This is a genomic window from Bacillus sp. FSL M7-1020 (assembly GCF_038050415.1).
In the GTDB taxonomy this organism is placed as follows: Bacteria; Bacillota; Bacilli; order Bacillales; family Bacillaceae_G; genus Bacillus_A; species Bacillus_A toyonensis.
The window spans coordinates 4,220,780-4,336,122 of the sequence record NZ_JBBOTW010000001.1; the positions used below are offsets into that span (position 1 = coordinate 4,220,780).

The window sequence follows — 115,343 nt, forward strand, 5'->3', positions numbered from 1 at the left end:
TCTTCATGTGTTGTATTCCCAGTATACTATATTTTCAAAACTGTTACACTCTCTCTTTGTATATCTGTACTATTTTTTTTATAACAAAATGACCCTTGCATTCCACTAGTCATTCCATTACAACAATGTAATGCTATTGTCATCTCGTTCGATAGTTCGTCCACACACTTCCATATACAATTAAGACAAGAAATGAAACAAAGGAGCGAATACATGATGAAAAAAATTTTAGAGGTTATAGGCGCAGTATTTTTAGCTTGTGTAGATGGGAAAAAAGTTGCAATGGATTTGAATGAAACTCCTGAACAGCCGCGTTCAAAAAGAGAAGAGTCAACTAAACAAATACAGACTTTAAAAGCTGTACTACACGCATAAAAAGCCCTTCACTTGTCTTTTCAAATGAAGGGTATCTGTTTTATAGCGTAATATTTTCTCCAACTTCTAATACTTTCCCTGTACAATTTTGTAGTTTTTCTACAAATTGATATGGATCCTGTTCAATAACTGGGAACGTATTGTAATGCATCGGTACAACAGTTTTCGCATGAATCCATTTTGCTGCTAAAACAGCATCTTCTGGTCCCATTGTGAAATTATCACCAATTGGTAAAAACGCTATATCTATATCATTCAGTTCCCCAATTAACTTCATATCAGAGAATAGAGCCGTATCCCCTGCATGGTAAACCGTTTTCTCTTCTGCTGTAAATAAAATACCCGCTGGCATACCTGTATATGTAATCGTCTTATTTTCTTCATCAATATAACTAGAGCCGTGGAATGCTTGTGTAAACTTCACTTTTCCGAAGTCAAATTCATGTGAACCACCAATATGCATCGGATGTGTTTCTACACCTTGCCAACTTAAAAATGTCGCTAGTTCAAATGGCGCCACAACAACTGCATTATTTTTCTTCGCAAGCTCTACTGTATCTCCAACATGATCACCATGACCGTGCGATAAAAGAATTGCATCTACTTTTACATCTTCAGCCTTTAAATCTGTTTTCGGATTTCCCGTTAAAAATGGATCAATTAAAATCACTTTTCCATTCGTTTCAATCTTTACAACTGAATGCCCATGATAAGATACTTTCATTATTACATTCCTCCCCTATTCACATTCTCACTTTTTATTCTACATGATTTTTCAATTCCCTGTCTTTTCTAACATCTATTTACTTGTCATAACGCTTTCTTCCGAGGTAAAGTTATATTTGTAATTAAATATCTCGGGGGTGCCAATCGATGAATGCTAGATTAGAAAATTTAATGCAATGGCTAAAAGAAAAAAACGTAGAAGCCGCGTTCTTAACTTCTACACCAAACGTTTTCTACATGACAAACTTCCAATGTGAACCACACGAAAGACTACTTGGTATGTTTGTATTCCAAGAAAAAGAGCCTATTTTAATTTGCCCTAAAATGGAAGAAGGCCAAGCACGTAACGCTGGATGGGCACATGAAATTATCGGATTCACTGATACTGACAGACCATGGGATATGATTGCAAAAGCAATTAAAGACCGTGGCATCAATGCAAATGCAGTTGCAATTGAAAAAGAACATTTAAACGTAGAACGTTACGAAGAATTAACAAAATTATTCCCAAATGCAGCTTTCAAATCAGCAGAGGAAAAAGTTCGCGAGCTTCGTTTAATTAAGGATGAAAAAGAACTTTCTATTTTACGTGAAGCAGCTAAAATGGCAGACTATGCTGTTGAAGTTGGGGTAAATGCAATTAAAGAAAACCGTAGCGAACTAGAAGTATTAGCAATTATTGAACACGAATTAAAAACAAAAGGCATACATAAAATGTCATTTGATACGATGGTATTAGCAGGTGCTAACTCTGCTCTTCCACACGGTATTCCAGGTGCTAACAAAATGAAGCGCGGCGATTTCGTACTATTTGATTTAGGCGTAATTATTGACGGTTATTGCTCTGATATTACACGTACAGTAGCATTCGGTGAACTTTCTGAAGAACAAACTCGCATTTACAACACTGTACTTGCTGGACAACTACAAGCAGTTGAAGCATGTAAACCAGGCGTTACACTTGGCGCAATTGATAATGCTGCTCGTTCTGTTATCGCGGATGCAGGTTACGGAGACTTCTTCCCGCACCGACTTGGTCACGGACTTGGAATTAGCGTTCACGAATATCCAGATGTAAAAGAAGGCAACGATTCTCTATTAAAAGAAGGTATGGTCTTCACAATCGAACCAGGTATTTACGTACCAAACATAGGTGGCGTTCGTATTGAAGATGATATTTACATCACAAAAGACGGATCAGAAATTTTAACGAAATTCCCGAAAGAATTACAATTTGTAAAATAAGAAAAAGGCAGCTTAATTGCTGCCTTTTTCTATTTTTCTACTACTTTAAATTTCTCTACAATCATTTGTCCTGGGTAACTTTCAAGTATGTGAGAAGACCATACTTTTATTTTATCTCCTGTTTTTAATTGATTAGATGCGTTTTTCTCCTGAAAGCTCAACACTATATCTGATGGATGTTCTTTATTCATTTGTTGTTCTATATAATTTTGTAACTCTACTTTTGTTTCAAACGTTTTATCATCGGCAAAAAATACCGTTTCATTTCTTACTATGACATACCCTTCTTCAGGTACTTTTTTTACCTCTACTTGTTTTGTAGTACACGCTGATAATATGATTAGAAATACACTAAAAAATATATACATAGAAACTCTCATATTCCTACTCATTTTTATCCCTCACTCTATGTTTGCTATTTCCGCTTTAAAACCATCTTCTCTTCATACTTATCATCCCATTTAATCACAATCTCTATCGGTTCATCTTTAGATAGAGGCGCACAACTTACACAAAAAGATTTCATTTCAATCCTTGCTCCTTTATGAACTTCTGACGTTTCTGTCATTGTACTAAAGGTCCCATGAATAGAAATCTCCAAATTTTTAAATTCTGTATTTCCATCTCCGCCCTTATACTGAAACGTAAATATTCCATCTTCACTGTCATCCTTAATATGCCCTTTATATTGCCCCGTCCAACTTTTGCTCTCGCTAGAAAAAGTAACATACGAAATCGAACAACTTCCTAAAAAGAAAATACTTATAAAAAAGAATAATGTTCTCTTCATAATGCCCTCCATTCAAAAGCACTTATTTATCCCGCAGTAACGGGCAGTAAGACCCCAACCTCAAAATTCGGTGAAAGCAAAGAAGTTAGTTGGGGGATGACCCCCCCCACTGATTAAAGCTTCACTTTATTGTCTATTTCTTCCTTTTATTATATTATTAAAATGCAGAATTTTCTAAAATAGGAGGTTTATATGTTACAACAACAGTTAGAAGAAATTCGTAATAATAATTACATACTGGACAACACAATTCATATTGATTCTTTAAGTTCCAATATGCTTGAACATATCGGTGTTACTGATAGTTATTTAAGGGATAAACTTATTTACTCTACTTTTTATCATCTCATCAAGAAGGGCTATATTTCACACTCACACTTGCAGAAACTATTATTAGAAAGCATCAGTGATAAATATTTATTGTATAAGATTCATTCGGATGACGAAGATGCGGTATTTACCCGTGCATTTACGACATTATTAATTGCGCTCATTATTGATGCGGATACAAATCATAATTTCTTATCACAGACTGATATATTAAATGTAAAAGATCAATTAATTTTATATATGAACAAAGAGCACGACTTACGAGGCTATGTCCAAGAACGTGGCTGGGCGCATAGTGTCGCTCATGCTTCCGATACATTTGAAGCGCTTGTGAATAGTCCTAAACTGGAAAATTTATATTACGAAGAAATATTACAAACTTTATTAAACAAAGTTTGTGTTCATTCCATCTATTACAAATACGAAGAAGATGAGCGTCTCGTTTATCCAATTGTCGCAATGCTGCAAAATGGCCTAAAGGAAGAAGTACTCATATTAGCCCTTCGTGATTTAGCAACTCAATTACAAGTTCAAAAATCAACACTACATATTGAATCATACGAATTTCTATACGGAAATATAAAAGCTTTCTTACGTAGCTTATTTTTCAGATTACGTACAATATCTATATGTAAGGAAACTGAATACGAAATTGAAAAATTACTACAAGGACTTCGCCAATATTACTAAAAAAGAAGGCCCTTTAAAAAGTGCCTTCTTCTATTTCACTAATATTTAATTGAAATTTTACGATCCAAACTGAGAAAAGGTGGACAAGAAGCGCAAACGCCATACATGCTCCGCTTAAAAAAGTTAGTATAGGATGCGAATACACGTGCCCCAATCCATAGGATATCGCCACGAAAAACATTGTTATGTAAATATAAATTGCTCCATGTATTTGCCTCATATAAACCTCCTTTTCCCATATTATAACATAAATTTTCTGATTATTCACATTAATTACTCGTAATCAATATTTCTCAACTGTTACACCTCTAACAGCAACCTTAATATACGGTAACCCTTGTAAACTTTGTAAATTCTCTATTTTTCCTGTTACGACTACACCGTATATTGGTAGGTTTTTTCATTATAGTTTGTCCTAAAATGCTCTTGAAATCCCCCTTTATTTTCACTTAAAAATATCTAAATACAGCTTTTCTTTTTTAAAATTTTGCATAATAAAAAGCACATCTATTTTAATGTGCTTCTCCAAAAAACACTATTCTATTATTTAATCGCTTCCTTCACAACATCTTGAATCATAACAACTTCTGTTTTCATATCAACAGACGGTGCTTCTTCATCAATACACTCATACCAAAACGCTACATGCTTTTTATCAATTTCATGATGAGAATTTTCGACAAGAGCCCCGCCTTCTCCTTGCACAGAATACCAATATAAGTATTCTTCTCCATCTCTTATTTCCCGGAAAATTGTCTCTACGTACATTTTCTCGTCGTTTAGTGTCAACAGCACTTCTTTCATATTGTCATTAAGAAGCTGCATCCATTCATCTACACGATGACTTTTACCTTGTTTCACTTTAAATCTCGTTAACTCCACATTCATTTTCATTCCCCCATTCTCTTACGTACAAACAAACCATATTCTATTGGATGATGAAAACTTAATTTACTAGCTAATTTTTGCGAAGGAATATTGTCTACATAACAATCCCAACACGGTGTAATATCATTTTGTATACAATGTTCAATGAAACGTGTTGCGACAGCTTGAGCTAACCCTTTCCCTTGATACGCTTCATGCGTCACGATATCAATTTCAGCAAATCCATTCCCACTAAATATCGAAACACATTCCGCTACAGTCATCCCATTTTGTTCTATACAAAATCCAAAACCATCATTCAAAAATGCTTCATTTGATCCCCAATATTCTTTATAATACGCCTGTGTAAATTCATTACTTCGTTCTATATCTCTTCTATCAATACGCTTCACTTCATATGTATTTTTGTTACAATCTCGCTTTCTCTCTTCAAAGGTTACTCTTTGAAATTTCATTCGCGGGATTTTCCGAAGCACATTACTAAAACGCTCTTCTAACATCATTTCCCACTCTTCACTCGAAGTGAACAATGTAAATCTCTTCTCTGTTTTTTCAATGGCCGTTTTTATATACGAAAATACATCTTCGTTATAACTTTCATCTTGCGTATTACCAAATAAATAATGAATGCCATTAGCTGTGATAATTAGTCCTGCTGTTAACTCCTCGTTTGCAAAAACCCTACCATCTATCGTTTGATCACATACTGCATAAGCAAAAGTTGTGGTTCTTGTATTACTTTCTAAAATCGAAAGTATTTTTCTATACTGGGCTACAGATAATTCCCTCATAATTGCTCCACTATAATCGTATCAGCCTCTATATTTTCAAAACAAAGATTTACAGTTCTCTTGAATGCTCTCGTTCTATGAATCGTACATGCTGGAATTAAGATAGAATCATTCGGCTTTAAAACCGCTGTTTCTCCGTCTTGAAAATCGATAAGTAATTCTCCCTCTAATACAATAAATAACTCATCCGAATTAGAATGATAGTGCCAATCATATTCACCAGTAAATACAGCGATTCGTAAGCAATGACTATTTACATTTGAAACGACGAAGTTTTTATGTTGATCTTTTATATCTTTTGTTAAATCTATTAAATTTATCTTTTCCATAGAATCCCCCTCTTTACACCCCTTTATATACTTATCTTTAAATTAGCATAAGAGGCATTTTACTAACAAGAAAAAAATTCCATATGGAAAATTCAAATAAAAAATGACCTCCAATCTCTCCTAACTATAAGAGAAATTAAAGATCATCCTTTCTATTTTATCGGAAATGCACTATCTCCAGCAGAAAGTACACCTTCCATGTAACCTTTTGCAAAATCTGGTAATCCAATGATAAGTACTGCAGTTACAATCCCAATACCAATCCCTCTTAATTTCAGATCATTTTTCTTTTTGCCTACAACCATTGTAATAATTCCTGCTATAAGCAAACCCACTGACAAAATATCATAAATATACCCCATATTGCCCCTCCTATTTACATCTTTATTTCTTTTTATTTTAATTGTACAATGTTTTCCCCTTAAATAAAAGCCCTCCTAATAAAAGGAAGGCTCTACATATATTTCTATTATGATAAAGCAGGAGCTTTTTCAAGAAGCTCTTTTGCATCAGCGTATTGTAAGCCGTGTGCTTCTGCAACTGCTTCGAATGTTACATATCCATCTAATGTGTTAATACCTTTTAGTAATGCAGAATTGCCTAAGCAAGCGTCTTTATAGCCTTTGTTAGCAATTTGTAATGCATATGGTACTGTTACGTTTGTTAATGCAAGAGTTGATGTACGTGGAACCGCACCTGGCATATTTGCAACTGCATAATGAACAACGCCATGTTTTTCGTAAGTTGGGTTGTCATGAGTTGTAATACGGTCAGTTGTTTCGAAAATACCACCTTGGTCAATCGCAATATCTACAACGACAGAACCTGGTTCCATTGATTGAATCATTTCTTCTGTTACAAGTTTTGGCGCTTTTGCACCTGGAATTAATACCGCACCAATAACAAGATCAGATTCTCTTACTGCTTCTGCAATGTTGTAAGGATTAGACATTAACGTTTTTACTTGGTTACCGAAAATGTCATCTAATTGACGAAGACGTTCTGCACTTAAGTCGATGATTGTTACATCTGCACCTAAACCTACTGCAATCTTCGCTGCGTTTGTACCAGCTTGACCACCACCGATAACTGTTACTTTGCCGCGTTTCACCCCTGGAACGCCTGCAAGTAAAATACCTTTACCACCTTTGTTTTTCTCAAGGAACTGTGCACCGATTTGTGCAGACATACGACCAGCTACTTCACTCATAGGTGCAAGTAATGGTAAAGAACGATTGTCTAATTGTACTGTTTCGTATGCAATTGATACCACTTTGTTATCAATTAATGCTTTCGTTAATTCTGGTTCTGGAGCTAAGTGTAAGTATGTGAATAAAATTAAACCTTCGCGGAAATTACCGTATTCACTTGCAACTGGCTCTTTTACCTTCATAACCATATCTTGGTTCCATGCTTCTTCAGCAGTTGCAACAAGTTTCGCACCAGCTTGTACATATTCTTCATCTGTAAAGCCAGATCCTAAACCTGCTCCTTTTTGAACAAAAACTTCATGACCATTTTGTACTAAATGTACTGCTCCCGCTGGCGTCATTGCCACACGGTTTTCATTGTTTTTAATTTCTGTTGGAATACCGATACGCATTATTAGTTCCCCCTTGAGTTATGAAATGACCCCTGAATCATTTTTTAAAGCGCTTTCTACGCCCTTATATTCTAACATAATATCTCAATATTTGACAAAAAAATAACACAAGTTTTCCGATAGATTTAATATTACATGAAAGGACAGTATTATCCGCATCTCTCAGTATGAAGGATAAACTGTCCAATTATTTAAAACTCCATTTTATTTTGTTCTATCGATGTCTATGAATAACATCCACTGCACCAGTCACTTCAATAATTGTACCGGTAATCATATCGGAATCGTCCTCACATAAAAACGAAATCGTTCTTGCGATATCTTCACCTGTTCCAGATCTACCAATTGGTGTGTTATGACTTTTCAGCTGGCGTGCTTCTTGAATTGTCGCCTCTTTCATTTCACCAATAATATCACCAGGACATACCATGTTCGCAGTAATACCGTATTCCGCTTCTTCGTAAGCAACTGTTTTCGTTAATGAAACAAGTCCTACTTTTGCTGCCGCGAAAGCTGAGCGATAAATCCATCCCGGTGCACTATCTGCCCCTTGAAATCCGTAATTAATAATACGGCCAAAGTTCTGTTTTCTCATGACCGGAACGACAAGTTTTAATAAATGAAATACCGCTGTTAAATTGCCCTGAATCATTTCATTCCATTCTTCTTCTTCATAATCGACTAACTTTTTCCGTTCAAATACATATGGACCAGCATTATTAATTAAAAAGTCAATTTTGCCAAAACGGCTCATCGCTTCTTCTACTATTTTATGTAAATCTTCCTTTTTCGTGACATCCGCTTGCACGAATTGTAGACGCTCTTCCATATTTTTATATGTTTCTTTCATCGTTTCCATAGCCGTTATATCGCTATGATATGTTACTGTTACTGAATAGCCTTTAGCCAATAATTTTTCTGTTACTTGCTTTCCTAAACCTTTCGTACCGGCTGTAATGAGCGCATGTCTCACAAAACTGCCCCCTTTTAAATTGCTATAGTTCATATGTAACAAGTTCTCGCACCAATTACAACTAAAATGAATTAAAACAAAGTTTTCAAAATTCTGTAACGTTTCCGACAAGCACATTACCAAAATTTGTTTTATAATAAAGTTGTAAAAGGTAATAAAAATGATTGGGAGGAATTTACTATGAATAATACATATACAAATATTTTAATCGCGGTGGACGGTTCTAAAGAAGCAGAAAAAGCCTTTAAAAAAGCAATTCAAGTTGCAAAACGAAACAATGCAACATTAACAATTGCTCATATCGTTGATGTAAAAGCATACTCAGCAGTAGAAGCTTATAGCCGCGCAATTGCTGAACGTGCAAATCTATTTGCAGAAGACTTATTAGAAGACTACAAAAAAACTGCGCTTGAAGCTGGCCTTGAAAAAATTGAAACTGTATTAGAATTTGGTAATCCTAAATCTAAAATTTCAAAAGAAATCGCTCCAAACCATAAAGTAGATTTAATTATGTGTGGTGCGACTGGTTTAAATGCTGTTGAGCGTTTCCTAATTGGTAGCGTCTCTGAACATATTATTCGCTATGCGAAATGCGATGTCCTTGTTGTTCGTGGTGATGAGGAGCAAGGTGATCTTTAATTCATAAATAAAACACCGAGTCCACATGTTTTACCGAAGGATACGGAAAATTAAGTTCGAGGCCCGAATGAACAATAAATACATGTTGTTAAACAATGATAATAAACGAAAAAGGAGTGGGTAATCCACTCCTTTTTTTCACGACATGCCTTTATTCATAGGAATAAGTCTGCTCTGTTTTTTCTCTATTCTTGCATGGATTTTAAAATCCTCATTTTTCAATTGATTGTTTAATCAAGTTTACACTGTATTCTACTTAATTCTTTGAGCAATTGGATGGTCGTCTTTTAGTTGCAACAAATCCCATAAATTCCCGTATAAATCCTTGAATACTGCAACTATTCCATATTCTTGCTCTTTCGGCTCTCTTACAAATTCTATTCCTCTTGAAATCATTTCATTATAATCTCTCCAAAAATCGTCAGTATTTAAGAAAAGAAAAACTCTGCCGCCTGACTGGTTACCAATAAAAGAATCTTGCTCCGGTTTAGATGCTCTAGCCAGTAATATTGTGGTGCCGACTGAACCAGGAGGTGATACCACTACCCATCTCTTGTTTTGCTCTGGCTGATATATATCTTGGACTAGTGTGAAATTTAGTTTCTTTGTATAGAACTCTATTGCCTCATCGTAGTCTTTTACTACTAATGCGATATGAACTATTGATTGAACCATTATTATCCCTCCTATTATTACTGAATAAGCAAATTATAGTATAACATTTCTTACTTTAATCTATCTGTTAGTTTAATAACACAGGCTCTTGTTTTTCTTCATTTCACATACTTCACTATAAATACAAGACAAACAACCACTACAACAGCTACTGCCAACACATATGGCGGTAGGAACTTCAAAGACCATAGCGCCATCATGATCGTCGCAACCGTTAAGTATGTTTGCTTTGCATCTTCTGTCATTTTTTTACGAAGTAAGAAAACATATACATAACCGATTGGTGGTGTAATGAAGCAAAGAACATATATGATTTTGGATTTCAAATACCATTTTTGTTCTCCAAGTTTCTTTATATCTTCTTCTATTCTTTCATGCTCTTGCTCTCTCGCTTCTTCTACAAGCGGATCTTCCTCTTCTCCTCGCTTTTCTTTCATATAAGGAAGAAAGTGCATAAAAAAATAATATGCAAATACGAACGCTCCAAAACCAATATTTAATCTTTCTAATGGAATATGCTCACTAAAAAAAGCAGCAGTAAGCACTAAAGATAAACAGTACGTCATCATCCAAAATGAACGTTTTCTCTTTTTCCTTTCCATTTCTTTTTTGCCTTGTATATCTTTTCTTTTCGAAAGCCATATAGAAATAAAGCAATCTACTACAAATAGAGCAAAAATAAATATCGCAACGTGTACTGTTTCTATATCCTCAAATGAAAAGATATTTGGGAATGCAACATGTAATACAATTAATGTGTACAAAATTAGCCCTATAAAATAAATACGTCTCATTTTCCATCCCTTTCTTATTTCCTAACATTACGTTAACATACATTTTTTAGAAATAGACGGACAAAATATATATGTTGAAAAAAGGAGGATGCTATATGGATGATTCTGAACGCATTATTTTAGACGTGAACGGCAAAGAAATTGAAATGCTAGATACGATTCGCACTCATTTTAAAGAGAAACACGGCGTTGAACTAAGTAATGGTGCATTACTTCGTGATTTGATGGATATTGAGTATATTCGAATTACGGAAGATCGACATAAGTATAATTAAGCGATGAAATTTTAAGCCTAGAACAGACTGTTCTAGGCTTAATTACATTCCCACTAAAAATGTTATAATTAGGAAAAATACGTGTGGAGGATACCAAAATATGAAATCTGAAAATATCTCAAAGCATTTTCATACGTTACATGTACAAAGAAGCCAGTTCCTTCCTCACCTCCATTCACTATCTCAAGAACAACTGTGGTATCAGCAAAAGAATGGAAAATGGTCTATTGGAGAGCATTTTTATCACCTATATTTAATTGCAAAAATGCTAAAAGTAGCGATTAAATTCTCTTTTACTCTTATCCCTTATGCCAAGCTCAGAAGAAACACCCCATTTGCAACTGACATACATGACATTTATGCCGAATATAAAGAAAAGCATGGCAAAGGAATGAAAGCACCTTGGATTTTAATCCCTTCAAAAAAAGTCTATCAATCTTTGAATGTAACTCAATTAGAAGAATTACTTACACGTGAAACAAATGAAATAAAAAAACTCGTTCAAAATATAGAAGAAAATATTGCAGGGCATATCGTATTTTTAGATCCAATTGCTCACTATCCTAATTTGATTCAATCTATTCAACTATTAGCCATACATGAGAAACATCATTTTATGATTATGAAATGATAAATACTCCTGTAAAAATCTAAATACAAAAAGGTAAGGTACTTTCTATAAAAAGCACCTTACCTTCTATCTCATACATCATTTAATTCCTACAAATTCTCCGACTAACCCTTTCGCCTTCTCCAAAGCTTTTTCAATTTGCTCAAACCCAGTCCCGCCAGCACTATTACGGCGCTTTACAGCGGCATACGGCGAAAGAACTTCATACAAATCTTCTTCAAATAACGAACTCATTTCTTTATACGTTTCAAATGGTACATCTAATAAATAAATTCCTTTTTGTGTGCAATGTAGAACTAACTTCCCAACAATTTCATGAGCTTGACGGAATGGCAGTCCTTTACTTGCTAAGTAGTCCGCAATTTCTGTTGCGTTAGAGAAATCTTGGGTCACAGCTTGCCCCATTTTTTCTTTGTTTACAGTCATCGTTTCCAGCATGCCTGCCATAATATGAAGGCATCCTTCTACTGTTTTCACTGTATCAAACATTCCTTCTTTATCTTCTTGTAAGTCTTTATTGTACGCGAGCGGTAATCCTTTCATTACTGTAAGTAAACTGAATAAATTACCGTATACTCTGCCTGTTTTACCGCGGATTAGTTCCGCCATATCCGGATTTTTCTTTTGCGGCATAATACTGCTTCCCGTTGCGTATTGATCGCTCATTTCAATAAATTGAAACTCTTGGCTACTCCATAAAATAAGTTCTTCGCAAAAGCGTGATAAGTGCATCATGAGCATAGATGAGTTACTTAAAAACTCCAGTATGAAATCACGATCGCTTACCGCATCTAAACTATTTTCATAGATACCATTAAATCCGAGAAGCTCCGCACTATATTCTCGGTCAATCGGGAATGTCGTCCCAGCTAACGCTCCTGCTCCGAGTGGTGAAATGTTAATGCGTTTTAACGAATCTTCATAACGATTCACATCGCGCTCTAACATCCAAAAGTAAGCAAGAATATGATGTGCAAATGATATAGGCTGCGCACGTTGCAAGTGCGTATAGCCAGGCATAATTGTTTCAATATTATTTTCTGCTTGATGAACAAGAACAGTTTGCAATTGTTTTGTAGCTTTTATAATATCTTCTACCTTTTCTTTTATATACAAATGCATATCTGTTGCCACTTGGTCGTTACGGCTTCGGCCTGTATGAAGTTTCCCTCCCACTTCACCGATTTTTTCAATTAACATCTTTTCAATGTTTAAATGAATGTCCTCAGCTTCAACTGAGAAATGTAGCTTATTTTGTTTCGCTTCTTCTAATAAATATTGAAGACCTAGCTTTATTTTCTCGGCTTCTTCTTTCGTAACGATCCCTTGCTTTGCTAGCATCGTTACGTGTGCAATACTCCCATTTATATCTTGATTGACTAATTGTTGATCGAAGGAGATGGACGCTCCAAACTCTTCAACCCACGCTTCCGCTTCTTCTGTAAAACGTCCGCCCCAAAGTTTGCTCACGCTTCCACCTTCTTTTGATTCACTTGACTGTATACTTTCGTCGGTAAACCGAATAATGAAATGAATCCAACTGCTGCATCATGATTAAATTCATCCTGGGCAGTATACGTAGCTAATTTCTCATCATATAACGAGTATTCAGATTTACGCCCTTCTACAATCGCATGACCTTTAAATAATTTCACACGCACTGTACCTGTTACATGCTTTTGCGTTTCTTGTAAAAATGCATAAAGCGCTTGTTTTAAAGGAGAGAACCACAAGCCGTTATAAATAAGTTCCGTTATTTTCTGTTCAATCACCGGTTTAAAATGTGCTACTTCTTTCACGTGTGTTAAATCTTCCAACTCTTTATGCGCTGTAATTAACGTCATTGCTGCTGGGCATTCATATACTTCACGAGATTTAATACCGACAAGACGATTTTCTACGTGATCGATACGTCCAACGCCATGTTTTCCAGCAAGGGCATTTAACGTTTTAATTAGTTCTGACAGTGAATATGAAGTGCCATTTAAAGTCGTCGGTACTCCTGCTTCAAATCCAATTTCTACAAACTCTGGTTTATTCGGTGTATCTTCTAATGCTAATGTCATTTCGTATGCATCTTCTGGCGGCGCTGCCCATGGATCTTCTAAAATTCCACATTCGTTGCTGCGTCCCCATAAGTTTTGATCGATTGAGAATGGGCTATCTAAATTAATTGGAATTGGTACATCGTTTTCTTTTGCATATGCAATTTCTTCTTCACGTGACCACTTCCATTCACGTACAGGCGCAATCACTTCTAAATATGGATTCAATGCTTGAATAGAAACTTCAAAACGAACTTGGTCATTCCCTTTCCCTGTACATCCATGTGCAACTGCATTTGCGCCTTCTTGTACTGCGATTTCTACTAATTTTTTCGCAATAAGTGGACGAGATAATGCAGAGACAAGAGGATATTTCCCTTCGTATAACGTGTGTGCTTGCATCGCCATCAATGCATATTCATTCGCGAATTCTTCTTGAACATCAATCATATACGATTTAATTGCACCTACTGAAAGTGCTTTTTCTTTTACAAACGCTAAGTCTTTTCCTTCCCCTAAATCTAAACAAAGCGCGATAATATCATAATTCTTCTCTTGTAACCATTTAATTGCAACGGAAGTATCAAGACCTCCGGAATATGCTAATACAACTTTTTTCTTCTCCATTTTACATCCCCCTAAAGAATAAATATTCATTATTTCTTATAATAATTCAAACTTTAACACCTTTCATAAAATGAATCAAGGGGAATTCATAATTTTTTTTCAAACAATTTCGTCGAATTTCTTTCTTTTTTTATGTAAAATAGAGGCAGGAAATTGGAGGTGTGTCTATGGAAAAGTATTTTATATACAATGAACATCTAGGAATTGCAGTGCCAAACATACAAGAAGAATGGGAAGACATCTCTGAAAAAACACAGCATGGTATTTTATTAAAATGGGAGCAAATTCGTGGAAAAATACCTGATCGTATAAAAGAGCTTGAACATTACATTAATCAAAAACAACATCGTTTAAATAACGAAGATAATTTTGAAATTTCCTGTAGGCTTAATTCTGAAATAGCTGATTTAGCCTCTATTATTAACGACCTTTGGCTTTGGTATCGCCTCACTCAAAATGTATCTGAGGGAAAAGCACACCAATGAAAAAAGCATGCCCCTCATTCACTTTGGGTCATGCTTTTTTTTCGTAACAAGCTTTGCAATATATTTCTTGCGCCGTTTTTGCTAAACATACATCAAACGGACCTACTAATATACTTCTTTCTTTCGGCAACTTCACAAAAGCAACTAGCTCTTCTTCATATTCAATCTTTTTCTGACATGAAACGCATTTTAATTCTCTTCTTTTAAACATGTCTTTTAGCATATCTCCACTCTCCCTTTCATCTATCTATATTAATATAATATGTAAAAAAATGACACATTACAAAGTAAGGTATTCATATACTATGTATAAAAGGAGGCCTCAAAATGATGCGAGCTTTCATTATTATCGCTTTAACATTTTTAAGTGTGATTAGCTGGGATGCATTTTTTAAAGATAAAGGTGACGAAAACAATACAACTGAATAAAAAACCATCTTTGCTTACTTATTGGACAAACTTCTAAAAACTGTCCAATCCTACAAAATAAGTTAGGCTTTTCTACAAAAATATTTAAACATAACAATTTTTGTAGATTCCCTCCGTTTATTGTCGGTTTCCATCCGCATACATTTTTTGAAAGTATGATATAATAATATAAATCTTGAAGGAAGGGATTTTGATATCATGATCGCTCGAAGGAGCATGTGGCATCGTATTGACGAATCATACACGTAGCGTATTTTTCAGCTCAGATACTTTAGTCTAGCGAAAAAAATACGAGAGTGGGGAAATTATGATTGCCCGAAGGATAATTTGGCAAAAAAAAGACTCTTCTTACACGTAGCGTTTTGTTTAGGACTTAATTGTTATTAGCTAAACAAAACAAAGAAGAGCAGGATTGCTAAATGACGAATCCTACTCCACGTTTTGTTTAGTCGTTTTAAGACTTAAACTAAAACGAAGGTAGGGAGAATTGATGGACGAGAGGATTATTCGTTATTTCTTCAGCGACATATAGCGTAGTTAGTTTTTTCGTAAACTAACTGAAAGCTACATGTGAGCTCGTAGTTAGTTTACAACACAAAAAGGACTACTAACTACGGAAAGAAGGAATAACGATGAGGAACATCCAAAGTCGACAAATTATTAAAGAAGTTTTTATGGTTTTAATCGGTTCATTTATTTTAGCGGCAGCGCTATATCACATTCACTTCCAAAACCACTTAACAGAAGGTGGATTTGTAGGTATTGCACTATTCATCCAAAATTTTTATGATATTTCACCATCTATTTCAACTGTAATAATGGATATCCCAATTATTTTACTGTGCGCTTCATTTTTAGGTAAAAAAATGGTTGGCTATTCATTTTTAGGTTCAATTTCATTCGGAGTATTTTATTCCCTTATGGAAAATTATTCTCCATTTACGGTAGATTTATCAAACAATTTATTTATAGCTGCAATAGTTGGCGGTGCTTTAGCTGGTATTGGACTCGGTTTTATATTGCGATTTGGCGGTGCAACCGGTGGAGACGATATTTTAACAATTGTATTAAGTAAACGAACTCGTTTTACAATTGGGCAAATTTTCTTCGTCTTTGACGCGATTGTTCTTGCGCTTTCATTATATTATTTAAATTGGACAGAAATTGCTTTTACTATTCTTTCAATTGCCGTACAGGCAAAAACATTGGATTTAATTTATTATCCAAAAGCAGAAAAAGCAGCAGAAAAGCAACCAGTATCTATTCCAATGACCAAAAAACATGCAACAAATTAAAAAAGCGAAAGGCTTCGGCCTCTCGCTTTTTTTATGATTTTTTTTCTTTCTCCATTATGTGGCGCACTTGATAAAATCGATTGGCAAATTCAGTAACATTTCTTGTTAAACGATAATTTACTGTAGATCCAATTGCCATTCCGATGACTGGGATACCTTGGAATAATTTACGACGAAGAGCATAAATTGAAAATGTTTTCAAAATTTGCTTTAACAAAACTTCGGTAGAGGCTGTTTGTAACACTGCTTCGTCTCCTTCATAAAAGAACGAATCTTCTTGCTCCAGCTCTCGTAGCAAGTTGTACCAAGCGTATTGCTGAAGTCTTCCTGGCAATAATGACGCATGAAACACCTTTAACGCTAGCATCATTTCATAAGGCTTGTTCACATCATGCCCAAACGATGTTGCAATAAGTTGGACAGCCTTCACATTTAACGCAATCATAACCGGAAAATCAGCTGTCAATAATAATAATCCTCCAGCACCCGTTGCTCCGCCTTGCACGAATGAATATAGACGATGACGTGCTGTTTGTTGCTCTGCTATGTATGTTAACTGATCAATAGATAATGCTTTCAAATCTTCAAGTTGTTCAATTGATTCATTAAATAATCTTGATGTTCCTAAAATACGATTACGTGCATCTAATTGTGATTGTGAACTTTGAATCAGTGCATGCAAATGAAAAAGCCATCCATCTGCTTTCGTAAAGAATTCTTTTCGTTTTTTCTCAGGTAATTTCGCAACTGTAGTATGTAACCATTTATCAAACACTTTTTGAAAATCGGTCGCTTCTTGCTCAACTAATTGCGCTTCCCATTCCTTTATATTGTCTAAAATGGCTTGTTCTCGCTTCGATCGCATCGTAACAACCACCTCGTTCGATTTTTTTCTATTGTAACATATTTCTGCTTATTCTTTGCAAATATGCTTGTCTATCTCCATTCACATACCATTTTTTAATGACATAAAATATTAGCAAAAAGGATGAGATGAATCACATGAATCTATCCAATATAAAACAAAAGTATAATGCTGTATTTAGCTTAGGACAAAACTGCTGGCCTGCTTGGGCTTTATATCAACTAGGATTATCCCCATTTTTTGGCGTTATTGATTTTATGCTAAGTCCTTCATTAGAGAAAGTAAATTTATTATTACAAAATCGCTTTCACCGTTTTTTAGAATTAGAAAATTTGTCCTTCATCTCATTTTGGGATGATGATGCGAAATTAAGACTACGAGACAACATTTATGAAATTGACTCCTGCCATGACTTTAAAACAGATGTAAATACACCAACTTCTTGGCCTTCTTATACAGATATTAAATTAAATTATGAGCATCGGATTAATCGTTTTCTAACTACAGTAGAAATGGAAGAATCCATATTGTTTATTCGAACCGGGGGAACATATGAAGAAGCACTTTTTCTTGAACAAATTTTATCTCAAATGGTCAAGCATAACTTCTCCGTCCTTTTATTACTTCCTGCCGATGTACCAACTATCACTGAAGAAGATTGGGGATTACAAAACATTTGCGTTATAAAATGCCCAGTGATGGATATATACCAGTACAATGAAGCATTTTGGAAAGAACTATTAGACGGTATTACAATTAGCTCAACAACGTGAATAAAAAGGTGATTTTCTCTATATTTCAACTTATAATTATCCACATATAAATGAATAAGGAGCGATCATATTCATGTACCCACGTGCAAAATCCTTTGGTATTGTTATACATCACAATCGACTTCTACTACAAGAATATAATATAGACAATGAAACCTATTACCGTCCTCTTGGTGGATCAATTGAACTCGGAGAAAAATCAGATGAAACAGTTATTCGAGAGTTTAATGAAGAGCTTCATACAGAAATAGAAATTATCGATTATTTAGGTTGCTTAGAAAACATCTTTCATCTAGATGAGGAAATTGGTCATGAGATTATTCAACTATATTCTTTGCGTTTATTAGACAGATCACTATATGAAATGGAAATAGTGAATATACAAGATGAGCAAACGGCGTCATATGCAAAATGGGTTCCCATTACTGCATTCATTCAGAAGGAAAAATTATTATATCCAGATGGAATTTTAAAATATATTAAAAAGAAAAAAGACGAAATCCTATAGGATCTCGTCTTTCTTTTCATATATTAACCAATATCTCCAAGACGTAGTACGTCACGAGCAATCATAACTTCTTCGTCAGTTGGAATTACGATAATTTTTACTGGAGAGTGAGGGAAGCTGATGAATGCTTCTTCACCGAATACGTTATTGCGTTTTGCGTCGAAGTATACGCCCATGTACTCAAGGCCTTCTAATACGCGCTCACGAATAATTGCACTGTTTTCACCTACACCAGCTGTAAAGATGATAGCGTCAACGCCTTTCATACGAGCTGTGTAAGAACCGATATATTTATGGATACGGCTTACGAACACGTCAAGTGCTACTTTCGCACGGTGGTCGCCTTCTTCTTCTTTCGCAATGATGTCACGTAGGTCACTAGAGTAACCAGTAAGACCTAACATACCACTCTTCTTGTTTAATACGTTAACTACTTCTTCTACAGTTTGGCCTGTTTTTTCCATGATGTATGGAATTAACGCAGGGTCAATGTTACCAGAACGTGTACCCATTGTTACACCAGCAAGTGGAGTGAAGCCCATAGAAGTATCGATAGACTTACCGCCTTCTACTGCTGCGATACTTGCACCGTTACCTAAGTGACAAGAAAGTAGGCTTAAGCTTTCAATTGGACGACCTAATAATTCAGCCGCACGCTCAGTTACGTATTTATGAGAAGTTCCGTGGAAACCGTATTTACGGATACCAAATTTCTCATAGTACTCATACGGTAAGCTGTATAGGAATGCAGATTCCGGCATTGTTTGGTGGAATGCTGTATCGAATACTGCTACTGCTGGTACGTTTGGTAATACTTCTTGGAATGCTTTAATACCAACAAGGTTTGCTGGGTTGTGAAGTGGTGCTAAATCGCTTAATTCTTCGATTTCCGCTAATACTTCATCAGTAATTAAAACAGAATCCGCAAATTTTTCGCCGCCGTGTACAACACGGTGACCGATACCGCCAATCTCATCAAGAGATTTTACGATTCCATTTTCAGTTAATTTGCTAAGAAGCATGTTAACTGCTACTGCGTGATCTGGGATGTTTGTAATTTCTTTTTGTTTTTCGCCATCTACAGTAATAGTGAAGATACTATCTTCTAAACCGATACGTTCTACTAAACCTTTTGTTAATACTGTTTCACTTGGCATTTCAAATAATTGGAATTTTAAGGAAGAGCTTCCTGCGTTAATCGCGATGATTTTTGACATCTAGTCTTTCGCCCCTTTTTCTCTTGGTAGTTGTGTGGATCATTCCACAAACCGCTCGATTTTATCTAATTAAATTCACTCACTATGAAAACGTTTCATCATCAGTAAATTTTATACTCACGATTTTAATTTAAACATCGTCCGACATATATTTCAAGTGAAAAAATTGTAACACCAAGAAAAAAAATATATTACAGATTTCAAAAAAATTCAGTTAAATCTTGTATATATTAAAAAATATGACATATTCTATACAACTGTACTACATTAATCACTAACCCTGTTACATATATATGGTGTTACTTTTGTGTTGCAAACCAAGTATTTAATTGATCCATAATGTTCTCCATAGCCTTCATATTAGAGAATTTAGGTAATTCCACTAGTAGTGCCTGTTTCGGCATTGTTACACCTTGGCCTTTCTTTTGGAGAACAAATATACTTTTTGCATTTTTCTCGTTTTTAAACATGGAAACAGGTAGCTGTAACAAACCTTGAATAAAGCATGTTTCTTTAATAAATGCATGTAGTTTCGGCGCTTGATCACTTTCAAAAATAAAGTTTGGTACTAAGAAGAATAAATACCCGCCTTCTTTCGTATGTTTCACACTTTGTTCAATAAATAAGTGATGCGCATATGACATTCCTTGATCTGCTTTTAACTTATATTCACTCGCACTGATTTCGTTTGGATAATAACCAATTGGTAAATCTGAAACGACTGCATCAACTGGATCAATATAAAGTGGTGCTAGTCCATCTTGATGGAAGAATTCGATTCCATGCTTTTGTAAATTTGCATTTACTAAAGCAAGTTTAATTAGCACTTCATCCACTTCTACACCAAATCCACTCATTGCTAGCTCTTCTTTAGCGCTATTAAATACTGTAGTCATTAAATTACCTGTTCCAATTGCAGGATCTAAAACAGTAATTTCTGTTTTGCCTTGCATAAATTTATGGAATAAGTAGCTCATGAACATTCCAACTGCATCTGGCGTCATTTCGTGATTTGCTTGTACGCCCTCTTTCATTCCTTTTAAAATGGCCAGCTGAAATGCTTTACGAATTTCTTCACCTTTATATGTTTCTTCATTAAACGTACTATATTCACGATTCAACCTTTCAATTGTTGATTCGGATAATTCCTCTTGTAAAATCGCACCTTCAAACAAGTTATCACCTGTTTCTACAAGCGCCTCTAAATATGTTACATCTAATTCTTTACGTAAAACTACCGTAGAAGAATCAAAAATAGAAAATAATGTTTCCACTGTCTGACTCACGTACATTCCTCCTTCTCTCTTTTACACATAACTTATATCATACCACAAAGTGATTTTTTCCAAAAAGAAAAAGCGACCTCCTGTAAAGAGCTCCCTTTCAAGTTATGTATGATATAACATTTTTTCTCATCTATCGTTACCATTCGCAGCAATAGATGAGAAAAAACGACCTCTTTATAAGAGGTCATTTCCTTCCTATTACTTTGCAGATTTAGCTGCTTCTAATGCTGCTTCATAGTTTGGATGGCTTGTACCTTCGCTTACGTATTCTGCGTAAACTACTTTGTCATTGCTATCTACTACGAATACTGCACGAGCAAGTAAACGAAGTTCTTTCATTACTAAGCCGTAAGCTTCACCGAATGAAAGGTCACGGTGATCAGAAAGTGTTACAACATTTTCTAAACCGTTTGCTGCACACCAGCGTTTTTGAGCGAATGGTAAGTCAGCGCTAATTGTTAATACTTTCGCGTTTTCAATACCTGCTGCATCTTGGTTAAAACGACGTGTTTGTGCATCACATACACCTGTGTCGATTGAAGGTACAACACTAATTAATTTTACTTCGCCTTTGTATGTTTCTAAACTTACTGGAGATAAGTCGTTTGCTAATACTTGGAAGTTTGGCGCTTGATCGCCAACTTTAACTTCTGTTCCAACTAAAGTCATTGGATTACCTTTAAAAGTTACGTTTGCCACTTGAAAATCCTCCCTTATTTAAACAAAATATGTACAATGTAAATGATAGTTTGTCCCCATCGATAATGCAAATAAAATCGCTTTATTTACAAAAAAATTAAAGAAGCTAATCCATTGATTAGCTTCTTTATTCGTTAAATTTGAAATTCAGGATCATCTTCTTTTCGTTTATCCATCATTTCTTTCACTTTATCAACAGCTTGTGGTGCTAATTCAATTATTTTATCAATGACGTGTGTCTGCTTATCTAAGTGTAATACTTTCACACCATCTCCATTTATAACAAGAAAGGCAACAGGATTAATAGAAACTCCTCCACCACTTCCCCCGCCAAATGGATGACGACCTGAATGTTCTACTTTACCAAATTCACTTCCACCAGCAGCAAAACCAAAGCTTACTTTCGAAACAGTAAGAATTACACTTCCATCTGCTGCTTTAATTGGATCACCAACAATTGTATTTACATCAGTCATTTGTTTTAAATGCTGCATTGCGGTTGTCATTAAACCTTGAATTGGATGGTCCACTCTATATCCCCCCTATGCTTGAACAGATTTTTCTGTCATACCAGATTTTTGCTTTCTCATAAACATGAGTAATTTGAATCCTGTTTTTATAGCACGAAATATACGAAAAGATGCTGTTAACTCGCACCTTGATGCAAATCCCTTCCCTTGAAAAACAGGGATAATTTCAAATTCTGGTACATCGACAATATGCATATATTGTCCTATAACTCCAGCAGCCATTCCTTTTGTCCCCCATGCATATCCAGTGACAATTCCAGTACTAGCTGCGTCGCCTGCTCCAATTTGCGTATGCCATTTCCAACCATTGATTTTCACTCGTTTGAGAAAATCTTTAACGATAGTATGAACTTTTTGAAGCCTTTTTATCAGTTCCCCGATGCTGTCAAGTTGCGCCATAATTTTATTATCTATTCCACCGTCCTTTTCAGCTTTTTCGATTTTCTGCCCTGTCTTTTTCTGCTGTTTTTCAATTCTTTCCAACACATCAAATGTATATCGAATCATCCATATTTTCACTTGAAACAAACATTGCTTTTCCATTTCTGAATATAAAAATGTCACTTTAAGCTTTATTTTCGACAATAGTATAAGCAAAATAAAAAGGAGAAGAATTATTATTCCAATTACGAGCCACTTCATACGTATCATCCTTTCACTCCGTACCCATTATCGACAAGTTTATTCATCATTAAACAGAGTTCCGTAAGATTGAATATAAAAATTTTTCTAAAAATAAAAAGGTGTTTTGACAATTTATATCGAAATATATTATTTGAACATATCATCAGGGAACGGACTCTAATGATATGTAGCACGAAAAACAGAAAATTTAACTGCAGTGGAGGGATACATAATGGCAGATCGTCGCAATTTATTTTTCTTTTATGGTGATGACAAAGCAACGCTCGTTGAAAAGATGAAACCAATCTATCGCATTTTAGAAGAGAATGGATTTACCATATTAGATCAACCAAAAAATGCAAACGCTATCGTCAGTGTTGGAGATGATGCAACTTTCTTACAAGCCGTTCGTAAAACTGGTTTTAGAGAAGATTGCTTATACGCAGGGATTTCTACGAAAGATGAAATTTCTTTCTACTGTGATTTCCACATTGATCACGTTGATACAGCCCTTCAAGAAATTACAAAAAATGAAATTGAAGTGCGAAAATATCCAACAATTCAGGTAGATGTAGATCACGGTACATCTTTCCATTGTTTAAATGAATTCTCATTACGTTCTAGCATTATTAAAACATTCGTTGTAGATGTTCACGTTGATGATTTATATTTCGAAACATTTAGAGGTGACGGTTTAGTTGTTTCTACCCCAACAGGAAGTACAGCTTACAACAAATCATTACATGGTGCCGTTGTCGATCCGCTTATCCCATGTTTCCAAGTAAGCGAACTAGCATCTTTAAATAACAACACATACCGTACGCTCGGTTCACCGTTCATCTTAAACCACGAACGTACACTAACTTTAAAACTTAAACCAGACGGTAACGATTATCCTGTTATCGGCATGGATAACGAAGCGCTTAGCATTAAACAAGTTGAAAAAGCTGTTGTACGCTTAAGCGATAAACAAATTAAAACAGTAAAATTAAAAAACAATTCCTTCTGGGAAAAAGTACAGAGAACATTTTTATAGTATTAAAATAACCGCAAAATTATGGGAATCCCATAATTTTGCGGTTATTTATTTATCCCGATTGGCGCGGCCAACAATCTCTCGCTATCCGGTCGCTATTCTTGTCAGTTTTTGTCGGTAAGTCGATATATTTTAATAATCGCTGATATATTTCGAGTTACGGTCGATATATTTCAATAATCGCTGATATATTTCGAGTTACAGTCGATATATTCCGATAATCGCTGATATATTTTACGCATCTTTTCTATAAACAACCTGGCCATCAATGACGGTCATTTTCGCTTGTACTTCTTTTATTTCTTCTGCCTCTATTTCAAATATGTTTCGATCTAATATCGTAAAGTCTGCTTCATATCCTTTTATAATTTGTCCTCGCTTCGCTTCTTTTCCTATTGCATAAGCACTTCCTGTCGTAAATAAAGAAACAGCCTCATATGCCGTTAATCTTTCCTCAGGCATATAGCATACACCGTCAATAAAACTTCTACGTGTAACAGCGCTATATATGCCTAAAAACGGATTCACTTGTTCAATAGGAGCATCTGAACCACCGTTGCAATGTAAGCCTGCGTCCAGTAACGTCTTCCAAGCATATGCGTAACGAAGACGACGCTCGCCTAGTTTTTCAATGACTGATGGAAAATCTGATGAAACAAAGACCGGTTGAATATCAATAATAGCTGGCAAGTGTTTCATTCTTTCAATCAACTCTTCACGAGCTAGTTGGCAATGAATAATACGGTCACGTACCCCTTCTGCTGGTGGATGTAATTCAAGCGCATCAATGACATATTCAAGCGACAAGTCACCGATAGTATGAATGGCAACTGGCATATGTAAATCACGTGCTTTTTTCACTAAACTTGCAAGCTCTTCACGTGAGAAAATCGCAACTCCATTTGTTTCCTTCGCATCTTCATACGGTTCACTTAATAAAGCAGTTCTTCCGCCAAAAGAACCGTCAGAAAAAATTTTCATCGCACCAAATTCAATATAGTGCTCATTTTCATATTCTTTTCTTTCATTTGCTACTTCATGATGAACGAGTAAATGCGCTTTAAATGGCATTTCTTTTATAACGTAAGAAAACGCATTATACGTTTTTCTAAAACCACCGTAATAATTTAAATCTTCCGTATGCCCACCAACGATTCCATATTGCCAGCAGTCTTTAATCGCTGTTTGCAAAGCTCTTTGTAAATAAGCTTCATCAATTTCAGGCTGAACGTGTTTCATTAATTCTTGTCCTTGTTCATATAAAAGCCCTGTTAACTTATTTGATGCATCCCGGCCAATTTTCCCGCCTTTCGGATCTTGCGTCTCTTCTGTTATGTTCGCTTCTTGCAGTATGTATGAATTCACCCATGTAACGTGACGACAAACTCGTTTTAATAAAATGGGATGTTCTTTCGAAATTGCATCTAAATCACGTGCATGAACATCTTTCGTATCTGTAAAGTTATTTTCATTCCAGCCTTCTCCGATAATCCAACAACCTTTTGGCGCGTCTTCTACTTGCTTCTGAACAAGAGTAAGTACTTCGCCATAAGATGTACAATTTGATAAATCTAGACGGAGTAACCTCTCTCCATGCCCAATAAGATGCATATGACTATCAACGAGACCTGGAATCATCGTTTTGCCTTCTAAATCGTGCAATTTAACCGTAGTAGCATATCGGTCTTCTAACTCTTCTTTACTCCCGACATCAACGATCACACCGTTTTCAACATAAACAGCGTCTACTTTTTCACTCTCTTCTCGCATCGTGTAAATGGTGCCGCCATACCAAATTTCTCCCATATGCTCATCCCCTTTTTCCCTTTAGTCTACGAGATTAATCCGTATAAAAAAAGCACCATTTGAATTAAAAATGGTGCTTTCCCAAAATTATTTTTGTTCAGTAGTAGACGTTGTAATTTGCCATTCAATGCTAAATTTATCTTTTAGTTGTCCGTATGCTGGGCTCCAGAACGTTTCTTGAAGTGGCATAATAACTTCTCCACCCTCTTGTAACTTTTCGAATACTTCTTTTGCTTTTTCTGCATTACTAATTTGAATTGCGATTGTTACTTGAGATCCGATTGCATGCCCTTGACCTGGGAATGTATCAGAAATCATAAGGTCCGTATTACCAACTTTTAAAGTAGCATGTAAAACGCGCTCTTTCGCTTCAGCTGGAATCGGGTATTCTGGATTTTCAGGCATGTCACCAAAAGTTTGCATTACTTCTACTTTTGCGTCTAATGCCTCTTTGTAAAACTGTACAGCTTCTTGCCCACTACCATCTAAAACTAAGTACGGATTAATACCTAAAATCATACGGACACCTCTTTTTTTAATTTATAAAATCGAACTTGTGTTCGTTTTTATAATATCATCGTTTTACATTTCATTCAACAATTTACTTCTCTATTTTCAAAATTATTTGGAAGGGAGCTCCATCTCTTGTTTTCTAAGTTCAATACGACGAATTTTTCCGGAAATCGTTTTTGGTAGTTCATCTACAAATTCAATTTTGCGAGGATATTTATATGGTGCAGTGAGTTCTTTCACGTGTTGTTGGAGCACTGGAATTAATGTTTCTTCGTTCTTTTCTATATTCTCTCTTAATACGATAAATGCCTTCACGACACTCCCTCGAATTTCATCCGGACTTGCGACAACCGCACATTCTCTTACGTAAGGATGTTTTACAAGTGCATCTTCAACTTCGAACGGCCCGATTGTGTAACCAGAGCTAATGATAATATCATCTCCACGCCCTTCAAACCAGAAATAGCCGTCTTCATCTTTTTTCGCTTTATCACCCGTAATATAATAATCACCACGGAATTGCATCGCTGTGCGTTCATCATCTTTATAATATTGCTTAAAGAGGGCTGGTGTTTCAATATGAACTGCAATATCGCCAACTTCTCCTACCTGCACTGGGGTTCCTTCTTCATTAACGATATCAACATGGTTTCCTGGCGTTGGTTTCCCCATTGATCCCGGTCTAATATCCATCCCTTTCATTACGCCAACAAGTAATGTATTTTCCGTTTGCCCATAGCCATCTCTTACTGTAATATCAAAGTGCTTTTGGAACGTTTCAATGACTTCTCTATTTAACGGCTCACCTGCGGATACAGCGCTATGTAACGCTTCTAAATTGTACTCAGTCAAGTCTTCTACCTTTGCCATTAATCTATACTCAGTCGGTGTACAACAAAGCACATTCACCTTATTATCGTCTAATAAATTTAAATACGTTTTCGGTTCAAACTTACCGTTGTATACAAATCCCGTTGCTCCTGAACCGAGAGTTGCTAAAAACGGGCTCCAAATCCACTTTTGCCACCCTGGACTAGCCGTTGCCCATACAACATCATTCTCTTCAATTCCGAGCCAATTTGGGGCGCTCGTACGTAAATGAGCGTATGCCCACGCATGCGTATGAACAACACCTTTCGGGTTTCCTGTCGTCCCTGACGTATAAGATAAAAAGACCATATCTTCTTTATCTGTTTTCGCCATTTCTAACATGTCACTTTCTGTTTCTAATGCTGTTTTTAAATTGATCCATCCGTCTACTGACTGCTCGCTCAGAACGAACTTTTGAAGAGATTCCATCGCCCCTATGTTATCAAACTGTCCGATATATGGTTCATAACTTACAATCGCTTTTACTTCTCCGTGTCCAATGCGGTATTCAATATCTTTTTTACGCAACATTTCCGAACTCGGAATTACGACAAATCCTGCTTTAATCGCAGCGATATACGTCATGTAAGCTTCAATTAAACGCGGCATCATAATAAGGAGCTTGTCCCCTTTTTGTAAGCCACTTTTTATAAAAGCGTTTCCAATTTTATTTGCACCTTGCATTAATTCAAAATATGTAACTTCTCGTCTATTCCCTTTATCATCTTGCCAAATTAAAGCAAGCTTCTCTTTATCGTCTGTATATTTCTCTATTTCTGAAACTAAATTATAAGATGGTGGTGCCAACAATTCCTCTCTCTTCATAAACATCCTCCTTTTTTCTTTATGCCTCCCTTATATAATAAAGAATTTTCAGTAAATTTTGAACCCTCTTCTTTTGACAATTTTTTTATGCTTTTGTCGAAATGAATTTATACTAATAGGAACAACAAAAAGAAAGAGCGGGGAGAACCCGCTCTTTCTAAGCCATTGTATATGGAATTATTTTTGGAAACCGCCTAATTGTTGCTCAGCTAGTGAAACTAGACGTTTCGTAATTTCGCCACCAACAGAACCGTTAGCGCGAGATGTTGCATCCGCTCCAAGTTGAACACCAAACTCTTGAGCGATTTCGTATTTCATTTGGTCTAATGCTGATTCAGCACCAGGAACCGCTAATTTATTTGTGCTACGTGCCATGTTATATCACCTCCTTGTGAGTATAGAGTGTGATAAATAACATGACTTCATACACATTTTAGATATGGTAATTTATGGTTTTAGAAAAGTTCTTCGAATTTTTCTTCTTCCGCTACTACTTCTACCGTTTGTAATACCATTGTTTCTTTGTTTGCTACAGCTTCTTCAATTAATGGTGTGAAATCATATTTCGCTTCAAAACGATTCGCTTTTTCACGCTTCGGCTTCGTCGCTGGGCTTGCTGGTGTGAATACTGTACAGCAATCTTCGTATGGACGAATTGAGATATCATATGTGCCGATTTCTTCAGCGATTTTAATAATTTCTAATTTATCCATCGTAATAAGCGGACGAATAACAGGATAGTTTGTCACTTCATTAATCGTATGCATACTATCTAACGTTTGGCTCGCTACTTGTCCAAGACTTTCACCAGTCGTAATTGCAAGTGCATTACGCTCCTCTGCAATCTGCTCTGTAATACGCATCATCATACGACGCATTACTGTCATAGAATAACTAGATGGAATTTCTTTATTAATCGTTTTTTGCACTTCAGTAAATGGAACAAGGTGAAGTGTTACACGTTTACAGTATTTCGTTAACTCTTGTGCTAAATCGATTACTTTTTGTTTCGCACGCTCACTTGTGAAAGGTGGACTATGGAAGTGAACTGCCTCCACAGATACGCCGCGTTTCATCGTTAAGTACGCTGCTACTGGGCTATCAATACCACCAGAAAGAAGTACCATTACTTTTCCGCCAACGCCAACTGGTAAACCGCCAGCTCCCATGTGCTCACCACACATAATATAGCTGTAACCACTGCGAATTTCTACACGTACATTCACATCTGGATTATGGACGTCTACTGTGATATCCTCTGTATTTTCTAAAATATGCCCGCCAATTTCTGGAAGTAACTCCATCGTCTTCATTGGGAAACGTTTATCAGAACGGTGCACTGTAATTTTAAATGTTTTCACATCATCTTTTACTTGTAAGAAAGCTGCTAATGCACCTTTTTTAATATCTTCTAATTCTGATGGTACTTTCATCGCTAAATTAAACTTATGAATACCAAATACATCTTTCAATCTTTCAGCAATTGCTTCATGGTCTTCGCCATTTAACTGAATGTACATACGGTCATGTGTTGCATCGATTTTAATGTTTGGGAATTTTTTCAGTTTGAACTTAACGTTATCTTTTAATGTGCTTACAAATTTAGAACGGTTCTTACCTTTTGTCGTCATTTCTCCGTAACGTACTAAAATATATTCATATGTCATCATATTTCTTTACCTCATCACTTCATATAATTTTGGCATTGTCTCTTTTACAATACCTTCAAATTGTTTTACTTCTTCCATCGTGTTTTCTGGTGCTAGACTAATACGAATAGCGCTTGCAGCAGCTGCATGCGGTACTCCCATTGACACTAACACTCTGCTCACTTCATTTGCTTTTGAAGAACAAGCAGACTTCGTTGATACATATACACCGTGTTCTTCTAAAGCATGAACGACCACTTCCGGTTTTAAACCGACAAACGACACATTTAAAATGTGTGGTGCTGCATATGCAAGCGACGTATTAATTGTTACATCTTCCATTTCTTTAAAGAAACGTACAAGCTCTGTTTGTAAACTTTGCAAATGAGCTATCTTTTCTTTCACTTGTTCCATTGTCATGCGAAGTGCTTTCACCATCGCTACAATGCCAGGTAAGTTCTCTGTACCAGAGCGATACTTAAGCTCTTGTTGGCCACCTGATAAAATCGGATCTAATCTTACGCCATCACGCACGTAAAGAAGACCTGTTCCTTTTACACTGTGGAATTTATGCCCAGATATTGAGCAAAGGTCAATATGCGAAGCATATAAATTAAACGGTACTTTTCCTATCCCTTGTACATGGTCCACATGGAATCTTATTTTCGGATAATTCGATAATAACGTTCCAATTTCAGCAACGGGCTGAATTGCTCCAGTTTCGTTGTTCACATGAATAATTGAAACAAGAATTGTATCTTCACGAAGCACTCGCTTCACATCCTCTACCGATACAACACCATGCTCGTTAACCGGTAAATATGTTACATCAAACCCGAGTTCTTCTAATTGCTTATATGCCTCAAACACAGACGCGTGTTCAATATTTGTTGTAATGATATGTTTGCCGCGCGAACGATTCCTCATCGCTATCCCTTTAATCGCAAGGTTATTCCCTTCCGTTCCACCCGATGTGAAAATAATTTCAGAAGGTTTTACGTGAAGAAGCTGCGCTGCAATCGTTCTTGATTGTGTTAATAGACGCTCTGCCTCTCCTCCAAGCGAATGAATAGAAGAAGGATTTCCAAAATATTTCCCAGCAACCGTTACGTACGATTGAAGGGCTTCTGGATATGGCTTCGTCGTCGCACTATTATCAAAATAGATCATCGTTCTTCCCCTTTCAGCGCTATCACATCATATAATCATATCATAAATACGTGTAATTACGCTAAGACTACACAAAGGTTCCGTTTTATCCCGATTGGTGAAGGCTAGTAATCAGTGGGGATGAATCCCCCCACTGATTACAGTTTCACTTTATTTTGAAACGAATAACCTTACTGTATTCCGCTATTCATTATAGCAACATCGCCTTCAAAATTACACAAAAAAACAAACCCTTTATGAAAGGGTTTGTTCATTGTCTACATATTCAGCTATTTTTTGAACAACGCCAGGTTCAAGTTGCTCTAGTACAGAAGCCGCTTGTTCTAAAGCTGCATCGTATTGATATTCACGGAATAATTTCTCTGCATAATTTAAGCTTTCTGCAAGATTTTCATCATGACTGCGGTAACGGTTTCCGTATTGAATTAATTTTTCAACTAAATACGCTTGTCCAATTAACTCTTCTGTCATTTCAGCTACACCGTTAACAGTTGTGTATGCTTCTTCTAAACTGCTATTTACAGCATGCATATTTAACGGTTTTATTTCTAATTGCTCATATACAGCTTGCATTGCCATTTGCCCTCTTTGTAAATCTTCCATAATACTCACTGGAAGACCTGGCAAATTCGACTTTTGCATAAAGCGTTTCGTTTCAAAAATTGTATTGCGCATTTCCTGCAACTTCTCACGCGCTTCAAATTCTTCTTTACGCATCGTTTGTAGCATTTCTTTATATTCTGCATGAAGTACTTTTAAAGTTTCACATTGCTCATAAACCTCTTCTAGTTCCTCACGAATTATAGAGAATGCAATATCTTGTTCAGCAACGCGTAATTGCATCACTTCAAAACGTTTCATTAAAATGTGCATTTGCTTTTCAATTACTTTTTGAGACTCAATATCCTTATCTTGTAACTGATAGCTTTGTTTCACAAGTTGCGTTTCTGCTTTCGTTTCAATTGTTTCTTCACGAAGTTCTTCTAAATCTTCATAAACAGAAAGTGTTTTTTGCTCTACATAATGTCTCGCATGCACTTCTTGTTCTAGTTGATCATAAAAACCGTCTAAACGAGTTTTTAATTTTTCTACTTTTTCAGCCGCTTCCGTTATATGAAGCTCCTGTATATCCATTAAACATGTTTGTAGTTGTGTCGTCATATCGCGGACTTCTTTAGGGATTTCCAGGTAATCTAATACATAACCTTGTCTTACCATATCATTATGTCCGTGTAATAAATCTTCCAGTTGAACTGGTAACGTTGCTTGACACTCTACCAATAAATCTGGAATTTGGTGAATAATGATTTCTAAATTAGCTAAACCTTCTTCCAAACTAATAACAATTTCTCTCGCTTTTAAATAGTCGCCATTATTTGTTGCTTCTTCAAAATTATTAAATTTATTAGATTCGGCATCTAGCATCTCTTCAATTCTCTGCTCAGCTGCTCCATACATGTGTCGATGGGCAAGAACACTCTTTTTCATACTACGATATGTATCACGTAACCCTTCAATTTCCGAGCTATTTTTTTCATGGCTTTCTAACAGTTGCTGTAATTCATTTAAAATGTCTGTAATACGATTATCAGCGTCATCTAAACCACTTATGGATTCGTTCATCGCATGCTTTGCTTTGCGGAAGGAGAATTGCGAGGCGAATTTTCGCGCTTGCCCTAAATCTTTTTCAGCTTTTGGAAGAGTTGTTGATACGATTTCATCCCACTCTTCACGCCATTTACCAAACAGTTCTTCTGTTTGACCTGTCATGTTCAAATCTTTTACTCGCTTTAGTTCATCTGCTACAGGTTTATCTTTTATTTCTTGTTTCCACTGCTCCAGTGCTTCAATATCTTTATATGAACGATTTCTTATCACAAGCTCTATCATGAGCAGCACTAGAATAGAGCTTACTACAATGATAACGATCGTCAGGATAGAATCCATGCAAAAAAGCCTCCTAGTTATATCTCTTTTTTTGTCCGTTCCGTTTATGAAATGGAAGGCATTATGTATAAAAAGGGAATTCCCCTATATTTAACAACTAACAATGTACTAATCATACCATGTAATGACGTGTTTTTGACCTAGTTTTTTTTAAAATTTCATGTTTCTTTAAATGCAATTGTAATCTTTCTTAATCTTCCGCCCGCTTCACTACCTATCCTCAAATGATTGCCATAACGGGCACTCTTTCATATGAGATACGAAATAGATTTTGCGCATGAGTGGGGGTTCAACAGAAATTACATGCACATTCCCCTGCTTTACCGCTTGCTCCACTGACATTTCTGGAAGTAAAGTGATGCCAAGTCCAGCTCCGACCATCGCAAGCATCGGTTCTGCATAAGAAGTTTCAAACGCAATGATTGGTTTCGCACCTATACCTTGAAACATGTTCATAATCATTTTCCTTACATCACATATTTCTGGGTACACAATTAATTTCTCATGTTCCAAACCTTCCATTCGGATTATTGTTTTCTCTTTATAAGGATGATCATTTGAAACTACACAAACAATTTTTTCCTCCCGCATTTCTTTTATATATGTAGCGTCTTCTACTACTGAATCAATGAACATCGCTTCAATCTTCCGCTCTTTAAACAATTCCATTAATACTTTCGTATGCTCAATTTTCCATTCTATTTCGAATCCATCACCTAATATATCTTTGCATTTCGATATGTAATGCGCCGCTAAACTTGGCAATATACCTATCGAAATTCTCCGTTTCTCTTGATACTTCTTCATCTTCGTTTTCACTTCATGTATTTGTTCCAAAATCGGTAACATTCTTGCTATAAATATCTCACCAGCCTCTGTTAACTCCACTCCTTGAGCAGAACGCTTGAGTAAAGTAACCTCTAAATCCGCTTCTAATCTTTGAATTTGTTTACTAAGCGCTGGTTGTGAAATATGTAAAAGCTTACTTGCCTTTGATAAACTGCGCGTATGCTTTACTTCCATAAACGATCGTACTGCCTCTAAATCCATCATATACACCTCTAACAAAAAGTTATAACTGTTATAAAAAATCGATATTTCCTTCTATAAATCATTACTCTTTATACTTATTTCATCAACTTACTATAACGAAATGTAAAGGAGAATGGTACTCTTGAACAAAAAACAAATGCTCTTCGGATCCCTCCTATGCTTACTTGCCGTAACTGCCTGGGGATTTATGTTTCCTGTAATGGCAAATGCCTTACAATTTATCGATCCGTTCTTTTTCACAACTATTCGCTACGGATCTGCAGCTATTATTTTTCTTATTTTGCTATTAATCACTGAAGGGACACATTCGCTCCGCTTAGAAAAACGAACACTTTCTTTATTTTTTTACGGAACAGTCGGTTTCGCTGGATATGGTTTTCTCGTTTTCTACGGACAACAACTTGCCGGACCTCCTGGAGCAATCCATGCAGCGATGATTCAGTCTCTCATGCCACTAATTGCCTTATCATTACAATGGATAACAAAAAATAAGCGTCCACAAAACTACACTTTTCTTTGTATGTTCGTTGCATTACTCGGTGTTATGCTTGTCATTTCAAAAGGAAATATTCACTTATTATTTGGAGCTGCAAGTCACTTATCTACGAATATATTGATGTTATGCGGCGTTACTTGCTGGGTCATTTATACAAATGGCGGTGCTCGTTTTCAATCTTGGTCACCACTTCGATATACAACGTTAACTTGTTTGTTCGGTTCAATGTCACTCATCGTTATTGTCACTTTATTAACTTACACAAACGTCATTACTGTACCATCATTACGCACAATTGTGAGCGTTCGTTTTGAACTCTTTTATATGTCGATTATTGCAGGTGTTATCGCTGTGTTTTGCTGGAATATGGGGAATCGCTATATTTCATCTATTAACGGCATATTATTTATGAATTTAGTTCCTGTCCTTGCACTTATCGGTTCCATATTTCGAGGTTATACGGTCGACAAAATCGAAATCGCCGGAGCCTCATTAACAATTATTGCGCTATTATGTAACAATTTATGGCAAAGAAAAGAAACTACAAGAATCCCCACCTCGGTTCGTTAGGTGGGGATTTTTCACATATGAACAGCTCTTGGCCATTCCTGATACATATTCGTTTTACATAATGCTTGTTCCATCCATTGCTCAATTTCCTTCGTATACATTTCTAAGAAAAATGTTTCGGATGGAAAAGAATGCAATACTTCTGATATATACTGCGGATATAAAAACGGCATATTTATCATGCCTTTTAATTGCGTCATAAACATTGTAAAAGATACCTTTCGAAACTCTTTCTTCATTTGTCCTTCTCTAATGATTTGCTCGATATAATATCTTTCTTTAGAAAAATAAACGGTCATCACTTCACGAATTAATGTCGTATCAAGCGAAAGCTCTCTATAAAAAAAACGTGTCAGTTCCCTATTTTCAAATTGATATCGTAAAATCCCCCGCACCATTTGCACCATCACATCTTTAGCCGACAAATACTCTCTCTGTTCAAAGGACGTTTCAATCACATGAATATATCCTTCTAAAAAATCAGTAATAAGCTGCTCTAATAGGCCTTGCTTTCCAGCAAAATAGTATGAAATATTCGCTACATTCACATCCGCTCGCTTTGCAATGTCTCGCACTGATGTCCCGTCATAACCTTTCGTATTAAACAACGATATTGCCGCATCAATTACTTTTTGTTTCGTCTGCTTCATGCGCTCACTTCCTCTCACTGAACAGCTATAGTTTAAATTTCTTGACTTTTAAGACAAATTCCTTTAATTTTCTATCGACAAAGTCATGTGAAATACATCGTATTTTGCTAATATTTTACACATCTCGATAAAAAGGGAGTTGTTTCCATGTTTACAAAAGAAAGTTATGCAGGTTCTCGTGAAAAGCAGTATGAGACAGTAATTAAACAACTGGATGCATTATTAACTGGCGAATTAAACGTAGTCGCAAACTTATCAAATGCGTCCGCATTATTAAACCAATTTTTAGATCGCGTTAATTGGGTTGGCTTTTATGTAACAGAAGGAAATCAGCTCGTTCTCGGACCATTCCAAGGAATGCCAGCATGCGTACGTATTCCATTTGGGCGCGGCGTTTGCGGCGTAGCAGCTGAAACGAAAACAACGCAACTTGTAGCGGACGTTCACCAATTCCCAGGACATATCGCTTGCGATAGTGCCTCTAATTCGGAAATCGTTGTACCGATTATAAAAGACGGAAATGTCATTGGTGTACTGGATATTGATAGTCCTGAAAAAAATCGTTTCGATGAAGTAGATCAGCACTATTTAGAAAAGTTTGTGGAAACACTGTTAAAACATATATAAGAAAAAGAGTGAGTTATCGATTAAGTACGTAATGTACGAAACCGATAGCTCACTCTTTTTTATTGATTACTAACAGTAGATATTTTCTTTAACGCTTGCTCCAAATCAGAAACGATATCCTCCCACGATTCTAAACCGACAGATAAACGTATTAAATTATCGAAAATACCCATTTCTTTTCTTAGTTCCGCTGGAATCGCAGCATGCGTCATCGTTGCTGGATGCTGAATTAACGTTTCTGTATCACCTAAACTTACCGCGATCGTAATAAAGTGAAGGTCATTGATAAACGCTTGCGTTTCCTCTTTCCCGCCTTTGACAGAAAAAGAAATAACGCCACCGCCCCGTTTCATTTGGCGAGATGCTAACTCCCCTTCTGGGTACCAAACCCCTTCTACTACATCATGATTTTTTAGGAACGATACAATTTTTTCTGCATTATCACAATGACGATCCATTCTTACTGCTAACGTCTTTAATCCGCGTAATAATAACCACGCATCAAACGGCGCCATAATACCGCCGATATCTTTTCGCATCGGACGAATTTTTTCAGCTAACACTTTCGTTTTACAAATTGTTACACCCGCTACAACATCACCATGGCCACCAATATATTTTGTCGCACTATGCACAACAGCATCACAACCAAGCTCAAGCGGTCTTTGTAAATAAGGTGAACAAAACGTATTATCAACAATGACGAGTAGGCCATTTCGCTTCGCAACTCGAATCACTTGTTTTAAATCGATTAATTTCATCGTTGGATTAATCGGTGTTTCAACGAAAATGAGCTTTGTATTTGGGCGAATCTTATTTTCAATATCAGTCTCTGTCTCCATATCACAAAACGAATGTGTAATCATAAATTTCTCTTCTAACACTTCTAAAAATCCGTACGTGCACCCATATAATCCGTTTGAACAAATAATATGATCTCCAGCTTTTAGAAAGCCAATTAACGTTGCTGAAATAGCTGCCATTCCGGATCCGAAAGCAAGTGCTTCTTCTCCCCCTTCTAACACAGCCATGCGCTCTTCAAATAATTTTACAGTTGGATTTCCAAGTCTTGAGTAAATATAAGACGGATCTACTCCCGCAAAACTCGCCTCTCCTTGCTGCGCAGTCTCAAATGTAAATGTAGACGTTTGAAATAACGGTGGTGTTAAACTTCCTTTATGTTCCTCAGATGTATAACCGTGATGAATTAACGCTGTCTCCATATGCTTCTTTTTCATAAAAACATCCCCTTTATGTTTTTATCCCGCATATTCACCATTAAAAAACTGATGAATGTTTTTACTACATTTTATGTAAGCGTTTCATTTGTGTTTCTATCTCTTCTTTTATATTGTTTTAAATTCCTTCTTATATTAATTTCCAAAATTTATATGCATAAAACAAAAACGTACTCGCTTGACGAAACTCTGGGTAAAAGATATAATAGCGTTTGTGTAAAATAAAAAGGCAGCCTTGTAATGTGAGTTTATCGTTTGTATTTTGTTCCTCTACGGAGGTGTATCTCGTAACTCCCTGCTGCTGGAGCGAAGGTACATGAAAACAAAATGCCCGTAAATATCGATTACGTCTGTTTTTATTTTACGTAAATAAAAACATTTTTAAAGGAGGAGTCAACTATGGCTCGTTATACAGGTCCAGCTTGGAAACTGTCTCGTCGTCTTGGAATCTCTCTAAGCGGCACAGGAAAAGAATTAGAAAAACGCCCTTACGCACCAGGTCCTCACGGTCCTAACCAACGTAAGAAACTTTCAGAATACGGTTTACAATTACAAGAGAAACAAAAACTTCGTCACATGTACGGCATGACTGAGCGTCAATTCCGTCGCACATTTGACCAAGCAGGTAAAATGCCTGGTAAGCACGGCGAAAACTTCATGATCCTTCTTGAAGCTCGTCTTGACAACTTAGTTTACCGTATGGGCTTAGCTCGCACTCGTCGTGCAGCTCGCCAATTAGTAAACCACGGTCACATCATGGTTGATGGCGCTCGCGTAGATATCCCATCTTACCGCGTTAAACCTGGTCAAACTATCAGCGTTCGCGAAAAATCTAACAGCCTTGTTGTTGTTAAAGAAGCGATCGAAGTTAACAACTTCGTACCAGAATACTTAACTTTCGATGCTGATAAATTAGAAGCTACTTACACTCGTCACGCTGAGCGTTCTGAGTTAGCAGCTGAAATCAACGAAGCATTAATCGTAGAGTTCTACTCTCGTTAATGACAAAAAGCCAATCCTCTGGATTGGCTTTTTTCAATTCTCACCATAATTTTTTATATCCCACGTAACATAAAAATCCCAATACTCTATACTCCCACCTAAAACAAATATTTTTTATCTAATCTAATCAAATTCAAATATAAAAATAACCTTCCTATTTCCATACATAACTTATGTTATATTATGAATTTTTAAATAATAGTATTAATATTAAGTTTAAACTTTATAACGAGGAGACGTTGATATGGAATTCAGAAATGACATAAACAAAATAGCTAACCAAATTTTAGAACGAAAAGAGTACATAACTAATGAAGAAATGACCAAGCAATCCTTAATTATTCCTTTTCTTCAAAAGCTAGGTTATGACGTTTTTAGCCCTTTAGAAGTTAGACCTGAGTATATTGCAGACTTTGGAACTAAAAAGGGGGGAAAAAGTCGATTATGCGGTTTTCAAAAATGGAGTTCCAATTATTTTAATTGAGGCAAAACCTGTAACAGAAAACCTCCTTAAACACGATGCGCAACTATCTAGGTATTTCAATGCCTTACCTGATGTCAAAGTAGGGGTACTAACTAATGGTATAGAATACAAATTTTATACTGATTTAACAAATGACAATGTAATGGATGAAAAACCTTTCTTCACATTCAGTATGGATAATTTAAGTAATTTAGATATTGAAACGATTGAAACTTTTACAAAAGAGAATTTTGAAGCTGAAGAGATCGTAAAATATGCCGAAGAACTTATTTATATGACCAATTTAAACTCCACAATTAAAGAGTTATTTAAAAATCCTTCAGATGACTTCCTTCGTTTTCTAATTAAAGACTTTAGCTCAACTAGAATTACAAATAACGTTTTAGAGCGGTTCCGACCAATTGTTAAAAAAGCAATTAATCGAACACTATTAGAAATAATCAGTGATGGTTTAACACCAAAAGAAACAAAAATAACGGAGAAAATAGAAACAAGCCTAGTTGCAGCCGCTTCTGCCGAAATAATGGAAGACATTAGCAAAGAAGACAAAACAGATAGAGTTTTCACTACCGAAGATGAACTGACTGCCTTTAACATTGTTAAAGAAATATTAACTGAAAATCAAAGAGACATCAGTGACCTCAAATATAAAGATACTATTAGTTATTTTTGCATCATGAATCGTGTAATCACAAAATGGTTTATACGTCTCTTCCTTGATGGAGATGCAAAATCCTTAGTTATAAGACTAGATCTAGAAGCTACTAAACAGCTATGCCCTAATTTCGTTGTTGAGCAAGCCCCAAAATCACAGGGAGTAAGTAGAATTTTCATTGATAATGTTAATGATTTAAAAGATTTGGAACCACTTATTATTTCATGCTATGATCAAATTTTAGCTAATGTTTAAAAAGAGGGATTTCCCCTCTTTTTCCAACACAATGACAAAAAGCCAATCCTCTGGATTGGCTTTTTGTCATTTATATATAAAATAAAATTATTTATTTTCCTCTTTTTGAACATATACATAAGCATCTTTTTGCTCTTTATGTATATCAACCTTCGAATTCTCTGCAAGCTGACCCGCATTTAGCAAAGAAAAAATAATGAGCGCTTCTAGTGACATTTTGTTTTACCACTCCTTTCTATTTGTTATACGTTTATCATACCGCTTACATGTGATTTCCGTATGAACTCGAAAAGGAGATTACAACAAAAAGGTTACAGGGATACGAATGCACGCTATAATAACCATAAAATAGGAGGTTGATTTCTTTTGACGATAAACCAAATGGTTCAATTGGGCAGTGCATGTATGCTTTTTATTACTTCAACACTTATGAGTTGGTATCAGGGGAGTAATTTAATAGATTATCCTGATGAATGGAAATATAGCGCTAAGTTTACGAATTATTTTAAAGGCACCGTTTCAAATTACCAAGATATTTATCAAATCGATTTCTTTATATATGCAGCAAAATTTTATCCAACAGCATTTATTGTTATGCTCATTAGCTTACTTTATATGCTCGTATTAATTCTTCATATTCTATTTACAAGAACTCGTAAGGTAATCTAAATTCATACATAAAAACCCCGAATCATAAACCTTTCAGCCTACAATCCGGGGTACTATTTGTTTATATTCGTTTCTGATTAATAACGAATTAAGAAATATTTCTTCTTACCGCGGCGAATGATTGTGAATTTACCTTCGATGCGGTCGTTTTCTGTTACAACATAGTCTAATGCTTGTGTACGCTCACCGTTTACGTAGATTGCACCGTTCGTTACATCTTCACGTGCTTGACGTTTTGATGGAGAGATTTTGCTTTCTACAAGTAAGTCGATTAATACTGTATCTTCTGCAGTACGTTCTACAGATGGTACGTCTTTGAATCCTTGTTCGATTTCATTTGCAGTCAGTTCTGCTACAGAACCGCTGAATAGTGCAGCTGAAATTTTAATCGCTTGCTCTAATGCTTCTTCACCGTGAACAAGTTTTGTCATTTCAGAACCTAACGCTTTTTGTGCTGCACGTTTTTCTGGCGCTTCAGCTACTTGCTTTTCAAGCTCAAGAATTTCTTCATGAGATAAGAATGTGAAGTATTTTAAGTATTTAACAACGTCGCGGTCATCTGTGTTAATCCAGAATTGGTAGAACTCGTAAGGAGTTGTTTTCTCTGGATCTAACCAAATTGCGCCGCCTTCTGTTTTACCAAACTTCGTACCGTCAGATTTTGTAACAAGTGGAATTGTTAAACCGAATGCTTTCGCATCTTCTTCTGATTTACGGATTAATTCAAGACCAGCTGTAATGTTACCCCATTGGTCACTACCACCGATTTGTAGGCGGCAATTATGGTGTTGGTATAAGTTTAAGAAGTCGTATGATTGTAAGATCATGTAACTAAACTCAGTGAATGAAATACCCGTCTCTAAACGAGATGCTACTGTATCTTTTGCTAACATATAGTTTAAACCGAAGTTTTTACCGATATCGCGTAAGAATGAAATTACATCTAAGTTACCAAGCCAATCATAGTTATTAGCCATTGTTGCTGGGTTTTCCACGTTTTCGAACTCTAAGAAGTTTGAAAGTTGGTTTTTAATGCTTTCTGTGTAGTAAGCAACTGTATCTTTCGTATTTAATGTACGCTCTGCTTTTTTACCACTGGGGTCACCGATCATACCAGTACCACCGCCAACAAGTGCGATTGGTTGGTGACCAGCTAATTGGAAACGACGTAACATTAATACTGGTAACATATGACCGATGTGTAAGCTATCCGCTGTCGGGTCGAAACCACAGTATAATTTAACACTTTCTTTTTCTAATAATTGCTCAAGGCCCTCAGCATCTGTTTGCTGATTAATTAGACCGCGAAATTCAAGATCTTGTAAAATACCCATATCCTACATACTCTCCTTTAAGTTCATTACTGGCGTGAAGGTTGAAAACATAAAAAAATCGCCCCTTCAAATAAGGGACGATTTTGATTATCGCGTTACCACCCTAGTTGCAGGCAAAAAAGCCTACCACCTTATTTACATAACGGCTTAGCACCGTCTTTTCCCTTTTGAATACAATTCAATCGAAAAAAGATGCTCTAGGGGCGTAATTCGCGATCATCTATGTGCTGATTTCCACCGACCATCAGCTCTCTAAAACAGGGAAATGATCACTACTTCTCCCTTTCCACGCTCAATTATTCATATACTTTTCTTTATACCATCATTTATATAGGCGTGTCAAATAAGGGCAGGATTTCTCTTCTTGTCAATCCTTTACAACGCCATAAAGAGTATCGTAATAAGAGAAAGAATTGGAACTCCAACTAATAACGATACATGAAACACAACCGATAAATCATTCCCAATGGTCGCCTCCACAGGATCTTTCGCCGGGGAACCAAGAAACCCGATTAATCGATCGAATCGACTTACCGTTTTTGGAAAGTCTGGTATTTCTACATGATCACTATCTAAATATTGCTTTAACTTATATTCACTCTTAAAGGGATTTTCGCTCAATTTCGTCCACCTCCAGCAATTGTTTCAATTTCTTTATCCCGTTATGAAGTCTCGATTTCACCGTTCCAATCGGGATGTTTAATATCTCTGCAATTTCTTTTTGCTGCATGTCATGATAATAAGAAAGGATTAGGACCGCTCTTTGCTCTTCTGGAACTTTCAAAATTGCTTCTCTTACTGTGAGCCGATCTTCGTGAGAAAATTCTTTTTCCGGAATCGGCACTAAAAATGGCAAAAGCGTACGCCACTTTTTTCTCCTATTTAATTTATTAATCATAAGACGATAACCAATTTGAAATAAATACGTTTTTATTTTACCTTTTTCAAGTTCATACATATGTTTCTTACGCTCTAGCGTCAAAAACGTATCTTGCACAAGATCGATACTTAATTGTTCATCTCGGTTAAATCGATATAAAAATGTGTATAGCGCTGGTTTGATTAAAACATATAGTCTTTCTCCCGCTTGTTTATCTCCACTTTGATACGCAAGCATGAGCTCCTCCTCAATCCCAATTTGCGCCATGATTTTTGATCTCCTTTATTCCTTTTAACGTTAATGAAATACGGGAAATTAAATATGCAATCGCAATAAAAATCCACAATTGTGATTGATTTGTAAAAAATTGAACATATGGGTTTTGAATCGTAAATCCCATTGCAACTAAAATATTTAACGCTTGCACACATATGCATGCATACAACGCAAGGCAGACAGAAATAGTATCAAATACATTCCAGCGAAAATACACTTTTGTTTTTATAAAATCAATTTTATATCCATTTTTCCGTACTATATGTTTTCTATCAAATGGAATAATGATTGAAAACAGAACACCCATTATAACTCCAGCTGTAATCATTGATACTCTATATCCAATTGGTATCGGTAAGAAAAGACCACAAGAAAATACAACTATAATTCCAATTAAAGCAAAAGCAAGAAGTAATTTATTAGACATATAAAAGCCTCCCTCATCTATTCTTTCATAAATGTATACAGACGAGGAAGGCACTTCGTTCAAATATTATTTTAGTTTTTTTATAATCTTTGCAGGATTCCCGCCAACTACTACATTATTAGGCACATCTTTCGTTACGACAGCACCAGATGCAATCACCGCATTGTCTCCAATTGTTACACCTGGATTAATAATTGCTCTTCCGCCAATCCATACGTTATCGCCAATTGTAACTGGTTTTCCGTATTCTGATCCGCTTATACGCTCAATTGGATCGAGTGGGTGCGTTGCTGTATAAATGTGAACACCTGGAGCTAACATACAGTTCACTCCCATTGTTACTGGGCATACGTCTAAAATCGTACAGTCAAAGTTCGCGTAAAAATTTTCGCCGATATGAATGTTATAGCCGTAATCACATCTAAAAGAAGATTCAAGATGAATATTATCTCCTGTCGTTCCGAATAATTCTTTTACGATTTCGCTACGCTCTTTCAATTGCTCTTCTGGCGTATCATTTAATTTTCTCGTTAATATACGTGCTTGCTCTCTTTCTTGTACTAAAACTGGATCAGCCGGTATGTACATTTCTCCTAGTATCATCTTTTCTTTTTCTGTTTTCATCATACTATCCCCTTCAACTTATATATATAAGTTCATGATATCATAAAAAAGAAAGGCCTGAACATTTTTCGTTCAGACCTTTCTCTCTTAATCTTCCATCGTTGATAAGTCACCTGTTGGTAAGTTTAACTCCCACGCTTTTAATACGCGGCGCATAATTTTACCACTTCTCGTTTTCGGTAATTTATCTCTAAATTCAATTTGTCTTGGCGCTGCATGAGCTGCTAGGCCTTTTTTTACAAATTGACGAATTTCTTCTTTTAATTCATCAGATGGTTCGTATCCTGCTCGAAGTGCGATAAACGCTTTAATAATTTCGCCGCGCACCGGATCAGGAATACCAATTACACCAGCTTCTGCAACAGCAGCATGCTCGATTAGTTTACTTTCTACTTCAAACGGTCCAACTCGCTCACCTGACGTCATAATTACATCGTCAATACGTCCTTGGAACCAGAAGTATCCGTCTTCATCCATATAAGCTGAATCACCTGATACATACCAGTCTCCCGGCATAAAGTATGACTCATATTTTTGCTGGTTATTCCAGATTCCACGCATCATAGCTGGCCAACCTTTACCAATTGCTAAGTTACCCATTGTGTATGGAGGCACTTCATTTCCTTCATTATCAACAATCGCTGCTTTCACACCTGGAATTGGTTTACCCATTGAACCTGGACGGATTTCCATACAAGGATAGTTACAAATAACTTGTCCACCTGTTTCTGTCATCCACCACGTATCATGAATACGAAGTCCAAATGCATTCATACCCCAGCGAATTACTTCTGGATTTAATGGCTCACCTACGCTTAATACGTGGCGTACTTGTGATAAGTCGTATTTTTTAATTGCATCTTGTCCAGCTCCCATTAACATACGGAACGCTGTCGGTGCACTATACCAAACTGTTACACCGTAATCTTGCAGTGCTTCATACCATGCATCTGGACTAAATCGTCCACCTAAAATAACATTTGATGCTCCGACTAACCACGGTGCAAAAATGCCGTAAGCAGTTCCCGTTACCCAGCCCGGGTCAGCAGTACACCAATATACGTCATCTTCTTTTAAATCTAATACCCATTTCGCCGTTTGATAGTGCTGAACCATTGCATTTTGCGCATGGAGAACACCTTTTGGCTTACCAGTAGAACCAGACGTATAGTGAAGAATTAAACCGTCTTCGCGGCCTAACCATTCGATATGTAATTCTTTTGAAGCTTGTTCAAATAAAGGATTGAACGCTACTGTTTTACCGCCTTCTTCTACATTATCTCCAACAAGAAAGACTGTTTTTAAAGCTGGTAAATCATTTAATGGTATACGCTCTAACAATTCAGGAGTTGTAATTAACACCTTTGCTTCGCTATCTTCTAAACGATCACGAACTGCGCCTTCCATAAATGCTTCAAATAGCGGTCCAACAATTGCTCCTAATTTCACTGCACCTAAAAGCGCGAAATATAATTCTGGAGAACGTGGCATAAAAATAAAAACGCGATCGCCTTTTTCAACATCGCCATAATTTTTTAGGACGTTTCCTGCTTTATTAGAAAAATCCTTCATTTCCTTAAATGTATATTTCTCTTTTCGCGATCCATCTTGATAATAAAGGGCTACTTTATTTTTTCGATCAGATTTCGCATGCTTATCAATTGCTTCATACGCCATATTTACTCGGCCTGTCTCATTCCAAGTAAAATTTTTATTAACCTCTTCCCAGTTAAAATTCGCGTATGCCTCTTCATAATTCGGCAAATTATTTTCTCCTTTAATGACAGGAAGCGTTTCTACTTTCATACTTTACATCCCCCTCCTATGTATTCTATTATCTATTATAATGATATTATTTAAAATTTTCAGTATATTTGTTGATTTTTAGACAAATTTTTAATGACAAAATTCGATTCACATCGCATATATTATAAAGTACGATATTAATAGATTCACAAACCCTCAAGGTGGTGAGCAATACATTGATTCATAAAAAAATATATAATGCTAGAAACTTGAAAACAGCGAAAGGCACTTTAATTATTGAAGGTCCTGTCTCTACCCATAATCTTGAAATGTATGAATTCCATCCAGATTTAATTGCGTTTCGTCCTGCCGAGCAGCAATATAAAGCAATTGTCGAAATTTCTAAATTACCAGAAGCACGTCTCATTATTGCTAGACATGACCAAACGATTGTTGGATATGTTACATATTTGTATCCCGATCCGCTCGAACGATGGTCAGAAGGAAAAATGGAAAACTTAATTGAGCTCGGGGCAATTGAAGTCGTCCCAGCCTTCCGTGGGTGCTCTGTCGGAAAGAACTTATTAGAAGTGTCTATGATGGACGATTATATGGAAGATTACATTATATTGACGACTGAATATTATTGGCACTGGGATTTAAAACAAACAGGTTTAAATGTTTGGGAGTACCGAAAAGTAATGGAAAAGATGATGAATGCTGGTGGTTTACAATGGATGGCTACAGATGATCCTGAAATTTGTTCACATCCTGCCAACTGTTTAATGGTCCGCATCGGTAATCGCGTCGATACGGATTCTATTCAAGCATTTGACCGTCTACGTTTTCACAATCGTTTTATGTATTAATAAAGGGGGCAACTGGAATGATTGTAGAAGAAATTATGAATCAAAATGTAGTTACGCTACATCCAAACGATACAATCGAAACAGCAATCCGAACGATTCGCACGAAAGGAATTCGGCACATTCCAATTGTCGATCAAAATAATCACGTCGTAGGCATTATTTCTGATCGGGATGTAAGAGATGCAAGTCCGTCTATTCTAGATGAACAAGTTTCACTCGATATGCTGAAGCAACCGCTCGAACTTATTATGAAACATCCTGTAATGACTTGCCACCCTCTCGATTTCGTTGAGGAAATTGCTACTTTATTTTTTGAAAATAAAATTGGCTGCCTTCCTGTTACAAAGGCTGGTAAGTTAGTTGGTATCATCTCAGAATCTACAGTACTTCACACGTTAGTAAAATTAACAGGAGCACATCAACCAAGTTCACAAATTGAAATTCAAGTAAAAAATGAACCTGGTATTCTTGGAAAAGTCGTTGCTATTTTTAGTGATTTACAAATAAATATCGTGAGCGTTCTCGTCTATCCAGCAAAAGATGAGAATGATAAAGTACTTGTTTTCCGCATTCAAACGATGAATCCGCTAAAAGTGATTGATGCACTTGAAGCAGAAGGCTACCGCGTATTATGGCCAAACATCATGGGGATGCAAGCATGAGTAGCGCGTTTATTTATTCGGATGACTTTCGGGGCTATTCATTTAGCCCTGATCATCCTTTTAACCAACTGCGCGTCACACTTACGTATGATTTATTACAAAAGGGCGGTTTCATCTCTCCCTCTCAAATCATCTCACCACGGATGGCTACAGATGAAGAGATTGCCTACGTTCATACAGAGGAGTACATACATGCGGTAAAACGTGCTGGAGAAGGAAAGTTAGAAAAATCAATTGCGATGACATATGGACTCGGAACAGAAGATACACCGATGTTTCCAAATATGCACGAGGCAAGTGCACTGCTCGTTGGCGGTACGTTAACAGCTGTCGATGCTGTTCTTTCTGGAAAAGTAAAACACGCACTTAATTTAGGCGGCGGCTTACATCACGGCTTCCGTGGCAAGGCATCTGGTTTTTGTATTTATAACGATAGTTCCATCGCAATGAAATACATTCAAAAGAAATACGGTTTACGTGTTTTATATATTGATACAGATGCTCATCACGGTGATGGTGTACAGTGGTCATTTTACGATGATCCTAACGTATGCACCATTTCATTACACGAAACCGGACGTTATTTATTCCCTGGAACTGGCGCTGTAAATGAACGTGGACAAGGTAATGGCTATAGTTATTCTTTTAACGTTCCACTCGATGCTTTTACAGAAGATGAATCGTTTCTAGAATCATATCGAACTGTCGTAAAAGAAGTTGCCGCATACTTTAAACCGGATATTATTTTAACGCAAAACGGTGCAGATGCGCATTATTACGATCCACTTACACACCTTTGTGCAACGATGAATATTTACCGTGAAATACCGAAGCTCGCTCGCGAAATCGCTAATGAATATTGCGACGGTCGCTGGATCGCTGTCGGCGGCGGTGGCTATGACCACTGGCGCGTCGTCCCAAGAGCGTGGGCGCTCATTTGGCTCGAAATGAACAACATCCAAAACATCTCAGGTTATCTCCCTCCAGAATGGATTGACGCTTGGAAAGGACAAGCAGAAACAGAACTTCCCCTCACATGGGAAGATCCAGACAACATGTATAAACCTATCCCCCGTAAACCAGAAATTGAAGAAAAGAATGCATTAACTGTAGCGAAATCCCTTGAAATTATTCGGAATAATATGACAAAATCTTTGTACTAAACGAAAAGGAGGCTCGTTTTTTAATAGCCTCCTTTTATTTATTGTCGATTTCTGTCAGTAAGTCGATATATTTTAATAATCGCTGATATATTTCGAGTTGCGCCGATATATTCTAATAATCGCTGATATATTTTCATTTCATAACAGCCTGGCCCAACTTTTACGAGAAAAGGTCGTGATATTATGTGGAAACGACAAATGCTCCGCACGAAACGTGGTACATTTGAACTCTTTACAAAAGGGAATGGCGAACCGCTTTGTGTTACACACCATTATTCACAATTTAATGAAACTGGTGATTACTTTGCGGATGTTTTTACTGCTACGCATCGTGTATTTCTCATTAATTTACGAGATGCCGGTAGCTCTGTAACCGCCCAGTCAGAAAACAAATTAAGCATGATTGAGACAATCCACGACTTAGAAGCAATACGAGAAGCATTACAACTTCCAACATGGCATTTCGCCGGTCATTCAACAGGTGGTATGCTTGGAATTTTGTATGCGATTACATATCCGAATTCCTTACAATCATTAGTCGTAACCGGAGCTGCAGCAAGTGATTATACGAAAACATCAAACTGTATTTACCATTCCTACCATCCACAATTTCATTATATGCAAGAACTAATCGAGAACTTGAAAAACCCTCATCTTACAAATGAAGAGCGAAAGGAACTATCTACTAAGAGAACAAAATTATCATTGTATAAACCAGAAAACTATAACTTTTATTTTTGTAGACCGATCAAAAAAACAATGTCCACCAGCCGCATGAACGCTTTCGCTCATGAATATTCTTCATTTGATTTAAGAGAGTCTTTACCTTCTATTAAAACAAAGACACTTATTATGTGCGGACGACACGATGTGCAGTGCCCAATTCAATATTCTATCGAGATGCATGAGGGTATACGTAATTCTATCTTTATTCCATTTGAGGACAGTAACCATTATCCTTTTTTAGAAGAGGCTACCCACTTTATTTCTATCACACAAGAATTTTACAAAACGTTATAACAGGGAAAATCCAGTTTTGAGTTCAGTTACTATTAAAAAAATCTAAATAAATAACATATGAATTCACAGACTAATGTACTAATAAAAGCTCAAAGTCTCTATATGACTTTGAGCTTTATTTTTTAGAAGAAAAACTTCATACTATAATAAAATAAAAGATAAAAAGAAAAAAGGACTAAACCTAAATCAATAAATACTGACTTTTTATCTCCTTCTTTTACGCTGATCGTAATACCAAACATACTTCTAACCATCCAAAAAGCCACCAAAAATAATCCACCTAAATGGTCATTTGTATAATCTTTATCATAAAACATTTGTATTGCACCAATAATTAATAAAATAAGTATGATATTAGTCCCAATCTTTAAAGCCTTGTTTGATTTAATATTCTTTCGTACATCCCCCAAAACCTAACACTTCCTCTCAAACCATCCTGCGTTTTATTTCTCTTTATATTTTAACACGAATTACCTAATATTCCCTTTAAAATTCAAATCATAAGTGTAATACACTATTACGCATATAAAAAACCTGTCAACACTTTGACAGGTTTACTACACATTAAAACGATAACCAGCTCCCCATACCGTTTCAATATATTGCGGGTGGGCAGGATCTCTTTCAATTTTTTCACGTAACTTTCTAATGTGAACGACAACAGTAGCTAAATCGCCAGCAGAATCTAATCCCCAAATACGTTCAAATAACTGTTCTTTATTTAATACTTGGTTTGGGTGCGTTACAAAGAATGTTAATAAATCAAATTCCTTCGTTGTAAACGCGATTTCTTCATTGTTTATAAAAACTTTCCTCGCTCGTTGATCGATAGAGATTCCATGAATATATAACGTATCACGTTGCTTACTTACATTTCCTGATAATCTTTCATAACGAGAAATATGTGCCTTTACCCTTGCGACTAATTCACTTGGGCTAAACGGTTTCGTTATATAATCATCCGCTCCTAATCCGAGTCCGCGAATTTTATCTATATCTTCTTTTTTGGCTGAAACAAGTAAAATCGGAATATCTTTTATAGCACGTATTTGTTTACAAATTTCGAATCCATTCATTTTCGGAAGCATAATATCTAAAATAATTAAATCATAGTCTTCTTGCAGAGCCATTTGTAAGCCTATTTCTCCAGAATGCTCTACATCAACTTGAAAATCACTAATTTCTAAATAATCTCGCTGTAATTCTGCAATACTTACTTCATCTTCTATTAGTAAGATTCTTTTCAATTTACTCACCACATTTCTCTACTTTTTCCAATGAGAAGAAAATGCTTGTGCCTTCTCTAGGCTCACTTTCCGCCCAAATTTCTCCGCCATGTTCTTCCACAATTTGCTTCGCAATCGCTAAACCAAGTCCACTTCCACCTGTGCTAGAGTTTCGAGATTGCTCTGCACGATAAAACCGTTCAAAAATATAAGGAAGTGTATCAGATTCTATACCTGATCCATTGTCCATCACTTTCACAATAACTTTATCGTTATCACTCGATACTGTTACAGCAATTTTTTTCTCTTCTTTATCCATGTATTTCACACTATTATGAATTAAATTTGATATCACTCTATTTATCTTTTCGCAATCAGCCGTTACATATAGTGGTGATGGATGTAATTGTAAGTACACTTCTATACCTTCTTCACTTAAATCCATCTGCATCTCTTCTATTAATTCCTGCATAAACATATTTAATTCAACCGTTTCAAACTGGAATGGGACTCGATTCAAATCGAGCTTCGAAAATAAAAATAGTTCATCAATGAGTGTATCCATATGTTTTGCTTTCGTATGAATCGTTGTTAAATACTTATCCATTTTTTCCGGGGTATTTGCTACCCCGTCCTTTATTCCTTCCACATATCCGATAATAGATGTAATCGGTGTTTTCAAATCATGGGAGATGTTTGAAATGAGCTCTTTTCGATTTTCTTCATACTGCGTTTGTACTTCAATCGACTCTTTTAACTTCTTCCTCATTTCCTCAAACCCTTGATTCAATTGACCTATTTCATCATGTGATGTAACTGGAATTTGAAATTCTAAATTCCCTTCTTTAATTCTCTCCGTCGCATCTTTCAATACAAAGATTGGTTTTATCACACTTTTTGAGACGAAATAGCTTACTAACCCAATGAGCAAAATGGCTAACAGTAAAAGTGCTACGAACAAAATCGGAAATAATTTTTGTGTAAGATCTACAAACGAACTTTGCTTTTTTAGTACAAATATACTCCCTTCTTCATTATTTTGAAAAGAAAAATCAAATTTTACATACCGATAAAATGTATCGCCTAGTTCCGTTGTACCACGACTATTAATATTTGCTGCTTCAAATTTCGGAAGGGCTTCTGTTACAGTCGAACTTTCAAAACCCTTTGTAGCATAAGAAATGGTTTCTCCCTTTCTTACAACTATTTTCACACCTTCTTTTTCAAGTGATGCAACGAACGATTCATCTAATAGTTGATATTGATGTTGCTTTGCCGCTCCTTTCAATTCAAGATACGCATTCTCTTCTTCTGGAGTCAGCGGCTTTTGAATATAAGAACTTTTATAAAAATTTTTCACTGCTTCCAAGTCACCTGTTATGGAAAATACAATTAAAAATCCCGCAACTAAAATAAGCGTAATGGAGACGAGAATAACAGCGATATAAGAAAATAAAAATCTTGTTTTAATAGACATCATTTACATCCTCACTTTATCACGCTATTTGTGGGCAGTAAGACTTCCACCTCAAAATTCGGTTAAAACAAAAAGTTAGATGAAAGTCGGGCTACCCGTAAACGCCCGATTGATTCAACTTTCATATTCATAAGCATAAAAATATATGTTCAATTACTCAAGCGATTTTATAGTAATTTTAGCGTCAGTTTATAAAAATTTAATGTTCTTATTTTACAGTTGAAATTAGGAGGTTGAAATTCCATGTTCAAAAAAACATTAAGCATGATATGTTGTGTAATTTTTTTACAAGGATGCTCGCAAGAACAAGAAGTAAAAAAGGAGATGACAAACATGGAGACTGCACTACTAGCAGCTACTGAAAAAAACGAAACGAACACTGTTATATCTTTATTAAAACAAGGAGCAAATATAAATGCAACGGATAGTCAAGGACGCACCCCGCTTATGATTGCCACATACAAAAATGATATAAAGACCGCGAAAGCTCTTATCGATGCTGGCGCCGATGTAAATATCCAAGATAATATAAAAAACAATCCATTTCTATACGCCGGTGCGGAAGGTTACTTAGACATTTTAAAACTAACAATTGATGCTGGTGCGGATCCAGCACTTACGAATCGTTACGGTGGAACAGCTCTTATCCCAGCCTCAGAACATGGCTATATTACTGTTATAAAAGAACTCTTCACGCGAACAAATATCGATGTAAACCATGTCAATAATCTCGGATGGACAGCTTTAATGGAAGCTATCGTACTAAGTAACGGCGATGAAACACAACAACAAGTCATTCGCCTGCTCATTGAACACGGCGCAGATGTAAACATTCCCGATAATGATGGTGTCACCCCACTAGAGCATGCTCGTGCTCATAATTTTGAAGAGATAGAGAAGATTCTAGTAGAAGGACGTAAGTAAAAAGCTAACTTTTGCCTTCCTCCCCCACCCTATGCTACATTTAACCCGTTACATCAATATTGATAGGGTGGGAATACAAATGAATAAACCTAAAATTGGGATGATTGGACTTGGAAGTATTGCACAAAAGGCATATCTTCCAACACTTACGAAAGAATTAGATTGGCATTTTGTTGGGGCATTTACACCTAACGCGGAAAAAAGAAAACAAATTTGTCAGCAATACCGTATTCAAGACTTTCATTCTATTGAAACGTTAGCTTCAGAATGTGATGCAGTTTTCGTTCATAGTTCCACTGCTACACATTATGAAATCGTTTCTGAACTTCTGAAAAAAGGAATCGATGTTTATGTAGATAAGCCGTTAGCAGCTACAGTAGAACAAGCTGAAAAACTAGTCGAATTGAGCGAAAAATACAATCGAAAATTAATGGTCGGATTTAACCGCCGCTTCGTTCCTATGTACGTTGCTGCAAAAGAACAGGCTAATGCTATTTCATGGATTCGAATTGAAAAACACCGTACAAATAAAGTGGGGCCAAATACGTACGACTTTACTATGTTAGATGATTATTTGCATATTGTAGATACTGCTCGCTGGTTAGCTAATGATGACCTTAACGTCGTTCATAATATGATGCAAATAAATGAGAAAAATGAACTTCTTTACGGCCATCATACATATACAACAACAAACGGACTATTACTTTCAACAGCAATGCACCGCCATGCTGGTACAAATTTAGAACAAATTGAACTTGTAACAGCAGGAAAAATCATTCGCGTAAAAAATATGAATACATTTGAAATCGAACAGGAAAATTCCGTTTCACAAAGCGGTTCTCCCTCATGGGAAACGACGTTAAAGCAGCGTGGTTTTGAAGATGCTGTTCATCATTTTATTGAATGTGTACACGGAGATACGAAGCCTGTTGTAGATGGATTAGAAGGATTAAAAACGCAACAAATGCTACAAACTCTACTTGACAAAGTAAATAAAAATTAAAACGGATACATTTTTCAGAATTTACTTTCATTCCCATTTCCCCTTTATTTCTCTCGTAAATTTCTATAGAATATGTTGATAGGAATTATAAATTTCATAATGAAACGTGGAAAGGATGGGATTAACACATGTGGAACGAGTTTAAAAAGTTCGCTTTCAAAGGGAATGTAATTGATTTAGCTGTCGGGGTTGTAATCGGTGCTGCATTCGGTAAAATCGTTAGTTCTTTAGTAAAAGATATCATCACACCATTACTTGGTATGGTATTAGGTGGCGTTGACTTTACAGATTTAAAAATCACATTTGGTAAGTCATCTATTATGTATGGTAACTTCATCCAAACAATTTTTGACTTCTTAATTATTGCAGCAGCTATCTTTATGTTTGTTAAAGTATTCAACAAACTAACTTCTAAAAGAGAAGAAGAAAAAACAGAAGAAATTCCAGAACCAACAAAAGAAGAAGAACTTCTTGGCGAAATTCGCGACTTATTAAAACAACAAAATTCTTCTAAAGATAGAGCATAATTGAACGGATAAAAAGGCATGCCCCTCTCGGGACATGCCTTTTTTATATGTTATAACGTTTCCGAATTCATATGAATAAATAAAATAATACCAGCAACCATAAGTACCATAATACTACCTGCAAATAGTGTAATACCGATGAACATTAAACTTGTGCTCATGTCCACTGATACACTTTCAGTAAAAATAGAAATTACATACGTGATAAGGGCAATTCCTGCAAGAATACTTCCTGGAACAAATCGCTTTAAGCCATTTTGTTTTAACGTCATATATGCAAAAAAAGCAGTCGTGCAAAGCGTAATTATCCAAAGAATGATCATCTTTTCTCCCCCCTCACAAACCTTTTCTTTCTATTATACATGACATTGCCCTATAATAGTTGAATTTGCACTTATGTGACATATAACAAGGGATCCTATTCTATATTATAGCCTAGAATAACATTGCAGGAAGAAAATCGATTTTCGTTACAAATAAATGGTTGTTTTTCCCTTTTGTTGATATAATTGTTATATAGAAATATTCTTTGTAAGGGAGTGTTCATAATGATATGGATTTCACTAATCGTATTAGCCTATTTCATCATTCTCGTCCCAATACAGTATAACTACATTAAGATGTTCAAAGAAAAACAGCAAAAAATGAATGTCGCACAAAATGAACTATACGACAAAATGTCTTATGAAGAATCCCAAGTACATTACCATTATCAAAGTAACGTATTTACAATACCAGCTTCACTTGTAGCAAGTATTGTTTATAAAGTGAAACATTCGGCATAAGGAGATTTCCCAAATGTACGCTGTAAAATTATTGTTTGAATCTGTTCATTCAGGTGAGCCTAATCCTAGTAAGATAGATGAGCATTATGAAGAGAATCACGATACGCTTTTTGAAGAAAGTATCATTCTCGTTAAAGCGAACAGTTTAGAGGAAGCTCATGATCTAGGGAAAAAGATCGCTATACAATCAGAAAATACGTACGATAATGTATACGATCAACAAGTAACATGGAAGTTTCAAAAAGTACTTCATGTTTTTGAGTTAGATGAAACGCCATTTGAAACAGGAAAAGAATTGTACGCAAGATTTTTACACGTTAAGAAAAATGAAACTGTAGATACAGTAGTTAAAAAATACTATCCTGAATATGAATAAAAGCTCACAGCAATCGCTGTGAGCTTTTTTATACTTACTTCGTTGAATCTCTAAATTGGATACGGTGAGGTAAGATAACAGTGTGATCTTCCACTTTTTCTTTGTTCATATACTTTGTTAATAAACGCATTGCTACTGCACCGATATCATACATTGGCTGTACAACTGTTGAAAGCTGCGGGCGTACCATTAGTGCAAGGCGTGTATTATCGAAACCAAGTACTTCTATATCAGTTGGTACGTTTAATCCAGCATCTTGAGCTGCGTGGATTACACCTAGTGCCATTTCATCAGAAGATACGAAGATAGCTGTTGGCTTTTCATCCATACTCCAAAGCTTTTCGAATGCTTCGATACCTGAATCATATGTGTAATCTCCATCGATTACAAGATTTTCATCATATGAAATACTTGCTTCTTCTAAAGCTTTTTTATAACCTTGTAACTTTTTAGCGCTTCCCGCTTTATCAATGAAAGGACCAGAGACGAAACCGATACGTTTATGTCCTTGCTCAATAAAGTGCTTCATTGCATCGTAAGCTGCTTGTGTATAATCAATATTTACTGATGGCGTTTCATTTTGCTCATCAAATGATGCTGCTAATACAATCGGTACTGGAGACTTTTTAAATTCTTCAATGTGAATGTCTGTAATATCTTCACCCATGAAAACAATTCCGTCTACTTGTTTTCCAAGCATCGTATTTAATAAATGGAACTCTTTCTCTTTGTTTTGGTCAGAGTTACTTAAAATGATGTTATATTTGTACATTGTTGCGATATCTTCAATTCCACGAGCAAGTTCTGCATAAAACGTATTTGAGATATCAGGAATAATAACACCCACTGTAGTTGTCTTCTTACTTGCTAGTCCACGTGCTACCGCATTTGGGCGGTATCCTAAACGATCAATTGCTTCTAATACTTTCTTTCTTGTTGTAGGCTTTACATTTGGGTTACCGTTCACAACGCGAGATACGGTAGCCATTGAAACGTTCGCTTCGCGCGCTACATCATAGATTGTTACGTTCATCTCATCGCACACTCCTTCTATTTTTGTTATCTATTTTTATGTATCGGTTACTTGAATGAAAAAAAGACATCAACTCTATTTGCAGATGCCACCAATCGTCCCGAGTTCTTCCTTTTACTAATGATACGATAAAAACGCAGGCTCATACAATATTTTCCCGCAAAAGTTTCGAAAAAATTCGCTTCTTTTCTCGTATTTTCGTATTTTTTATGAAAAAAAGGGTATTTTTTGTAAAAATATAGATGTTTCATAAGTAGAAACCGTATTTTAAACCGTACGATAGTAAATGAAATTGATATGAGCGATTTTTCAAATATATTGACCACACCTCAAATTATATCGGCGATTATCCGCATATTTCGACCACAACTCAAATTATATGAGCGATTTTTCGCATATATCGATTACAACTCAAATTATATGAACAATTTTTTAAACATATCGATTTACCAACAAAAATCGAACACAACAGGCACTATATAATAGAGAGGAAACTGTTCCAAAATGTTTTTTGGAATGCTTATTTCTTTTTTGTGATTTACTTCCAAATACTTTTAATTCTTTCATAAAGTCATTGAACTGTGAGATATTCATTTACTGCGCTGCATCTGCACCAATTGCCATCGCTGCTTTTGCAGCTGGTGGCAGAAGGTCACGTTGCCCTGTAGAATGCGTAACATCGACAACGATAGGTAAATGTGTTTCTTTCTTTAAAATCGATACAGCGGAGATATTAAGCGTATTACACGTCGCTCTTTCATACGTGCGAATACCTTGTTCACATAAAGACAACTTATTATAGCTGGTACATATACAATTATCACACGATATACCGCAATGAATTACTATAAAAAAACATCGAACATTTTCACTCACAATAAAAAAAGACAGTTTAAAACTGTCTTTTTTTACAAGAAGGAAACAAACGGTTTATCGCTGTTTTTCTCTTTTACAATAACTGCCTCGATTTTACTCTCGGACTTTATTTGTAATTGTACTTTCGCATCTTTAGGCAATTTCTCTAACATACCTTGAGCAGCCATTTGAGTAAGAGCCATTAATTCTGTTTTACCATTATATTTAATAACAATATTCATATTTAATGTATCCATTTGATTTTTCTTATAAGTAACTTTAGCATTAACTGGGATAAAATCTCCAGGAGAAAACTCTTTTATTGCCTTACCAAATTCACTTATTTTTGTATTATCTTCTCCATGTGCTTGTGTAAATTCATCAGAAGGATATGAATACGCTTTTTCATCGATTGTATTCCAACTTCCAAGGTTCGTATCATTTTTTTGAACGGTAGCACTAGCAATATACGTACCATTTTTTAACGAACTTGTACTTTCTTGTTTAAAAATAGCAAACGTAATTGGAGATTTGTTATATTTATCATTTTTATTAATAGCTTCTATAAGTTGTTTAGCAACTTCAGTACCTTTAGAAATGGCTTCTTCATTTGATACACTTGTAGACATAGATAAACCAATCATGACACCAGATAAACTTAATTCATTTGAATTCTGTTTCCCGAAATAGTCTTGTTCTATAATATTCGTTAAAACTGGTGCTTCTACTTTCGCGACTAGTTCATCAATTAACTTCTCTGGAATATACTGATTTAATTGTAATACGTGATTTTCTGTATCAAATTGTTGCATTGCAATATTCATTAAACCATTTTCATACTCTGCTAAATCTAATTTAGAATTTGTTTTTATATTAGCTGTATTAATAACCTTTTGTTCTTTTAAAGGAATAACAGTTCTATAATAATCTTTAGAAACAGCAGTTCTCGGAATCATACTTTTTTCTTTTGTATCTTTTTGTATAACTTCATCCTTCTTGCTAATCGTATTATTACTACAAGCTCCCAGTAATAAGCTTACGACTGCGAAGGATAATGCCATTTTCTTCATTACTTAAAACCCACTTTCAACAATCTAATTATTTAGTTTGAACTATTCATAGTGTACCATTAAATATATTTCAACAAAAACAAAAAAAAGAAGCAAGCACCTTTAGCTTGCTTCTTTTTACTTTATATTCTCTTCTAAAGCATCTTTTTTAATATTCCAATGAGAAGTATTCCATACTACTAGCCCATCTTTTATGTATAACACTTGTGGTGATTCGTGCTTAATACTGTACTGTTCTGCAACACGATTCGAAACATCTCTCGCATCTTGCACGTATAAGTAATACGCTGGTACTTCTCTTTCTTCATTGCAGTACGCTTGAAACTCTGTGTATGCACCATGACTAATCGGACATGTCGTACTATGTTTAAAAAGAACATAAGGCTCGTTCTTTTCTACTAAGACTTCAAGCTCTTCAATTGTTTCAAGTTTTGTCATATTCATCAAGATTCACCTCTCATACGAAATCTAGAGCGCTTCTCGTTCTTTTCAGCTTTTTTCTCAATTTTTTCTAATTTACGCTCTTCTTTTTCAACCTTCTTCTCTTGTCTCGATGCACGGTAATGATTGTATACTTCAATCGCCGCACTACTCCACTGTACAACTTGCGCTACTTTATCTGCATTATTTTCAATTTCGTCCGTAACAGACTCTGATACATTACGAAGTTTCGTATTTAAAGAATGGATTGTTGTTCCAATTCCATCTACACCTGCTACCACTTTATTTAATGATTGCGACTTCTGTTGAATATCATCAGCTAACGCATTTGTTTTATGTAATAATTGCTCCGTCTCTACACTAATTCCTTGCATTTGCTTTTCTAAACCTTCTAACGTGCTCGCAACGTTTTCTAACGTCTTCTGAACCGATAACAACGTTCTACATACATACACTACTAACACAGCAAAAGCAACCGCGATAATAGCCGCACTTACATATAAAAGAACTTGCATTTCATCACTTCCTTTATCTTTTTTCATACTTTATCCTATTATACAATCATTTTCCGTTTCATTCTAATCCCTATCTTTTCATTAGAATTTTCATACTTATTCGTTAACTTTAACATAAATGATTCAACAAATTCCACTAAGTAGGTTACAATAAGAAAGGATACATAATTAGTAGGGAGGCTTTACATATGAAAGATCCACGCATTGAAAAGTTAGCATACAATTTAATTAACTACTCTATTCGCTTACAAAAAGGCGAGAAAGTATTAATTGAAAACTTTGGCTTACAAAAAGAACTTGTAACTGCACTTGTAAAAGAAGCATATGCAGCTGGTGGTTTCCCATTCGTTTCTTTAAAAGATCATCAAGTAGATCGCTCTTTATTAATGGGTGCTACTGAAGAACATTTTGAACAAATCGCCGCATATGAAGCGAGCGTAATGAAAGATATGGGCGCTTATATCGGGCTTCGCTCTGGCGACAACATTAACGAACAAGCTGACGTTCCAAGTGAGCGCATGAAAGTTCACGTTCAAACAGTTGGTAAAAAAGTTCATAGAGACATCCGTGTTCCGAAAACACGCTGGGTTGTTCTTCGCTACCCAAATGCTTCTATGGCACAGCTTGCTAAAATGAGCACAGAAGCTTTCGAAGACTTCTACTTCGAAGTATGTAACTTAGACTACGGTAAAATGGATAAGGCGATGGATAGCCTTGTTACATTAATGAATAAAACAGATAAAGTTCGCCTAACTGGTCCTGGAACTGACTTAACATTCTCTATTAAAGACATTCCAGCTATTAAATGCTCAGGTCATTTAAACATTCCAGACGGTGAAGTATACTCTGCACCAGTTCGTGATTCTGTTAACGGTACAGTTTCTTACAACACACCATCTCCTTACAACGGTTATACATTTGAAAATGTACAACTTAAGTTTGAGAACGGCCAAATCGTTGAAGCAACTGCAAACGATTCAGAGCGCATTAACAAAATCTTTGATACAGACGAAGGTGCACGCTACGTTGGTGAATTCGCAATTGGCGTAAACCCATACATCTTACATCCAATGGGAGACATCCTATTCGATGAAAAAATCGATGGTAGCTTCCATTTCACTCCTGGACAAGCTTACGACGATGCATGGAACGGCAACAACTCTAACATCCACTGGGATTTAGTATGCATCCAGCGCCCTGAATATGGCGGCGGCGAAATTTACTTCGACGACGTACTAATCCGTAAAGACGGACGCTTCGTTGTATCTGAACTAGAAGCTTTAAATCCTGAGAACTTAAAATAATAATAAAAACGCTCGGGATTTTTTCCGAGCGTTTTTTTATCTTCACTCTATATTGAGCTACTTTTCTCCCTTTTTGTTTGCTGGAAGTGAAAATAATACAAAAGCGCCACTGCAATAGTACCAATCAATATCGGAACATATAAAGGCAGATCCCATTTCATATATACTCTAGTGCAGCCAACAATCACGAACAAAATTTCCAAGCAAAACAAAGGTTTTACATATTTCATTTCTTCCCTACCATTTCTATTTTCACATTTGGATTTTCTTTTTCTACAAGTGATACAAACTGCGTCATATCTTGCGGCATCGCAATCATATGTACTTTGTATGCATTCGTCGTAATTTCAAGGGACTTCCCAACTTGACGAATTATTCTTATCTCTTTCAATACGATATCATCATTTAAAATACCGTACTTTAGCACGCCATTTTCTACTTTATGTTTTTTAATAAATACTTCCCAAACGAGTGGTACATTTACAATAAAGCATAAACCCATCCCAATTAATGCTGACATCCACTGCTCTTTATTTGCGAAAAGCATGACAAGTGGATATACGAACATAAAAACTAACGTGAGACAAACGAAAATTACTACCGACTTACTTCTTTGAATCGGAATGTTCATACACGCACCCCCTAACTTAAATTATAACATTTTTTTCCATTTTAGTTCATAAAAAAAGGCCATTTCTACATGACCTTTTTCACAATGTACCTATAAAATTTCTTATCTACCTGTAACACTGGAAGGTTTTTCGGCAACTTGTCTATACTCACACTTTGAAAACCATTCTTTTCATAAAAACGATGTGCAGCTAAAAATTTCACTGTTGTTCCTAAGGAAATATCCTTCAATTTTTTATCCTCAGCCCATGAAATTGCTTTTTGAAGCAACATATGTGAGGCGCCCCATTCTTTTCCACGAAACTCTTTTTGTACGAACATTTTTCTTAGCGCTACTTGATGATTCTCAATATCTAATAAAGCTACTGTTCCAACTACTTTACCATCATAAATTGCTACCCAAAAGTTTCCGTGATCCTTTTGATAGAATGTTTCTATTTCAAGTAAATCAGGTTGCTCTTCTTTCGTAATGGGAACATTATACTCTTTTTGCTGAATATGAACGATAAGATCTACTACTTCCTCTTGAAACGTACTTTCATACGGAATAATACGAATCTTCTCGTTCATCGAATATCCTTCCATTCTGAAGCTAGTAAACTATATACAGCGATATCATGAAAATGATCATATATCCATTCATCATCTCTTAAAATACCATCTAATGTAAACCCTAAACGTTCTGGAATCGCGCGGCTTTTCACATTTTCAACACCGCACCTGATTTCAACTTTATTCAGCTTTAAATTTTCAAATGCATAATGAAGTACAGCCTTTACGCTACGCGTCATAATGCCTTTCCCACCAGCATCTTCTGTAAGATAATATCCAAGACTCGTCGCTTTCTTCCCCCAGCTTACCGGATGAATTCCTACCATTCCAACGAGCTTTCCTTTGTAACGTATACCACTTTCAAAACCGTTTCCCTCTGCAAATTTCTTTAACCACATCGGAAAAATCTCATCATAAGCATCAGCAGATTTCGTTCCATCTACCCAAGGGAGCCATCTTCTTAAATGGTTACGATTTTGATCTAATAATTCATATAATTCCTCTTTATGATGTTTTTCTAATAGTTGTAGTTCAATTTCATCATCTACTCTGAGTGTGAACATGTTTTTTAACCCCTTTTTATTTTTCTTATTATTCTAACATCTCAAAATAAAAAATGTTAAATATTCACACTTTCTTTTGATTTTATTTGTATAAAACCGGAAGAATACAATACTCCCGTAACAACTAATATCATCCCTATACATTGTGCGGGTGTTATATTTACTCCTTCTATAAAAGAAATAAGCATTGTAACAACAGGCACTAAATTAAAAAATAAAGATGTTCTCGCTGCACCAATTTGAACAATTCCATTATTCCACCATAAGTAACCAAGCACACTCATTCCCATTGCCATGAAGAGAATCGCTCCCCAAGCTAATAAAGGAACCTCCGAAACGGGTACTATACTTTTTTGCGTGGAAGATATCATAATAAAGGCAAGCGCACCAATCGTCATCGTATATGTCGTCGTTTGTATTGGGCTACCAGCTTTAATAAATCTTCTGCCTAGTACACCGTATAACGCCCAACAAATATTCCCTAGTATAATATAAAAATCCCCTTTAGAAAATGATAAATGTTGTAGTGCGGTAAACGAGCCTTGTGTAAGCACAAAAACAACACCAAGTAGCGCAAGTAACATTCCAATTACTTGGCTCTTCACTATTTTCTCTCGTAAAATGACACTTGCTAATAACGTCGTAACGAGCGGATTTGTCGACATAATAAGTGCACCATTCATAGCTTCTGTATATTTCATTCCTAAAAAGAAAAAGAAATTAAAGCCGAATACACCAACTATACCAAGCAAAAGGTAATAAGCCCTATTCTGTCTCCATACTTCCCACTCAAAATCTTTTCGTATTTTTAATAGACATAACATCACAAGTGCAGCAATTCCAAAGCGCCATGCCGCTATATGAATCGCTTCGAAATACTGCACCGCATATTTCGAAGCGTTAAATGTCCCACCAGTAAATATCGCAAATCCTAACAGCTGCGCATATACTTTATTCTTCATTGTCAGCCTCCGAGTTTTTCTCTTCTAAAAAACCGTAATAAATTTCTAATTTCTCTTCTGTTAGTTGAACTACTTTTTGCAATTGTTCCTGTTGTTCTTTTAACCGCTCTAAGTGAGTTGTTAAAATTAAAATTCTCTTTTTTACTTTCGTAGGTACTTCCTCTTTCCGCTGCTTGATTTCCTCTATAATACATCCATCACTTGCAAACTCAGCGATTTCTTCTAATGACATTCCAGTTTGCTTTAATGAATATAAGAATTTTAATAGACGCACATCACCTTCTGTATACTGACGAATGCCGCTATTTCGCGTTGGTGGTGGTAATAAACCTAACTTCTCATAATAGCGCAAAGTATGAATCCCCATCCCTGTTAACTCTGCTACTTCACCGATTTTATACATGTTCTCTCCCCCTTGTTTTTACATATTTATCTTACAACCTAGAGTTAACTCTAGGTCAATACGCAAATAAAATGAAACTTTAATCAGTGGGAGTTTTACTGCCCACAAATAGCGGGATAAAATATGAACACAACAAAAAAGACGCACAGCCAAGCTATGCGTCTTTTCTATTACTTCTCTGCAACTTGAACTTCTTTTACGTAAGCTGCTTCGAATTTTTGGATGTCTCCTGCGCCCATGAAAATTAGAACGCCGTTTTTATGTTTCTTTAATACATCCGTTGTTGTATCTGTAATTAGTTCTGCACCATCAATACGCTTTTGCAGATCTTCGATTGTTAAGTCACCTTTGTTTTCACGTGCTGATCCGAAAATATCACATAAGTATACTTGGTCAGCTTTGCTTAGGCTTTCTGCGAACTCATCTAAGAACTTTTCTGTACGTGAGAATGTATGTGGCTGGAATACAGCGACAACTTCACGCTCTGGGTGTTTTTGACGAGCAGCTTCAATCGTTGCGTTAATTTCTGTCGGATGGTGTGCGTAGTCATCGATGATAACTTGCTCTCCCATCGGCTTTTCATTAAAGCGACGTTTTACGCCTTCAAAAGTTGTTAATTGATGTTTAACTGCTTCTACATCAACATTTTCGTAATGGCAAAGCGCAATTACTGCTAATGCATTTAATACGCTGTGGTTGCCGTATCCTGTAATTTTGAACGTGTCATAGTACGTATTACGAACGAATACATCGAATATTGTACCATCTGTTCTCTTTTGAATGTTACGTGCTTGGAAATCATTATCTTCTCCAAATCCATAGAAAATAACAGGTACTTTCGCTTGAATTTTTTGAAGTTCTTCATCATCACCACATGCAATAATACCCTTTTTCACTTGCAATGCCATCTCTTGGAATGCACCAAATACATCATTGATGTCTGCAAAATAATCTGGATGATCAAAATCAATATTTGTCATAATTGCATAGTCTGGATTGTAAGACAAGAAATGACGACGATACTCACAAGCTTCAAATACAAAATACTTACTATTTTCTACCCCATGCCCAGTTCCATCTCCAATAAGGTAAGATGTCGGGTGTGCACCTTGCATTACATGGGCTAACAAACCTGTTGTTGATGTTTTTCCATGTGCACCAGTTACAGCAACACTTGTGTATTGGTTCATAAGGTCACCTAAAAAGTGGTGGTAACGATGTACTGGGATGTTTAATTCTTTCGCTGCTACGATTTCTTCATGCGTATCAGGGAATGCATTTCCTGCAATAATCACTTGTCCTTCTTTAACATTATTTTTATCAAAAGGAAGGATTGAGATATTACGCTTTTCCAACGCTGTTTGTGTAAAGAAACGCTTTTCATAATCAGACCCTTGAACAGTATGCTTCATGTCATGAAGAATTTGTGCTAATGAACTCATTCCTGTTCCTTTAATTCCTACAAAATGGTAAACTGTCATCTTAAAGAACCTCCAACATTTCGAACTAATACAACGGCCTATCTATAAGACAGTATATGAATCTTTTCTTATTTTGGTAATCATCATACATTTTGATGTAGTGAAGTTATTCTTTCTCTTCACTTATCAGGATAAACTCGTACGTACTTCTTTGTATGCCCATATCAAGTCCATTATAGCAAAAAAGAAGCCGCTATACTATGATAACAGAAAAACTGATAGGGTCAATCACCTATCAGTTTTTCTCTCTTTTACATATCTTCTCTTGTTTCTAATTGAACACGCTCTAGACGTGGGTTTGGACGATATTTACGGCCAGCTTTCGCTTCTGGTTTTCCATTTAATTCTACGTTATCACCAGTAAAGCCAATATTCATTTTTAATAAGCTACTTCCTACCCCGTATATATCCACAGGCACGTTTTGAGCTTCAAATTCACGAATACGCTTCTCATCAAATCCACCAGTTACAACGATGTCTACATGCTGGAATCCTTCCTCATCAAGTGCTTTACGAAGTGCAAATACAAGCGATGGGTTTACACCACGTGGATCGAATGTTCCAAGTACTTCTGGGTGACGAATGAAGTATTGATCAATCATTGTACGAGACGTATCGACACGCACGCCTTTTAATGTTGATCCAAATTCACGCGCTACGCGAAGTGCATCTGTAATGACATCATTATTGTAATCAATTAATACAACTAATTCATCTTCTGGGAATTTCTTATGATATGCTTTTGCGGCTTCCACAACATCACCATTAAACATTTGAATTAATGCGTGAGGCATCGTCCCCATACCACTTCTGCCCCACCATTCATTCATCGCATGCGTCGCTTGTGCGCTCATACCTCCGATGTATGCTGCATAACCGTCACCAGCTTGTTGTGTATAATGATCGTCACGGTCTCCCATGAAAATAACTGGTTTTTCTTTATCTACACTACGTGCAGCTTGGACAACGTTATATACGTTTGTCGCAACCGATGTACGACGAGCTAAAATCCCATCAATGACACCTTCTAAAAATCCGAAATTTTCATAAGGACCATGAATTGTTAACACTGTTTCAAATGGACTAATATTATCGCCATCTTTTAAAGAGTTAATTTCAAGTTCCTCAGGATTTTTAGCGAATGTTTGCAGCAATGCAATTACTTCATCTGTTCCGCAAAGAACTGCATTTTCCTTTTGGAAAAATTGCATCGTTACAATACTTTTCGGGCGAAATTCTTCAATGATTTCTCTAGTCTTTAAAAAGTAAACGGCAGAGAACCAACCTTCTCCAACACGTTCGTCAAATTTAAATGTTCTATTTGTTAGTCTATTTATTTCACCTTTTAATTTTAATTCAATTTCTTTCATGTCGCTTTACTCCCTACTTTACTATCCAACATTTTCTCTTAGTATACAGCAAAACCGTTTACTATATATTTGTTTCCTGCATAGCAGCGAATTCATCCTCAGAAATAAGGACATCTCTCGGTTTCGTTCCTCTTCCTTCAGAAATAATCCCTTGCGATTGCATCTCTTCAATGAGACGTGCCGCGCGATTATAACCGATGCGGAATTTTCGCTGTACAGAAGATGTGGACGCTCCCCCTTGTTCTACAACAAATTGACATGCATCTAAAAATAGTTCATCTTCCGACTCACTCTGTTCTGATTTTGCTAATAAATCCTCTTGCTTAAATAAGTAATTCGGCTTCATTTGCTTTTTCACATGATCAACTGTTTTTTCAATCTCATCATCCGATACATATACACCTTGTACACGAACTGGCTTAGATGTACCGTTCCCTAAGAATAACATATCACCACGGCCAAGTAATTTTTCCGCGCCACCAATATCGATAATCGTACGCGAATCAACTTGAGATGATACAGTAAACGCTATACGCGTTGGAATATTTGATTTAATTAAACCTGTAATAACATCTACCGATGGACGCTGCGTTGCAACTAATAAGTGAATACCACAAGCACGAGCTTTTTGGGCAATACGACAAATCGCCTCCTCAACATCACCAGGTGCCACCATCATTAAATCAGCTAACTCGTCAATGACGATAACAATGTAAGGCAATGTCTCACCCGGAATTTCTCGCTCGCTTACAATCGTATTATAACGCGTTAAATCACGAGCACCAGCATGCGCGAACAATTCATAACGGCGTTCCATCTCTTCAACTGCCCACTTTAATGCAGCAGTAGCTGCTTTTACATCCGTAATAACAGGTGCTACAAGATGCGGAACAGAATTATATGGTGCAAGCTCAACCATCTTCGGATCAATTAGTATTAACTTCACTTCATGTGGCTTCGCTTTATATAAAATACTCGTTAAAATTGCGTTAATACACACACTTTTACCAGAACCCGTTGCACCCGCAATAAGTCCGTGTGGCATTTTTCGAATATCGGTTACAATTGGATCACCAGAAATATCAAGTCCAAGCGCAACAGTAAGTGGTGATTCACTCTTTGTAAACACAGGACTTCTTAAAATTTCACGAAGAAATACTGGCTTACTTTCTTTATTTGGAACTTCAATTCCAATCGCACTCTTCCCTGGAATTGGTGCTTCAATACGAATATCTTTCGCAGCTAAACTCAGCTTAATATCATCACTTAAGTTTGTAATTTTATTTACTTTCACACCTGGATCTGGCTGTACTTCAAAACGAGTTACTGCCGGCCCTTGCGATACATTAATAACATGTGCTCCAACATGGAAATTATTAAACGTTGTATCTAACAATTCTTTTTGCTCTTCCAACCATTCCGTATTATCTAACGCTGACTGTTGCGGGATTGACAATAATGCTAATGGCGGAACGGTATATGTTGGTGGTGTTTGTAATACATTTCGCATATCGTTCTCTCTTTGATTTACAACATATGCTTTCTCTTGTGGTTCTGTACTTGAACTTGGCTTTTGTACTTGCCCTGCAACCATTTGTTGTACTGGTCTTTCTTCCACTCGTGATTCTACTACCATTTGTTGCACTGGTTGTTCTTCCATTCGTGATTCTACTACCATTTGTTGCGCTGGTTGTTCTTCCACTTGTGGCTCTACTACCACTTGCTGCATTGGCTTTTCTTCCACTTGTGGTTCTACTACCACTTGCTGTATTGGCTTTTCTTCCACTTGTGGTTCTACTACCACTTGCTGCATTGGTTTCTCTTCCACTTGTGGTTCTACTACCACTTGTTGCACTGGTTGTTCTTCCACTCGTGGTTCTACTACCATTTGTTGCGTTGGTTGTTCTTCCACTCGTGGTTCTACTACCATTTGTTGCGTTGGTTGTTCTTCTAATTGGTGTACAGGCTTATTCTCTACTCGCTCACTCATAGAAGATTGCATTGCACTCGTTCTAGCCGCATGTCTTTCCATTAATCGCGTTCTGTCTTGTTTCAACATAACAACATTAAATGGTACATGACGCTTTTTCTCACGTTTTGGCTCTTCTTTTTGCACAATTGGTTGTTCTTTAGCGACTGGCCCTTCTTCTACAACTGGTTGTTCTTCAGCGGCTGGCCCTTCTTCTGCAACTGGTTGTTCTTCAGCGACTGGCCCTTCTTCTACAACTGGTTGTTCTTCAGCGACTGGCCCTTCTTCTACAACTGGTTGTTCTTCAGCGGCTGGCCCTTCTTCTACAACTGGTTGTTCTTCAGCGACTGGCCCTTCTTCTGCAACTGGTTGTTCTTCAGCGGCTGGCCCTTCTTCTGCAACTGGTTGTTCTTCAGCGGCTGGCCCTTCTTCTGCAACTGGTTTACTTTCCTCTGTTTCTGCAATTAAAACATTCGCAAAACTTTGGACATCTTCCATCGTTTGTTCATCAGCCTCAGCAACATGTATGAATTCATTTTTTTGTTCAATTGCTTCATCTAATACCATTTCTTGCTGCGTTTCCTCAAGTTCTACAATTGCTTCTACTTCAGACCCCTCTGTTTCTGCAATTACTTCTGCTTCTTCAGTTTCTTCCATTTCCGCCATTACTTCTGCTTCTTCAGTTTCTTCTGCTTCCGCCACTACTTCTGCTTCCGCCATTACTTCTGCTTCTTCAGTTTCTTCTGCTTCCGCCATTACTTCTGCAACTTCTCCAAGCTCTTCTGGTATTTCCACAATGATTGTTTCTTCAAGTTTTTCTTCTGCTTTGACAATCACTGATTCTTCTGGAGCTTGCTTTTCTACTTCCATAATAGGTTGTTCTATTTCTGTATTACATTTAATTTCTTCTGATAATATTGTATCCTCGTGCTCTACTTTGGAATCTACTAATTCCTCTTGTAAAATGTTTTCATTTAGCACCACTACATCTTTTTCTTGCTCTGCATCTTCCATACGCTCAGCTACCGTTTTATGAAGTAATTCATCCGCTGAAACTTCCTGCGGTGTATTTATTTCTTGAATTACTTCTTTTTCTTCTACTACTGGCTCTTGGCGCTCAATTTCATAACCGTTTTTCTCGAGCCATTGATCAACAACTGACTTTTCTTCCTTTTTACTCTGTTGACCTTGCTGATCAACGTCTTGATGACTAGAAGAAGTCGGTGCTTTTCCTTCTGAGAAATAAGATAATGTATACCCTTTTTTCTCTAACCATGCATCAACGACTGATTTGCCCTCTACAGATATTTCAAGATCTTCTCTTTCCTTTTCTTCCTCCTGCTTTTCTTCCTTTTTCTCTACTGAAGGACGATTATATCCATAAATCGGCGAAATCATTTCTGTTGGACGAAATGGTCTACGGCTACTTTCTTGCGGCGATACAGATACTTTTTTTACGACTGGCTCTGGATCCGGTTCATATTGCACTTCCGGCTCTTCGTATGTAGAAACTGCATTCTCCACATACTGCCGTCTACTTCTCTCCACTTTTATTCCTCTTTGAGTAGGCTGCTCTTCGTATATACCTCTTTGAACAGGTTGTTCTTCAAAGTGAGGTAATTCTCTTACGTCATCCTCATCAAATCCATCATCTGGTATTAATGGAAAACGGCATTTACCTGCATTTCTGCTTGCCATTTGTGCTTCTCTTGCTTCAGTGTAGTGGTTTACACGAGGAATTTTCGGCTGACTTTCAATTTGTTTCATTGCTTCTTTATTCATCGCTGTTTGTTCTTCCTCTTTGTTAAACAGCTTTTTCATCCAATCTAACATGCTTACCACTCTTTCTACTAAATAGTAACATCCTTTATTGTATCAGCATTCGGCAAAAAGTGCAGGTAAAATTAAGCATGTCATATTTATCCATAACATTCTAATTTACGATTGTTTTCATATAGAAAAAAGCAGCCTTCCATGTAAGACTGCTTTTAAGCTTTACTCTTCCGATATTCATCTACACTATCTGTTACACTTTGCAGTAAAGAATTTACATACTGCGGGTCAGATAATTTTTTATCTTCATCCTGATTGGACATAAACCCGAGCTCTAATAGTACGCCAGGAACTTTCGCCCAATTAAATCCAGAAAGGTCATCCCTAAATTTAATCCCATTTACTTTCACCTGATTGTTTTCTCTCATTTTATTTACTATCTTTTGCGAGATTTGAAGACTTTCTGCATAAATCTCTTTCGTATAGGGACTTCCTTCTGCTGGCGTCAATACAGCAAACCCACTTTGATTTGGATTTTCAGAACCATCTGCATGAAGGCGTAAAAATAAATCTGCCTTATGATCGTTTGCGAATGTCGCACGTTCTTTATTGCTTATATCAACATCTTGTGACGTTCTCGTCATTACTACTTGTATCCCTTTTGCTTCAAGCTTTTCTTTTAATAAAAAAGACATTTCTAATACAAGTACAGCCTCTCTCTTTTTCGTCACAATACCCGTTGTACCATCTGTCACTTTATATTTTTGCGTCGTTGCCCCTGGTCCAATCGGTTCTAAATTTAAATTTGCTTTTTGTTGATGCCCTGGATCAATAACGACGAGAAACTTTCCTTGTTTTTCATTACTCTCTACTTTTTGTTCATTATTTTGCATAAGTTGCTCAGTTGGCTTCACCGGCGTATTTTCCTCTTTCTTTTCCTCGGCCGATACTTCCTCCCGCTTAGTTTCTACTTGTTCATTCGTTTGAATTGTTTGCGATTCTTCTTTTTTTTCTTGTTCTTCTTGCTGCTTTTCTACCGGTGCTTCTTTCTTATCATCTTTACTATTTTCTTGTGTAGAAGATAATGTTTCTTTTTTCGACTGTTCTTGTGAACAACCTCCCATATATATTCCAATGAATGCAGTCATGACCATTATTTTTATATACTTCATGCTTCTCTCCCATCACTTTGCACCGGACTCAAAGTTTTTCTTATAATTGTTTTATAACCTCATCCATATTTCCAATATAAACAGGCTGCCACGTTTCTGTACCACGCTCTGCCGTATAGACTGGATAAGCGTCATCATCCACATTCACGAAAACTGGATCACCCATATCTGTTTCATATCCAATAACAATCCATTCTTCTTGCCATTTTCCACTTTCATTGCTTATTAATGAATTTTTATGTTTATCATATCGATAACCGATCTGCCCTTTTTCCAGTTCATCTTCACTAAATACATATATTTCATAAGTACCTAGCTCAACATCTTGCTGTTTTGAAGTTTCAATTCGTTTTAGAAGTTCTGCGATTTTTGGTTGTTGTTTCATACGTTTATCCCCTTCTATTTTTCTAAATTTTAACTAGATTGTTTATAAAATACAATATAGATTTTTTTTAAAAAGGTGACACCCTTATCATATTAACGATTTTTTGAGTATATCTATCACAACTCTCAATATATCAACGATTTTTTAAATATATCTATCACAACTCTCAATATATCAACGATTCAATACGAAATTTCGACTTACCGACAAAGAATGATAAAAAGAAAAGAGAGGCTGTCCAAAAGGACAACCTCTCTTTTCTTATATCAATTAAAATTTAAACTCTTGTCCAACTTCAAAGCTATCTTCTAATACAAGAATACCTTTTTCTTGTGGAGCGTCTGGAAGCTCTAATTCACGTGCAGAGCAGATCATTCCAGAAGAAGGAACACCGCGAAGCTCAGCTGGCTTAATTAACATACCACTTGGCATAACAGCGCCGATTTTTGCAACGACAACTTTTTGTCCTGCATCAACGTTTGGTGCACCACATACGATTTGTAATGTTTCTGTACCGATTTCTACTGTACAAATGTTTAATTTATCAGCATTTGGGTGCTTTTCTTTTTCAGCTACATAACCTACAACAAATTTTGGAGAAAGATCCGCTTCTACTTTTTCTTCAAAGCCGTTCTTCGCTAAAATTTCGTTGATTGTTTCTACAAGCTCTTTCGTTAATGTCAGGTTACCTGTTTCTTTTACTTCTAAGTAAGAAGATGCATTAAAGATGTTGAATCCTGCTGTTACATTGCTTTCACGATCGTATACGCGTGCAACATCTCCTTTGCGATCAAAAGTACGGTTCTCTAAAGTAATATCTTGTAAGGCAACAATTAAAGTGTCACCAATTCCTTCAAGGTTATAAAAAACGTTCACTTCGTTCATCCTTTCTCTTTTCCATCTGTCTTCTTCCGATTCTTCGCTAAAATAAAGATTGGTTCAAAGTCCCCATCTTCATAAACGAATGAAAGTGATGTAATCGGAACATGCCCTTCGGCAAAAAATTTCATTGTCATTTGTGCAATAATATCATAACCGATTTCGTTGACGATATCAGCAATAATTAATACGTCTTGGTGAGGAACAGCAACAACCATGTCACCAGAGATCTTTTCACGCATCGATTGTAGTAACGTTTCGTTTAAAATACGACTCGCATCATACCCATCATTTGTGTTTAAAAAGTAGAATGTATTATCCGCTACTGTGTCCTGCTTAAATTCATAACCTAATGAGCGAGCATTAAATAATGCCATCTCGCGCACTTGCTGCTCTGTAAGCTCTAATTTTTGTAATAAGCGCTCATCAATTAGGCGATACGTTTTATTAGAATCTAGCGCGTAATAAATACGTGTTTCCGCCGTATGATCCGTCATAATAAACGGATTTCCTTCTTCTGATTGTTTTGGGAAAGAAGTAGAGCGAATAACAGGTAAAATTTTCGCCGTGCTATTTTCTTCTCTATGCATTGCAATTAACGCTTCTTGTACATAATAAGCAACCTCTTCAATCGCCTTTTCTTTGTTCACTTCCCATTTCGCTACTACTCCTGGAAGTGATACGTTAATACCTTTTTTCGAGTTTGTTTGTTCAATACGAAGAACTTCTTTCTCGCTATCATAATGAAAATCCCATTCTGGTCGAGATAATTTCTTCATTAACTCGTCTTTCATCTTTTTACTTGTCATTTTCATCTCTTTTTCCTCCCTTCCAAAAAAATAACCTCCCCCGCGAAGGTAGAGGTTGTTTTTACAATTCAATTGGCTAATTGTTTTATTTTAAACCTTCAATAAACTCTTCGATTTGCTCTTGTGTTTTACGATCTTTGTTTACATAGCGTCCAGTTTCTTCACCTTTATTGTACGCTACAAAGCTCGGAATGCCAAATACGTCTAATTTTACGCATAGATCAATAAACTCATCACGATCTACATAGTAAAATGAGAAATCACTATACTTCTCTTCTACTTCTGGCATAAATGGATCAACGAAACGGCAATCTGGGCACCATTCTGCTGAGAACATGAAGACTACATTCTCTTCATTTTTTAATTCTTGGAATTGTTCCATGCTTTCTAATGATTTCATCTATATTTCCTCCTCTAATGCGTGCACTTTTTTCACACTATAATCTTTTCTTTATACTACCATACATCGTACACGGTGCAAGGTTTATGCTTGCTTTTTATCATACTTATATTGCCCAACGAGTAACTTAACAACGTGTACAAATAATTCCGTTCGATCGACATAATCGTCTGTAAAAATACCGATAGCACCTTCGTGACTACGAATATCTTTCCGCTCTACAAACTCTTCCATCACTTCACTTAACTCTTTACCATCTTCAAGAGGCGTTAAAAAATCGTCTGGTAACTTAATACGTGCTCCTCCGGCAACGAATATCTTATCGTCACTCGTTGCGAGTGCGCCCCAGTTACACATAAATAAACCGTGATCCGTTTTCATCACGCCGCCTTCTAACCCAATACCAATTTGAGCTTCTCCTTCTTGCAATGCTCGCTTCGCTCTATTAATTGCTCCTTGCATCGTCTCTTCATCTGAAAATGGCTGTGCCGATACTCCCGATGGGACAGAAAGAGATGTAATTTCAGCATCTTTCCATACCTTCTCCACAGCCCCAACCTTCGTTTTATTCTTCGATCCAACTACTACCTTCATTTCGTTCACCTCTATAAGAATTCATTATTCTGTTCTAATATCCACTTCAGCACAAATGAAGTGCCAACCACTACCACACACCACCAAGGAATCCCTTCTACCTATAGTAGAAGGTGACTTCCCACAATATTTTTGGTCCCGAACACAAAAACATTCTTCCGCGGTCTTCATGCATTATTCGAGCACTAATTAAGCACTGACCGCTACTACACATCGCTGGGTCATCTCTCCTACCTAAAAAAAGAAAGAGCTCTGCAGCCCTTCCTCTTTACGCGTTATTCTTAATTGTTTCTAACGTCGTTTTGTCCGTTGTTCTTACAAGCTTTGTAATAAGTTCTTTTGCTGCTGCATAATCATCAACATGTAAAATAGAAGCATGCGTATGAATGTAGCGAGCACAAACACCAATTACTGCTGATGGGATACCTGAGTTACTTGTATGTACACGGCCCGCATCTGTCCCACCTTGTGAAATAAAGTATTGGTACGGAATATTATGTGTTTCTGCTGTATCTAAAATGAATTCGCGCATTCCTCGATGAGTTACCATCGTACGATCGTAAATACGAAGAAGAGCACCTTTTCCTAATTGACCGAACTGCGTTTTATCACCAGAAGCATCGTTTGCTGGACTTGCATCAAGCGCATAGAAAATGTCTGGTTGAATCATATTAGCAGCTGTTTGTGCTCCGCGAAGACCTACTTCTTCTTGTACAGTAGCACCAGAGTATAATGTATTCGGTAATGTTTCATCTTTTAATTCTTTTAATAACTCGATTGCCAGGCCACATCCATAACGGTTGTCCCAAGCTTTCGCCATAATTTTCTTCTCATTTGCCATCGGTGTGAACGGGCAGATTGGCACGATTTGTTGTCCTGGTTTTACACCAATTTCAATCGCATCTTCATAACTATCTGCACCTATATCGATTAGCATATTTTTTATATCCATCGTTTTTGCACGTTGCGCATCACTTAATAAATGAGGAGGGATAGAACCAACAACCCCTATAACAGGACCATTCTTCGTCATCACTTGTACGCGCTGCGCTAATAGCACTTGGCTCCACCAGCCGCCTAACGTTTGAAAACGAAGCATTCCGTTTTTCGTAATTTGCGTAACCATGAAACCTACTTCATCCATATGACCTGCTACAAGAACACGTGGGCCAGTTTCGTCCCCTTTTTTCAGACCAAATACGCTACCTAAACCGTCTTGCACAATTTCATCAGCATATTTGCTTAATTCTTGCTTCATAAAACGGCGTACATCATGTTCAAAACCTGACGCACCTTGTAATTCTGTTAACGTACGAAATAATTGTAATGTCTCTTTATTCACGAAGTCCCCTTCTTTCAAACCTTAGTAGAATACCTTTTTTATTGTAACGAAATTTTCGAAATGTTTCTAGTTTCTTCTTTTTTAGCTGCATTTGCTTTATAATTATTATCGGTACACTATTTTTATTTTATAGAATTGAGGTGAATATATGAGCTGGAAAGGTTTAGTAGCAGGTCTTGGCGTTGGATTTGCAGCTGGTTATTTCGTTGCAAACAAAGTACAAGAACAATCCCATATTTCTTCAGAAAAAGCATTGAAAATGGTGAAACAAGCATTAAATCATAAAGGTGAAATTACTGGCTCTTGGGTACATATGGTTCCAGAGACATTTGAAAAATATGATGTTGCGTATGAAGTTTATCGCGGCGGTCTTACAACAATGTTAGATGATATACAAGAACGATTTGAATTTTTAGTTGATGCTAAAACAGGTACTGTTTTAGAGGTAATAGCAGCATAAAAAGAGGTTTCCCATTAGGTGAACCTCTTTTTTTTGAAAAATTGCGGATAGTGATTAAAATTATATCGGCGATTTTCCGAATATATCGGCGCAACTCGATTTATATCAGCGATTTCCCAATTATATCGGCGCAACTCAAATTATATCAGCGTTTGTTTAAATATATCGACTTACCGACAAAACCCGACAATAAAAAAGAGGCTGCTCCAATAAATATGATGGAACAACCTCCTTTTTTTTTAAGCTTCTATACTCGTTTTTCTCTCAATTTTTTCTACAATATGTCCTTCCTCATTCCACTTCACTGCACGATAATATGCGTCATGATAAAATGAAAACCACGCATCGTTTTCAGCACCATATTTCATCCACTTTTGCTTATTTTCAATCGATGTCATCGGATAATCATCATAAGCCATGACCCATAATACATTTTGATGTGCGTGTGTCGGCAATAGGTCTGCTAAATGCAGCATCGTTTCTCCTTTGCTTTCTAAAGCAATGACTGCATGTCCATCACTATGTCCGCCTGTATGCGCCATCTTTATTTCATCCGTAATTTCGATTTCTTGTTGAAACGTAACAACTTGCTCTACAATCGGCTCCCAATTTTCCTTCCAATACGTATTACGGGATCTAATATTTGGGTTCCTCATTTCATTCCACTCTGTTTCACTTACATAAACTTTCGCATTCGGAAACGCCGGTACAAGGTGATCCCCTTCCCATTTCGTTAAACCAGATGCATGATCAAAATGAAGGTGCGTCATTAAGACGTAGTGAATATCTTCAGGCTTTAATCCCAGTTTTTCTAAAGATTCATAAACCGATGACTCTTCCGTTACTCCTTGATTTCTCTTCATTTTCTCATTCAATTTACCGTTTCCTATTCCAGAATCAATAAGCATATTTCCATCTTTCGTTTGCAAAAGTAACGGATCTGTTCGTAAATATATATGATTTGTATCGTTATGTTTATATTTTCGTGACCAAAGTACTTTCGGCACAACGCCAAACATTGCCCCGCCATCTAAATGTGTGTTCCCACCTTTTAACCACGTCACTTTTATATCTCCAATTCGTAATTCTTCCATCACACATCCCCCTTTTACATTAATTTTAACATAAAATTCTGATTATTTTAGTTATAAAAAAACCTATGCATTACTGCATAGGCTCTGTGCGATACTTCGCTTCAACTCGATAAATACGATGACCTTTACTAGAGAACTTCTCTTCGTACTCAGTCATAATATTACCTTCAAAATCACTGTTATGAAGATCTAGGCTTAAGTAAGTTAGTAACATACCATACTCAGCCATACTCATTAGAGAGTATTCAAATAACCCTTGGTTATCTGTTTTGAAATGAATTTCTCCGCCCTCTACTAACACTTCTTCATAATTGCGTAAAAACGTTTTATACGTTAAACGACGCTTCGTGTGACGATTCTTCGGCCATGGATCTGAGAAGTTTAAATAAACACGATCAATTTCACCTTTTGCAAAGAAAACTGTTAAATCTTCAGCATCTTTATTTATTAACTTTAAGTTCGGTAATTCTTCTTCAATTAATTTATCAAGTGCATCTACAACAACACTCGTAAATTTTTCAATTCCAATATAATTAATATGTGGATTTGCTTTTGCCATATCGTACATAAAGCGGCCACGACCTGTACCTACTTCAATGTGAATGGGTTGTTCATTTCCAAATACTTCTTTCCAATTACCCGCGCGCTCTTCTGGGTTTCCAATTACGATATGTGAATACTCATTAATTCGATCTAATGCATATGGTTTATGTCTTAAACGCATAGATGTCTCCCTCTCTTTACAAAGCTATTTTAAAGGAATGATTCCTTTTTTCTGTTTTAATCAATCTACCAAACAAAAAACCAAGTACGTACGAGCACTCGGTCCGTTTCTTTCAAGTATAAGATGTACCATTTTGATAAAAACTACATACAGCATTAAACATTCCATGACGACGTAGCTTTTTCTCTTACATTCCGAGAAGAGAAAAACAATCGAAAGGATGATCCGTTCATGCCAATTAGTCAACAACATCAATTAGAAGTGCTGAAAGATATTTTAGTCAATCACCAAAGCGATTGCTGCGGGACAGTTTCTGAATGCGAGCAATTAGAGCGCCTCATTCAATCGTTACTCGCAAACGATAATATAAGTAATGACGCTAAAACAATGCTAAACGATGTATATTCTTATAGTCAATCGGGTAAATCTTCCTCTAATTTGGACAACCATATTTCCAATAATCAAGAACAACTTACTCAGTGGATTGCTGGAATGGACAATTTTTCTTAAGTATTATTCTGAAGCAAGTAGTTGCTGTAAATATTGATGCCAATATTCAGCTTCTGCTTGCTGTTTTTTTGTTGTGTGCCATTGAATAGATAAAATCGTTTGTGCTATTACATACCATCTCATACGCCTAAGCAATGATTCATCCATTTCAATATCATAATACCCGAGCCACTCACTCCATTCATGACGCGGAATGTACCAGTATAATAACATACCTAGGTCTAGAGCTGGGTCAGCAATGACAGCTCCATCCCAATCAATTAAAAACAACTCATCTTCGTCCGACAATATCCAGTTGTTATGGTTTACATCACAATGGCATACAACGAATTCATTGTATTCAATACTTTTTAATGAATCCGTTAAATATTGAAGGCCTTGCTGAATTGTTTCATCTACCCTTATATCTCCCCTTAAAACAAGTTGCAATTGTTGTAATAACTCTTGGGCGTGAAGCGGCTGCTTCCCAAGTCTTTGAATCATCTGCACAAGCGCTTTAGAGGAGTGTATTTTCTTCAAAAGTTTCGCAACACGTTCTAGTTTCATATCCTCTGGCTCTAGCTTCTGTCCCGGAAGCCATTTTTGAGCAGAAATCACATCACCGTTCGTTACCCTTCTTGTCCAAAGTAATTTTGGAACAATTCCTTCTGCTGACAATACCGCTAAAAAGGGCGATGTATTCCGCTTTAAAAATAACTTCTGTTGTCCGTTTTGCGCAATATATGCATCGCCCGTTACTCCACCAGCCGGTACAAGACTCCACTCTTTTCCTAATAATTGTTCCAACCATTCCATATTCATTACCCGTTAACAAATCCTTATCTTTTATAGTTATGAAAAGAAAAACCGCAACATTTCTACACATGTTGTGGATTCATATATATTTTACTGTAAATGAAAAGAAAACTTGGCATAAGCCAAAAACTCTCTATTTTATTTTACAAAACCACTCATAGAATGACAACTTATCAAAATCGTCACCTTTGTCAATTCTACATTTATTACATTCTCATCGTCAAGTAGCGATTTGTCACATTATCGTCAATATATACGTGCTAATGGGAGCCAATTGAAGTTCCTTTCCTCTAAATGAAGAAATTGGCTCTATTTTCGCTTGCTTTTCGTTTACTAACACATGCCACGTTCCTTCTTTTGGAAGCTGCACCGTTTTAGCTTCCAAACCGCTATTAAATAAAACGACAATTTCTTTCCACGGCCCAAACAATTCTACATGCTCTAGGTGGTATGCAAGTACTTCTGTAGATGTTTGCAAAAAAGTCATATGCTTTTTTATAAGATCTGCGTTTTGTAATCGGAATGCCCCGTGCTCTTTGCGAATCGCAATTAACCCTTTTATATAGTTAACTGTCTCCATCTCTTTCTCTTTTTGATCCCAGTCTAATCGATTTATTTCATCATTTGCATTATAACTATTTTCATTTCCATTCTTCGTACGATAAAACTCTTGTCCTGCGTGTAAGAAAGGAATTCCTTGCGAAAGAATAACTATTGCGCTTGCTAGAAGGTGCCGTTTTTTCAAAATCTCTTCCGGTTCTTCATTACTGTGCACTAGTTTATCCCACATCGTCATGTTGTCATGACATTCTACATAGTTAATACTTTGTACCGGTTCTAGAAATAATCCTGTTTCTTTCACACTTAAAAGACTACCTGATGCTATATACTGTAAATGCTGACAGTCTACATGCCCACCAAACGCAAAACCACGTTTATTTACATTAAATGTGCTACCTTTTATTCCATCACGAAATTGATCATTAAACTGCGCGATATGTGGCATTTTTCTTGCATTATTTAACGCTGCTTTTTCCTCAAGAGGAAGCGGTGTTTGTAAATCCCATCCTTCTCCTAATAACAATGCGTCTCGCTTTATGTTTCGCACTTCTTTTTCTATTATGTTCATTGTATCAACATCTAAAATCCCCATTAAGTCGAATCGGAATCCATCAACATTGTATTCCGTCAGCCAATATAAAATAGACTCTATAATGAATTTCCTCATCATTTTCCGTTCAGACGCTATATCATTTCCAACTCCCGTCCCATTAGAAGGCATACCATCTTCGCCATGGCGAAAATAATAACCTGGAACAAGCTTTTCAAATGATGATAGTTCTCTTTCATAAACGTGATTATATACAACATCTATAACTACTCGGATACCGTTTTCATGAAATGTTTCAATCAATTGCTTACACTCTACTATCCTGTTATACGGATCAGCAAGGTTTGTAGCATAAAACCCCGTTGGTGTATTGTAATATAATGGATTGTAACCCCAATTATATGCGCCGGAAGGATTTGCCTCATCTACACCACCGAAACAAGATAACGGTAATAATTCAACATGTGTAACACCTAAATCTTTTATATGAGACAATCCTGTTAACGTCCCATTCCGTCCCGTCGTTCCCTCTTCCATCAACCCTCTATATGTTCCTTTTTTATTCACTCCACTATTTGGGTGAATAGTCGCATCACGAATATGCAGTTCATACAATATAGCATCTGTCATTGACTGTAATGGTGGTAATTCCTCTCGTCTCGTTACATTCGTCTTTTCCAAATCGATAACAACACCGTATTTCCCATTTGCAGTCGTTGACTTTGTGTATGGATCCACCGCTTCATTCCATATTAAATTAATACAGACGAGGAAGGTATATCGAGCCCCATCATGATCCCCTTGTAATGCATGAACCCAAACACCATTTTCTTCTCTATGCATGTCATAATCGGTATATTCTTTATCACTTTTATAAAATCTTACTTTTGCAAGCCTCGCAGTTGGAGCCCACACTTTAAATGTTGTTGCTTCTTTTTTGTATACAGCACCTAGATCTGTGCCTTCGTAATAATACTTCTCATCAAAAATTGCCGTTCGAATAACAGCGCCTATTTGTAAATCCGTTTCTTCGTTCCGTTCATCTCGTACTGTATAATACTTCCCCACATCTAGTGACTCTTCTATAAAGCACTCATACTTTGTTGCATCCGGAAGCGCAATAGTATGAGCAATCGGTAAATCTTTCACATTATTTCCTTCTTGCAAACGAAATGTCCGACTTGTTCCATACGCATGTGGGAGCAAAATTGTAATTTTATTCATTTCATCTAAATAGGCATCAAATGGACGTTTTACTTTCAACATAAAAAAATCACCATCATTCTCAAAATTAAAATAAAGTGAATCTTTAATCAATTCGGAGTATCCCCTGCTGATTATTAGCCCCCACCAATCGGGCCTTTGTGTGAGTATACGAGCTGCAAATAATAAAACTTTTCTTATTAGCAAGACTCTATACAGTAACTCCATTATTCTCTATAGTATATTCACCTGTATAAAAAACGTTTTCATACATTCTATTTTTGTAGTTTTATTTCAGCAATCGATTTATATTTCGGCGTTTCCTTCACGTGAGATTCGTATAAAGTAATTGTATCCGCTTGAAATGATACTTCAGGCACTTCTTTTATATTTTCCAAATGAAACTTTTTTTCTCCCATCCATTTACGAGCAACAGTAATATGTGGATGATACGGACGTGTTTCTAAAGAAAACCCATTCCCTTCACAAATCGCATGCACTTGCTTTTGTAGCTGAAACAACTCATGATTCTCACTTACTTTCGCCCAAAAAATACGTGGCCTGTCTTCCATGCCAAATGTTGAAAATCCTTGTAATGTGAAAGGTAGTTCCTTTTTTTCTATAAGTGTTTGTAATCCATTCTTTATTCCTTCTAATTGTTCCTCTGTCGCACTTCCTAAAAAGGAAAGGGTAATATGATAGTCTTCCTTATGTACCCACGAGCGAAATGGTAATTCCTCCTCCATATCCTCTTTATAATTAGAGAGCACTTCTTTTATATAATTTGGTAAAGTAATTGCGACAAAATAATGCGGCTCCATTTATATCATCTCCTTTTTTTTATTGTTGCTTTTCTTTCTTATCTCATTCAGTTAAAAAGAAGCCGCCCTCTAAAGTAGAGAGCGGTCATTATTCATATATCCTTTATTTCGCTAACTCATGAATTGCTTGCGCGTAAATTGCTGTTGCTTTTAATAAGTCTTCAATTTCAATGTACTCATCTTTTTGATGCGCAAGTTCTTCTTTTCCAGGGAATAGCGGGCCAAATGCAACGCCAGCTTTCAATGAACGGGCGTAAGTACCACCGCCGATTGCTAATAGCTCTGCTTTTTCTCCTGTTTGTTCTTCATACACGCGCTGCAGCGTACGAATTAATACGTGGTCTTTATCGACGTGATGCGGACGAGAGTTAGAATAATCCGCTACTTCAAATCCATGAATACTAACGTATTCTTTTAACTTCGCAATCATTTCTTCAAAGTTAGTCGTAACTGGGTAACGTACGTTTAACCCTAAGTTGCCACCGTTTTCTTTCGTATAAGAAAGGCGACCGACATTCACTGTTAACGGACCGCTAACTTCGTCTTTATAAGCAATAGTAGCTTTTTCACCAAAAATATCACCAGTAAATGTTTTTGCTGCAAATGTCGCAAATGCATTTGCTTTTCCATCAAGTGAAACTGTAGTTAAGAAGTTTGCTAATAGTAAACCTGCATTTTCTCCTTTTTCTGGAGTAGATCCGTGTGCTGAAATTCCTTCTATTTGCAACGTCACCGTATTTCCTTCTATAGTTGAGTTCCCTATTTTTTTAGCCGTTTTTAAATACTCTTCATATGCTACTGTAAGTGCATTTACATCTTCTCCTGTAATAACCGCTTTTGCAAAATCAGGAACCATGTTTAAACGGCGGCCTGACTCAAATGAAACGAGTTCATATACACCTTTTTTCTCTTCACTACCATTTTGCACAACTTGTATATCAGAAATTCCTTTTTCTGCATTAATAATTGGAAAGTCCGCGTCTGGCGCAAAACCGATTGTTGGCATTTCTTCGTTTTTAAAGTAGTGATCTACACATTTCCAGTTACTTTCTTCATCTGTTCCTAAAATCATACGAACGCGTTTTGAAAGAGGCAACCCTAATTCTTTCACAATTTTCATCGCATAATAAGCTGCCATCGTTGGGCCTTTATCATCAATTGCACCACGTGCAAAAATCTTTCCTTCGCGAATATCTGCACTATATGCAGGAGTCGTCCAGCCATCTCCTTCTGGTACAACATCAACATGACAAAGAATACCTACTAGTTCTTCTCCTTGTCCCATTTCAAGATGACCTGCATAACCTTCTAAATTTTTAGAAGAAAAACCTTCTAATTCTCCTTTATGTAACATGAAAGATAAAGCTTTTTCTACACCTTCACCGAACGGTGCGCCCTCTTTCGCCGACTCTTCTTCCCACACACTTTTAATTTGCAAAAATTGTTGTGTATCACGAATTAAATCATCTTTTCGTTTTGCAACTTCTTCTGTCCAATTAATCGCTGACATCACGCATCCATCCTTCGCTATATTATCTCTTTCATCATAGCAAACCGAAATCCCTTATGCCATACACGAAAGTCAAATACCGAACAATTGTAATATTTCAGATATTTCCCATTAGTTTTTCTTTTATTTTTTCAAAAAATTTTGCAGGAATTTGGCGTTTTACGTAGAATTTTATGTGTTAGTTGACTGATCATATATACAATGTCAACTACCAATATTTTTCTATATGAAATTTTGTTAAACTTTTGTAAAATTTAAGTAGATTAAAGCATGAATTTTATCATGTAGAGTACAATGGTAGTAACGACCTTCTTTCCTGAATGGGGTCAAAAAAACTAGTAGAGGAGTGGTTTTCTCTTGAAACCTACAACTACTCGTATGCTAACACGCATTAAATCAATTTATATGTACATCAATGAAAACGGAACGGTAACGACGAAAGACCTTGTAGATGAGTTCGGGATCACACCGCGAACGATACAACGTGATCTAAATGTGTTGCAGTTTAATGAACTCGTGTATAGCCCTTGCCGCGGTAAGTGGACAACAACAGGAAAGAAAGTGAGAATGACCTCATAACGAAAAAATAATTGTATGTAAATAAATACATACCCCTTTCTAACTCATTAGAAAGGGGTCTTTTCTGCGCCTAAAAACAGGACTACTTCTCAGTATCTACTTGATATGTTTTTAACATTTCTACTTCTTCATCTGTTAGCTCTCGGTATTCTCCAAGTTCTAGTTCTTCATCTAATACTAACGGACCCATCTCTGTTCTCTTTAGGTAAACAACCTTTTTCCCTACTGCTTCAAACATGCGCTTCACTTGATGGAATTTTCCTTCTGTAATCACAAGCTCAATTTCAGAAACATCATCGCTTTTTAATATTGTAAGTGCACCTGGTTTCGTTTCATAACCATCGTCTAAAATAACACCTTTAGCAAACTCTTTTACATCCTCTTCCGTTACAACTCCTGCAACGTGTGCATAGTATTTTTTCGGCACATGCTTTTTCGGAGATAATAATTGATGTGATAACTTCCCGTCATTTGTTATCAATAAGAAACCTTCCGTATCGATATCAAGTCGTCCAACTGGGAACGGATCAAAGATTGCATCTTCTAGTTCTAATAAATCTATTACTGTTTCGTGATTATCATCTTCTGTAGCTGAAATTACACCTTGTGGCTTATGCAGCATTAAATAAACAAACTCTTTATATTCTACAACTTCACCGTGAATCATAACTTCTTGCTCTTCTACATTTACATGAACCTTTGCATCTTTCACCGGCGTTCCATCAATCTTCACAACGCCGTCTTTCAATAATTTCTTTACTTCTTTTCTACTTCCGTATCCCATATTCGCTAATAATTTATCTAATCTCACGTTTTTCACCTTCTTTATTTATCATAGAAAAGGGGACGTATTTACGCCCCTTTTGATTTCAACTTTATTTTGAATCTACTGCCAAGTTTACGCTGAATTTTCTCTAACGCTTCTCCGCCAAATACTCTTTCAAGTACTCCTGTGCGAATTGCTAACAGACCGTAAACAAGACCACCAACACCTGCACAAATCGCAACTGTAATTAAAGCACCAATACGGCCATCTGGCGAAATCATGAAGGATAGAATCCACTGTGATAGTTTTACCGCCACGACCATTACAAGTGTTAATACTGCAATTTGGAATGTTCTCTTATATACAACACCAAATGAATAGTGTGCATGTTTTTGGATTTGTCTATTCGTATACCATACGGAAGCTAAAAAACCGACTGCAGTAGCTAAAATCGCTCCTACTGTACCGAAATATCGAATAAAGATTACGTTACATACAAATTTCAAAATAACACCCATAACAAGTGCGACAATCGCATGTTTTTGTTGATTAATCCCTTGCAGAATCGCGGCTGTTACCGTAAATAAAGCAAATAACAATGCAACTGGTGCATACCACATTAACACTTGTCCACCTAATGGATCTGAATCGTAAAACGCAGTGTAAATTGGATAAGCCAGTGTTGAAATACCGACAACTGCTGGCAATGTTAAAAACATATTCGCCTGGAATGTTTGTGTAATTTGTAATTTTAAATAGCGATATTGTTTTTCCGTAAATGATTTTGTAATCGCTGGTACAAGCGTTAAACTAAACGCTGTTGCAAGCGATACTGGAATCATAATTAATTTATGCGTCCACATTGTGAAAATACCGAGCGCTCGCTCTGCGATATCACCTTGACCAATTGCCTGCATAATAGAGTTAAATGTCAATGTATCAATTTGTTGATATAAAGGAATTGTTAACCCAATTACAACGTAAGGAATTGCATACGCAAATAACTCTTTAAACAATTGAACGGTACTTACTGTCGATTCTGGTACAGTTTGTTCAATTAAATATTGATCCAAATATTTTTTACGTTTTAACCAGTACCAAATTAATACGCCGAGTGCTCCAACTGCTGAAACGAATGCAGCGAATGTCGCAACTCCGACTGCTGTTGCTACTGTACCGCCAAGTATTTTAATAACGATGAAACTACCCGCTAGTAAAAAGACGATACGAATAATTTGTTCAATAATTTGTGACACCGTAGTCGGTCCCATCGATTGGTGACCTTGGAAATAACCACGAATCAAACTTGCTGCCGGTACAACAATAAGTGCGAAACTTACGAGGCGAATAATCGTCGTAACTTCTTCTACCTTATTTTGTAAACTTTGTTTACCAAGCATTGCTTCTGCAAATAATGGTGCGGTCATGTACAGTACTAAGAAGGAAAGAACCCCTGTTACTATCATCATAACCATTCCCGAGCGGAACATTCTTCGGCTCGTTTTATAATCTCCAAGTGCATTATATTTGGAAACAAACTTTGAAACAGCAAGCGGCACCCCTGCCGTTGCAATACTTAAAAATATCGTATATGGAATATATCCATATGTATAGAGCGTTCCGCCTTCTGTGCCTACTAATGCATGAAACGGAAAGACGTAAATCATGCCTAAGAACTTTACTAAAAATGTCCCTAACGTCACAATAAGCGTTCCGCGCAGAAATTTTGAATCGGACATACGAAAATCCTCCTACTTCCTATATAACGCTGAACTCTAACTTTTGTATTGTACCACAATTCTCCCCTCAAGCAGTACTTCACTCTATTTTTCTTTTAAGGGAAAACATGCTATTCTTTTAGGCAGGAAATGTAGAAAATGAGGTCGATATATTATGCATTATGATGTTATTGTAATCGGTGGCGGGCCTTCTGGGCTAATGGCTGCAATCGGTGCTGCAGAAGAAGGCGCAAATGTCTTACTTCTTGATAAAGGAAATAAACTAGGGCGCAAACTTGCGATTTCTGGTGGTGGTCGTTGTAACGTAACGAACCGTCTACCACTTGATGAAATCGTTAAACATATACCAGGAAATGGCCGCTTCTTATACAGCGCTTTTTCTATTTTTAATAATGAAGATATTATTAAATTCTTCGAAAATCTCGGGGTAAAATTGAAAGAGGAAGATCATGGCCGTATGTTCCCTGTATCAAACAAAGCGCAATCGGTAGTAGACGCACTTTTAACACGATTAAAAGATTTAGGTGTAAAAATCCGTACGAATACACCTGTTGAAACGATTGAATATGAAAATGGTCAAACGAAAGCAGTTGTATTACAAACAGGCGAAGTGTTAGAAACGAATCACGTCGTTATCGCTGTTGGCGGAAAATCTGTTCCTCAAACTGGTTCTACTGGAGACGGATACGCTTGGGCTGAAAAAGGTGGTCATACAATTACAGAATTATTTCCAACAGAAGTACCAATCCTTTCAAACGAGCCATTTATACGTGATCGCTCATTACAAGGTCTTGCTTTACGTGATATAAACTTAAGCGTATTAAACCCGAAAGGAAAAGCTATCATTTCTCACAAAATGGACATGCTCTTCACTCATTTCGGCCTATCTGGTCCTGCTGCTCTTCGCTGTAGTCAATTCGTCGTGAAAGCACTGAAAAAGTTTAAAACGAATACAATACAAATGAGTATTGATGCATTACCAGAAGAAAATAGTGAACAACTATTCCAGCGCATGCTGAAACAAATGAAAGAAGATCCGAAAAAAGGAATTAAAAACGTGTTAAAAGGATACGTTCCCGAGCGTTACTTCCTATTCTTATTAGAAAAAAATGAAATTGACGGTAGCGAACAAGCTGGACAAGTTTCTCATGAAAAGATTCGTGCACTTGTGAAAGACTTTAAAGAATTTACTGTGAATGTAAATGGTACGCAGTCAATTGAAAAAGCATTCGTTACTGGCGGAGGCGTATCTGTTAAAGAAATTAATCCGAAAGAAATGTCTTCTAAATTCACGAATGGCTTATATTTCTGCGGAGAAGTTCTTGATATTCACGGTTATACGGGCGGTTATAACATTACATCCGCTCTCGTTACTGGTAGAATTGCTGGAACTACAGCTGGAGAAAATGCGAAAATGCAATATTAAAAAAGAAACAGCATTCCTGTTTCTTTTTTATAGGTACATGAAATTATATCGGCGATTCTGCAAATATATCAGCGATTCTACGACTTATATCAGCGATGTTTCAAAAATACCAGCGATTCTGCAACTTATATCGGCGATTTCTCAAATATATCGACTTACCGACAATAAGCGACAAATATACACTCCTCCTAACTTCCCATTACTTATTTGTTGCTTTATATACCTTAGTACCTTTATATTTTATATTGTTGAATATTTAAAAAAGGGTAAGGGGAAAACATATGAGAAAAAAAGTCATGGTGTCTTTAATGCTAATGACGTTTCTTTCTGCCGTAGAAGGAACGATTGTTAGTACAGCAATCCCTCGTATAACGAGTGATTTGTCAGGCGTCGAACTTGTTAGCTGGGTTTACGCAATTTATATGCTTGCCACAGCGGTTTCGACTCCAATATACGGAAAATTGGCTGATTTATTCGGTCGTAAAAAAGTTCTACTTATCGGAGCTACAATCTTTTTAATCGGCTCTGCACTTTGCGGTGTCGTTACATCGATGGAACAATTAATCTTCTTCCGTGCTCTTCAAGGTATAGGTGCTGGCGCTGTTATGCCAATCACAATGACGATTATTGGAGACTTATATAGCGAAGCGAAAGACCGCGCGAAAGCACAGGGCTGGATGAGTGCCGTTTGGGGTGTATCTGGTGTTGTCGGGCCGTTAGTAGGTGGTTTTTTAGTTGATTCTCTTTCTTGGCGCTATATTTTCTTCTTAAACGTTCCTTTCGGAATTATCGCTTGCTTAATGTTTGCCACTTCTTATAAGGAATCTGTTAAGTCTGCCGCCAAGCAGCATATCGACTATCTTGGTGCGACAGTCTTCTCATTAAGTACAATTGCTTTACTATACGCATTATTAACAGGTAGCAGTAAGCAAAACTGGGGAGACATTACAATCATCGGTCTATTAATCTTTTCGGCTGTGTCATTCATTATTTTCTTATACATCGAGAAAAAATCTCCGGAACCATTAATTCCGCTAGCACTTTTCTCTAACCGTACATTATCTACGATAAACATATTAACTCTTATTGCCGGTGCGATGATTATTAGTATTACAATGTACCTTCCAATTTGGAGCCAAGGTGTATTAGGAAAAAATGCGACAGAAGCTGGACTCATTTTAATGCCAATTCCTGTTATGTGGACGTTCGGTGCTATGTTCTCCGGTAACTTAGTTGGCAAATTACAAACGAAACAAATTATTTTACTCGGAGCTAGCATTTTATCAGTTGCTACCTTCTTATTATTTACATTGTCAACAAATTCACCATCGTTCCTTATTTATGTTGCAGTCGGATTATTCGGCTTAGGCATGGGGCTTGTGACACCTATTTACATGGTAACAATTCAAGCAGCCGTACCAGCTCATACACGCGGAACAGCCGTTGGTTTAAACACATTTATTAATACATTTAGTCAAACGTTAGGTGCTGCAATATTCGGTACAATCTTCAATACGATGATTCACGCACGTGGTATTAAAAACCTTGATCTTGTATCTGGCGGACACGGCGGAACTACAGCAAACGTAGCAACTGAATCACAATCTGCATTAGCAGCAAGTGTACACGTTATTTATATGAGTACTTTCGTATTAGCAGTATTTACATTAATTATTGCTTGGCTCTTATTAAAACCAGCTACACAAACAAGTGAGCAATAATAAAGAGGATGACCCAAATGGTCATCCTCTTTTATTCTTCATTCTCCACAATATGTTTAAGCACGGACAATTTATTATCCCAAAATCGTTCATAATATGAGAGCCACTGCTTTAATTCTTCTAACGGCTCCGGCTGCAAACAATATATCTTCTCTCTTCCACTCTTTCTTCCACTTACTAAATTCGCTTCTGAAAGAATATGAAGATGCTTCACAACAGCCGTACGACTCATCGGAAAATGATCCGTTATTTTTGAAATTGGTAACTCTTTATCACTTAATAACCGTAACACTTCTCGGCGGGTCGGATCAGCAATTGCTTGAAATACATCATATTTCGCTGCTGACGAAGACATTTATCCTTCAACAACCTTTTTCAGTTTTTCATTTACAATCGCTACCCAGCCGCCATTCATTCTATCGCGAATAATAGAGCTCTTCGCATTCGCTTTCGGCAGAATTTCATCAGGATGTTTCCAACCGCCGTGAATTAATGTAAATTCTGTTTTATTTTCTCCTAAGTCTCTCAAATGGAATGAAACAACCCAGCCATCTGTGTCCCATGAGAAAGATAAATGGTTTGGTTCATCAATTTCTAACACTTTACATGGTGACGGTCCAAATGGTGATTGAACATGAAACTCATGTCCTACCTCTAATTCAAAATCATTCGGCATAAACCATGATTCAATTCCTTCTGCAGTTGACACTACATTCCATACTTTTTGAATAGACGCGTTAAAAACGATTGTTTGTTTAATATCGTTTAATGTATTTTGTTGAGTCATTTTTTTAGCCCCTTTATCCAGCATTAAAACATAACACCTTTTAGTTGTATTTGAATAATATAACACCTTTTAGTTTCATGTCAACACTAATTCTTTTTACCGTTGAGAAATTCTCAACATTTTTTCAACAGGACAAACACCCTCTCAGCATTCCCTCATAATATACTCACAAAGGCAATAAAAAATAAAAACTTCTCTCAACATGAAACTCCATCATTCATATTGAAAGAAGTGCCTTACTTATATCATGCGTACATCGTCTCTCCTCCTTCCCTCAAGAGGCAATACGCAAGATATAAAAAATCAGAAGGAATATGCCCACCATTTGAGTAGGTAGTTATTTCTCTTCTCCTCAACATTTCCTTAGGAGCGAAATGACTACCCACTCACTTTTTTAAACAAAAATAAAAAGGGGATGAAAGCTATGTTCTATTGCATTAACTGTTCTGACATTCACCATGAAAAACATCCGAATGATAAAGTATTCAAAAACGGTTTTTATATTGATCCATTTTTAGGTGATCGTTATCACCTCGGTATGTGTAAAGATGCCCAAGATCATGAAACAGAGGCAAACCTTTTAGCGACAAAGAAATTAGGCGCACCCCAATCTATTATGAACGTATTACCAACCCATGTTGTCCCAACATAAAGTGAAACTTTAATCAGTGGGGGGTTTTATTCATCCCCCACTGATTATTAGTTGAACCAATCGGGCTTTTACGGGCAATTGCCTCCCACCTAACTTCCTCGTATGCGCTAAATTTTGAGGTGGGAGTCTTACTGCCCGTTAATGCGGGATAAAGCATAAAAAAGAGCTGGCTCACCCAGCTCTTTTTTATGCTTTATAAACAATCATTGCTGAAAAACAATAAATTTGGTTTTCATCATCGTTAATAGAAACACCAACTTGGTACTTAATATCTACAAAGTGACTATCATCAATCTTTTTCAAAAACACATTTACAGCGTCTTCTAAGTCTTTTTCGTGACTTTCATCAAACACTTTCACACGAATCATGTTCACACCATCCTAGATCGCAGCCCTCCGCCGCTTGATTATTGCCACGGTGCGTATCTATGATGCGATAAAACTTTCCATTTTCATATATATATCCGTCTTCTAACACATATTGTTTATCTTCAGTATAGACATAAAACTTACCTATCATAAATTTACTCGTATATAATTCCAAATAATTTGATCTAAATTTAGCTACAACTTTATTTGTAATATCAATTTTTATTGTGTGCCCCACCTTCTCTCCCTCCTTTGCAAAGAACGGATTTAGGTATATTGTATTAGCGATTTTACATTTTATGCTTAAAAATAAGTGGATATGCCCCTTCTTCACCCTGTACTATTTTTCTAAAAAAGTCACCTATATTTATTTCACATAAAACCATAAAAAAAGACCTTTTACATATTGACTCCAATGTATTCAATATGGTATTATATAAAATTTGACATTTTTATGAACTTATGTTATCATTAAAAGTGGTTACCACATATGGAGGTGGATGATTTGTTTCAAATTGGTGATAAAATCGTTTATCCAATGCACGGTGCAGGGATCATCGAAGCAATTGAGGAGAAAGAAATATTAGGTACTTCGCGTCAATATTGTGTGATACGCATCCTTAGTAAAGATATGCAAGTAATGCTTCCGATGGATCAATTACAAAAATCAGGTATTCGTTATATCGTCGATAAAGGTACGTTAAATGATATACTTCTTGAATTTCAAAATGGGGAATCAGACCCATCACTCTCATGGAAACAAAGATATACAATGAATATGGAAAAAATGAAAAACGGCAATCTGCAAGATAGTGCAGAAGTTGTTCGGGATTTACTTCGCCGTAATAAAGAAAGAGCATTAAATGCGAGCGAAAAACAAATGCTAGATAATGCACGTAAAATGATGATTAGTGAAGTTGCGCTCGTACAAGACGTTTCTGAACATCAAGCGACAGAATTTCTTCAAGAGACAATTAATCATTAAATTTAAAATAGCTCGCGCTATTTTTTTTTGCCAAAAAGGACAAAGAGATAAAACTCTTTGTCCTTTTCATATTATCCACGCCCAGCTTGAAAAGATGGGTATAAAGTCATTCCACCATCTGCAAATAACGTAATTCCAGTTACGTAACTCGCCTCTGATGAAGCGAGCCAAGTTGCTACTGCTGCGATTTCTTCAGGTTTTCCAATATAGCCCATCGGTATCATACTTTCTACGTCAGCACGCTGCTTTGGATCAGCAAACTTTTCAGCATTAATTGGCGTATTTATTGCACCTGGTCCAATATTATTTACTCGAATACCTTTTGGTGCATACTCTAACGCTAACGTTTCTGTCATAAGTTTAATACCGCCCTTACTTGCTGCGTAGTGCACAAATAGTGGCCACGGAATTTTCTCATGAACGCTAGACATATTAATGACAGATCCTTTAATGTCGTGTTCCACAAAATATTTAATCGCTTCACGGCTTCCTAAAAAAGCGCCTGTTAAATTTGTATTGATTACTTTATTCCAATCTTCTAACGGCATTTCATGCGACGGTACCGCGTTTTCTATTCCTGCATTATTAATCATAACGTCGAGCGTACCAAACTCTTTCACAGCAGATTGAATGAGATTCATAACATCTGCCTCGACCGTCACATCACCTTTTACAGCAATCGCTTCTCCGCCTACCTTTTTAATTTCTTCTAACACATCATTCGCTTCTGAATCTCGTGAGCGATAGTTAATAACGACCTTTGCTTTCTCCTTAGCAAACCTTACTCCCATCGCTCTTCCGAGACCCGTTGCTGATCCTGTAATAACGACGACTTTCCCTTCTAAATCACTATACATTTCAATACCTCCTTAACCTTTTGCAATTCCTAACATAATTCCAGCTGCAATAATAAAAACGATCCCAACAACGATACCTGTTAATTGACGTTTCGTTTTTCTTTCGCCTAATATAAGAATCCCGCCAAGCGTCGAAATAACAATTCCCATTTGCGATAGTGAAAAGCTTGTTGCGACTCCGACACGCGGCTGCGAAATGAATAAAAACATATTTCCAGCTGCCCAAATTAATCCTGGAACAATATTTCGTATCGCATATTTATTAAATGGATGATGTTTAAACGTAAGTAAAATACCTCCTAACACCATACCAACTGCTTGTGGTAATAAAGCCGACCAACCATCTACGTTAAATAGCCTAATAACTACTACGTAAACTAAATAACCGACTGTTGAAATTAATAAAATTATGATGCCCCTTTTAAAATTTGCTGCTTGCTCTGCATTTTTTTCTTCTTCACTTTGAAGTGACGTTAAAATAACACCGATAAGAATACAAACGAGCGCTAAAATTCCAAGGACGACTGAAATTGTCGTGGACCATTCATGAAATACGATAACGCCAAATAAAGTCGTCGCAACTAATTGCAGTCCTGTTGAAATTGGCATCGTCCTCGAAACACCCATTAAATCAATACTTTTCAATTGATTCGCCTGACCAAGTGCCCAAAATAAACCTGACACAATTCCAACTCCAATAACGGTAGGAGTTAATACTGGCTTTACAAAAATATAAACAACAATCGAGAAAATAAGTGCACCAAGCGTTGTGCCAAGCGTTTGACTATACGGTCCACCGCCCAGTTTCACATTAAATAGCACAATACTTCCCCAAAATATAGCTGGTAAAATCGCTAAAAATATATCCATGGCTCATTACCTTTCTTTACGAAATGTCATCAGTTACCGCTCTACACTGTTAGAGTGTGCTTTCATTTTTTCTTTCGCTTGTGCGCAAACCTTTTCTGCGATCGCACTAGAAACATTTTTTTCTCTTTCCACTTTCTTGATCTTTATGTGATCTAAATTATCTTCCAAAGTAAGTGTAACTTTGTCATTTGGCGGATTATGTGCACCTTGAAAAGTAAGAAATTGTAGCGTCACTTCAAATCGAGGAACGAATTCATCTTTCTTGCCGAGACGCTTTATATTTATAACTGAATCACATTCATATTGATCTTCTGTCGCTTGCCTTATAACGGAGTAATATCGATTTAAGAGCGCACTCTCTAAAAGTTGTTCTTTCGATTCTTTCGCCAAAGAGTCGCTTGGAGAAAAGAGAAAGATAGAACATATCATCGTCATCATTACACATATTTTTTTCATAATGCCCTCCTTGTTCTATAAATTAGTGTTCTCAAAAATACCATAAAAAAACGACTTCCCCTATTTAGGAAAGTCGTTTTAATGAATCCAATATTAACCACCGCTCACCGGCGGTATGAGTGCAACAACATCACCAGATTGAATTTTATCATCTTCATTTGCGTATTCTTCATTAATTGCAACCATAATTGGCGCTGATACTGGTACATTATATTCATTGGCAACAATATCTTTTAACTCTGCAACCGTAATATTTTCTTTCTCTATTCGTAATTCACTTGTTCCTGCTTCTTCTTGCAAGTGCGCAAATAACAATACTCGAATCATACTTATAACTCCTTCCCAGGCTCTCCCGCCGGATATGGCGTTTTTTCTAATTGGTCACCAATCCACGAGTCACCATCTTCCCAAAACTCCTTTTTCCAAATGGGAACGATTTGTTTTATGCGTTCCATAATATATTCATTCGCTTCATAGGCCGCTTTACGATGCGGTGTTGAAACAGCCACAACAACCGCGATATCAGAAATTTGCAATGTACCGATGCGATGCGTGATCGCAACGTGTGTACCTGGCCATTTCTCCTTCACTTCTGAGCCGATTTTCTGTAGCATCTTTTCTGCCATCGTCTTATAAGCGACATACTCTAAGTATAATGTACGACGCCCTTTCGTAAACTCCCTAACCGTTCCAATAAACGTTGTAACAGCACCGCATTCACGGCGAATTACTTTCTTCGCTACCTCTTCAATCGAGATTTCTGTATCAATTACTTCATAATATGTATTTATCATTTCGCACTCCTAACCGTTTGTAAAAACCAGTCTATGTACAACTTTTCTTCTGTTATATGAAATACTTTATATTCTTCTCGTAAATTTACCGGCGCATTATACCACGTAATGACCGCTACTACATTTTCTACTTTATGTACAAGTTCAACGTCTTCCGCAGAACGAAGTAACACTACTTTCGGATAGTTCTCTTTTTTATAGCCCTCTATTAAAATTGTAGCCACTTCAAAAAACTCATATAAGCGAATAATTTCTTGTAAGGACCATTCCTCTCTTAACGAAGAAAGTGAAAGTAATCCCGCACCTTCTACACTACTTACGACAGCACCGGCTTTTCTGTGTCTTTCACTATCTTTTTGTGCTACTTCTGGAAAACCTCCGTGCCCGTGATGTTTAATTGTAGCAACTTTCATTTCGCTTTCGGCTAAAGCATACACAACTTTCTCTACAAGTGTTGTTTTCCCGCTATTTTGATACCCTACTATTTGTATGATTGAAGAGGCTTTTCCCAAGGCCAATCACATCCCTCCGAATGCTCTAACAATAATACGGATACTTTCATCCCTGCCTCAAATCCTCTCGTTCCTCCAGGCAACACGATAAACGCATTTGCATCCGCAAGTGAAGATACCGCACTCGATTTATCTAAACCGACCGGCATCGCTTGTAATACCCCATCCACGATCGTCACGTTTGCTCTTACGAAACGAGTAAATGGATTTGGCTTTGGAAAATCTTTTTGTAAAATAGCATCAGCTCTATATACGTGAGGCTCCTTCGCATACAAATACGTTTTTATAATCGGATGCACAAATAATTCAAAGCCTACATAACAAGCAGACGGATTCCCTGATAAACCGAAAAGTAACTTTCCATCAACTTCAGCTACTGTCGTTACACTTCCTGGTCTCATCGCTATTTTATTAAAGAGGACATTCGCCTGTAATCTTTCATATATAGCTGGTAAGTAGTCATAATCTCCTACCGAAACACCGCCTGTTGTAATTAAAATATCAACCTCATCCATCGCCGATTGAACAGCTGTAAAACATGCATCTAGCTCATCAGCCAGTTGGCCATAATATCGGACCTTTCCACCAGCTTTCATAATTTGAGCGGCAATCATATAAGAGTTACTGTTTCTAATCTTTCCTGGTTCTAACGACTCGTGTACTTCTAGTAATTCACTCCCTGTCGTTACAATACCGACAACAGGCTGTTTTACAACTTTCACAGTACTATATCCAAACGTCGCTAATAGCGCAGCAACACCTGGATTAATTGCAACACCTTTCTTAACGAGAACTTGATTTTGTTTTATATCTTCTCCTTTAAATGACACATTGTCACCACTATTAAAAGGACGCTTTAACCTCATATATGTTTTTCCGTTCTTCTCAAATCCTTCTGTCAGTTCTAGCATTACGACTGCATTGCAATTCTCTGGAATAGCTGCTCCCGTCATAATACGAACTGCTTCAAAAGAACCTACCTCTTTTACAAAAACAGACCCCGCTCCAATTTCTCCTATCACTTCAAATTCAACTGGATTCTCTTGATTCGCTTCTTTCGTATCTTCTGCTCGAATTGCGAAACCATCGTAAGGAGAACGATCAAAATGAGGAACGTCATGATCTGAGACAACACCTTCCCCAAGAATTCTCCCGTAACTTTCCGTAATAGAAACTTCTTCTACTTCACCATGCTTCGCATATTTCATTACCCGCTCTACTGCCTCAGCAACTTGAATTGGAATTCGTTTTTCTACCATCGTTTCTCACCTCATATTTGCAATTTTTTTTATCTCGATTAAACTTTATATATTAAACAGAAATTACTTCAAGGAGGAATTCCATGTCTTCATTCACACACTTTAATGACCAAGGACGCGCGAAGATGGTTGATATAAGCGACAAAAAAACAACCGTTCGAACAGCAATTGCGTGCTCTAGCATTGTAGTTACGAAAGAAATTTACGATAAAATCTCTCACAATGAAATTGGGAAAGGTGACGTATTAGCAGTTGCCCAAATCGCAGGCATTATGGCTGCAAAACGCACTTCTGATATTATCCCAATGTGCCATCCTTTATTATTAAAAGGTGTTGACGTTTCTTTCGATTGGCAACAATCAAATGAACAATATCGATTACTTATTGAAGTAAAAGTTAAAACAGAAGGTAGCACTGGCGTTGAAATGGAAGCTTTAACAGCTGCTTCTGCTACGGCTCTTACCGTGTATGATATGTGTAAAGCTGTTGATAAAAGTATGATTATTGGTGAAACGTACTTACTTGAAAAAACAGGTGGAAAAAGTGGCGATTATACGAGAAATTCGTAATCCTCTCCGTTGAACCTAAAGGATTTCCTTTAGGTTCAACCTATATATCTTGCATATAAACTTTTCGCTACATTCATATCATTTGTCCCATGAATAAACGCCCTACCATCTGTAAATAGAACAAATCGATATTCTTCTATCGGGAATGATAATAAATAAGGTGTTGCCTTTACCTCTACACTTTTTTGTAAGCGCTTTTTAGTTTCTTCTAAATTAAAATCTTTCCGCATCCCTGGACGAATTTGTACTGTATTCCGCCCACATAACACTTCCGTTTTCGTTTGTGCTTCAAATGTTAAACTCGGATATGTACGTAATCTTCCACAAGATAAACACGTATCTTTTTTCTGCCTATTCACTTTAAATGCCATCTGCTGATTATTCCAAAGGTCAAACGATAGCATCGTTTCACGAAGCGCACCAAAGTCTTCTACTAATATTTTCAACGCTTCTGTTATTTGATGCGCAACTACTAACTGCACCGCTGGCTGTATAATACCAACTGTATCACATGTTGCTCCACTCGCCGGATGCTCCATTAAACAGCGGAAACACGGTGTTTTCCCTGGTAAAATTGTATAAGTCACTCCGTAACTTCCGACACAACCACCATATATCCACGGAATATTATACTTTTGTGAAATATCATTAATGAGAAGACGCGTTTCAAAATTATCTGTCGCATCTAATATTAAGTCTACACTATTCACTAGTTCTTCCATTTCTTGCACCGTTACATCAGTTACAACTGGATTAATTTCCACCTCAGAATTAATCGCTTTTAAATGTTCTGCTGCCGCTACCGCCTTCGGTTTATACTGCTTTGCATCTTCTTCTGTATATAATTGTTGTCTTTGTAAATTGCTCCATTCTACATAATCGCGATCTGCAATCGTTACTTTTCCAACACCTGCTCTAACAATCGCCTCTGCATTTGCCGCACCTAGGGCACCAGCGCCGATAATAAGCACATGCTTCTCTCTTATTTTTCGCTGCCCTTCTTCTCCAACACCAGGAAATAATATTTGTCTTGAATATCGCTCCTGCATACGATAGCCCCCTTCCTTATCCTCCTATATAAGACATTTCAATTTTCGGACGATTTTTTGCACTTTCTTCTGTCCGTTCATCTGAATATCTATCTTTTCTATTCATCCATACATCTTGTATAACATGTAATAGCTCTTCATCCGAAAGATTATCTCTAAGAAGTTCCTTTATATCCAATCCTTCCGTCGCAAACAAACAAGTATAGAACTTTCCATCCGCCGAAATTCTCGCTCTCGTACAAGAAGAACAAAACGACTCAGAAACAGAAGTAATAAAACCGACCTCTACATTTGTTCCAACATACCGATATCGTTTCGCAACTTCACCAAAATAATGCGCTTCAGCTTGCTCAAGCGGATACACTCCATGAATTGTCTCAATTAATTCCCGCTTCGTAACTACTTGATCAAAATTCCATCCATTCGTACTACCAACGTCCATAAACTCAATAAATCTAAGCGTGATTCCTTGTTCTTTAAAATATGCAGCCATCGGTAGTACTTGATGATCGTTCATCCCTTTTTTCACAACCATATTTACTTTTACTTCAAGCCCTGCCTCTTTTGCTGCTATAATGCCCTTAATCACAGGTTTCGTATTAATATTTCGACCATTAATATTTCTAAATGTATCATCATCTATCGCATCTAAACTAACATTCACTCTATGTAATCCAGCTTCTTTTAATGCCTTCGCTTGCTTCGTTAAATGAATTGCATTTGTCGTTAACCCTATATCTACTAGCCCGTCAATTTTCACGAGACGTGCAATAAGTTTTGTTAAATCTTTACGAAGCAGTGGTTCGCCACCAGTAAGTCTAATTTTTCGTACACCGATGCTAACAAACACTTTTGCCAAACGTTCAATTTCATCAAACGTCAGTAAAAACTCATCTTTCAAAAAAGCATAATCAGGCCCAAATACTTCTGCTGGCATACAATATGTACATCTAAAATTGCAACGATCAATGACAGATATGCGTAAATCTTGAAGTGGGCGTCCAAAAAAGTCTTTAACCATCTCCTGCATCGCCACCCTCCCTTTCTGCCAAATTTCTTTCTTTTCATTCTATTATAATATATTTTCGAACTGCGATGTTTTTGCTAAGGTGAATAAAGTGAAACTTTAAACAATAGGAAGTTATCCATTCCCCTCTGATTAGCGAGAGTTACTCTCAAATACTGGGATAAAAAAACCTTGAAACATAAAAGTTCCAAGGTTTTCTACTTATTAACTTAATCTAATAATCGTTAGAGTAGCTCCTGGCGTTGCCGTAGATAATGTAGCCAGTGCAACTACTCCAAATAATTGCAAACTAACGGCAGCTCCAGCAGGCAAATTAGCAATTATTGTTGCACTAAATGAACCAGTAGCCACTGCTGGGGAGTTTATCGTTCCCGCAAGCGGACTTCCATTTACAGTTATACGCGAACTTACAAGTAATCCTGCTGTTAAATTAATTGTATAGGCTATATAATAATTCCCTGCATTGGCAACTGTAAATACAGTATTTCCACCACTAACGGTTATTCCTGGTCCAATATTTTGATTGCTTGGTAATGGGATATTTGTACCGCCTAATAAAACAGAAATAACACTTCCTGATGTATTATTCGCAAATGCATACGTTGCAGTTGTACTAACTCCAGTCACCCCGGTCGCTCCAGTGGCTCCAGCTCCGGTTGGGCCTGTTGGACCTTGGATTCCTTGTGAACCTGCTGGACCCGTATCACCAGTTGAACCTTGTGAACCGGTTACTCCCGTGGCTCCGGTTGGACCTTGAATTCCTTGCGGGCCTTGAATTCCTTGTAGCCCTGTTGCTCCGGTTGCTCCGGTTGCTCCGGTCGCTCCCGTGACTCCCGTTGGTCCTTGAATTCCCTGTGGGCCTTGCGCTCCTGTTGCACCCGTGTCCCCGGTTGGGCCTTGTGGACCTTGTAAGCCTTGCACTCCTTGAGGACCTGTTGGACCTATTTCCCCTTGCACTCCTTGTATTCCAGTTGGGCCTTGTGGACCGGTCGGACCTTGGATTCCTTGTATCCCTTGAATTCCCTGTGGTCCTTGTGCTCCCGTCGCCCCGGTTACTCCTTGTATCCCTTGTAGACCTTGTTCTCCTTGAATTCCTTGTGGTCCAGTTGGCCCTTGAATTCCTTGAGGACCTTGTATTCCTTGTGGACCTTGATCTCCCGTCGCCCCAGTTACTCCTTGTATCCCTTGTGGACCTTGAATTCCTTGCGGGCCTGTTGGACCTATTTCTCCTTGCACACCTTGTATTCCTTGTGGACCCTGTAAACCCGTCACTCCGGTTGCTCCCGTTTCTCCTGTCGCTCCTGTCACTCCAACCGGCCCTGTCGCTCCGGTATCTCCGGTTGCCCCTGTCGAACCGGTTGCTCCGGTCGGTCCAGGTGGCCCACCGGATGGACCTGTCACTCCTGTCGGACCTGATGGTCCCGTTGGGCCAGTCGGTCCTGCTGGTCCTCCTGAAGGTCCCGTTACCCCTGTTGGACCTGTTGTTCCAGTTGGACCTGTTGTTCCTTCCCCTGTCGCCCCAGTTGCTCCCGTATCTCCTGTCGCTCCCGTCGGACCTTGTATCCCTTGAATTCCTTGTGGTCCTTGCACTCCTTGTGCACCTGTTGCTCCTTGAATCCCTTGAATTCCTTGCACTCCCTGTGGCCCCATCGGACCTGTTGGACCAATTGCCCCTTGAGCACCTTGCACTCCTTGCGGGCCCTCTGGACCGGTTACTCCTATTTCCCCTTGTATCCCTTGAATTCCGGTTGCTCCTTGTGCTCCTGTTGCTCCCGTTATCCCTTGCACACCTTGTATTCCCTGTATTCCTTGTGGGCCTTGTGGGCCCGTTGCTCCTACCGGTCCTTGTATGCCTTGTATCCCCTGTGGCCCCTCTGGACCCGTTGCTCCAACTGGACCTGGCACTCCTTGTATTCCTTGCGGGCCTTGAAGTCCCTCTGGGCCTTCTGGACCTGTTGGGCCTATCTCACCCATCGGACCTTGTATCCCTTGAACTCCTTGTGGTCCCGTTGCTCCTGATGGACCTGGTACTCCTTGTATACCTTGTGGACCTTGATCTCCTGTTACTCCTGTTACACCTTGAGGTCCTATAGCTCCCTGTATACCTTGTGGGCCTTGATCTCCGGTTGCTCCCGTTATTCCTTGAATCCCCTGAACACCTTGGATCCCTTGCTCACCAGTTACTCCCGTCGGACCAGGAATACCTTGAATTCCCTGTGGCCCTTCTGGACCTGTTGGGCCAATTGGCCCTTGAATTCCTTGTATCCCTTGTAGCCCCTGCGCACCTGTTTCTCCTGTACTTCCTGTCGGACCGGTTAGCCCCTGACCTGTTGCTCCAGTATTTCCAGTTGCTCCTGTTGGTCCTGTCACCCCTGTACTTCCACTCGGTCCACCCCCAGGACCTGTTGCTCCTGTCGGGCCAGTTGGCCCTGGAGGGCCTCCTGAAGGTCCAGTTATCCCTGTTGGACCTGTTATTCCTGTCGGGCCTGTAATCCCTTGACCTGTTGCTCCTGTTGTTCCCGTACTTCCACTCGGTCCCTCTGTCCCTTGGATTCCTTGCACTCCTTGAATCCCTTGTGGACCTGTTGCTCCCGGTATCCCTTGCACTCCTTGGATTCCTTGAGAACCCTCAGGTCCGGTAGCTCCAATCGGACCCTGTAATCCCTGTACACCCTGTATCCCTTGTACTCCAATCGGACCTGTTGGACCAATGGGCCCTTGTAATCCTTGCACACCCTGTAAACCTGTCGCTCCAGTTTCTCCTTGTGGACCTCTCAATCCTTGTGGCCCCTGCTGTCCTTCTGGTCCAGTTGCACCTATTGGCCCAACTGATCCTTGTATCCCTTGCACACCTTGAGGTCCTGTCGGGCCCATCTCCCCCATCGGACCTTGTAATCCTCTTGGTCCTTGAGGTCCTGTTGGGCCTTGTGGACCGGTTGGACCAGTAATCCCTATACCTGTAAATCCAGTTGGAACAGGGGGAAAAGTAGGCCCAATAAGTTCGGGTGGAATTCTAAAATTAGAGCTTAACGAATTTTGCTTCCGATTATTATCACGATTCTTCACACTTTCACCACCTACAAACCGTCTTTTTCATAATAAATAAGCCTCTTCTTAATCTATTTACAAAAATAATTTCCAAGACTATTTTTATTTTAAATAATAAAAACTCCCTTAATTCCTTAAGGGAGTCCAGCAATTGAATCCATATTATCTGTATTCGGGACAGCTTGCGCTATACTCGATGCATTTACACTTTGCCCCATATTTGTTCCTGTTACAGTACCAGCAGGAGTACCTCGTGTATATGTTGTCGTCACAGAATCACCCGGCTGTAAACAAAGCTTCGTCTCTGTTCCTATTACTGTAACAACATCAATCCAAGTACACCCCATTGAACCACTATACGATTTCGTAGCAGTAAATGAAGTATCACTCAAATTGTCACCTGTAAATATATTCCCAGTATTATTAACAATAACAAACTCTTTTATATGCGCAGGCATAATTACACTCTACCTTTCCTCTACGAACCTAATGTACGTGTGCTCGTTGCTAATGGCGGAAGGAATACTGATGTTCTAATCACCGCTTCTGGCTGCCTTTTTCCATTTAAAAAAATAGCCGCACTCGATCCTCCAGCACCCGCGTATATTTTCGCTACAGCTAAAGGTGAGATATCATAACAGTCGCCGACATTAACAGCTCCTGTATTATTAATAATTTTTACTTTACGCAAATTAATCCCCATTTCCCCCTCCTCCTTTTGTATACTGTATGCAAAAGAAAAAAACTTGAAACAGACTCGTTTCAAGTTTTTAGTAATTAACTATTTCATTTCGCCTTCATATTGAAGCATACCGCCAACCATATTCACTGTTTTAAATCCTTGCTCATTTAAATAATGGCATACATTCTCACTGCGCATTCCCGAACGGCAAATAAAGATATATTCATTCTCTTTATTAAAGAAGTCTACTTTATTTGGGATATCACCCATTTTAATATGTACCGCTTCTGGAATTTTCCCTGCTGCTACTTCTTCATCTTCCCTTACATCTACTAAAAATAACGTTTCTCCATTTTCTAAACGTTCTTGTACTTCTTCTGTTGTAATTGTTTTTACTTCTGTCATATGTCGTTCCTCCTTATATACAATAAAACCTTTCGTTTCTTCTTTAAACAACCATTTCTAATCAATTTTAGCATGCAAAAGAAGGAACGCAAAGAATGGAGAAGTTATTTCTCAATTTCTCCGTAAAACTTATTCTTTACAAACATCTCTATCGCATTGTATCCTCAATATACTTGTTTTATGAAAGGAGTCGATTAAAATGACACTTTTTCTTTTCATTATGAGCATTATTTTTTTAACCGCCGCAATTATTGTACTCAGCATGAAAAATAATAAAAAGTTAAAATCTCCCCAAGAAATGTCATTCTTATTTCTATTACTTAGTATAGCGTTCTTCGGTATAGCAATCGCTACATATATTTTCCGTCTACAAATCATGTAAAAAAAGGTGCCTACTACACATATTGCACCTTTTTCACATCATTTATTTTCTACACAAAACTAGACACTTTCCGATTTAAAAATTCATAAACTTTCTTTTCAAATAAATGGATATCTAACGCTCCTGCCATATGCCCATTTATACTTTCTATTTCATAGACCTCCGCATACTTCCCTTGTTTTTGCAAAATGTCTACCATTTTATAATTGTAACGAGACGGCTGAAGTAAATCTTGTTTACACGGAATCATAAGTACATTCGCTTTTATTTTAGAAAGAGCCTCTTCCAAAGAAGAAAATCCATGCGCAATATCATGCAATAAAACTGCTTTCGCAGTGTACATCCACGAATTTGCATCTACTAACTCTATACTTTTGTATGTCACTTTATTTATCTCTTTCTCAAATGATGTTAATGTAGAAAACTTTTCATAAGGTTCTACCTCAATACTGTTACGAGGAAATTCCGTTTCATAAAAATGCTCATCAAAAGCGTTCATAAACATCATTCTGTTTGCTAAATGAAGCCCCTGCATTGGCTGTGTTTCTCCATATTTCCCGCCCTTCCAACTTGGATCTAGTTGAATTGCTTCAATCGCATTTTGCGCTACATTTACTGACGTTATAATTGGATTTTGCGGGTTCGTAATAACGCCAATCATTCGCTCTACCATATGAGAGTAGTGAACAGCCCATTGCTGCGCAATCATTCCACCCGCCGACGGCCCTATTACAGCATGTAACCTTGAGATTCCCATATTTTTTATTAACTCATATTGTATACGAGCTACATCAAGAAAGGTAAACACAGGGAAATCCATAACATACTCTTCCCCTGTTTCTGGATTAATCGACTTCGGTCCCGTTGTAATTACATACGGGTTCTTCACCTGTACATTACAAAGATTATCAGTACATATAACAAAATATTTATTTGTATCAATCGCTTTTCCAGGTCCAATTAGCCCAGCCCACCAACCAGACTCCTCATCATGCACAGTATATTTTCCTGCTGCATGACTTGTTGCACTAAAATAATGACAAACCAAAATGGCATTTGACCTTTCTCTATTTAAAATACCATACGTCTCATATCCCATTTGAACAGGAATTTCCCTACCATTTTCAAATGTAAACTCATTTAATGCAAACTTCTCTTTTTTTACAATTTGCACAGACTCTCCCTCTTCCCGTTATAGTATGAACTGCTTACTAAAGGTTTTTTTCTATGCAAATCAATCTCCTTCTTCTTTTCATAAATAAATGAATAATATACAAAATTAGCCACAAAATAGCACTATATTACAAAAATCAAAGAGGGCATACATATGATTTGGAATTGGCTACGTAAGAAAAAAAAATCAAATTCAACAGAGACAAAAGAAGCAGATAACCCGAAGCAGCAGCCTAGTAATCAAGAGATTGTGAACAAAGATCAGACTAGAAGTATGAAACATAATAAAGGTGATAGTAGCGAGCAAAAAAACTCGAAACAAGATGATTACTCTCATAAGAAACAGCAAAATTCTAAAAAAGATGATCCTTCTCATGAGAAACAGCAAAATTCGAAACAAGACGATTCCTCTCATGAGAAACAACAAAACTCGAAACAAGACGATTCCTCTCATGAGAAACAACAAAATTCTAAGCAAGACGACTCTTCTCATGAGAAACAACAAAACTCGAAACAAGACGATTCCTCTCATGAGAAACAACAAAATTCTAAGCAAGACGACTCTTCTCATGAGAAACAACAAAATCCTAAACAAGACGACTCTTCTCATGAGAAACAACAAAATTCTAAACAAGACGACTCTTCTCATGAGGAACAGCAAAACTTGAAACAAGACGATTCCTCTCATAAGAAACAACAAAATTCTAAACAAGACGAAGCTTCTCATGAGAAACAGCAAAACTCGAAACAAAATGATTCTTCTCAGAATAAACAACAAAGCTCTGGAAGTAATAGTATTTATGATTTTTCGAAGCCAGAAAAAGACCGTATTCATTCACTACAAGATTTAATAGAGAAGCTCAAGAAGTCTAGTGATTTTGTTAATTATCACACATCTGATGATGAAACGATGCCATATTGGATTTCTTACTATCGTCCTTCACTTGATGGGGAGAAATTGCAAAAGTATTTAATGCCTACTCTTTTGGAACGACCTAATGCTTCACTAGAAGAACTGAAGGAACATATTCCGATGAGTGGTATCACAATTACGAATGACTTACAAAAAATTGAGGACATGGTTTTAAAAGGACATGCAATTATTCAATTGAAGCAGCAAGATCAAAAATGTATGCTTGCAAACATTGCAATTGATAATTATCGTGCACCAACCCCTCCTTTAAACGAATCAACTGTTATTGGGCCACAAGAAGGTTTCGTAGAGGATATTGATACAAACATTAATTTAGTTCGAAAACGTCTTCCTGTTTTAGATTTACAAACAAAAGAAATGATTATCGGCGAGTTTTCCAAAACAAAAGTTGTCATGATGTATTTAGACAACCTCGCTGAAAAAGATAATGTTGATTTTCTCGAGGAATCATTACGCGCTCTTGAATATGATCAAATTAATGATAGTGCTTATATACAAGAATTGATGGGTGAAAAATCGATTTTCCCTCTCTATATCAATACAGAACGCACTGATAGAGTTACAAAAGCACTCATTGATGGAAAAATCGCTATTTTTGTTGATGGTTCTCCAAGCGTGCTACTTACTCCAGTATCCTATTTCGATTTTTTCATTTCACCAGAAGACTATAACGTCTCCTGGCTGTACGCTACATTTTCAAGGATTTTAAGATTAATCGCCGTTCTATTTTCAATCTGCGCTACACCGTTATACGTTGCAGTCTTAAATTATCATTATGAACTCATTCCAAGTGACTTACTTGAAACTTTGATTTTATCAAGGGCACAAGTACCGTTTCCACCTTTAATTGAAGCGCTCTTTTTAGAACTTGCAATCGATTTATTAAGAGAAGCTGGTGCAAGGTTACCGATGAAGGTCGGTCAAACACTCGGTATTGTAGGCGGTATCGTAATCGGGCAAGCCTCTGTACAAGCTGGTTTAACGAGTAATATTTTATTAATTATCGTTGCACTATCAGCACTCGCTTCCTTTATTACACCTATTTATAAAATGGGTAACGCTGTTCGATTACTACGCTTCCCGTTTCTCATATTTGCAGAAATAGGTGGACTTTTCGGTATTTCTCTTGGATTTATCTTTTTATTTACTCATCTATTTAGACTTACTTCCTTACGTAAGCCATACGCTTTATTTTACCCGACAAGGCAACAATCAGTTAAAGATTCTTGGATTCGTTTCCCTTTAACAATGATTGATACAAGAGATGTGCAAGCAAGACCACAACATGTAAAAAAAGCAGCGAAAGGAATTTCAACAAAACATAGATCGGACTTCGATGATTAAGAAATGAGGTGCATTGATGAGTAAAGTTCAAGAAAAATATCAAATATCTCCTGTCTTTGTTTTCTTCTTAATTCACAGTGCACAGTTTGGTGCCGGAGTTCTCGGGTTCGCTCGAATTATTGCAAAAGCTGCTGGATACGACGGCTGGATGGGAGTTTTAATCACAGGGTTTTGTATCCATATTCTTATATGGATGATGTACGTCTTATTAAAAGAAACAAACGGTAATTTAATTGATTTACATCGGCAAACATTTGGAAAATGGCTTGGGGACTGTATTAATATCATCTTTGCTGCTTATTTTTTAATCGTCAGTATTTCCGTCATTCGAACATACGTTGAAATTATTCAAGTGTGGATGTTTCCTACCGCTTCAACTTGGATGTTAACACTTTTTTTATGCTTAGTTAGCTACTACATTATTTCTTCTGGCTTTCGTGTCATTACTGGTATTTGTGTTATATCTGTTGGTGGTACATTGGGATATTTATTGCTTAGCCTATTTGTTTTGAAATACTCACATTGGGATAATCTACTTCCTATATTCACACATTCTTTTTCAGATATTTTAAAAGCCTCTCAACTGTCCATCTACAGTATGACCGGTTTTGAGATTTACCTCATGGTTTATCCATTTGTGAAAAAACCTATGCAATCTCATAAATACGCTCAATACGGGGCACTATTTTCAAATCTTCTATATTTATTTAGTACCCTTTTAGCCTTTGCATTTTTTAGTGAAAAACAATTGTTAAAAACGATATGGTCCCAACTTTCTATGACCCAAGTAATCCAATTACCATTTATAGAAAGACTAGAATATATTGCAATTTCAGCTTATGCACTCGTTATTGTCACTAGTTTCATCCTCCCCTTATGGGCTGCAGTGAGAGGAACTCACGAAATATTTCGCGTAAAACAAAGAGGTGTTTTAATCGCTTTCATCCTTATCACCCTCATTGTTTCACAACTTTTAACAAACAGACACGATATTAATAACTTTATTAGTAATGCATCAAAAGTTAGTTTTTGGCTCATTTATGTATACATCCCAATTCTATTTATTATTGTGTGGGTGAAAAGAAAATGGAAAAAATCAAAAGCAAATTAATACTTATTTCTTGTATAACATTCTTCAGTTTAACTGGATGTTTACAAAAAAATATTATCGATGATGTACAACTTATTCAAGGAAGCGTTTTTGATGTAGCAAAAGATAATAAAATAAAAGTGACATTCGTTTGTCCCATTCAGAAAAAAGGAAATAAAGTTCAAGTTTTTGAAGGCAGCGCAAATGCGGTAAAACAAGTAAAAGCAGACACATCTTTAGAGTCTTCTCAACCGTTTGCTAGCGGACAAATGCGTGTCGCTCTATATACGATAAGACTTGCAAAAAAAGGAATGTCTACTTCATTCGATACATTACTTCGAGATGTGAATATAGGAAACGCTTTATATGTTGCTTTATTAGAGGGGAATGGTACCGAACTTTTAAAAGGCAAATATACAACTTCATATAACGTTGCAATTTATATAAAAAAGTTGCTAGAACATAATATGGAGACCGGTCCTTTACCAACGGATAATCTGCATGTAGGAGCATTCCGTTATTATCAAGAAGGGCAAGACTACTATATTCCAATTTTAAAGAAACATGGTGATAAAATAAAAATCACCGGAATTGGTCTTTTTAAAAAAGATAAATATATCGGTAAAATTGCGCAAAAAGATATGTTCATATTTAAAGGACTGTTAGAAAAACATAAATTAGATTCACATGAATTTAAAACAGATTCTGCGTACGTAATGATTAATAATATTCGTTCTGTTCCAACTTACGATATAAAGATTAAAAACGGAAAGCCTTCTTTTTTCATTCACGTTCATCTTGATGCACGTATTCAAGAATTATCAAAACAAATTAACTTAGAAAATAACAAGAACACAAAAAACATTGAAAAAAATGTACAAAAACAATTGGACGTACAGGCTGCCAAATTAATTAAGCAGTTCAAATCTTTAGGCGTCGATCCCCTCGGGCTAGGAGCAAAATATAAACACCATTATCGCCCCTTCAAATTAGAAGAGTGGAGACAAATGTACAAAGATGTTCCGATTCATATAAAATACACCGTAAACATTACAAATTCTGGTGTAATTGAATGAGAAATGATTGAACTCCTCTCTCCGGCATGATACAACGGATAGAGGAGTTTTTATTTTAGATAGAGAGAGAAGATATTTATGGGGGAGCTTATGTCTAAAAAATTAGTAAAGCCTATTTTAAACGGTATTTTATTTCTCGGCGTCTTTTTATTTGCTCATACATACTTAAAAAATGTTTCCTTCACACGTTATTTACTTGTCGTTATACCGATGTTACTCGTTGGTATGTTCGGCATCGACCTTATTTTATCCATTTTAATAAAAAAAGAAGAATAACGAGCGAGGATGTCTCATAAGTCGAGATTTTTGACTAGATGACATCCTTTTTATTTTCTATTTTGGAATCAGCGCTACAGTACATGAATTTATATCAACGATTTTTCAAATATATCTACCATAACTCAAAATATATCAACGATTCGACACAAAATATCGATTTACCTACAAAAATTGACAATAGTAACAACCCATACTAAGAAGAGAATGTTTCAATATATTTTTAGAACATCCTTTTTTTATTTAATAATCACCTTATGTTACAATGAAATTCGGCACAAAGTGAGAAAGGATGAAACAACATGACAAACGAAAAAGGTTTAGATAAAGGGTACGAGCTTGTTGCAAAAATGCATGAAGATTTCGGACATCCTGTAACAAATACTCCAACAAAACTAACAGAAGAGCGCGCAAAAATCCGTGCAAGTTTTATGCAAGAAGAGCTAGAAGAATTTCTAGAAGCAACTACTGTTGAAGATCAATACGATGCACTTATTGACCTTATTTACTTTGCATTCGGAACGTTTGCAGAAATGGGCGTACGTCCAGATAAAGGATTCGAGATTGTAAACAACGCAAACATGGCAAAACTATTCCCTGATGGGAAACCTCGATTCCGTGAAGGCGACGGCAAAATTTTAAAACCAGAAGGCTGGCAAGCACCAGAACCACAACTTCGTGCTGAAATTGAACGTCAGCGCCAAGAAGCTGAAAAAAACTGCTAGGATTTCCTAGCAGTTTTTTATTATGTCTTTTTTTCTGCAGCTCATTAATGACCCACGTGCCCCGCGTGTCCTGCTGCTCCACTAATACTAGCTGCTCCTGCTCCTGCTGCTGCCCCTGCTCCTCCTGCTCCAATTCCCCCTGTCCAAGGAGACGATTGTTGCTGTTGTTGATATTGCTGATATTGTTGTTGGCCTTGATGATGCTGTTGGCCTTGGTGATGATGTTGACCTTGGTGATGGTGTTGACCTTGATGATGCTGTTGACCTTGATGATGCTGTTGACCTTGATGATGCTGTTGACCTTGGTGGTGGTGTTGACCTTGGTGGTGGTGTTGACCTTGGTGATGATGTTGGCCTTGGTGTCCATGATGTTGGCCTTGGTGGTGATGTCCATGGTGACCATGTTGGCCTTGATGACCGTGTTGGCCTTGGTGAGTTTGATAAAGAACAGCTTGCGGATGAATGTGGTGGTGACCTTGGTGATGTACTTGTTGTTGGTGATGACCTTGATGGCTGTGTTGACCTTGATGGTGGTGATGACCTTGATGGCCGTGTTGACCTTGATGGTGGTGATGACCTTGATGGCCATGTTGACCTTGATGGTGGTGATGACCTTGATGGCCGTGTTGACCTTGATGGTGGTGATGACCGTGATGGCCATGTTGACCTTGATGGTGGTGATGACCGTGTATGACTTGCGGATACCCACCTACTCCTCCTGCTACAACACCTACTCCTGGTACAGGGAATCCTGTCTGTCCCCCTCCAACGAAAGAAGGAAATGTAGTTGGTACTCCTACTGGAATTCCAGTTTGTGCGCCAGCTACTGATGTCGGAAATCCTCCCGTTAACGTTGGAATTCCAGTTTGCATGCCTGCTACTGATGTTGGAAATCCTCCATGTGCTCCACCCATCCAGCTCGGAATTCCACCGTATCCTTGTTGCCCTGCTCCTCCCATTAACATCATTTGTTCATAACTATCCGATCCACCTCCGAAGAAGCCATGCGGTGCATTATTGTCCATCCCTTTCATTCCTTTCACCCCTTGTTTTCAATTTAACCTACCTTTTGTATCATATTTCCTAGTTAAAAATAGGTGTTTGTCTGCATAAGAATTCCTAACCTTTTTCCTCATTCGTGATAGAATCAATTGACTGATTATTCTTTCACCACTTTAAAAGGAGGCATTTCTATTGAGAAACGTTACAAAAGCTTCAAACGACGATTTAGATTCAATCTTACATATAGATATTGATGTAATCGGAGACGATAGTAGACGAAATTATATTAAACACGCTATTGATGAGGAGAAATGCATCATTGTAAAAGAAGACAATTCTATTTTAGGTTTTCTGACGTATGATACGAACTTCTTTAGCTACACGTTCCTCTCATTAATCATTGTTTCGCCAACAAAAAGAAGACAAGGCCATGCAAGCTCATTAATCTCCTATATGTTAAGTAATTCTCCTACGCAAAAAATTTTTTCTTCAACGAACGAATCGAATGCAAATATGCAAAAAGTTTTTAAAGCGAATGGATTTATGCGTAGTGGAATAATTGAAAACTTAGATGAAGGTGATCCAGAAATTATTTTCTATATAAAAAAGCTCAGAGCATAAAGGCTCTGAGCTTTTCTTTCATTCATTAGTTTGCAACAACGTTAACAAGTTTGCCAGGAACGACAATTACTTTACGAACTGTTTTTCCTTCGATTTGTTCTTTAATTGCTTCAAGTGCAAGTTGTTCCATTTCTTCTTTTGATGCGTCTTTACTCATTGTTAATTTTGCGCGAACTTTGCCCATAATTTGAACAACGATTTCAACTTCATCTTCTACAAGTTTAGACTCATCAAATGTTGGCCAGCTTGCATATGTGATTGTTTCATTGTAACCAAGCTTGCTCCAAAGTTCTTCCCCGATATGAGGTGCAACTGGTGCAATCATTTTTACGAAACCTTCTACATATTCTTTCGGAAGTGTATTAGCTTTGTATGCATCGTTGATGAATACCATCATTTGAGAAATCGCTGTGTTGAAGCGAAGCTCTGCATAGTCTTCTGTTACTTTCTTCACTGTTTGATGGTAAGCTTTTTCAAGCTCTTTATTTGGTGCATCAGTAATTTTCTCACTTAATTCACCGTTATCTTGAACGAATAGGCGCCATACGCGGTCTAGGAAACGACGAGCTCCGTCAAGACCATTTTCAGACCAAGCGATTGAAGCATCTAATGGTCCCATGAACATTTCGTATAGACGAAGTGTATCTGCACCATGGCTCGCTACGATATCATCAGGGTTTACAACGTTACCTTTTGATTTACTCATTTTCTCGTTGTTTTCACCTAGAATCATACCTTGGTTGAATAATTGTTGGAACGGCTCTTTCGTTGGAACTACACCGATATCATATAATACTTTATGCCAGAAACGAGCATATAGTAAGTGAAGTACAGCGTGCTCTGCACCGCCGATATAAATATCAACTGGAAGCCATTGTTTTACTTTTTCAGGATCTACAAGTGCTTCGTTATTATTTGGATCCATGTAGCGTAAGTAGTACCAACAGCTACCAGCCCATTGTGGCATTGTGTTCGTTTCACGACGACCTTTTTTACCAGTTTCAGGATCAACAACATTTACCCACTCGTCAATGTTAGCAAGTGGTGATTCACCTGTACCTGAAGGACGGATGTTTTCTGTTTTCGGAAGAACTAATGGTAATTCTTCTTCTTTCACAGCTGTCATTGTGCCATCTTCCCAGTGGATTACTGGAATTGGCTCACCCCAGTAACGTTGACGGCTAAATAACCAGTCACGTAGACGGTACGTTACTTTTTGATTTCCTGCACTCGTCACTTCAAGCCATTCAATCATTTTTGCGATTGCTTCTTCTTTATTTAAACCATCAAGGAATGCTGAGTTTACGTGTGCACCATCACCTGTGTATGCTTCTTTCGTAATGTCTCCGCCTTTTACAACTTCCTTCATTGGAAGATTGAACGTTGATGCGAATTCATAGTCACGCTCATCGTGAGCTGGAACCGCCATTACAGCACCTGTTCCGTAAGTTGCAAGAACGTAAT

The 115,343-nt window shown here is 37.0% G+C and carries 130 protein-coding genes, 2 pseudogenes and 1 other annotated feature (1 of these 133 cut by a window edge); of the genes and pseudogenes, 41 read left to right on the plus strand and 91 right to left on the minus strand.

Annotated features, from left to right (window positions below; genetic code table 11):
• Positions 1–213 precede the first annotated feature (213 nt).
• Positions 214–375, plus strand: coding sequence for a hypothetical protein (locus MHB70_RS21595; protein ID WP_000976100.1), 162 nt, complete (start codon positions 214–216; stop codon positions 373–375).
• A 40-nt stretch (positions 376–415) separates the two neighbouring features.
• Here MHB70_RS21595 and MHB70_RS21600 read toward each other — a convergent pair whose 3' ends face one another.
• Entirely contained in the window at positions 416–1,099 is a 684-nt protein-coding gene (locus MHB70_RS21600; RefSeq protein WP_061529684.1) for a metal-dependent hydrolase, read from the minus strand.
• A 149-nt stretch (positions 1,100–1,248) separates the two neighbouring features.
• Here MHB70_RS21600 and pepQ point away from each other — a divergent pair, with 149 nt between their 5' ends.
• Complete coding sequence (gene pepQ / locus MHB70_RS21605; protein WP_061529685.1) at positions 1,249–2,346, plus strand: Xaa-Pro dipeptidase; 1,098 nt, start codon at positions 1,249–1,251, stop codon at positions 2,344–2,346.
• Between the two features lie 29 nt (positions 2,347–2,375).
• Here pepQ and MHB70_RS21610 read toward each other — a convergent pair whose 3' ends face one another.
• Both MHB70_RS21610 and MHB70_RS21615 read right to left on the minus strand, forming a co-directional pair.
• Positions 2,376–2,738 carry a DUF3221 domain-containing protein gene (locus MHB70_RS21610; RefSeq protein ID WP_002156017.1) on the minus strand — a complete coding sequence of 121 codons (363 nt, stop codon included), beginning with the start codon at positions 2,736–2,738 and terminating at the stop codon, positions 2,376–2,378.
• A gap of 23 nt (positions 2,739–2,761) precedes the next feature.
• Entirely contained in the window at positions 2,762–3,136 is a 375-nt protein-coding gene (locus tag MHB70_RS21615; RefSeq protein WP_000831581.1) for a hypothetical protein, read from the minus strand.
• Positions 3,137–3,328: 192 nt separating this feature from the next.
• Here MHB70_RS21615 and MHB70_RS21620 point away from each other — a divergent pair, with 192 nt between their 5' ends.
• Entirely contained in the window at positions 3,329–4,156 is an 828-nt protein-coding gene (locus MHB70_RS21620; RefSeq protein ID WP_000941466.1) for a DUF2785 domain-containing protein, read from the plus strand.
• 13 nt (positions 4,157–4,169) lie between these two features.
• Here the strand turns inward: MHB70_RS21620 and MHB70_RS21625 are convergent, their stop codons facing one another.
• The 7 genes from MHB70_RS21625 to MHB70_RS21655 all read right to left on the minus strand — a co-directional run bounded on the left by MHB70_RS21625 (position 4,170) and on the right by MHB70_RS21655 (position 8,773).
• Positions 4,170–4,376, minus strand: a complete 207-nt coding sequence (locus tag MHB70_RS21625; RefSeq protein WP_001248905.1) for a hypothetical protein — start codon at positions 4,374–4,376, stop codon at positions 4,170–4,172.
• Between the two features lie 323 nt (positions 4,377–4,699).
• Positions 4,700–5,044 (minus strand): DUF6176 family protein, encoded by a 345-nt coding sequence (locus MHB70_RS21630; protein WP_002049183.1) that lies wholly within the window; start codon positions 5,042–5,044, stop codon positions 4,700–4,702.
• Between the two features lie 2 nt (positions 5,045–5,046).
• A complete protein-coding gene (locus MHB70_RS21635) occupies positions 5,047–5,835 on the minus strand; it encodes a GNAT family N-acetyltransferase (protein WP_001208746.1) in 789 nt (262 codons plus the stop codon).
• A complete protein-coding gene (locus MHB70_RS21640; protein ID WP_000411489.1) occupies positions 5,832–6,164 on the minus strand; it encodes a cupin domain-containing protein in 333 nt (110 codons plus the stop codon). Before MHB70_RS21640 ends, MHB70_RS21635 begins: the two co-directional genes overlap by 4 nt.
• Before the next feature lie 152 nt (positions 6,165–6,316).
• Entirely contained in the window at positions 6,317–6,526 is a 210-nt protein-coding gene (locus MHB70_RS21645; protein WP_000540692.1) for a hypothetical protein, read from the minus strand.
• A gap of 107 nt (positions 6,527–6,633) precedes the next feature.
• Positions 6,634–7,767, minus strand: coding sequence for an alanine dehydrogenase (ald, locus tag MHB70_RS21650; protein ID WP_061529686.1), 1,134 nt, complete (start codon positions 7,765–7,767; stop codon positions 6,634–6,636).
• A gap of 214 nt (positions 7,768–7,981) precedes the next feature.
• On the minus strand, positions 7,982–8,773 hold the full coding sequence (locus tag MHB70_RS21655; protein ID WP_002039744.1) for an SDR family oxidoreductase: 792 nt from the start codon (positions 8,771–8,773) through the stop codon (positions 7,982–7,984).
• 147 nt (positions 8,774–8,920) lie between these two features.
• Between MHB70_RS21655 and MHB70_RS21660 the strand changes: the two genes are divergently transcribed.
• Positions 8,921–9,379: a universal stress protein gene (locus MHB70_RS21660; protein ID WP_001066672.1), complete on the plus strand. Its 459-nt coding sequence runs from the start codon at positions 8,921–8,923 to the stop codon at positions 9,377–9,379.
• A gap of 252 nt (positions 9,380–9,631) precedes the next feature.
• Here MHB70_RS21660 and MHB70_RS21665 read toward each other — a convergent pair whose 3' ends face one another.
• Together MHB70_RS21665 and MHB70_RS21670 are read right to left on the minus strand one after the other, a co-directional pair.
• Positions 9,632–10,054 carry a VOC family protein gene (locus MHB70_RS21665; protein ID WP_000250789.1) on the minus strand — a complete coding sequence of 141 codons (423 nt, stop codon included), beginning with the start codon at positions 10,052–10,054 and terminating at the stop codon, positions 9,632–9,634.
• Between the two features lie 98 nt (positions 10,055–10,152).
• Positions 10,153–10,848 (minus strand): hypothetical protein, encoded by a 696-nt coding sequence (locus MHB70_RS21670; protein ID WP_061529687.1) that lies wholly within the window; start codon positions 10,846–10,848, stop codon positions 10,153–10,155.
• Positions 10,849–10,943: 95 nt separating this feature from the next.
• On the opposite strand from MHB70_RS21670, the gene MHB70_RS21675 reads away from it, so the two are divergent.
• Both MHB70_RS21675 and MHB70_RS21680 read left to right on the plus strand, forming a co-directional pair.
• Complete coding sequence (locus MHB70_RS21675) at positions 10,944–11,123, plus strand: hypothetical protein (protein ID WP_000342761.1); 180 nt, start codon at positions 10,944–10,946, stop codon at positions 11,121–11,123.
• Between the two features lie 100 nt (positions 11,124–11,223).
• Positions 11,224–11,754, plus strand: a complete 531-nt coding sequence (locus MHB70_RS21680; RefSeq protein WP_061529688.1) for a DinB family protein — start codon at positions 11,224–11,226, stop codon at positions 11,752–11,754.
• A 78-nt stretch (positions 11,755–11,832) separates the two neighbouring features.
• On the opposite strand, the gene argH is transcribed toward MHB70_RS21680, so the two are convergent.
• Positions 11,833–13,224 carry an argininosuccinate lyase gene (argH, locus tag MHB70_RS21685; RefSeq protein WP_061529689.1) on the minus strand — a complete coding sequence of 464 codons (1,392 nt, stop codon included), beginning with the start codon at positions 13,222–13,224 and terminating at the stop codon, positions 11,833–11,835.
• On the minus strand, positions 13,221–14,426 hold the full coding sequence (locus tag MHB70_RS21690) for an argininosuccinate synthase (protein ID WP_061529690.1): 1,206 nt from the start codon (positions 14,424–14,426) through the stop codon (positions 13,221–13,223). The genes argH and MHB70_RS21690 overlap by 4 nt, the downstream gene beginning before the upstream one ends.
• 167 nt (positions 14,427–14,593) lie before the next feature.
• On the opposite strand from MHB70_RS21690, the gene MHB70_RS21695 reads away from it, so the two are divergent.
• Complete coding sequence (locus MHB70_RS21695; RefSeq protein ID WP_000417202.1) at positions 14,594–14,911, plus strand: hypothetical protein; 318 nt, start codon at positions 14,594–14,596, stop codon at positions 14,909–14,911.
• Positions 14,912–14,939: 28 nt separating this feature from the next.
• Here MHB70_RS21695 and MHB70_RS21700 read toward each other — a convergent pair whose 3' ends face one another.
• Complete coding sequence (locus tag MHB70_RS21700; protein WP_053445932.1) at positions 14,940–15,134, minus strand: hypothetical protein; 195 nt, start codon at positions 15,132–15,134, stop codon at positions 14,940–14,942.
• A gap of 838 nt (positions 15,135–15,972) precedes the next feature.
• Between MHB70_RS21700 and MHB70_RS21705 the strand changes: the two genes are divergently transcribed.
• Complete coding sequence (locus tag MHB70_RS21705) at positions 15,973–16,635, plus strand: YitT family protein (RefSeq protein ID WP_001244520.1); 663 nt, start codon at positions 15,973–15,975, stop codon at positions 16,633–16,635.
• A gap of 31 nt (positions 16,636–16,666) precedes the next feature.
• Here MHB70_RS21705 and MHB70_RS21710 read toward each other — a convergent pair whose 3' ends face one another.
• Entirely contained in the window at positions 16,667–17,500 is an 834-nt protein-coding gene (locus MHB70_RS21710) for an EcsC family protein (RefSeq protein WP_001256857.1), read from the minus strand.
• 137 nt (positions 17,501–17,637) lie between these two features.
• On the opposite strand from MHB70_RS21710, the gene MHB70_RS21715 reads away from it, so the two are divergent.
• A complete protein-coding gene (locus tag MHB70_RS21715; RefSeq protein ID WP_001054281.1) occupies positions 17,638–18,273 on the plus strand; it encodes a DUF1796 family putative cysteine peptidase in 636 nt (211 codons plus the stop codon).
• Between the two features lie 73 nt (positions 18,274–18,346).
• Positions 18,347–18,781 carry an NUDIX hydrolase gene (locus MHB70_RS21720; protein WP_000283515.1) on the plus strand — a complete coding sequence of 145 codons (435 nt, stop codon included), beginning with the start codon at positions 18,347–18,349 and terminating at the stop codon, positions 18,779–18,781.
• A 23-nt stretch (positions 18,782–18,804) separates the two neighbouring features.
• Here MHB70_RS21720 and ackA read toward each other — a convergent pair whose 3' ends face one another.
• From ackA to MHB70_RS21745, 5 genes are all read right to left on the minus strand, one after another.
• A complete protein-coding gene (ackA, locus tag MHB70_RS21725; protein ID WP_000034585.1) occupies positions 18,805–19,998 on the minus strand; it encodes an acetate kinase in 1,194 nt (397 codons plus the stop codon).
• Positions 19,999–20,297: 299 nt separating this feature from the next.
• Positions 20,298–21,284 (minus strand): class I SAM-dependent methyltransferase, encoded by a 987-nt coding sequence (locus MHB70_RS21730; RefSeq protein ID WP_000084373.1) that lies wholly within the window; start codon positions 21,282–21,284, stop codon positions 20,298–20,300.
• Positions 21,285–21,482: 198 nt separating this feature from the next.
• The gene (gene tpx, locus MHB70_RS21735) at positions 21,483–21,983 is read right to left on the minus strand and encodes a thiol peroxidase (protein ID WP_000024525.1); all 501 of its coding nucleotides are present in this window, start codon (positions 21,981–21,983) and stop codon (positions 21,483–21,485) included.
• 134 nt (positions 21,984–22,117) lie between these two features.
• Positions 22,118–22,513: a GerW family sporulation protein gene (ytfJ, locus tag MHB70_RS21740; RefSeq protein WP_000350003.1), complete on the minus strand. Its 396-nt coding sequence runs from the start codon at positions 22,511–22,513 to the stop codon at positions 22,118–22,120.
• 12 nt (positions 22,514–22,525) lie between these two features.
• Positions 22,526–23,164, minus strand: a complete 639-nt coding sequence (locus tag MHB70_RS21745) for a DUF2953 domain-containing protein (RefSeq protein WP_002093186.1) — start codon at positions 23,162–23,164, stop codon at positions 22,526–22,528.
• Positions 23,165–23,369: 205 nt separating this feature from the next.
• On the opposite strand from MHB70_RS21745, the gene MHB70_RS21750 reads away from it, so the two are divergent.
• Complete coding sequence (locus MHB70_RS21750) at positions 23,370–24,173, plus strand: NAD kinase (protein WP_000785189.1); 804 nt, start codon at positions 23,370–23,372, stop codon at positions 24,171–24,173.
• A 234-nt stretch (positions 24,174–24,407) separates the two neighbouring features.
• On the opposite strand, the gene MHB70_RS21755 is transcribed toward MHB70_RS21750, so the two are convergent.
• From MHB70_RS21755 to MHB70_RS21790, 8 genes are all read right to left on the minus strand, one after another.
• Positions 24,408–25,979 carry an amidohydrolase gene (locus tag MHB70_RS21755; RefSeq protein WP_000504016.1) on the minus strand — a complete coding sequence of 524 codons (1,572 nt, stop codon included), beginning with the start codon at positions 25,977–25,979 and terminating at the stop codon, positions 24,408–24,410.
• 87 nt (positions 25,980–26,066) lie between these two features.
• The gene (locus tag MHB70_RS21760) at positions 26,067–26,498 is read right to left on the minus strand and encodes a VOC family protein (RefSeq protein WP_000600354.1); all 432 of its coding nucleotides are present in this window, start codon (positions 26,496–26,498) and stop codon (positions 26,067–26,069) included.
• Between the two features lie 102 nt (positions 26,499–26,600).
• Positions 26,601–28,187: an acyl-CoA synthetase MbcS gene (gene mbcS, locus MHB70_RS21765; RefSeq protein WP_000817732.1), complete on the minus strand. Its 1,587-nt coding sequence runs from the start codon at positions 28,185–28,187 to the stop codon at positions 26,601–26,603.
• A gap of 177 nt (positions 28,188–28,364) precedes the next feature.
• Positions 28,365–28,562 (minus strand): alpha/beta-type small acid-soluble spore protein, encoded by a 198-nt coding sequence (locus MHB70_RS21770; protein WP_000124490.1) that lies wholly within the window; start codon positions 28,560–28,562, stop codon positions 28,365–28,367.
• 80 nt (positions 28,563–28,642) lie between these two features.
• Positions 28,643–29,857 (minus strand): tRNA uracil 4-sulfurtransferase ThiI, encoded by a 1,215-nt coding sequence (thiI, locus tag MHB70_RS21775; RefSeq protein WP_000989269.1) that lies wholly within the window; start codon positions 29,855–29,857, stop codon positions 28,643–28,645.
• Positions 29,858–29,863: 6 nt separating this feature from the next.
• Complete coding sequence (locus MHB70_RS21780; protein ID WP_000638977.1) at positions 29,864–31,006, minus strand: cysteine desulfurase family protein; 1,143 nt, start codon at positions 31,004–31,006, stop codon at positions 29,864–29,866.
• Between the two features lie 234 nt (positions 31,007–31,240).
• Positions 31,241–32,953 carry a septation ring formation regulator EzrA gene (gene ezrA, locus MHB70_RS21785; RefSeq protein WP_000377320.1) on the minus strand — a complete coding sequence of 571 codons (1,713 nt, stop codon included), beginning with the start codon at positions 32,951–32,953 and terminating at the stop codon, positions 31,241–31,243.
• Between the two features lie 210 nt (positions 32,954–33,163).
• Positions 33,164–34,003, minus strand: coding sequence for a LysR family transcriptional regulator (locus MHB70_RS21790; protein WP_061529691.1), 840 nt, complete (start codon positions 34,001–34,003; stop codon positions 33,164–33,166).
• Between the two features lie 124 nt (positions 34,004–34,127).
• On the opposite strand from MHB70_RS21790, the gene MHB70_RS21795 reads away from it, so the two are divergent.
• On the plus strand, positions 34,128–35,072 hold the full coding sequence (locus MHB70_RS21795) for a DMT family transporter (RefSeq protein ID WP_001036042.1): 945 nt from the start codon (positions 34,128–34,130) through the stop codon (positions 35,070–35,072).
• 11 nt (positions 35,073–35,083) lie between these two features.
• Here MHB70_RS21795 and refZ read toward each other — a convergent pair whose 3' ends face one another.
• Entirely contained in the window at positions 35,084–35,722 is a 639-nt protein-coding gene (gene refZ / locus MHB70_RS21800) for a forespore capture DNA-binding protein RefZ (protein ID WP_000814925.1), read from the minus strand.
• A gap of 147 nt (positions 35,723–35,869) precedes the next feature.
• On the opposite strand from refZ, the gene MHB70_RS21805 reads away from it, so the two are divergent.
• The gene (locus tag MHB70_RS21805; protein WP_000494323.1) at positions 35,870–36,349 is read left to right on the plus strand and encodes a GAF domain-containing protein; all 480 of its coding nucleotides are present in this window, start codon (positions 35,870–35,872) and stop codon (positions 36,347–36,349) included.
• A gap of 59 nt (positions 36,350–36,408) precedes the next feature.
• Here the strand turns inward: MHB70_RS21805 and megL are convergent, their stop codons facing one another.
• Positions 36,409–37,587 (minus strand): methionine gamma-lyase, encoded by a 1,179-nt coding sequence (gene megL / locus MHB70_RS21810; protein WP_000726604.1) that lies wholly within the window; start codon positions 37,585–37,587, stop codon positions 36,409–36,411.
• Between the two features lie 399 nt (positions 37,588–37,986).
• On the opposite strand from megL, the gene rpsD reads away from it, so the two are divergent.
• The gene (gene rpsD / locus MHB70_RS21815; protein WP_000135316.1) at positions 37,987–38,589 is read left to right on the plus strand and encodes a 30S ribosomal protein S4; all 603 of its coding nucleotides are present in this window, start codon (positions 37,987–37,989) and stop codon (positions 38,587–38,589) included.
• Positions 38,590–38,833: 244 nt separating this feature from the next.
• A pseudogene (locus MHB70_RS21830) lies at positions 38,834–39,983 on the plus strand (type I restriction endonuclease).
• An 87-nt stretch (positions 39,984–40,070) separates the two neighbouring features.
• On the opposite strand, the gene MHB70_RS21835 reads toward MHB70_RS21830, so the two are convergent.
• Entirely contained in the window at positions 40,071–40,199 is a 129-nt protein-coding gene (locus tag MHB70_RS21835) for a hypothetical protein (RefSeq protein WP_000050940.1), read from the minus strand.
• Positions 40,200–40,349: 150 nt separating this feature from the next.
• On the opposite strand from MHB70_RS21835, the gene MHB70_RS21840 reads away from it, so the two are divergent.
• Positions 40,350–40,652 carry a YjdJ family protein gene (locus MHB70_RS21840; RefSeq protein WP_000154645.1) on the plus strand — a complete coding sequence of 101 codons (303 nt, stop codon included), beginning with the start codon at positions 40,350–40,352 and terminating at the stop codon, positions 40,650–40,652.
• A gap of 77 nt (positions 40,653–40,729) precedes the next feature.
• Here MHB70_RS21840 and tyrS read toward each other — a convergent pair whose 3' ends face one another.
• The 6 genes from tyrS to acsA form a co-directional block, all read right to left on the minus strand.
• Positions 40,730–41,986, minus strand: coding sequence for a tyrosine--tRNA ligase (tyrS, locus tag MHB70_RS21845; protein WP_000512098.1), 1,257 nt, complete (start codon positions 41,984–41,986; stop codon positions 40,730–40,732).
• A 70-nt stretch (positions 41,987–42,056) separates the two neighbouring features.
• Positions 42,057–42,284: a binding site (T-box leader), on the minus strand.
• Positions 42,285–42,361: 77 nt separating this feature from the next.
• Positions 42,362–42,607: a hypothetical protein gene (locus MHB70_RS21850; RefSeq protein ID WP_001293798.1), complete on the minus strand. Its 246-nt coding sequence runs from the start codon at positions 42,605–42,607 to the stop codon at positions 42,362–42,364.
• Positions 42,588–43,133: an RNA polymerase sigma factor gene (locus MHB70_RS21855; RefSeq protein WP_000057201.1), complete on the minus strand. Its 546-nt coding sequence runs from the start codon at positions 43,131–43,133 to the stop codon at positions 42,588–42,590. Before MHB70_RS21855 ends, MHB70_RS21850 begins: the two co-directional genes overlap by 20 nt.
• Entirely contained in the window at positions 43,114–43,569 is a 456-nt protein-coding gene (locus MHB70_RS21860; RefSeq protein WP_000066426.1) for a hypothetical protein, read from the minus strand. Before MHB70_RS21860 ends, MHB70_RS21855 begins: the two co-directional genes overlap by 20 nt.
• A 66-nt stretch (positions 43,570–43,635) precedes the next feature.
• The gene (locus tag MHB70_RS21865) at positions 43,636–44,196 is read right to left on the minus strand and encodes a maltose acetyltransferase domain-containing protein (protein ID WP_061529692.1); all 561 of its coding nucleotides are present in this window, start codon (positions 44,194–44,196) and stop codon (positions 43,636–43,638) included.
• An 84-nt stretch (positions 44,197–44,280) separates the two neighbouring features.
• Complete coding sequence (gene acsA, locus MHB70_RS21870) at positions 44,281–45,999, minus strand: acetate--CoA ligase (RefSeq protein ID WP_000862062.1); 1,719 nt, start codon at positions 45,997–45,999, stop codon at positions 44,281–44,283.
• A 176-nt stretch (positions 46,000–46,175) separates the two neighbouring features.
• Here acsA and acuA point away from each other — a divergent pair, with 176 nt between their 5' ends.
• The 4 genes from acuA (at position 46,176) to MHB70_RS21890 (ending at position 49,653) form a co-directional block, all read left to right on the plus strand.
• Positions 46,176–46,808, plus strand: a complete 633-nt coding sequence (gene acuA, locus MHB70_RS21875; protein WP_000581385.1) for an acetoin utilization protein acetyltransferase AcuA — start codon at positions 46,176–46,178, stop codon at positions 46,806–46,808.
• Positions 46,809–46,825: 17 nt separating this feature from the next.
• Positions 46,826–47,470: an acetoin utilization AcuB family protein gene (locus tag MHB70_RS21880; RefSeq protein WP_002123078.1), complete on the plus strand. Its 645-nt coding sequence runs from the start codon at positions 46,826–46,828 to the stop codon at positions 47,468–47,470.
• Entirely contained in the window at positions 47,467–48,633 is a 1,167-nt protein-coding gene (gene acuC, locus MHB70_RS21885) for an acetoin utilization protein AcuC (RefSeq protein ID WP_000092814.1), read from the plus strand. The genes MHB70_RS21880 and acuC overlap by 4 nt, the downstream gene beginning before the upstream one ends.
• A 198-nt stretch (positions 48,634–48,831) precedes the next feature.
• Complete coding sequence (locus MHB70_RS21890) at positions 48,832–49,653, plus strand: alpha/beta fold hydrolase (RefSeq protein WP_002093169.1); 822 nt, start codon at positions 48,832–48,834, stop codon at positions 49,651–49,653.
• Between the two features lie 122 nt (positions 49,654–49,775).
• Here MHB70_RS21890 and MHB70_RS21895 read toward each other — a convergent pair whose 3' ends face one another.
• The 3 genes from MHB70_RS21895 to MHB70_RS21905 form a co-directional block, all read right to left on the minus strand.
• Positions 49,776–50,063 (minus strand): hypothetical protein, encoded by a 288-nt coding sequence (locus MHB70_RS21895; RefSeq protein ID WP_000503083.1) that lies wholly within the window; start codon positions 50,061–50,063, stop codon positions 49,776–49,778.
• A 147-nt stretch (positions 50,064–50,210) separates the two neighbouring features.
• Positions 50,211–50,900, minus strand: coding sequence for a response regulator transcription factor (locus MHB70_RS21900; RefSeq protein WP_002039721.1), 690 nt, complete (start codon positions 50,898–50,900; stop codon positions 50,211–50,213).
• A 1-nt stretch (position 50,901) separates the two neighbouring features.
• Positions 50,902–52,356, minus strand: coding sequence for a sensor histidine kinase (locus MHB70_RS21905; RefSeq protein WP_000023853.1), 1,455 nt, complete (start codon positions 52,354–52,356; stop codon positions 50,902–50,904).
• A 243-nt stretch (positions 52,357–52,599) separates the two neighbouring features.
• Here MHB70_RS21905 and MHB70_RS21910 point away from each other — a divergent pair, with 243 nt between their 5' ends.
• The 3 genes from MHB70_RS21910 (at position 52,600) to mscL (ending at position 54,813) form a co-directional block, all read left to right on the plus strand.
• Complete coding sequence (locus tag MHB70_RS21910; RefSeq protein ID WP_061529694.1) at positions 52,600–53,280, plus strand: ankyrin repeat domain-containing protein; 681 nt, start codon at positions 52,600–52,602, stop codon at positions 53,278–53,280.
• Between the two features lie 79 nt (positions 53,281–53,359).
• The gene (locus tag MHB70_RS21915; RefSeq protein ID WP_001039683.1) at positions 53,360–54,286 is read left to right on the plus strand and encodes a Gfo/Idh/MocA family protein; all 927 of its coding nucleotides are present in this window, start codon (positions 53,360–53,362) and stop codon (positions 54,284–54,286) included.
• A gap of 128 nt (positions 54,287–54,414) precedes the next feature.
• A complete protein-coding gene (gene mscL, locus MHB70_RS21920) occupies positions 54,415–54,813 on the plus strand; it encodes a large-conductance mechanosensitive channel protein MscL (RefSeq protein WP_000267005.1) in 399 nt (132 codons plus the stop codon).
• A gap of 50 nt (positions 54,814–54,863) precedes the next feature.
• Here mscL and MHB70_RS21925 read toward each other — a convergent pair whose 3' ends face one another.
• Complete coding sequence (locus MHB70_RS21925; protein ID WP_000585028.1) at positions 54,864–55,136, minus strand: DUF3917 domain-containing protein; 273 nt, start codon at positions 55,134–55,136, stop codon at positions 54,864–54,866.
• 225 nt (positions 55,137–55,361) lie between these two features.
• Between MHB70_RS21925 and MHB70_RS21930 the strand changes: the two genes are divergently transcribed.
• Both MHB70_RS21930 and MHB70_RS21935 read left to right on the plus strand, forming a co-directional pair.
• Positions 55,362–55,598, plus strand: a complete 237-nt coding sequence (locus MHB70_RS21930) for a DUF3949 domain-containing protein (protein ID WP_000637896.1) — start codon at positions 55,362–55,364, stop codon at positions 55,596–55,598.
• Between the two features lie 13 nt (positions 55,599–55,611).
• Entirely contained in the window at positions 55,612–55,974 is a 363-nt protein-coding gene (locus MHB70_RS21935; protein ID WP_000271416.1) for a DUF4288 domain-containing protein, read from the plus strand.
• Between the two features lie 34 nt (positions 55,975–56,008).
• On the opposite strand, the gene ccpA is transcribed toward MHB70_RS21935, so the two are convergent.
• From ccpA to MHB70_RS21960, 5 genes and pseudogenes are all read right to left on the minus strand, one after another.
• Entirely contained in the window at positions 56,009–57,007 is a 999-nt protein-coding gene (gene ccpA / locus MHB70_RS21940) for a catabolite control protein A (RefSeq protein WP_001103299.1), read from the minus strand.
• 594 nt (positions 57,008–57,601) lie between these two features.
• Positions 57,602–57,820: pseudogene (locus MHB70_RS21945) on the minus strand (bifunctional 3-deoxy-7-phosphoheptulonate synthase/chorismate mutase); the annotation flags it as partial.
• Between the two features lie 95 nt (positions 57,821–57,915).
• Positions 57,916–58,932, minus strand: a complete 1,017-nt coding sequence (locus MHB70_RS21950; protein WP_000738035.1) for a CamS family sex pheromone protein — start codon at positions 58,930–58,932, stop codon at positions 57,916–57,918.
• Positions 58,933–59,049: 117 nt separating this feature from the next.
• On the minus strand, positions 59,050–59,376 hold the full coding sequence (gene ytxJ, locus MHB70_RS21955) for a bacillithiol system redox-active protein YtxJ (protein WP_001057464.1): 327 nt from the start codon (positions 59,374–59,376) through the stop codon (positions 59,050–59,052).
• On the minus strand, positions 59,376–59,888 hold the full coding sequence (locus MHB70_RS21960; protein WP_033657337.1) for a DUF948 domain-containing protein: 513 nt from the start codon (positions 59,886–59,888) through the stop codon (positions 59,376–59,378). Before MHB70_RS21960 ends, ytxJ begins: the two co-directional genes overlap by 1 nt.
• Before the next feature lie 188 nt (positions 59,889–60,076).
• On the opposite strand from MHB70_RS21960, the gene MHB70_RS21965 reads away from it, so the two are divergent.
• The gene (locus MHB70_RS21965; protein WP_061529695.1) at positions 60,077–61,192 is read left to right on the plus strand and encodes an aminopeptidase; all 1,116 of its coding nucleotides are present in this window, start codon (positions 60,077–60,079) and stop codon (positions 61,190–61,192) included.
• Positions 61,193–61,239: 47 nt separating this feature from the next.
• Here the strand turns inward: MHB70_RS21965 and MHB70_RS21970 are convergent, their stop codons facing one another.
• From MHB70_RS21970 to MHB70_RS22045, 16 genes are all read right to left on the minus strand, one after another.
• A complete protein-coding gene (locus MHB70_RS21970) occupies positions 61,240–61,422 on the minus strand; it encodes a hypothetical protein (protein WP_044810179.1) in 183 nt (60 codons plus the stop codon).
• Entirely contained in the window at positions 61,419–61,823 is a 405-nt protein-coding gene (locus MHB70_RS21975) for a PH domain-containing protein (RefSeq protein ID WP_001025038.1), read from the minus strand. Before MHB70_RS21975 ends, MHB70_RS21970 begins: the two co-directional genes overlap by 4 nt.
• Positions 61,824–61,888: 65 nt before the next feature.
• A complete protein-coding gene (locus MHB70_RS21980) occupies positions 61,889–62,392 on the minus strand; it encodes a GNAT family N-acetyltransferase (protein WP_061529696.1) in 504 nt (167 codons plus the stop codon).
• Positions 62,389–62,937, minus strand: coding sequence for a GNAT family N-acetyltransferase (locus MHB70_RS21985; RefSeq protein ID WP_000494651.1), 549 nt, complete (start codon positions 62,935–62,937; stop codon positions 62,389–62,391). The genes MHB70_RS21980 and MHB70_RS21985 overlap by 4 nt, the downstream gene beginning before the upstream one ends.
• A 56-nt stretch (positions 62,938–62,993) precedes the next feature.
• Positions 62,994–63,899, minus strand: coding sequence for a DMT family transporter (locus tag MHB70_RS21990; RefSeq protein ID WP_000792466.1), 906 nt, complete (start codon positions 63,897–63,899; stop codon positions 62,994–62,996).
• Complete coding sequence (locus MHB70_RS21995; protein WP_000276596.1) at positions 63,889–64,302, minus strand: MerR family transcriptional regulator; 414 nt, start codon at positions 64,300–64,302, stop codon at positions 63,889–63,891. The genes MHB70_RS21990 and MHB70_RS21995 overlap by 11 nt, the downstream gene beginning before the upstream one ends.
• A 170-nt stretch (positions 64,303–64,472) precedes the next feature.
• Positions 64,473–65,783: a UDP-N-acetylmuramate--L-alanine ligase gene (murC, locus tag MHB70_RS22000; protein WP_000219460.1), complete on the minus strand. Its 1,311-nt coding sequence runs from the start codon at positions 65,781–65,783 to the stop codon at positions 64,473–64,475.
• Positions 65,784–66,034: 251 nt separating this feature from the next.
• On the minus strand, positions 66,035–67,153 hold the full coding sequence (locus tag MHB70_RS22005; protein WP_000658377.1) for a nicotinate phosphoribosyltransferase: 1,119 nt from the start codon (positions 67,151–67,153) through the stop codon (positions 66,035–66,037).
• A 61-nt stretch (positions 67,154–67,214) separates the two neighbouring features.
• Positions 67,215–70,955: a DNA translocase FtsK gene (locus tag MHB70_RS22010; RefSeq protein ID WP_061529697.1), complete on the minus strand. Its 3,741-nt coding sequence runs from the start codon at positions 70,953–70,955 to the stop codon at positions 67,215–67,217.
• Between the two features lie 155 nt (positions 70,956–71,110).
• A complete protein-coding gene (locus MHB70_RS22015) occupies positions 71,111–72,067 on the minus strand; it encodes an N-acetylmuramoyl-L-alanine amidase (RefSeq protein WP_000874075.1) in 957 nt (318 codons plus the stop codon).
• 40 nt (positions 72,068–72,107) lie between these two features.
• Positions 72,108–72,452 carry a hypothetical protein gene (locus MHB70_RS22020; RefSeq protein WP_000813345.1) on the minus strand — a complete coding sequence of 115 codons (345 nt, stop codon included), beginning with the start codon at positions 72,450–72,452 and terminating at the stop codon, positions 72,108–72,110.
• Between the two features lie 270 nt (positions 72,453–72,722).
• Positions 72,723–73,337, minus strand: coding sequence for a YtpR family tRNA-binding protein (gene ytpR / locus MHB70_RS22025; protein WP_001006772.1), 615 nt, complete (start codon positions 73,335–73,337; stop codon positions 72,723–72,725).
• Positions 73,334–74,146, minus strand: coding sequence for a DUF1444 domain-containing protein (locus MHB70_RS22030; RefSeq protein WP_000784599.1), 813 nt, complete (start codon positions 74,144–74,146; stop codon positions 73,334–73,336). Before MHB70_RS22030 ends, ytpR begins: the two co-directional genes overlap by 4 nt.
• Positions 74,147–74,225: 79 nt before the next feature.
• On the minus strand, positions 74,226–74,540 hold the full coding sequence (locus MHB70_RS22035; RefSeq protein WP_000838192.1) for a thioredoxin family protein: 315 nt from the start codon (positions 74,538–74,540) through the stop codon (positions 74,226–74,228).
• A gap of 84 nt (positions 74,541–74,624) precedes the next feature.
• A complete protein-coding gene (locus MHB70_RS22040; protein WP_000869945.1) occupies positions 74,625–75,134 on the minus strand; it encodes a DUF84 family protein in 510 nt (169 codons plus the stop codon).
• A 268-nt stretch (positions 75,135–75,402) separates the two neighbouring features.
• On the minus strand, positions 75,403–76,476 hold the full coding sequence (locus MHB70_RS22045; protein ID WP_001031519.1) for a M42 family metallopeptidase: 1,074 nt from the start codon (positions 76,474–76,476) through the stop codon (positions 75,403–75,405).
• Between the two features lie 148 nt (positions 76,477–76,624).
• Between MHB70_RS22045 and MHB70_RS22050 the strand changes: the two genes are divergently transcribed.
• Entirely contained in the window at positions 76,625–76,936 is a 312-nt protein-coding gene (locus MHB70_RS22050) for a PepSY domain-containing protein (protein WP_000118536.1), read from the plus strand.
• A 239-nt stretch (positions 76,937–77,175) separates the two neighbouring features.
• Here MHB70_RS22050 and MHB70_RS22055 read toward each other — a convergent pair whose 3' ends face one another.
• A complete protein-coding gene (locus MHB70_RS22055) occupies positions 77,176–78,030 on the minus strand; it encodes a YtnP family quorum-quenching lactonase (protein WP_000391955.1) in 855 nt (284 codons plus the stop codon).
• A gap of 70 nt (positions 78,031–78,100) precedes the next feature.
• The gene (gene trmB, locus MHB70_RS22060; RefSeq protein ID WP_001239372.1) at positions 78,101–78,754 is read right to left on the minus strand and encodes a tRNA (guanosine(46)-N7)-methyltransferase TrmB; all 654 of its coding nucleotides are present in this window, start codon (positions 78,752–78,754) and stop codon (positions 78,101–78,103) included.
• Between the two features lie 231 nt (positions 78,755–78,985).
• Here trmB and MHB70_RS22065 point away from each other — a divergent pair, with 231 nt between their 5' ends.
• The gene (locus MHB70_RS22065; RefSeq protein WP_001122853.1) at positions 78,986–79,264 is read left to right on the plus strand and encodes a YtzH-like family protein; all 279 of its coding nucleotides are present in this window, start codon (positions 78,986–78,988) and stop codon (positions 79,262–79,264) included.
• Positions 79,265–79,267: 3 nt separating this feature from the next.
• On the opposite strand, the gene MHB70_RS22070 is transcribed toward MHB70_RS22065, so the two are convergent.
• The 4 genes from MHB70_RS22070 to pepV all read right to left on the minus strand — a co-directional run bounded on the left by MHB70_RS22070 (position 79,268) and on the right by pepV (position 84,704).
• Positions 79,268–80,065 carry a phosphotransferase family protein gene (locus tag MHB70_RS22070; protein WP_002039786.1) on the minus strand — a complete coding sequence of 266 codons (798 nt, stop codon included), beginning with the start codon at positions 80,063–80,065 and terminating at the stop codon, positions 79,268–79,270.
• Positions 80,066–80,294: 229 nt separating this feature from the next.
• On the minus strand, positions 80,295–82,436 hold the full coding sequence (pulA, locus tag MHB70_RS22075; protein WP_002039785.1) for a type I pullulanase: 2,142 nt from the start codon (positions 82,434–82,436) through the stop codon (positions 80,295–80,297).
• A 212-nt stretch (positions 82,437–82,648) separates the two neighbouring features.
• Positions 82,649–83,194 (minus strand): RNA 2',3'-cyclic phosphodiesterase, encoded by a 546-nt coding sequence (gene thpR / locus MHB70_RS22080; protein WP_000433244.1) that lies wholly within the window; start codon positions 83,192–83,194, stop codon positions 82,649–82,651.
• Between the two features lie 103 nt (positions 83,195–83,297).
• Positions 83,298–84,704 (minus strand): dipeptidase PepV, encoded by a 1,407-nt coding sequence (pepV, locus tag MHB70_RS22085; protein ID WP_001274245.1) that lies wholly within the window; start codon positions 84,702–84,704, stop codon positions 83,298–83,300.
• A gap of 357 nt (positions 84,705–85,061) precedes the next feature.
• Between pepV and MHB70_RS22090 the strand changes: the two genes are divergently transcribed.
• Positions 85,062–85,283 (plus strand): DeoR family transcriptional regulator, encoded by a 222-nt coding sequence (locus MHB70_RS22090; protein ID WP_000805512.1) that lies wholly within the window; start codon positions 85,062–85,064, stop codon positions 85,281–85,283.
• A gap of 82 nt (positions 85,284–85,365) precedes the next feature.
• Here MHB70_RS22090 and MHB70_RS22095 read toward each other — a convergent pair whose 3' ends face one another.
• Positions 85,366–86,094, minus strand: a complete 729-nt coding sequence (locus MHB70_RS22095) for a pseudouridine synthase (RefSeq protein ID WP_001234943.1) — start codon at positions 86,092–86,094, stop codon at positions 85,366–85,368.
• A 41-nt stretch (positions 86,095–86,135) separates the two neighbouring features.
• A complete protein-coding gene (locus tag MHB70_RS22100; protein ID WP_001284037.1) occupies positions 86,136–87,788 on the minus strand; it encodes a putative polysaccharide biosynthesis protein in 1,653 nt (550 codons plus the stop codon).
• 154 nt (positions 87,789–87,942) lie between these two features.
• On the opposite strand from MHB70_RS22100, the gene MHB70_RS22105 reads away from it, so the two are divergent.
• Together MHB70_RS22105 and MHB70_RS22110 are read left to right on the plus strand one after the other, a co-directional pair.
• Positions 87,943–89,214, plus strand: coding sequence for a BaiN/RdsA family NAD(P)/FAD-dependent oxidoreductase (locus MHB70_RS22105; protein ID WP_000558856.1), 1,272 nt, complete (start codon positions 87,943–87,945; stop codon positions 89,212–89,214).
• A gap of 281 nt (positions 89,215–89,495) precedes the next feature.
• Positions 89,496–90,935 (plus strand): MDR family MFS transporter, encoded by a 1,440-nt coding sequence (locus MHB70_RS22110; protein WP_001228037.1) that lies wholly within the window; start codon positions 89,496–89,498, stop codon positions 90,933–90,935.
• Positions 90,936–90,966: 31 nt separating this feature from the next.
• Here MHB70_RS22110 and MHB70_RS22115 read toward each other — a convergent pair whose 3' ends face one another.
• On the minus strand, positions 90,967–91,290 hold the full coding sequence (locus MHB70_RS22115) for an ArsR/SmtB family transcription factor (RefSeq protein WP_000098843.1): 324 nt from the start codon (positions 91,288–91,290) through the stop codon (positions 90,967–90,969).
• Entirely contained in the window at positions 91,291–91,722 is a 432-nt protein-coding gene (locus tag MHB70_RS22120) for an SRPBCC family protein (RefSeq protein WP_000193760.1), read from the minus strand.
• Positions 91,723–92,146: 424 nt separating this feature from the next.
• Between MHB70_RS22120 and MHB70_RS22125 the strand changes: the two genes are divergently transcribed.
• Positions 92,147–92,374, plus strand: coding sequence for a DUF3973 domain-containing protein (locus MHB70_RS22125; protein WP_000498975.1), 228 nt, complete (start codon positions 92,147–92,149; stop codon positions 92,372–92,374).
• Between the two features lie 186 nt (positions 92,375–92,560).
• On the opposite strand, the gene MHB70_RS22130 is transcribed toward MHB70_RS22125, so the two are convergent.
• A complete protein-coding gene (locus tag MHB70_RS22130) occupies positions 92,561–92,743 on the minus strand; it encodes a sporulation protein Cse60 (RefSeq protein WP_000621749.1) in 183 nt (60 codons plus the stop codon).
• The gene (locus MHB70_RS22135; RefSeq protein WP_000510186.1) at positions 92,721–92,981 is read right to left on the minus strand and encodes a DUF2553 family protein; all 261 of its coding nucleotides are present in this window, start codon (positions 92,979–92,981) and stop codon (positions 92,721–92,723) included. Before MHB70_RS22135 ends, MHB70_RS22130 begins: the two co-directional genes overlap by 23 nt.
• Positions 92,982–93,233: 252 nt before the next feature.
• Between MHB70_RS22135 and MHB70_RS22140 the strand changes: the two genes are divergently transcribed.
• Positions 93,234–93,728 (plus strand): CarD family transcriptional regulator, encoded by a 495-nt coding sequence (locus MHB70_RS22140; protein ID WP_000451448.1) that lies wholly within the window; start codon positions 93,234–93,236, stop codon positions 93,726–93,728.
• Between the two features lie 71 nt (positions 93,729–93,799).
• Here the strand turns inward: MHB70_RS22140 and MHB70_RS22145 are convergent, their stop codons facing one another.
• From MHB70_RS22145 to moeA, 7 genes are all read right to left on the minus strand, one after another.
• Positions 93,800–94,585 carry a glucose 1-dehydrogenase gene (locus MHB70_RS22145; RefSeq protein WP_000286691.1) on the minus strand — a complete coding sequence of 262 codons (786 nt, stop codon included), beginning with the start codon at positions 94,583–94,585 and terminating at the stop codon, positions 93,800–93,802.
• 12 nt (positions 94,586–94,597) lie between these two features.
• Positions 94,598–95,455 (minus strand): glucose uptake protein GlcU, encoded by an 858-nt coding sequence (gene glcU / locus MHB70_RS22150; protein WP_000350876.1) that lies wholly within the window; start codon positions 95,453–95,455, stop codon positions 94,598–94,600.
• A 33-nt stretch (positions 95,456–95,488) separates the two neighbouring features.
• Entirely contained in the window at positions 95,489–95,911 is a 423-nt protein-coding gene (locus MHB70_RS22155; RefSeq protein ID WP_000717664.1) for a DUF3888 domain-containing protein, read from the minus strand.
• Between the two features lie 93 nt (positions 95,912–96,004).
• Entirely contained in the window at positions 96,005–96,238 is a 234-nt protein-coding gene (gene moaD, locus MHB70_RS22160; protein WP_000621781.1) for a molybdopterin converting factor subunit 1, read from the minus strand.
• Positions 96,239–96,240: 2 nt separating this feature from the next.
• Positions 96,241–96,705, minus strand: coding sequence for a molybdopterin synthase catalytic subunit MoaE (gene moaE, locus MHB70_RS22165; protein ID WP_000611223.1), 465 nt, complete (start codon positions 96,703–96,705; stop codon positions 96,241–96,243).
• Entirely contained in the window at positions 96,702–97,223 is a 522-nt protein-coding gene (gene mobB / locus MHB70_RS22170; RefSeq protein WP_061529698.1) for a molybdopterin-guanine dinucleotide biosynthesis protein B, read from the minus strand. The genes moaE and mobB overlap by 4 nt, the downstream gene beginning before the upstream one ends.
• Positions 97,187–98,476: a molybdopterin molybdotransferase MoeA gene (gene moeA / locus MHB70_RS22175; protein WP_061529699.1), complete on the minus strand. Its 1,290-nt coding sequence runs from the start codon at positions 98,474–98,476 to the stop codon at positions 97,187–97,189. Before moeA ends, mobB begins: the two co-directional genes overlap by 37 nt.
• An 83-nt stretch (positions 98,477–98,559) precedes the next feature.
• On the opposite strand from moeA, the gene moaC reads away from it, so the two are divergent.
• A complete protein-coding gene (gene moaC / locus MHB70_RS22180) occupies positions 98,560–99,045 on the plus strand; it encodes a cyclic pyranopterin monophosphate synthase MoaC (RefSeq protein ID WP_000094155.1) in 486 nt (161 codons plus the stop codon).
• Between the two features lie 35 nt (positions 99,046–99,080).
• On the opposite strand, the gene MHB70_RS22185 is transcribed toward moaC, so the two are convergent.
• The 6 genes from MHB70_RS22185 to MHB70_RS22210 form a co-directional block, all read right to left on the minus strand.
• The gene (locus MHB70_RS22185; protein WP_001158077.1) at positions 99,081–100,094 is read right to left on the minus strand and encodes a molybdopterin-synthase adenylyltransferase MoeB; all 1,014 of its coding nucleotides are present in this window, start codon (positions 100,092–100,094) and stop codon (positions 99,081–99,083) included.
• Positions 100,095–100,110: 16 nt separating this feature from the next.
• Positions 100,111–101,124 (minus strand): GTP 3',8-cyclase MoaA, encoded by a 1,014-nt coding sequence (moaA, locus tag MHB70_RS22190; protein ID WP_001157124.1) that lies wholly within the window; start codon positions 101,122–101,124, stop codon positions 100,111–100,113.
• A 201-nt stretch (positions 101,125–101,325) separates the two neighbouring features.
• Positions 101,326–104,187, minus strand: coding sequence for a BclA-related collagen-like exosporium protein (locus tag MHB70_RS22195; RefSeq protein ID WP_061529700.1), 2,862 nt, complete (start codon positions 104,185–104,187; stop codon positions 101,326–101,328).
• Positions 104,188–104,303: 116 nt separating this feature from the next.
• Complete coding sequence (locus tag MHB70_RS22200; RefSeq protein WP_001110863.1) at positions 104,304–104,627, minus strand: hypothetical protein; 324 nt, start codon at positions 104,625–104,627, stop codon at positions 104,304–104,306.
• 20 nt (positions 104,628–104,647) lie between these two features.
• Positions 104,648–104,872, minus strand: a complete 225-nt coding sequence (locus MHB70_RS22205) for a spore germination protein (protein WP_000512461.1) — start codon at positions 104,870–104,872, stop codon at positions 104,648–104,650.
• 78 nt (positions 104,873–104,950) lie between these two features.
• Positions 104,951–105,256 (minus strand): rhodanese-like domain-containing protein, encoded by a 306-nt coding sequence (locus MHB70_RS22210; RefSeq protein WP_000141215.1) that lies wholly within the window; start codon positions 105,254–105,256, stop codon positions 104,951–104,953.
• 199 nt (positions 105,257–105,455) lie between these two features.
• Here MHB70_RS22210 and MHB70_RS22215 point away from each other — a divergent pair, with 199 nt between their 5' ends.
• On the plus strand, positions 105,456–105,638 hold the full coding sequence (locus MHB70_RS22215; RefSeq protein ID WP_000171892.1) for a hypothetical protein: 183 nt from the start codon (positions 105,456–105,458) through the stop codon (positions 105,636–105,638).
• Between the two features lie 49 nt (positions 105,639–105,687).
• Here MHB70_RS22215 and MHB70_RS22220 read toward each other — a convergent pair whose 3' ends face one another.
• Entirely contained in the window at positions 105,688–106,812 is a 1,125-nt protein-coding gene (locus MHB70_RS22220; protein ID WP_001167598.1) for a homoserine O-acetyltransferase family protein, read from the minus strand.
• Between the two features lie 153 nt (positions 106,813–106,965).
• On the opposite strand from MHB70_RS22220, the gene MHB70_RS22225 reads away from it, so the two are divergent.
• The 5 genes from MHB70_RS22225 to MHB70_RS22245 all read left to right on the plus strand — a co-directional run bounded on the left by MHB70_RS22225 (position 106,966) and on the right by MHB70_RS22245 (position 112,256).
• Positions 106,966–109,089 (plus strand): spore germination protein, encoded by a 2,124-nt coding sequence (locus MHB70_RS22225; protein ID WP_098839283.1) that lies wholly within the window; start codon positions 106,966–106,968, stop codon positions 109,087–109,089.
• A gap of 16 nt (positions 109,090–109,105) precedes the next feature.
• Positions 109,106–110,200 carry a spore germination protein gene (locus MHB70_RS22230; RefSeq protein ID WP_000049091.1) on the plus strand — a complete coding sequence of 365 codons (1,095 nt, stop codon included), beginning with the start codon at positions 109,106–109,108 and terminating at the stop codon, positions 110,198–110,200.
• Positions 110,176–111,255 carry a spore germination protein GerHC gene (gene gerHC, locus MHB70_RS22235; protein WP_000411379.1) on the plus strand — a complete coding sequence of 360 codons (1,080 nt, stop codon included), beginning with the start codon at positions 110,176–110,178 and terminating at the stop codon, positions 111,253–111,255. The genes MHB70_RS22230 and gerHC overlap by 25 nt, the downstream gene beginning before the upstream one ends.
• Before the next feature lie 90 nt (positions 111,256–111,345).
• Positions 111,346–111,531, plus strand: a complete 186-nt coding sequence (locus tag MHB70_RS22240; protein ID WP_000038783.1) for a hypothetical protein — start codon at positions 111,346–111,348, stop codon at positions 111,529–111,531.
• 302 nt (positions 111,532–111,833) lie between these two features.
• Positions 111,834–112,256 carry a hypothetical protein gene (locus MHB70_RS22245; protein WP_000180546.1) on the plus strand — a complete coding sequence of 141 codons (423 nt, stop codon included), beginning with the start codon at positions 111,834–111,836 and terminating at the stop codon, positions 112,254–112,256.
• Positions 112,257–112,300: 44 nt separating this feature from the next.
• Here the strand turns inward: MHB70_RS22245 and MHB70_RS22250 are convergent, their stop codons facing one another.
• The gene (locus MHB70_RS22250; protein ID WP_061529455.1) at positions 112,301–113,299 is read right to left on the minus strand and encodes a hypothetical protein; all 999 of its coding nucleotides are present in this window, start codon (positions 113,297–113,299) and stop codon (positions 112,301–112,303) included.
• Between the two features lie 151 nt (positions 113,300–113,450).
• Between MHB70_RS22250 and MHB70_RS22255 the strand changes: the two genes are divergently transcribed.
• The gene (locus tag MHB70_RS22255; RefSeq protein ID WP_001246766.1) at positions 113,451–113,879 is read left to right on the plus strand and encodes a GNAT family N-acetyltransferase; all 429 of its coding nucleotides are present in this window, start codon (positions 113,451–113,453) and stop codon (positions 113,877–113,879) included.
• A gap of 25 nt (positions 113,880–113,904) precedes the next feature.
• Here MHB70_RS22255 and leuS read toward each other — a convergent pair whose 3' ends face one another.
• On the minus strand, positions 113,905–115,343 hold the 3' portion of the coding sequence (gene leuS, locus MHB70_RS22260) for a leucine--tRNA ligase (RefSeq protein WP_000009469.1). Its footprint extends 970 nt past the window's final position; only the last 1,439 of its 2,409 coding nucleotides appear in the window; its start codon lies off the right edge, out of view; the stop codon is at positions 113,905–113,907.

Excerpts from the sequence above, each read along its gene's own strand:
- MHB70_RS21595 (WP_000976100.1), top strand. The coding sequence starts at position 214 with ATGATGAAAAAAATTTTAGAGGTTATAGGCGCAGTATTTTTAGCTTGT.
- MHB70_RS21600 (WP_061529684.1), bottom strand. The coding sequence starts at position 1,099 with ATGAAAGTATCTTATCATGGGCATTCAGTTGTAAAGATTGAAACGAAT.
- pepQ (WP_061529685.1), top strand. The coding sequence starts at position 1,249 with ATGAATGCTAGATTAGAAAATTTAATGCAATGGCTAAAAGAAAAAAAC.
- MHB70_RS21610 (WP_002156017.1), bottom strand. The coding sequence starts at position 2,738 with ATGAGTAGGAATATGAGAGTTTCTATGTATATATTTTTTAGTGTATTT.
- MHB70_RS21615 (WP_000831581.1), bottom strand. The coding sequence starts at position 3,136 with ATGAAGAGAACATTATTCTTTTTTATAAGTATTTTCTTTTTAGGAAGT.
- MHB70_RS21620 (WP_000941466.1), top strand. The coding sequence starts at position 3,329 with ATGTTACAACAACAGTTAGAAGAAATTCGTAATAATAATTACATACTG.
- MHB70_RS21625 (WP_001248905.1), bottom strand. The coding sequence starts at position 4,376 with ATGAGGCAAATACATGGAGCAATTTATATTTACATAACAATGTTTTTC.
- MHB70_RS21630 (WP_002049183.1), bottom strand. The coding sequence starts at position 5,044 with ATGAATGTGGAGTTAACGAGATTTAAAGTGAAACAAGGTAAAAGTCAT.
- MHB70_RS21635 (WP_001208746.1), bottom strand. The coding sequence starts at position 5,835 with ATGAGGGAATTATCTGTAGCCCAGTATAGAAAAATACTTTCGATTTTA.
- MHB70_RS21640 (WP_000411489.1), bottom strand. The coding sequence starts at position 6,164 with ATGGAAAAGATAAATTTAATAGATTTAACAAAAGATATAAAAGATCAA.
- MHB70_RS21645 (WP_000540692.1), bottom strand. The coding sequence starts at position 6,526 with ATGGGGTATATTTATGATATTTTGTCAGTGGGTTTGCTTATAGCAGGA.
- ald (WP_061529686.1), bottom strand. The coding sequence starts at position 7,767 with ATGCGTATCGGTATTCCAACAGAAATTAAAAACAATGAAAACCGTGTG.
- MHB70_RS21655 (WP_002039744.1), bottom strand. The coding sequence starts at position 8,773 with ATGAACTATAGCAATTTAAAAGGGGGCAGTTTTGTGAGACATGCGCTC.
- MHB70_RS21660 (WP_001066672.1), top strand. The coding sequence starts at position 8,921 with ATGAATAATACATATACAAATATTTTAATCGCGGTGGACGGTTCTAAA.
- MHB70_RS21665 (WP_000250789.1), bottom strand. The coding sequence starts at position 10,054 with ATGGTTCAATCAATAGTTCATATCGCATTAGTAGTAAAAGACTACGAT.
- MHB70_RS21670 (WP_061529687.1), bottom strand. The coding sequence starts at position 10,848 with ATGAGACGTATTTATTTTATAGGGCTAATTTTGTACACATTAATTGTA.
- MHB70_RS21675 (WP_000342761.1), top strand. The coding sequence starts at position 10,944 with ATGGATGATTCTGAACGCATTATTTTAGACGTGAACGGCAAAGAAATT.
- MHB70_RS21680 (WP_061529688.1), top strand. The coding sequence starts at position 11,224 with ATGAAATCTGAAAATATCTCAAAGCATTTTCATACGTTACATGTACAA.
- MHB70_RS21690 (WP_061529690.1), bottom strand. The coding sequence starts at position 14,426 with ATGGAGAAGAAAAAAGTTGTATTAGCATATTCCGGAGGTCTTGATACT.
- MHB70_RS21695 (WP_000417202.1), top strand. The coding sequence starts at position 14,594 with ATGGAAAAGTATTTTATATACAATGAACATCTAGGAATTGCAGTGCCA.
- MHB70_RS21700 (WP_053445932.1), bottom strand. The coding sequence starts at position 15,134 with ATGCTAAAAGACATGTTTAAAAGAAGAGAATTAAAATGCGTTTCATGT.
- MHB70_RS21705 (WP_001244520.1), top strand. The coding sequence starts at position 15,973 with ATGAGGAACATCCAAAGTCGACAAATTATTAAAGAAGTTTTTATGGTT.
- MHB70_RS21710 (WP_001256857.1), bottom strand. The coding sequence starts at position 17,500 with ATGCGATCGAAGCGAGAACAAGCCATTTTAGACAATATAAAGGAATGG.
- MHB70_RS21715 (WP_001054281.1), top strand. The coding sequence starts at position 17,638 with ATGAATCTATCCAATATAAAACAAAAGTATAATGCTGTATTTAGCTTA.
- MHB70_RS21720 (WP_000283515.1), top strand. The coding sequence starts at position 18,347 with ATGTACCCACGTGCAAAATCCTTTGGTATTGTTATACATCACAATCGA.
- ackA (WP_000034585.1), bottom strand. The coding sequence starts at position 19,998 with ATGTCAAAAATCATCGCGATTAACGCAGGAAGCTCTTCCTTAAAATTC.
- MHB70_RS21745 (WP_002093186.1), bottom strand. The coding sequence starts at position 23,164 with ATGATACGTATGAAGTGGCTCGTAATTGGAATAATAATTCTTCTCCTT.
- MHB70_RS21750 (WP_000785189.1), top strand. The coding sequence starts at position 23,370 with ATGGCAGATCGTCGCAATTTATTTTTCTTTTATGGTGATGACAAAGCA.
- MHB70_RS21755 (WP_000504016.1), bottom strand. The coding sequence starts at position 25,979 with ATGGGAGAAATTTGGTATGGCGGCACCATTTACACGATGCGAGAAGAG.
- MHB70_RS21760 (WP_000600354.1), bottom strand. The coding sequence starts at position 26,498 with ATGATTTTAGGTATTAATCCGTACTTAGTTTTAGATGGTAGTGGGCAA.
- mbcS (WP_000817732.1), bottom strand. The coding sequence starts at position 28,187 with ATGAAGAGAGAGGAATTGTTGGCACCACCATCTTATAATTTAGTTTCA.
- MHB70_RS21770 (WP_000124490.1), bottom strand. The coding sequence starts at position 28,562 with ATGGCACGTAGCACAAATAAATTAGCGGTTCCTGGTGCTGAATCAGCA.
- thiI (WP_000989269.1), bottom strand. The coding sequence starts at position 29,857 with ATGATGACATATGAATATATTTTAGTACGTTACGGAGAAATGACGACA.
- MHB70_RS21780 (WP_000638977.1), bottom strand. The coding sequence starts at position 31,006 with ATGATCTATTTTGATAATAGTGCGACGACGAAGCCATATCCAGAAGCC.
- ezrA (WP_000377320.1), bottom strand. The coding sequence starts at position 32,953 with ATGGATTCTATCCTGACGATCGTTATCATTGTAGTAAGCTCTATTCTA.
- MHB70_RS21790 (WP_061529691.1), bottom strand. The coding sequence starts at position 34,003 with ATGGATTTAGAGGCAGTACGATCGTTTATGGAAGTAAAGCATACGCGC.
- refZ (WP_000814925.1), bottom strand. The coding sequence starts at position 35,722 with ATGAAGCAGACGAAACAAAAAGTAATTGATGCGGCAATATCGTTGTTT.
- MHB70_RS21805 (WP_000494323.1), top strand. The coding sequence starts at position 35,870 with ATGTTTACAAAAGAAAGTTATGCAGGTTCTCGTGAAAAGCAGTATGAG.
- megL (WP_000726604.1), bottom strand. The coding sequence starts at position 37,587 with ATGAAAAAGAAGCATATGGAGACAGCGTTAATTCATCACGGTTATACA.
- rpsD (WP_000135316.1), top strand. The coding sequence starts at position 37,987 with ATGGCTCGTTATACAGGTCCAGCTTGGAAACTGTCTCGTCGTCTTGGA.
- MHB70_RS21835 (WP_000050940.1), bottom strand. The coding sequence starts at position 40,199 with ATGTCACTAGAAGCGCTCATTATTTTTTCTTTGCTAAATGCGGGTCAG.
- tyrS (WP_000512098.1), bottom strand. The coding sequence starts at position 41,986 with ATGGGTATTTTACAAGATCTTGAATTTCGCGGTCTAATTAATCAGCAA.
- MHB70_RS21855 (WP_000057201.1), bottom strand. The coding sequence starts at position 43,133 with ATGGCGCAAATTGGGATTGAGGAGGAGCTCATGCTTGCGTATCAAAGT.
- MHB70_RS21860 (WP_000066426.1), bottom strand. The coding sequence starts at position 43,569 with ATGTCTAATAAATTACTTCTTGCTTTTGCTTTAATTGGAATTATAGTT.
- MHB70_RS21865 (WP_061529692.1), bottom strand. The coding sequence starts at position 44,196 with ATGATGAAAACAGAAAAAGAAAAGATGATACTAGGAGAAATGTACATA.
- acsA (WP_000862062.1), bottom strand. The coding sequence starts at position 45,999 with ATGAAAGTAGAAACGCTTCCTGTCATTAAAGGAGAAAATAATTTGCCG.
- MHB70_RS21880 (WP_002123078.1), top strand. The coding sequence starts at position 46,826 with ATGATTGTAGAAGAAATTATGAATCAAAATGTAGTTACGCTACATCCA.
- acuC (WP_000092814.1), top strand. The coding sequence starts at position 47,467 with ATGAGTAGCGCGTTTATTTATTCGGATGACTTTCGGGGCTATTCATTT.
- MHB70_RS21890 (WP_002093169.1), top strand. The coding sequence starts at position 48,832 with ATGCTCCGCACGAAACGTGGTACATTTGAACTCTTTACAAAAGGGAAT.
- MHB70_RS21905 (WP_000023853.1), bottom strand. The coding sequence starts at position 52,356 with ATGTCTATTAAAACAAGATTTTTATTTTCTTATATCGCTGTTATTCTC.
- MHB70_RS21910 (WP_061529694.1), top strand. The coding sequence starts at position 52,600 with ATGTTCAAAAAAACATTAAGCATGATATGTTGTGTAATTTTTTTACAA.
- MHB70_RS21915 (WP_001039683.1), top strand. The coding sequence starts at position 53,360 with ATGAATAAACCTAAAATTGGGATGATTGGACTTGGAAGTATTGCACAA.
- mscL (WP_000267005.1), top strand. The coding sequence starts at position 54,415 with ATGTGGAACGAGTTTAAAAAGTTCGCTTTCAAAGGGAATGTAATTGAT.
- MHB70_RS21925 (WP_000585028.1), bottom strand. The coding sequence starts at position 55,136 with ATGATCATTCTTTGGATAATTACGCTTTGCACGACTGCTTTTTTTGCA.
- MHB70_RS21930 (WP_000637896.1), top strand. The coding sequence starts at position 55,362 with ATGATATGGATTTCACTAATCGTATTAGCCTATTTCATCATTCTCGTC.
- MHB70_RS21935 (WP_000271416.1), top strand. The coding sequence starts at position 55,612 with ATGTACGCTGTAAAATTATTGTTTGAATCTGTTCATTCAGGTGAGCCT.
- ccpA (WP_001103299.1), bottom strand. The coding sequence starts at position 57,007 with ATGAACGTAACAATCTATGATGTAGCGCGCGAAGCGAACGTTTCAATG.
- MHB70_RS21950 (WP_000738035.1), bottom strand. The coding sequence starts at position 58,932 with ATGAAGAAAATGGCATTATCCTTCGCAGTCGTAAGCTTATTACTGGGA.
- ytxJ (WP_001057464.1), bottom strand. The coding sequence starts at position 59,376 with ATGAATATGACAAAACTTGAAACAATTGAAGAGCTTGAAGTCTTAGTA.
- MHB70_RS21960 (WP_033657337.1), bottom strand. The coding sequence starts at position 59,888 with ATGCAAGTTCTTTTATATGTAAGTGCGGCTATTATCGCGGTTGCTTTT.
- MHB70_RS21965 (WP_061529695.1), top strand. The coding sequence starts at position 60,077 with ATGAAAGATCCACGCATTGAAAAGTTAGCATACAATTTAATTAACTAC.
- MHB70_RS21970 (WP_044810179.1), bottom strand. The coding sequence starts at position 61,422 with ATGAAATATGTAAAACCTTTGTTTTGCTTGGAAATTTTGTTCGTGATT.
- MHB70_RS21975 (WP_001025038.1), bottom strand. The coding sequence starts at position 61,823 with ATGAACATTCCGATTCAAAGAAGTAAGTCGGTAGTAATTTTCGTTTGT.
- MHB70_RS21980 (WP_061529696.1), bottom strand. The coding sequence starts at position 62,392 with ATGAACGAGAAGATTCGTATTATTCCGTATGAAAGTACGTTTCAAGAG.
- MHB70_RS21985 (WP_000494651.1), bottom strand. The coding sequence starts at position 62,937 with ATGTTCACACTCAGAGTAGATGATGAAATTGAACTACAACTATTAGAA.
- MHB70_RS21990 (WP_000792466.1), bottom strand. The coding sequence starts at position 63,899 with ATGAAGAATAAAGTATATGCGCAGCTGTTAGGATTTGCGATATTTACT.
- MHB70_RS21995 (WP_000276596.1), bottom strand. The coding sequence starts at position 64,302 with ATGTATAAAATCGGTGAAGTAGCAGAGTTAACAGGGATGGGGATTCAT.
- murC (WP_000219460.1), bottom strand. The coding sequence starts at position 65,783 with ATGACAGTTTACCATTTTGTAGGAATTAAAGGAACAGGAATGAGTTCA.
- MHB70_RS22005 (WP_000658377.1), bottom strand. The coding sequence starts at position 67,153 with ATGAAAGAAATTGAATTAAAATTAAAAGGTGAAATAAATAGACTAACA.
- MHB70_RS22010 (WP_061529697.1), bottom strand. The coding sequence starts at position 70,955 with ATGTTAGATTGGATGAAAAAGCTGTTTAACAAAGAGGAAGAACAAACA.
- MHB70_RS22015 (WP_000874075.1), bottom strand. The coding sequence starts at position 72,067 with ATGAAGTATATAAAAATAATGGTCATGACTGCATTCATTGGAATATAT.
- MHB70_RS22020 (WP_000813345.1), bottom strand. The coding sequence starts at position 72,452 with ATGAAACAACAACCAAAAATCGCAGAACTTCTAAAACGAATTGAAACT.
- ytpR (WP_001006772.1), bottom strand. The coding sequence starts at position 73,337 with ATGAACGAAGTGAACGTTTTTTATAACCTTGAAGGAATTGGTGACACT.
- MHB70_RS22030 (WP_000784599.1), bottom strand. The coding sequence starts at position 74,146 with ATGAAAATGACAAGTAAAAAGATGAAAGACGAGTTAATGAAGAAATTA.
- MHB70_RS22035 (WP_000838192.1), bottom strand. The coding sequence starts at position 74,540 with ATGAAATCATTAGAAAGCATGGAACAATTCCAAGAATTAAAAAATGAA.
- MHB70_RS22040 (WP_000869945.1), bottom strand. The coding sequence starts at position 75,134 with ATGAAGGTAGTAGTTGGATCGAAGAATAAAACGAAGGTTGGGGCTGTG.
- MHB70_RS22050 (WP_000118536.1), top strand. The coding sequence starts at position 76,625 with ATGAGCTGGAAAGGTTTAGTAGCAGGTCTTGGCGTTGGATTTGCAGCT.
- MHB70_RS22055 (WP_000391955.1), bottom strand. The coding sequence starts at position 78,030 with ATGGAAGAATTACGAATTGGAGATATAAAAGTGACGTGGTTAAAAGGT.
- trmB (WP_001239372.1), bottom strand. The coding sequence starts at position 78,754 with ATGCGTTTAAGACATAAACCATATGCATTAGATCGAATTAATGAGTAT.
- MHB70_RS22065 (WP_001122853.1), top strand. The coding sequence starts at position 78,986 with ATGCCAATTAGTCAACAACATCAATTAGAAGTGCTGAAAGATATTTTA.
- MHB70_RS22070 (WP_002039786.1), bottom strand. The coding sequence starts at position 80,065 with ATGAATATGGAATGGTTGGAACAATTATTAGGAAAAGAGTGGAGTCTT.
- pulA (WP_002039785.1), bottom strand. The coding sequence starts at position 82,436 with ATGTTGAAAGTAAAACGTCCATTTGATGCCTATTTAGATGAAATGAAT.
- thpR (WP_000433244.1), bottom strand. The coding sequence starts at position 83,194 with ATGGAGCCGCATTATTTTGTCGCAATTACTTTACCAAATTATATAAAA.
- pepV (WP_001274245.1), bottom strand. The coding sequence starts at position 84,704 with ATGTCAGCGATTAATTGGACAGAAGAAGTTGCAAAACGAAAAGATGAT.
- MHB70_RS22100 (WP_001284037.1), bottom strand. The coding sequence starts at position 87,788 with ATGTCCGATTCAAAATTTCTGCGCGGAACGCTTATTGTGACGTTAGGG.
- MHB70_RS22105 (WP_000558856.1), top strand. The coding sequence starts at position 87,943 with ATGCATTATGATGTTATTGTAATCGGTGGCGGGCCTTCTGGGCTAATG.
- MHB70_RS22110 (WP_001228037.1), top strand. The coding sequence starts at position 89,496 with ATGAGAAAAAAAGTCATGGTGTCTTTAATGCTAATGACGTTTCTTTCT.
- MHB70_RS22115 (WP_000098843.1), bottom strand. The coding sequence starts at position 91,290 with ATGTCTTCGTCAGCAGCGAAATATGATGTATTTCAAGCAATTGCTGAT.
- MHB70_RS22120 (WP_000193760.1), bottom strand. The coding sequence starts at position 91,722 with ATGACTCAACAAAATACATTAAACGATATTAAACAAACAATCGTTTTT.
- MHB70_RS22125 (WP_000498975.1), top strand. The coding sequence starts at position 92,147 with ATGTTCTATTGCATTAACTGTTCTGACATTCACCATGAAAAACATCCG.
- MHB70_RS22130 (WP_000621749.1), bottom strand. The coding sequence starts at position 92,743 with ATGATTCGTGTGAAAGTGTTTGATGAAAGTCACGAAAAAGACTTAGAA.
- MHB70_RS22140 (WP_000451448.1), top strand. The coding sequence starts at position 93,234 with ATGGAGGTGGATGATTTGTTTCAAATTGGTGATAAAATCGTTTATCCA.
- MHB70_RS22145 (WP_000286691.1), bottom strand. The coding sequence starts at position 94,585 with ATGTATAGTGATTTAGAAGGGAAAGTCGTCGTTATTACAGGATCAGCA.
- glcU (WP_000350876.1), bottom strand. The coding sequence starts at position 95,455 with ATGGATATATTTTTAGCGATTTTACCAGCTATATTTTGGGGAAGTATT.
- MHB70_RS22155 (WP_000717664.1), bottom strand. The coding sequence starts at position 95,911 with ATGAAAAAAATATGTGTAATGATGACGATGATATGTTCTATCTTTCTC.
- moaD (WP_000621781.1), bottom strand. The coding sequence starts at position 96,238 with ATGATTCGAGTATTGTTATTTGCGCACTTGCAAGAAGAAGCAGGAACA.
- moaE (WP_000611223.1), bottom strand. The coding sequence starts at position 96,705 with ATGATAAATACATATTATGAAGTAATTGATACAGAAATCTCGATTGAA.
- moeA (WP_061529699.1), bottom strand. The coding sequence starts at position 98,476 with ATGGTAGAAAAACGAATTCCAATTCAAGTTGCTGAGGCAGTAGAGCGG.
- moaC (WP_000094155.1), top strand. The coding sequence starts at position 98,560 with ATGTCTTCATTCACACACTTTAATGACCAAGGACGCGCGAAGATGGTT.
- MHB70_RS22185 (WP_001158077.1), bottom strand. The coding sequence starts at position 100,094 with ATGCAGGAGCGATATTCAAGACAAATATTATTTCCTGGTGTTGGAGAA.
- moaA (WP_001157124.1), bottom strand. The coding sequence starts at position 101,124 with ATGCAGGAGATGGTTAAAGACTTTTTTGGACGCCCACTTCAAGATTTA.
- MHB70_RS22200 (WP_001110863.1), bottom strand. The coding sequence starts at position 104,627 with ATGCCTGCGCATATAAAAGAGTTTGTTATTGTTAATAATACTGGGAAT.
- MHB70_RS22205 (WP_000512461.1), bottom strand. The coding sequence starts at position 104,872 with ATGGGGATTAATTTGCGTAAAGTAAAAATTATTAATAATACAGGAGCT.
- MHB70_RS22210 (WP_000141215.1), bottom strand. The coding sequence starts at position 105,256 with ATGACAGAAGTAAAAACAATTACAACAGAAGAAGTACAAGAACGTTTA.
- MHB70_RS22215 (WP_000171892.1), top strand. The coding sequence starts at position 105,456 with ATGACACTTTTTCTTTTCATTATGAGCATTATTTTTTTAACCGCCGCA.
- MHB70_RS22225 (WP_098839283.1), top strand. The coding sequence starts at position 106,966 with ATGATTTGGAATTGGCTACGTAAGAAAAAAAAATCAAATTCAACAGAG.
- MHB70_RS22230 (WP_000049091.1), top strand. The coding sequence starts at position 109,106 with ATGAGTAAAGTTCAAGAAAAATATCAAATATCTCCTGTCTTTGTTTTC.
- gerHC (WP_000411379.1), top strand. The coding sequence starts at position 110,176 with ATGGAAAAAATCAAAAGCAAATTAATACTTATTTCTTGTATAACATTC.
- MHB70_RS22240 (WP_000038783.1), top strand. The coding sequence starts at position 111,346 with ATGTCTAAAAAATTAGTAAAGCCTATTTTAAACGGTATTTTATTTCTC.
- MHB70_RS22245 (WP_000180546.1), top strand. The coding sequence starts at position 111,834 with ATGACAAACGAAAAAGGTTTAGATAAAGGGTACGAGCTTGTTGCAAAA.